Genomic DNA, 112561 nt, shown 5'->3' on the forward strand with positions numbered 1-112561 from the left:
GCTGCCCTGAACACGAAACGCCATCGAACAACACCCCTAAACAAATCAGGTGTTGCAGCGACCGCTTGATTCTGCGCGCGACGTCACGACCCTCTGTGCAATCTCGACGTCAGCCTGGGTTCGAGTAAACCCGGGTGGGGGCGATCAGCACTGCGGCCCGACGCTCCTCGCGCATCACGCGGTCGTAGGTGTCCCAGTCGTCGTGGCTGCCGCCGGCGGCCTGGAAGATGGCCCGGAGCAACCGCCGTAGGGCTTCGGCGTCGACATCGGGTTTCGGGTCCTGCGGGCCGATGATCTCCGCGGTGCCCTCGACTGTGACCCACTGCCAGCCTGCGCGGGCGACGACGGTGGCGCGGGGATCGGTGCGCAGGTGTTGCAACTTGCGCGCCCCACCGATGGCCACGAGCGCGACCACCGGCGCACCGGTCTGCGGGTGTGCCATGACCCCGGCGTTGACCACCGAGGACTGGATACTGCCGTCGTCGCGCAGGGTACTGAGCACACAGAGCCCATGATCTTGCGACAACAGTTCGCCGAATGCCCGGACGTCGGTCATGATGTCCCCGCCTCAGTCCGCCACGCCGAACACGGCGTGGACCTTCGTCGGTTTGACCCGCACCACCAGCTCTCCAGGGACACCATTGCGCCTGCCGAATTCCTCGGCGCGGTCAGGGCCCATGTAGCGGCCGCCGGTCCGGGTCGCGATGTCCAGCAACTCGTCGGGTTCCTCGCTGATCGAACCCACGCCCTGGACCTGGACGAACGTGAAGGGCGGACGGTCGTCGTGGACGCAGAGCACCACCCGCGGGTCACGAAGCAGCGCACGTCCTTTGGCGGTGTCTCTGCCGGTGTTGAAGACCAGGTCGCCGTTGTCGACGACGAACCAGATCGGCGCTGCCAACGGTCGTCCATCGGCGGCACCCCAACCCAGGACAGCGGTGCGGGTGCCTTCGGAAAGGAACGCGATCACATCATCGGAAAGTTCGGCCATGCGGTCACGCTACGCCAGCTTTTCTGGGCGAGCAGACGTTGCGCCGCAGCGGTCAGCGCGGGTTTCGGGCCGGCCACGTGGGCAGTGGCATGGTGTCATACAGCCGCACCCCTTTGGTGTTGAGCCGGGCGACAGACTGCGTCAGCCCCATCGGGAGTGCTGATATCAACCGGCCGGTGCCCACCAGGGCGCGAACTCCCCAACGACTTGTCGGCACAATCGTCTTCGCATTCACCCGGGCCAGCTTTCGGCTTCCCGTGACAGGTGCGTGCATGATGCGTTCGTAGGCGGCGAATGCCGCCGGGTAGTCGTCTCCGGCGCGCACCATCTCGGCGGCCAACACGTAGGCGCCGTACACCGCGAGGCTGGTGCTTCCGCCGACGGCGGGTCCGGGGCAGTATCCGGCGTCGCCGACCAGGGTGACCCGGCCACGTGACCACGACGTCATCTCCAACTGGGTGATGGCGTCGAAGTAGAACGCCGGTGAGCGCTCCAGCTCATCGAGCCAGCGATGCACCTCCGGCTCCGACTCGGCGTACGCGGCACGCAGCTGGGCCTGTTGGCGTCCCACGTCGCGATAGTCGTAATCCAGTGGTTGGCCCGGACGGAAGACGAACAATGCACGGGCATCGTCGAGATGGTCGGCGGTATAGACCATCGCCACCTGCGTCGGCTCGTAATAGCCGGTCATCTCATTGTGGCGGGCAAAGCTTTTCGGCACCGACACCACCGCGAGGTAGCCGCCGAGAAAGCGTTCGGCGACGTTTTCGCCGAACACCAGCCGGCGTACGCCGGAGTGCAGTCCGTCGGCGCCCACGACGACGTCGAAGCGCCGGGGCGGGTGGTGCTCGAATGTCACATCGCCGTCGGGTGAGATCGAGGTGATCTGGTCACCGAAGAGATATTCGACATCGTCGCGACCGGCGTCGAAGTAGATCGCGCTGAGGTCGTCGCGCATGATCTCGAGGTGCCGGTCGGACATGGCGCCGAGGAGCTTGACGTAGTCGATGTGGGTGGGTCGCGGCGCCCCGGGATGGTGGATGCTCAGCCGGGTGGTGCCGGTGGCGTGTGCCTCGATGCGGGGTAGTACCCCCATGCGTTCGGAGATTTCCATGGCGGGTCGGAACAGGTCGATGGCGTGGCCGCCGGTCTTGCGCAGCGCGGGCGCGCGTTCGACCACTGTGACGTCGAAGCCGTGCCTGCTCAGCCAGTAGGCGAGCACCGGTCCGGCGACGCTGGCGCCGGAGATGAGTACCTGCATGATTCTCCTTGCTTACTTAACGGTCGGTAAACGTCTTTTCGTGAGCTTACCGATCGTTAAGTAAGTTAGGGTGGTCAGGTGACAAGGCCCGCGTCCGGTACCAGGCAGCGCATCCAGGATGTGGCGCGCGCACTGTTCACCGAGAAAGGTGTGCAGCGGACCAGCCTGCAGGACATCGCAGACCGCCTTGGCATCACCAAACCCGCGCTCTACTACCACTTCCGGTCACGCGAGGAACTCGTCCGCAGCATTCTGCAACCCCTGATCGACGAGGGCGAAGTCTTCATCGCCGAGCAGGAGCGCAAGCGGGTCGCGGACAGACCCTCACCGCGTGAACTTCTCGAGGGTTACTTCGACTTTCATTACCGCCACCGCGCCGATCTGGTGCTGCTGGTCTCCGAACTGACCACCTTGGCCGACCTGGGCCTGATCGAGGCGATCCTGGCCTGGCGGGCGAGGCTGGGTGCGCTGGTGTTCGGCCGCAGACCGACGCTCGCGCAGTCGACCCGCGCAGTCATCGCCTTCGGCGGCCTGCAGGACTGCTGCCTGCAGTTTCCCGACGCCGACTACGAGGAACTGCGCCGCGCCACGGTCGACGGCGCGATGGCGGTGCTGGGTGAACGGGCGGACTAGAGCGACCCGAGATCTGCCGCATTCCAATGCTGCGGTTTCAGGTAGATGGTGACGCTCTCGCCGTGCTCGCGGCGCGCGAACTCCAGGTACGGTTCCACCTTCTCCGGCGGCAGGTAGCGCTTGACCATCTCGATCAGATGTTCGTCGGTGGAGGGTTCGATCCGGCTGACCGCACCGTCCACGGCGACATAGCGGACGGTGGGCTCCAGCCGCTCGGCCATCAACGAGAAATGCCCGGCGGCCTCGATCAGTCGGTGCTTGCGGGATCCTGCGCCGGTCTGCACCCACGGTTCACCGCCGGGTGAGTACTGGTACCAGATCGGCACCGTGAGCGGTCCACGGTCGTCTCCAGCGGACACCGACAGCGCGGCGATGTGCGGTTCGGCAAGAAATTGTTCGCGTTCTTCCTTGGAAAGGGCCATGCCGTCAGGCTAGCCGCGGGCACGGACATATCCGGGCGTCGTAGAGTCAGGAGCCATGCGCTTCGGACTTTTCATCCCGCAGGGTTGGCGGCTCGATCTCGTAGACATTCCCGTTGAACGGCACTGGCCGGTGATGCACGACCTGGCCGCGTATGCCGACAACGGCGCCTGGGACTCGCTGTGGGTGTACGACCACTTCCATACCGTTCCGGTGCCCACCGAGGAGGTCACCTACGAGGCGTGGTCGCTGATGTCGGCGTACGCGGCGACCACGCGGCGCATCAAGCTCGGGCAGATGTGCACGGCGATGAGCTACCGCAACCCGGTGTACCTGGCCAAGATCGCCGCCACCACGGACGTGATCTCCGGCGGCCGGGTGCAGATGGGCATCGGCGGCGGCTGGTACGAGCACGAGTGGCGGGCTTATGGCTACGGGTTCCCGTCGGCCGGGGTGCGGCTGGGCCGGCTCGACGAGGGCGTGCAGATCATGCGCGACGCCTGGCGTGACGGCAGGGTAACCCTCGACGGCAAGCACTACCAGGTGGACGACGCGATCGTGTCTCCCAAGCCCATGCAGGACAACGGCATTCCGATGTGGATCGCCGGTGGGGGAGAGAAGGTCACGCTGCGCATCGCGGCCAAATATGCGCACTACACCAACTTCACCTCGGAACCCGAGGGGTTCGCCCACAAGTCCGAGGTGCTCGCCGCGCACTGTCGCGACGTGGGCACCGACTACGACGCGATCGTCCGCTCCGCCAATTTCAACGCCGTCATCGGTGAAACGGAGCGCGACGTGAAAGACCGCATCGCCCGGCTGCGCTCCCGTCAGGTGCCCGTCGCAGGCGAGTCGGCCGCAGACGCCATGCTCTCGACGCTGAGCGCGCCCGAATCCGGGAGCGGCACAACCGAACAGGTTATCGAGAAGCTGCAGCGTATGCGCGATCTCGGCTGCGAGTACGCCATCATGTACTTCCCGGAGGCCGCCTATGACCGGTCCGGTATCGAAATGTTCGAGCAGAAGGTCATTCCCGCGCTCAGTTAGCCGGCGGCGACACCTGGTAGAACGCGATCTGCCAGCCGTCGAGCACCTCACCCAGGATCTGGACGGGGTCCTCAGTGTCCGGCACTTTGACCGCCGTCGACGCGCAGGATCTCGCCGGTGACGAACCCGGCCTGTTCCAGGTACAGCACGGCATCGACGGCATCGTCGATCGCGCCCAGCCTGCCCATCGGATTCAGCCCCGCCATGAAGTCGTGGGTCGACGGATCGTGCATCGGGGTATCGATGGAGCCGAGGGCCACGGCGTTGACCCGGATCCCGCGGCTGGCGTACTCGACGGCCAGCGCCTTCGTGGCCGCGTTGAGACCACCCTTGGTCAGGGCCGCCAATGCCGAGGGCACCTTCGAATTGGCCTGGTCGACAAGGCTTGTGGAGATATTGACGAGGTGGCCGCCGCCGTGGGACTGCATCGCCGTGAGCGCCGCGCGGGACAGGTCGAAGAATCCGCGCAGGTTCACCCCGGCGATCGCGTCGTAGTCGGCGTCGGTGTACTCGGTGAACGGCTTGGCGATGAAGATGCCCGCGTTGTTCACCACGGTGTCGACGCGGCCGAACCGCTCCAGTGCGGCGTCGACCAGGCGACTGCCGACGCCCGGCTGCGAGACGTCACCCGCCACGGTGAGCACCATCGGGTCCTCGCTCTCACCGATGCCGCGTGAGTTGGCGACGACGGCGTAGCCCAGTTTGCGGTAACCCGCCACCAAACCTGCGCCGATGCCCTGGGATGCGCCGGTGATGATCGCGACGCGTGTCGAAGTGCTCATGTCAGTGCCTTTCGCTGTGAGTGCTCTGGACAACGCGTAGCGGCGGCGCGACATGTCCCGGCGGCGGGACGGGTTAGCTCTCTGCTGGGAGGTTGTGCCTATTACGCTGCAACGGTGGAGCTACGGCAGCTACGGTATTTCATCACCGTCGCCGAAGAGTTGAACTTCGGCCGCGCGGCCGAGCGTCTGCATATCGCCGGGCCATCGCTGTCTCAACAGATCAAGGCCCTGGAGCGTGATCTCAAGGTCGTGCTGTTCGAACGTGATCGCCGGACGGTTGCGCTGAGCCCGGCCGGTGGCGCGCTGTTGCCCGACGCCCGTGCGCTGATCGCTGCGGCAGACGAACTGCGCAGGCGCGCCACGGGTCTGGCGGTATCCGATCCGGTGCGCATCGGCTGGGTGAAGTGGTGCCCGTCGGATTGGGCCGAGCGGGCGGCGGGTGTGGCCGAGCTGCGGCTGGACACCTGGGTGATGCCGTCGCACGCGCAGGCCGCCCGGGTCGCCGACGGCAGCCTGGATCTGGCCATCTGCTGGGTGCAGAACCGCGATCTGGAGTCGTTGTCGCTTGAGGCCCGGATCATCGGTGTGGACCGGTTGTACGCGCTGTGTGCCGGCACCGACGAGTCACCGGTCGAGGCCCGCGACACTGTGGTACTCGTCGATTCCGACGACGCGAGTTGGTCGTCGTGGAACCGCTACGGTGAGCAGTTCGCGGCGGCGACGGGGGCGCGCGTCATGCGCACCGACGACGGCGGCGTCACGGGACCGACGTTCTTCGAGCATGTCCGACGGCTGCGGCGTCCGGTCCTCAACAACCCCAAGGGGCAGGATGTGCAGCCGCCAAGAGGCCTGGTGCGTCGTCCCGTGGTGAACCCGTCACCCCTGTGGACCTGGTCGCTGGTGTGGCGGCGGGGTGAAGACAGTGCGACCGTCCGGGCGGTGATCAACGAATTCACCCGTGACCTCGGCGATTTCGGTCTGGCCGACCCGTCCGTATGGCTGCCCGTCGATGATCCGCATCAGCCCGGCGACGACGGCGGCCGCTAGTACCACCAGTGCCCCGGAGACCAGGGCCGGACGGAATCCGTGGTGCAGCAGTGGCGTCACCACGACCGGTCCGAGGATCTGGCCGGCCGAATACCCGGCCGTCAGCAATGCGACGGCCCGTGGATAGCGCAGCAGCCGGCCGTGCGCCAAGGAAAGGATGCTCACCCCGACGAAGGTGCCACCGAACAACACGGCGCCCACGAGCGCGGCGATCACCCCACCGGCCAGGCCGGCGACGGCGATTCCGGCAGCCTGGACCATCAGCGCGACCGTCAGCAGGGCCGGATGCGACCAGCGCATGCTCAGCGCCGCCCACAGCGCCGCGGACGGAACGGTGGCCAAACCGACCACCAGCCACGCGCCACCTCCGAGCCAGTGTGGCGTGCCCTGTGCGACCGCGGCGACCAGGAACGTGCCCGCGATGATGTAGCCGATGCCTTCAAGGGTGTAGCTGGTCAGCAGCAGCGTGAAGGCTCGGTGCGGCGGGCGCTGCGAGGCTTCGCCGGCCGCCGCGCCGCGGTGCAAAGCCGGTTGCATCGACCAGGCGCCGACGCTGAGCACGGCTGCCGCCGCTGCCGAGGCCCACCAAGCGCCCTTCCAGTCTCCGGCGGCCAGCACCAGCACCGCCGAGAACGCGATACCGGCGCCCACACCACCGAAACCCCACCCGGCCAGATGTGCCGGATGTTCGTGCAGGTGCTCCATCATGATGTTGACCGCGATGACGAACACCAACGCGCTGGCGACCCCGGCCAACGTCCGCAGGACGCCCCACGCAATACCGTTGGTGGTCAACGGCATTGCCGCCAAGCTGGCGATGAGCACCAGCAGGCCGGCCCGGCACACGGACATCGACCGGGCCACCCACGGCCAGATGGTCCCGGCCAGCGCGCCCACGAGGTAGCCGACATAGTTCGCGGTGGCGAGATTGGCCGCGGTATGTGCCGTGACACCGGCCTGGGCGCTCATGAGCGGAAGTATCGGCGTGTAGACGAAGCGACCGATTCCCATGGCCGCCGCGAGCACCGCGGCCGTACGTGCGACGTGTTTGTGATGGTGCATCGCACCATCGTGCGGGGAGTTCAGGTGAGCGGGCCAGGACTGAATTGCTCTCAGCTGCAAGGTATTGCCTCGCAATGTGCCCGATCGTGGCCGATTGTGCCCGGCCGCGGCGGTCCGGTCAGAAGCAGAACGCGACGGGGCGGGCGAACATGTCGACGACCACGGCCGCGGCGATCAGGACCGCGAGCGTGCCGAGAGTCACCTGCCAGCGGCGCCTGCGTGCGATCGCGAGCGCGACGAACGGCGCCGCCCACACCACGACGGTCACGATGACGATCCATCCGCCGCCCATGTCCACCCGCGGTTGCACATGCCCGCAGCGGGTATCAGCCGCGGCGAACCGCCCGAGCAGCACCAGGCAGCCGGCGGCCACCGTCCATGCCATCGCAGCGACAACGGCTGCGACAAACCCGACCAGATGTCGGGCTGAACGCCCCGCCATGGAAATATCGTGTCAGACAGCATCGAAGCCCGCCGGACCGGCAGCGTGACGATCTAGTCGGAAGGAAGCACCGTGATGGAGAAGATTTCACTGACCGCGGTCGCACGTCAGCAGTTGGCCTCAGCCCGCACGGCCAGCAGCGGACGCAGCGCGCACACGGTTTACGGCGGACACGAGCATGCGTTACGGCAGACGCTGATCGCGCTCACCGCAGGCAACGGCCTCGACGAGCACGAGAGCCCGGGTGAAGCCACCCTGCAGGTTCTCGAGGGCAGGGTCCGGCTGTCGAATGCGGAAGCCGGCTGGGAAGGATCACCCGGTGATCACATCGTGATTCCGCGGAGCCGGCACAGCCTTGCCGCCCTCGAAGATTCGGTGGTGTTGCTGACCGTCGTCAAACCCGTCGGGCCGCACACGTAAACGGTTGGCCGGAGATCAGATCGCCGGGCCCAAGAGGTCGTCGGCGTCCTTGATGACGTACCCGTACCCCTGCTCGGCCAGGAAGCGCTGCCGGTGTGCGGCGTACTCGGCGTCCAGGCTGTCCCGGGACACCACCGAGTAGAACACCGCACCGCCGCCGTCGGCCTTGGGACGCAGCAGCCGGCCCAGCCGCTGGGCCTCCTCCTGGCGCGACCCGAACGTGCCCGAAACCTGCACAGCCACCGAGGCTTCCGGCAGGTCGATGGAGAAGTTCGCGACCTTGGAGACCACCAGCGTCTGAATCTCACCGCGCCGGAACTGGTCGAACAGCAGCTCGCGCTCGGCGTTCTTGGTGGATCCCTGGATCACCGGGGCGTCCAGTTCCTGGCCGAGTTCCTCCAACTGGTCGAGGTAGGCGCCGATCACCAGGGTCTGCTCCTTTGGGTGGCGCTCCAGAATCGAGCGGACCACCGCGATCTTGCTGTGCACCGTAGAGCACAGCTTGTAGCGGTCCTCAGGTTCGGCGGTGGCGTAGAGCATGCGCTCGTTGTCGGTCATCGTCACCCGCACCTCGATGCACTCCGCGGGTGCGATCCATCCCTGGGCTTCGATGTCCTTCCAGGGCGCGTCGTAGCGTTTGGGACCGATCAACGAGAAGACGTCGCCTTCGCGGCCGTCCTCGCGGATCAGCGTTGCGGTCAGCCCGAGCCGGCGCCGGGACTGCAGGTCCGCGGTCATCCGGAACACCGGTGCGGGCAGCAGGTGTACCTCGTCGTAGATGATCAGGCCCCAGTCGCGGCTGTCGAAGACCTCCAGGTTCTTGTACTCACCCTTACTGCGCCGCGTGATCACCTGATAGGTCGCGATCGTGACGGGCCGGATCTCCTTCTTCTCACCCGAGTACTCGCCGATCTCCTCCTCGGTGAGAGAGGTGCGGGCAATCAGCTCGCGCTTCCACTGCCTGCCCGCCACGGTGTTGGTGACCAGGATCAGCGTCGTCGCACCGGCCTTGGCCATGGCCGCCGCCCCCACCAGCGTCTTACCCGCGCCGCATGGGAGAACCACCACACCGGAGCCGCCCGCCCAGAACGAATCGGTGGCCATCTGCTGGTAGTCACGCAACACCCAGCCGTCCTCGGCCAACGAGATCGGATGCGCCTCGCCGTCGACATAGCCGGCCAGGTCCTCGGCCGGCCAGCCGATCTTCAGCAGCATCTGTTTGACCCGCCCGCGCTCGCTGCCGTGCACCAGCACGGTGTCGTCGTCGATGCGGGCGCCCAGCATGGGCGCGATCTTCTTGTTCCGGAGCACCTCGGTGAGCACCGCGCGGTCGAAGCTGACCAGCGTCAGCCCGTGTGCCGGGTGTTTGACCAGCTGCAGCCGCCCGTACCGGCCCATGGTGTCGACGATGTCGACCAGCAGCGGCTGCGGCACCGCGTAGCGCGAGAAGCTCACCAGCGCGTCGACCACCTGTTCGGCGTCGTGGCCTGCCGCGCGGGCGTTCCACAACGCCAGCGGGGTGATGCGGTAGGTATGCACATGTTCGGGGGCGCGTTCCAGTTCGGCGAACGGTGCGATCGCCGCGCGCGCCGCGCCGGCCTGCTCGTGGTCGACTTCAAGCAGCACCGTTTTGTCGGACTGCACGATCAGGGGGCCGTCGGTCATTTGTTCCATTATTCCGAATCGGCCGACAAGGCGCGGACTGCGGTGAGCACTCCGAGCGCAGCGACCGCCGTGAAACCTGACAAGAGGTATCGCGCCGCGCTGAGCAGGTCGGTCCCGGCGAGGTTGACGAGCAGGCCGGCGAGGGCGCTGCCGAACGCGGTCGACATGGTCAACACGATCGCGATGGCCGCACCGGCGCGGTTGCCCTCGGCCGGATCATCGTCACCTGTCATGGCGGCCACCGACAGGTGCGGCATCGCCAATCCGATCCCCGCTCCGCCGATGAGCAGGGCAATCACCCAGGCGATCACCATCATCAGCGGTGCCGGGCTGACCTGGAGGGGGATGAGCACCGCAAACGCGGCGGTCAGCATCATGGGCCCGGCGACCTGGAGCCGGCGGACCGTCTGGCGGGAGCCCGCCGAGGAGCTCGCCACCTGCGTTGCCGACCAGCCGAGCGACAACACTGCCGCGAGAAATCCCGCTGTCACCGGCGGTAGTGCGGCCAGACGCTGACCGAACAATGGCACGAACGTCTCGACGGCGACGCCGGAGGCGAGGAACAGAATGGTCAGGTACACCCAGGGCACCGCCGAGCCGGCCCGATATGTCGACGCCGGAAGGATCGGTGTGTGTGCGCGCCGTTCTGCCCACGGCAAGGCCGCGGCCAGGAACAGCGCCACGGTGATGCAGCCGATCATCGCGAGCACGCCGCGGGCCACACCGGCGATGCTCAACAGCCCCACGGCCCCGATGATCAGCACAAGCGATCGCACAGGTATGCCGGTCGGCGGGGGTTTGTCCCGGTGGTTCGAGCGGAAGGCGCGGGGGACCAGCATCGCCATCATCAGTGCGGCGACGGCGAGTGTGCCGTAGGCCGATCGCCACGAACCGAACTGTGCGAAGAGCCCGCCGACCGCCGGACCCACGAGATTGCCGAGGCCGAACATGGCCGAAACCAGTGCGCTGCCCCGTACCCACAGGTGATGGGGCAGGGCAGAGTGGATGAGGCCGAAACCCAGGCCGATCAGCAGGCCTGCGGCCAGGCCCTGAGTGCCACGCCCCATCAGCAGGACCGCCATGCTCGGGCTGGCGGCGCAGACAACGGAGCCGAAGGCGAACACGCCGAAGCCGATCAGGTAGCACGACACCGCGCTACGTCGCGAAAGCAATTGCCCGACCAGCATGGTCGCGATGACCTGACCACACAGGTACACCGTGGTATTCCACGCGTAGAGCGGTTCGCCGCCGATATCGGCCACCGCTGTCGGCAACAGGCTGGCCGTCAGATAGATGTTGATCGCGCCCACGAGTACGCCGCCGGCCAGGATCACCGCGATACGTCGATGGTGGCTCAACTCGCGCCAGGATCCGACGCGGTCGGGTTTCATGAAGCGGACGTGAACAGCATCTGCATTTTGGCGGAGATCCATTCGCCCGCAACCACTGTCGATGTCTCGTCGCCGACATTGGTGCCTGGGCCCATCGGTTCGACGACTGCGTCATGGTTGGGTTGGAAGAAGAACGGGATCGACAATCGGGATGAGGTGCATTCCCGTTGCGGATTGACGACCTGGTGCATGGTCGACTTCCATCGGCCGCCGGTCCACAGTGCCATCAGATCACCGATGTTGATCACGAAGCTGTCCCGGACTGCCGGGACGTCAACCCACTGAAGGTCTTTGGTACGGACCTGCAGACCGCTGCGGTCGTGTTCGGTGTACAGCACGGTCAGCGCGCCGAAGTCGGTGTGGGCCCCGCGCCGCATCTGACCGGGCAGCGGCGGTTCATGTTGCGGGTAGTAGTAGTTGGCGGTGAGTGAGGAGACGTGTCGGTCGAACTTGTCGTCGAAGAATGACTCCTCCAGGTCGAGCGCCATCGCAAAGAGCCGCACCAGATCGCGCGACAGCTCGGTCATGGCGGCCGTGTAGTCCTGCCAGACCTGTTTGAAGCCGACGGGAGCTGCAGGCCAGATATTGGCCAATTTCCAAGAGGCCCAGTAATTTCCGAGCTCCGCCCGCTCGGCATCGCCGAGCTCGCCGGTGGTGTGGGTGCTGAATCCTTCGCAGAGGTCCGGGGGAGCGGTATTGCCCAGCGTCTGGGCGGTGGAACCGCTGAAACGCCGGAATCCTGACACCCCCGGGCGAGTTGCGACGCGGTCCTTGTCCCGGTCGGGCAGCCGGAAGAACGCGTTGGTCGTCGTTTCCATGCTTTTCACCAGTTCGCGCGGTATTCCGTGCCCCACGATGACGAAGAATCCCGAGGTTTCGCAGGCACCGCCGATCGCGTGGGCGAGGGCGCGGCGCCGGGTCTGGATATTGCGGGCGGACAGGTCGATGACCGGAACGAATCCGTCCACCACCGTGATCGTATTCAGCGTGCCGTCCATGGCGTGACTCCCGTTTCTAGAACGATGATCGAGTATCGAACAGTGTTCGATGCTGCGGACCACCGTACTAGACTTCTCTCACCGGTTGAGCCGGACAGATTTATGGAAGGTGACAGCCATCACGGACGCCGAGGGTGACCAGCAGGACGAAACGACCGTCCGCAGTGTGTGGCTACGGCCACGTCGGGTGGCGCGGGGGAACCAGCCGCTCACCCAGGCGCGCATTGTCGCCGCGGCGATCGAACTGCTCGACGAGGAGGGCGTCGACCGGCTGACCATGCGCCGACTTGCTGAACGTCTGCGCGCAGGTGCGCCGTCGCTGTACTGGCACGTCGACACCAAGGACGACGTGATCGACCTGGCGGTGGATGCGATCTTCGGCGAGACTCCGCCTCAACGCGACGCGGGATCGGATTGGCGCTCGGCGGTGACCCAGGTCCTGACATCGTGGCGGGCGGCGTTGCTTCGCCATCCCTGGGCGGCGGCGTTGCCGGCCCGGCAGCGGCCGACCATCGGCCCGAACTTCCTTGCCACCATGGAGTCCCTGCAGGCGGCGCTGGCTCGTGCCGGCTTCAGTGGCCATGGGTTGTCCTCGGCGACGTGGGTGCTTTACAACCACGTCATGGGCTCGGCGTCGTCGGAGTCGGCCCTGACGATCTCCGACGAGGAACGTCGATTGGGACAAGACCGCCTAAGCGAGGAGCGTGACCGATATCCGACGCTCGCGGACAACGGGTACCTGTTCGACGACGACTTCGAGGGCAGTTACCGGACGGGGTTGCAGTATCTGCTGGACGGCCTCGAAGCCCAGCTACCCCCGCGGTGATCTCATTCGAACCGGCCGGCCCGTGTGTGATGCCGGGCAAACGAATTACAGCTAGTCGTCCTTGGCCGACACCACCGACGTCACCCGGTGGATGGCGAACTCCCGCACCCGGCCGGAGGCCGGATCGAACGCGGTCAGCTGTCCGCCGCGCACATTGATCGGTGAGACCACCCGCTGGGTCGCCACCCCTGCCGGGTCGACATAACCGATCACCACCGAGGACTGTTCGATGGCGGCTTCCTGCAACTGGGTGATCGCCACCGCCGGGTCGAGCCGAACGTTGGCGAACGGCCCCGCAGCCACCTTGCGCAGCACCGCGACGATGGCCCCGAGGGTCTGCTCGGTCGGCGGTGGGCTCGGCTTGTACACGCGACGCCGGGTCGGTGCCGACACGCGTGCGCCACGGGCGCGAAGGTCGACGATGGTGCCCGTCGAGTCTTCGGCGGCCGGGGCAAACCCACCGTCGCGCAGCGCGGCGAGTACCTCGGAGATCGGGGCCTGCGACACCGCGACCGTCGGTGCCAGCAGGCGCATCTCCAGCCGTTCGCTGCCGGGTGCGCCCACCGCCTGGGCCAGCAGCGCGGGATCCTCACATCGCACGAATGACGTTGCCATACCGACCCGCAACTGGCCGTGCCGACGTGCGACGTCGTCGATCAGATACGTCAGTCCTTGCGGCACCGGGGTTTTGGAATGCTTCTCGAACAATGTGTGCAGATCGCCTGCGGTGCGGCCCGCGTCGAGGGCCCGCCGGATGCTGGCCTCACTGATCCGGTACACCAGCGCCGCGCCCGCCGATTCGATGGTGGCCACCGCTGCCAACTGGTCGGCCAGATCGCGCTGCAGCGGGCCCGGCACGACCACCGTGAGATCGGCCTGCAACAGAAAATGGTCGAGTGGTTTGGGCAGCACCTTCGACATCGCCGCCACCACGACCTCGGCCGGATCGTCGGCCAGCAGCCCTCGACCGGGCGTGCTGATGGCGCCGCGGCCCACCAGCCCGAGCGCGTGCGCCTCCGCCAGCAGGTCGGTCACGGTGTCGGGTTGTAACCGCATCGCCCAGCGCGGTCTGCGCCAGATCATCGCCCGTGACGCTTCGCCCGCGCCGACGCCGGACCCCGGCGGCAATTCGGCCAGCATCGCCAACAGTAGTCGGCGGTCCAACGGCGCAGCCGTCGAATACAACGAATCGGACAGCGCCGCATAGGGTTTGCCGTCGGGTCCACGCGTACCGATGAGGGCGGGACGGGCGGGAAGGTCCAGCCACGTGGTTGCCAGTAGTTGCCAGCGCGCAGCCGTCGGTGATTCGACGAAGCGGTCTGTGGCCACCGTCGGCGCCCAGTACGGCCCGGTGCCGGCGCCCGGGTCGGGTTCGGGCATTCCGGCGGCGATCAACCCCGCGGCGGCGCCGAGTTCCAGCAGCAGCCCCAGCCGGGGTTCATCGAGGCCGGTGGACTTGGCCAGCCGCTTGAGGTCACGCACCCCGAGACCGCCGTTGCGCAACTCGGGAACCGGTGTGTTACTGAGGTTTTCGAGTACGAGTTCGACTTCGCGCAACAGGTCGATGGCGGCTCCGGCGGCGACCGCGTCGACATCGGCGGGCGCCGTCGACGTCAGCTCGAGCCGCGGCGGCGAAAATTCGACCGGTCCGGGTACCTCGCCGCGCAGCGACTGGCCGACCAGGCGCGGCAGGATGACCGTCTCGTCGTCGATCCGGCGCAACAGTCCGGCCGCCAGCAGCCGCTGCACCGGCCGGTCACTCGGTGCGTCCGGCGCCGCGTCGCGGGTACGGCCGACCGGTGACCCCTCGAGGAGTCGCGCCAGCAGATCGCGCTGGGCATCGTCGAGCCCTTCGAGCAGGCCGGCGATCTCGTCGGCGGTGCGGTCAGTGGCCTCCGACACCGCCTGACCCGGGAACCACGGCAGCCCGGCGGACGCTTCGGGGGCCACCCGCACCGCGGAGGCTCCCCAGACCAGGGCCCGCTCGCGCAGATCGTCGACCGTGGCGGCCACCGCGTTGGCGTCGGCACGGTCCCCGAGCAGCCCGGTCACCTCGGTCACCGCCACTGCGGTGGTGTCGGCGTGCAGCACCAGCAGTGCATCGAGCACCACCAGATGCAGGTAGTCCAGCGCGTCGGTGGCGGCCTTGACCGACTGCCTCGACGTGGCGCGGGCAGCCAGCGCCGCGATGGTGCCAGGCGGTGGCTGGCTCAAGTCGGGCCGCAACTCCAGTAGACGGGTCAGCTCTTTGTCGGGGAGGTCGGCCAGCCAGGCGCCGAGCGGGACGCCTGCTGTCTGTGCGGTCATATGCTGACCAGCGTAAAGCAGCCCGGCTGTGCGCATCCGTCGGCGGCTGCGCTCACCGCCGCCGGCCGGACCGCCGGTCTCGCCTCCCCGAGGGTGGCCTGCCACAATGTGGGGCGTGGCTGACAAGAAGAAGCAGTACATCGACAATGGCTGGCCGACCATCACCGACGGCGACGATCACGCCGTCAGCGAGCTCGCGACCGACCGCACCGGAGCGCTGTCCCCGTTCGGCGACCTGACGTTCCCCTTGCCGGCGGACGAACTTCCGTACACCCACCCGGTCACCGTCGTAAACAAGTAACCGTGGGTCTGTCGCACGTCGACGAGTCCGGGGCGGCGCACATGGTCGATGTGACTGCCAAGGCGGTCACCAAACGCACCGCGGTGGCCGCGGGCACCCTGCTGACCACCGCCGATGTCGTCAAGCTCATCACCTCGGGCGGGCTGCCCAAAGGTGATGCCCTGGCCACCGCACGGGTTGCCGGCATCTTGGCCGCCAAGCGGACCTCCGACCTGATACCGCTGTGCCACCAGTTGGCGCTCACCGGCGTCGACGTGGACTTCACCGTCGGCGACGCCGCCGTCGAGATCACCACGACCGTGCGTAGCACCGACCGCACCGGCGTCGAGATGGAAGCGTTGACCGCCGTGAGCGTGGCCGCGCTGACGCTCTACGACATGATCAAGGCCGTCGACCCCGCCGCGCGCATCGACGACATCCGGGTCGTGCGCAAAGAAGGCGGTAAAACGGGATTGTGGGAAAGATCGAGCACGTGACGCATTCAGCCCGGGTGATCATCGCTTCCACCCGGGCGGCAGCCGGGGTGTACGACGACCGCACAGGTCCCGTGATCGTCGGCTGGCTGGCCGCTCGCGGGTATGACGTCACGGAGCAGATGGTGGTCGCCGACGGCAGGGCGGTCGGCGATGCGCTGCGTTCCGCGCTCGCCGAACACGTCGACCTCATCATCACCTCCGGTGGCACCGGTATCTCACCGACCGACGCCACCCCGGAAGCGACCATGTCCGTGCTGGACTACCAGATACCCGGCCTGGCCGACGCGATCCGCCGCTCAGGGCTGCCGAAGATGCCGACCTCGGTGCTCTCCCGCGGCGTTTGCGGGGTGGCGGGCCGCACGCTGATCGTGAACCTGCCGGGCTCGCCCGGCGGCGTGAAGGACGGGCTGTCGGTGCTTGCCGGGGTGCTGGAGCATGCATTGGACCAACTTCGAGGCAAGGATCACTCCCGATGAACGCCGTCGTCGTACGTGTTGCACTCACCGCGGAGTCGATCGTGCTCGCCGAGTACGAGGCGCTGGTATCGCACGAGGCCGCCGGTGCCGTGGTCGGATTCGCCGGAGTGGTCCGTGATCACGACGGTGGCCGGGCGGTGACCAAGCTGGAGTATTCCGCGCATCCCACCGCGCAGCAGACGCTCGAGGAGGTCGCGGCGCAGATCGCCGCGGACAGCGACGGGGTGCGGGCGATCGCGGTCAGCCATCGCATCGGAAACCTTGAAATAGGAGACGCCGCCCTGGTGGCCGCTGTGGCAGCGGACCATCGCAGAGCGGCGTTCGAAACCTGTGCCCGTCTCGTCGACACCGTCAAGGAGCGGCTACCGGTGTGGAAGCACCAGCATTTCGCCGACGGCACCGACGAATGGGTCGGATCCGCCTGAGCGGACCGGCCCGACTCAGGCCGGCGGCAGCGCCGGAGCGGGGGCCGGCATCGGCGCCGGTGCGGCCGGATCCGCGACCAGCGGTGCGCCGGGTGCGGGCGGTGCAGCGGGAACTGCCGGATCCACCGGGGCCGGGCCGCCGGTCGGAAGGTTCGGTGCCGTGCCGCCGGGAGGGGCCGAGGTCAGCGGGCGCTGGGTCAGCGCCAGCAGGGCATCCTTACCGCTGACATCCTGTGTCTGGATGGCGTGCCAGATCTCCCGCAGGTACGTCACGTTCGGCCCCTGGCCTGGCACCTGGGCCGGGCTTTCGGTGGTGCCGGGGGGCAGGTTGTCCGGGCTGGCCAGGTGCGGGACGCCTTCAGCGGGAACCGGCGCGCCATTGGGCGCGGCCGGGTCGGCCACGTCGGCAGCCGGAGCCGGCATGCCGACGCCGTTGGGTGCGGCCAATGCATCCGGGGCCGGTGCGGCGACGGGCGCGGGTGCACCGCCGGGAGCCGCGACCGGTGCCGGTGCCGGCGGGCCGGGAGGCAGTGCCGGATCGAGCGGCAGCGGGGAGCCGGGGTGCAGCGCCCAGGTCTGCGGCTGGTCTGCCGGTGCCGGGGCCTGATCCCAGTTCTCGGGGGCTGCGGCGACGGCGTCGGGGGCCGGAGGAGCCGGCGGTGCGGGCTCGACTGGCGGAGGCGGCGGTGCATCGGCCGGAAGTGGCGGCAGGTCGGCCGGCGGCGGCGGTGCATCAGCGGGAAGCGGCGCGTCCAACGGGGCGGGCGGTACCTGCAGCGCGGCATCGACGATCGGCGCTTCGGGCGGAGGCGGCGGAGCGTCCATGGGTGCGGGCGCTTCGGGGGCCGGTGCGGGCGGCAGTGCCGCGTCGATCGGCGCCGGCGGAGCCTCGGGGGCCGGCGGGAGTGCGTCGACCGGGGCCGGTGGTGGGGCCTCCGGCAGCGGGGCAGGCGGCAGGGCTTCCGGTAACGGGGCCGGCGGCAGGGGCTCGGGCAGTGGAGCCGGCGGCGGCGCCTCGGGCATGGGCGCCGGGGCGGCCAGCATGTCGACCGGGCCATCCATCGGCGGAGGGGGTGGCGGTGGGGCGAACGGATCGACCGGCGGCGGTGCTTCGCCGTTCACGGCGGGAGCATCCAGCGGCTGCGGCTCGTCGACCACGTTGCGCGGTGTGGCGCCGGACAGGCCGCGACCACAGGTGGGCCATGCGCCCTTGCCCTGACTCGCCAGCACGCGCTCGGCGACCGCGATCTGCTGTTCCTTGGTGGCCATGAAGGCCGAGGGGGCGAACTCGCCACCGCCGTGGGCAGACCACGTGCTGGGGGAGAACTGGAGGCCGCCGTGGTAGCCGTTGCCGGTGTTGATGGCCCAGTTGCCACCGGACTCGCAGCTGGCTACCCGGTCCCATTCGCCGTCGGTAGCAGCCATGGCCTGGCCCGCGAGGGCGAGGCTGCCGCCACCGATGACCGCGCCGGTTACGGCGATCTTGGCGACGTTTTTGGCCGATGAAGTTGAAGTGGGCTTGCGGTGCCGTCCACTCATAAGCGTGCAGGTCCTCTCGTATGCGCCCACGAGGTCAGCTGTCGGGTTCGGGTTGGAGAGGTCACCCGGCCGGCGGCGCCTTCGCGACGCCAGCTTCACCCCAAGGGGCCGCAAGCGGCTCCTGGTCCTTATTGATTCGGTGGACCGGTGGGTCCCCCGCCTCCATCCTGTTGTTCGTCGTTAACCGCGACCCGATGGATGGAGCTCGGCGCTATCGGGGGCGGCAGGTCGGCCGATGAAAGTCGGTTGACTTGGGAATGAACGGTAACGGGTCGTGGGGGTCCCGTCATCTTTTGCCGGCCCGCGCGTTTTGGGCCTCGGCAAAAATTAAAAGAGCTTTAAAGCCCCAGCTGGCTCCCGTGTTACCGCAGGTGAGAGGCCAACTCCACCAGGCTGTAGCCAGCTCGTTATCGTTTTGTATGTGATGCAAATCACGTTAACCACCGGCGAAGGGCGGTAATACATCCAAAGTTTGGGGCGTTGTAATCGCGTTCGTCGTGTCACGTACCGCGACCCCGTCGCACAGGTATGAGCAGCGCTTTAACACGTGAGCGAGCTCTGCGTTACGCGCGCCCAGGCGCTCGGTGAGCGTCGCGATCGTCGTTCCCGGCGTGATGTCTAACGTTTCGGTCTCAACTCCGGCGGCAGCCGCGGCAGCGGCGAAATAACGAACATTGATCTTGATTGTCGTCGTAGTCGTCATCATTCCCTGATCATCACCCACCGATTGCGCTCATCGGTCGCGTCGGTTGCACGAAATCCGGATCGTTGATGCCGTGGCCCGCAGGTTTGGCCCACATGGCCCCTCGCCAGGCGGCCTCGACCGCGTCGTCGTCGGCGCCGCCGCGCAAGAGCCCCCGCAGATCGGTCTCCTCCTGGGAGAACAGACAGCTGCGGATCTGGCCGTCGGCGGTCAGCCGGGTGCGGTCGCAGGCCGAACAGAACGCGTGCGATACCGAGGCGATGACGCCGACCGTGCCGGCCGCATGGTCGGGTCCCGCGGCAACCTGCCACAACTCGGCGGGCGCCGAGCCGCGCGGCCTCGGATCGGGCTGCAGGTCGAAGTGGCTGCGCAGGGTCCGCAGGATCTGATCGGCGTCGATCGCTTCGCCGCGCCGCCAGCTGTGACCGGCATCCAGCGGCATCTGTTCGATGATGCGCAGCTGGTACCCGTGATCCAGGCAGTACCGCAACAGTTCCACCGCGTCGTCGAGTCCGGTCACGGGGTCGAGGACGGCATTGACCTTCACCGGATTCAGGCCGGCGGCCTTCGCGGCGGCCAGGCCTGCCAGCACATCGGCCAACCGGTCGCGGCGGGTGATCCGCGCGAAATGTTCGGCGTTGACGCTGTCCAGGGACACGTTGAGTCGGTCCAGCCCGGCCTGCTTCAGACCCCTGGCACGCCGGGCCAACCCGATCCCGTTGGTGGTCAACGTGATTTCCGGTCGGGGCGTCAATGCGGCGGCTGCCGTAATCACCTCCTCGAGGTGACGGGTGACCAGTGGCTCACCACCGGTGAACCGGATGTTGGTCACGCCGAGACGGGTGACCGCGATATGCAGCAGGCGGCCCAGCTCGGCGGCGCTCAGCAGCGCGTCGCCCGGCAGCCAGTCCAGCCCCTCGGCGGGCATGCAGTACGTGCAGCGCAGATTGCACCGGTCGGTGAGTGACACCCGCAGGTCGGTGGCGACCCGGCCGTAGGTGTCGATCAACGGACCGTCCTTCGGGGCGTCGCCGGCAGGTCGTGCCACCGTGGGAAAACCCAGTCCCGTCACTGTCATACGGCCACCTTTGTCTCGACCGCGTCGACCGGGACGATCTCCTTGCCGAGCGGCATCAGGGAGATCGGGATCATTTTCAGATTGGCGAGAGCCAATGGGATCCCGATGATCGTGATCGCCATGGCCACGGCGCTGACCACGTGGCCGATGGCCAGCCAGATGCCGAACAGGATCACCCAGATGATGTTGCCGATGAGCGCACCCGGCCGGGTTCCTGGCTTGTCGACGACGGTGCGGCCGAACGGCCACAGCGCGTAGACGGCGATACGCAGGGAAGCGAACCCGAACGGGATGGTGATTATCAGCACGAAGCACATCAACGCTGCCAGCAGGTATCCGAGCGCCAGCCACAGGCCGCCGAAGATCAACCAGATGATATTCAGTATCAGGCGCATCTCTCCTCCAGCGGTCCGCCCAGCCTACCGAGTAATGGGGATGAACGCGGCGGCAGCCTGCTAGTAGGATCAGCACATCGCGTCCCGGCGCAACCGGGGCGCGTGCTTTGTATGTCCATGTTTGAGCTGATCATGACGAGCGGGTGAGCGCAGTGCCGACCGGCAAGGTGAAGTGGTACGACGCCGAAAAGGGCTTCGGCTTTCTGTCGCAGGAAGAGGGCGAGGACGTCTATGTCCGGTCCTCCGCCCTGCCGTCGGGTGTCGAGGGGCTGAAGGCCGGGCAACGGGTCGAGTTCGGCGTGGCTGCAGGCCGACGCGGCCCGCAGGCGTTGAGTCTCAAGCTGATTGACCCACCGCCGAGCCTGAGCAGGGCGCGTCGCGAGGCCGAGCGTCCCGAGCACAAGCACACCCCGGATGAGCTGCACGGCATGGTCGAGGACATGATCACGCTGCTGGAGGGCGCGGTGCAGCCCGAGCTGCGCAAGGGCCGCTACCCCGATCGCAAGGTCGCCCGACGGGTGTCCGAGGTGGTCAAGGCCGTCGCGCAAGAACTCGACGCCTGAGCTCTTCCCGCTGCGCTCGTTGACGGGCAGGCTGTAGGTCATGAGCTATGTGGCCGACAAGTCTGCCTCCGGGGGAGAGTTCACCCGCGACACCAACTACATCACCACCCGGATCAGTGCCGATGGTGGTGACGGATGTCCGGTGGAGCCGGGCCGATATCGGTTGATCGTGGCGCGGGCCTGTCCGTGGGCCAACCGCGCCATCATCGTGCGTCGGCTGCTGGGCCTGGAGGATGTGCTGTCGATCGGTTTCTGCGGGCCGACGCATGACCAGCGCAGCTGGACCTTCGACCTGGATCCCGACGGCCTGGATCCGGTACTGCGCATCCCGAGGCTGCAGGACGCGTACTTCAAACGGGATCCCAACTATCCGAAGGGCATCACCGTGCCTGCGGTGGTCGACGTGGCGTCCGGGGCGGTGGTGACCAACGACTTCGCCCAGATGACGCTGGACTTCTCCACCGAGTGGACGGCCTACCACCGCGACGGGGCGCCGCAGCTCTACCCGGAGCCGTTGCGCGACGAGATCGACGCGGTCGCCAAACGCGTCTACACCGAGGTCAACAACGGGGTGTACCGCTGCGGTTTCGCCGGCTCACAAGAGGCCTACGACGAGGCCTACGACCGGTTGTTCACCGCGCTGGACTGGCTCTCCGAACGGTTGGCCACCCAGCGATTCCTGGTGGGAGACACCATCACCGAAGCCGATGTCCGGCTGTTCACCACGCTGGCCCGGTTCGATCCCGTGTACCACGGTCACTTCAAGTGCAACCGGTCCAAGCTCTCCGAGATGGATGTGTTGTGGGCCTATGCCCGGGATCTCTTCCAGACGCCGGGGTTCGGCGACACCATCGACTTCGTCCAGATCAAACAGCACTACTACATCGTGCATGCCGACATCAATCCCACCCGGATCGTGCCGAAGGGTCCCGACCTGAGTGACTGGCTCAGCCCGCACGGTCGGGAAGCATTGGGCGGCAGTCCTTTCGGCGACGGCACTCCGCCCGGGCCGACTCGCGAGTCCGAACGGGTGCCCGCCGGCCACTCGGCCGGTTAAGGCCAGACGGTGCTGATGGACCATTCGGCGTGCGGCAACGCGAACTCTTCCTTGTTCTGATCCTGCACCAGAGTCAGTAACTGAACGGCGATCCCGGTCAGCCGCCCGCGTTGGGGGTCGACGGTCGGGATGGTCACCGCCAGGGTGCTGCCCGGTGGGTACAGCGCCACCGTGGTGTCCACCGGGTTCTCGTACACCCGCAGCAGCCGCCACGGTGCCCGCCCGATCGCCGCGGGCACAGAGAGCTGAACCGGGTTGTCCTCGGTGACCGGAAGTTGGCCCTGCTCGCGCGGCTGCAGGCAGTTGTCGAGATCGAGCACCGGGCAGTACTGGAACGGCCCGGTACGGGTGAGGTGTCCGTGTGAGTACGCGCTGATCTCGGGCAGTTGCTCGCCATCCGAATCGTGCAGGCGCCAGACGAGCACCGCGGTACCAGCCGTCGCCAACACGACGACGACCGCCAGGATCGCCAGTACACGCTTCACCGGTTGGTCCCACCCTCCCGCGCCGCCAGCACGGGCCGGTTACCGCCGAAGCCGGGGATCAGGGATTCGCCGCGGTAGCTCACGATGGTCTGGGCCAAGCCGAGTATCAGCACGGCGGTGATCGTAGTGAACCCGACTGAGAGGTCGGTATAGATCAGCACGCCGGTGGCGCCGCCGGTGACCCACGCGAGCTGCAGCACGGACTCGGACCGGCCGAACGCCGAGGCCCGCGACGCCTCGGGCAGGTCATCCTGCAGGGACGCATCCAGCGACGCTTTGGCGATCGCGCTGGCCCCGGAGGTCACCAGCGTGGCCGCTGCGGCGACGAACAGGTTGCCGGTCAGTGCAGTGGCCAGGGCGACGGCGGTGACGGCCACGCTCGCCCGCACCACCAACTGCGCCGGGTGGCCGAGTTTGAGCCGCGCGCTGGTGATGTTCCCGACGAAGTTGCCGATGCCCGCGGCCGCCCCGATCAGGCCGAGGATCAGCAACTGTTCCCAGCCGGTGGCGTCGTGGGATTTCGCGACGAACGCCGGGTACAGGAACAGGAACCCCACCATCACCTTGATCGTGCAGTTACCCCACAACGCGGTGATGGTGTTGCGGCCCAACGGCTGGCGTGCGGCCCGCTGCTTGTCCGGGTGGCGGCGCAGTTCACCGGGGCCGCCGTGATAGCTCAGCGTCGTCGGCACCTCGCCCTCGGTGACCTCCACCCACTTCGGTATCCGCATCGACAGCACCGCTCCGGCCACGGTGACCGCGACCACCACGTACAGCGCGCCGGGCAACTGGACGACGTTGAGCAGGTACTCGGCACCTGCCGCGATGCCACCGCCCACCACCGTGCCGCCCAGCAGGCCGAACGTGGTCAGCCGGGAGTTCACCCGGACCAGGTCGATCGACGGGGGCAGCACCCTGGGGGTGACCGCACTGCGCAACACCGAGAACGACTTCGACAGCACCATCATGCCGAGCGCACACGGGTAGAGCACCCATGACTGATAGCTGCCGGTGGCGCCGTCGTAATTGGCGATGAGCACCACGATCAGCACGGTGCGCAATGCGAACGACGCGGCCAGCGCCACGCGCCTGCCGTGCTGGAGCCGGTCCAGGGCCGGGCCGATGAGCGGCGCGATCACCGCGAACGGGGCGATGGTGATCAGCAGGTACAGCGCCACCTTGCTCTTGGATTCACCGCTTGCGGCGGCGAAGAACAGCGTGTTGGCCAGGGCCACGGCCATCGCCGCGTCGACGGCGAAATTGGCGACCACCGGCCAGGTCAGCGCGGTCAGTCCCGACTTGTCGGCACCGTCGGCGGTGGCGGCGCGATGCACGAATCCGTACATGCGCGAACCCATTTCGCGACTACGCTGCGCCGCGGCGCGGGTGACGGTGACCTTTTCCCCGGTTGCCGAGCCGACACCGGACGATGGCTCGGAGCGGTAGGTGGCCGTGTCCTCCTCGTCGAGCGGCGGGAGCCAGCGGTTGGAACTCGGCCCCGACCCCCGGTGGGGCCGGTGGTGCGATTCACCGCTGGGGTAATTGGCCATTCCGGGGTGCTCCGCGCCACGATCGGCCGGGGGCCGCGGCGGGTAGTAGGTCACACGTCGATTCTCTCTTATCCGGCGCCGGCGGGCCGACAGGTGACCGGTGTGGCCTTCGGTCACGCCGGTCAGGCACTATAGACAGCGATGGAAAGCGTGACCGAATCTGCCGAGCAGGCCCCCCGAGCCGAGCTGGATCCCGGCCCGGGGTTCGACCCGCGGGACCTGGAGCCGTTGCTGCTGGGTGCCGTCGATCAGGCGCGCGCAGCGCTGACCGAGTTCGGCGGTGAGGGCACGGTCGGTGACTACCTCGGCGCCGGCGTCGAAGACGGCAGCTCGGCGACGCACCGCTTCCTGGCCAATCTGCCCGGCTACCGCGGCTGGCAGTGGGCCGTCGTGGTGGCGGCCTATCCGGGCGCCGACCACGTCACGATCAGCGAGCTGGTGCTTGTCCCTGGCCCGACGGCGCTGCTGGCACCCGAATGGGTGCCGTGGCACGAGCGGGTCCGGCCGGGTGATCTGGGTCCGGGGGATCTGCTCGCCCCGCCGCCGGATGACCCGCGGCTGGTGCCCGGCCATACCGCCACCGGAGACCCGTTGATCGATGAGACCGCCGTCGAGCTCGGGCTGGGCCGGCGCCAGGTCCTCAGCCGGTGGGGCCGCCTCGACGCGGCGCAGCGCTGGCACGACGGGGAGTACGGCCCGGATTCGGCGATGGCCCGTTCCACCCGCAAGGCGTGCCGAGACTGCGCGTTCTATCTTCCGCTCGGCGGCGCGTTGGCTTCGATGTTCGGGGTGTGCGCGAACGATCTGTCCGCCGACGGGCACGTTGTCGACGCCGAGTACGGCTGCGGCGCCCATTCGGACACCCCGCAGCCGGCCGGCACGGGTTCGCCGCTGTACGAGCCGTACGACGACGGGGTTCTCGACCTCGCCGATTAGGGTCTCAGCTTTCGGCAGCGGCCTTGATACGGGTCAATGACGCGTTCATCCCCTCGACGAGCTCATCCTCGAAGCCGGGCACCCCACCGAAGAGGGTGTTGACGACTGCGTTGGATACGGCGGTGACGCCGTTTTCGGCGTGGCGGCTCTCCACCACCCGGGTGCCTGTCTCGGTGGGCTGCAGCTCATAGCTCCAGATGGTGTGGTTCGCATCCACTTTGAACGCGAGCTTCTGTTCCGGGATGAATTCGGTGACCGTGCACGTGGTGGGCCAGAACATGAACTTGCGGCGGTTCACGTTGAAGGTCCGGGCGCCGGGGCGTACCGGCCCGAACGGTTTCATCAGTCGGCATTGCGGACTCCAGTCCGGCATCCGGCGTACATCGGAGATCAGGGCCCACACCTTTGCCACCGGTGCGTCGATATCGATCTGGGCCTGCAGTAGTGGCGCAGCCATGGCGTCTCCTCAGGTCAATCCGCTTTGCGCACCGCGGGATCCACGGCGCACGGCGTGACGTTGCCACAGGAAGATCGATGTGCCAAGTACCCCCACCCCCAGCCCGGCGAGGGCGATCGGGCGCCAACTGTCCAGGCCGGCCACGGTGAACGCCAGCACTGTCGCGATCAGCCAGCCCGTGGCGATCACCAGGATCACCGGCCACGGCTCAAGCAGTGCCGCAGGCAACGCCGGCGGCACCGGCGCGGTGTCTGCCGCGCTGTCGTCCGTGCTGTCCGGGTCGCCCGTCATAACCCATCAACGTAGCGGATGGCCAAAACGTGGATTGGCCCTGGTTTTAGCCCTTTCCACGCGTAGCGATCAGTACTATTTGCCTTGTGAAAGATCCGGATGCTCGGTTGGCGAGCGACTTGGCTCTGGCCGTTGTCCGGTTTGCCCGTCAATTGCGGGTCAGGCGTTCAGATTCGCCGGTGTCGCTGACACAGCTTTCTGCGTTGTCGACCCTGGCCAAAGAGGGTGCGATGACGCCAGGGGCGTTAGCTGTGCGCGAGCGGGTGCGGCCACCGTCCATGACGAGGGTGATCGCCTCATTGGCCGAGCAGGGCCTGGTTGCCCGCGTCGCACATCCCGTCGACGGGCGCCAGGTGGTGGTCTCGGCGTCGCCGGCGGGGATGACGCTGGTGGAGGCGGAGATTCGTGCCAGTCAGGAATGGCTGAAACAACGATTGGCCCGCCTCGACCCCGAAGAACGCCGGACTCTGGTGGAAGCCGCCGATCTGATATCGGCCATGGCTGACGAAAGCGCGTGAGCGCGCTGCAGGTGATCGACATCGAGGATCCGGCGGATCCCCGTATCGACGATTTCCGCGACCTCAACAGCGTGGATCGCAGACCGGATCTGCCCAGCGGCAAAGGGCTGGTCATCGCCGAGGGGGTGCTGGTCGTGCAGCGCATGCTGGCGTCCCGGTTCCTTCCTCGTGCGCTGCTCGGCACCGACCGACGCCTCGGGGAACTGTCCGCCGATCTGGCCGGCGTGGAGGTGCCGTTCTACCGGGCGAGCGCGGAGGTGATGGCCGCGGCCATCGGCTTCCACCTCAACCGCGGGGTGCTGGCCTCGGCGGCACGACCACCGGAATTGACGGTGGCGCAGGTCATTGCCGGTGCCCGCACGGTGGCCGTGCTGGAAGGCGTCAACGATCACGAGAATCTCGGGTCGATTTTCCGCAACGCCGCCGGCCTGGCCGTTGACGCGGTGGTATTCGGATCGGGCTGTGCCGACCCGCTGTACCGCCGTGCCGTGCGGGTATCGATGGGGCACGCGTTGTTGGTGCCTTTCGCCCGGGCGGGTGCCTGGCCCCAGGATTTGGAGGTTCTGCGTGATAACGGGTTTCGTCTGCTGGCGATGACGCCGGACGCGTCGGCGGCAACGTTGCCCGACGCGATGGGCGACCTGGGCGGGGTGCCGTTGGCGATCCTGGTCGGCGCGGAAGGCCCCGGCCTGACCGAGCGGACGATGCGGGCCAGCAATGTGCGGGTGCGCATCCCGATGTCGCGTGGCACCGATTCGCTCAACGTCGCGACCGCCGCGGCGCTCGCGTTCTACGAGCGGGCCCGGCTGTCGCGCTAGATTGACACCGTGACCGACGATTCGACGCCGTGGGCGACGGGCCTGACGGTGGCCGCGTTTGTGGCCGCGGTGTTGGCCGCCGCGATCGTCGTGCTCGGTGTCGGCCTGATCCGCGTGCATCCGCTGCTGGCGCTGGGCCTGAACATGGTGGCGGTCGGCGGATTGGCGCCGACGGTGTGGGGTTGGCGGACCCGGCCGGTGTGGCGCTGGTTCGTGCTCGGCGCCGGTGTCGGCGTCGCGTGCGGTTGGGTGGCCCTGGTGGTGGTGGTTCTGTCGCGGTAGCGGCGCGGCCACGTTCAGAGCAGGGTGCGCGCCAACCGTGCCCGCCACACCGCGACGTCCTCGACTCCTACGATGCGTAGCACCACGTGATCGGCGCCCGCGGCCCGGTACCGGCCGATGCGCTCGGCGATACGTTCGGGCGGACCCCACGCCGCGATGCCGTCGAGCAGCCGGTCGCTGACGGTGTCGATGTCGGCGCCGGTGAACCCTTGGCGTAGAAGGTTGCGGCGGTAGCCGCCCTGGGCGGTCAGGAACTCCAGTGGTCCGGCGGCCGCGGCCCGGGCAGCTTCGCGGTCGGTCAGCGGGATGACCATCAACAGCACCGCGAGCAGCCGGTCGGGGCCCAGTGCCGACCGGGCGGCGGCCACATACGACGGGGTCACCAGATAGGGATATGCACCGGCGGCCCGGTCCCGGGCAAGCGCGAGCAGGTTCGGACCCAGGGCGGCGAGCACCCGGCGTTCGGGTCCCAGGCCGGCGGCGTCCAGTTCGTCGAGGTAGGAGTTCAGCACGGCCAGGGGACGTTCGCCGTGCGCACCGCCGAGCCCGGCCACGAACCGGCCGGGATGCTCATGCTGCAGGGCGATGTCCAGTGCCACCACCTCGGCCGCGGGCACCCGCACCACCGGGATGATGCCGGTCGCCACCGGGATCGCGCTGGTGGCGCGGACGGCCGCGGCGATCATCGGCAGATTGCCCGACCGCCACAGCGCGGTGTAACCGAGATCCTCGACTGCGCGGGCCTCATCGGCAACCACGGCGGCATCGTCGATGTACGGATAGTTGCTGGCCAGCCCGATCGGGCCCAAGGAGATCATGCGTCAGACGCTATGACCTCAACGATGATTCAGGTCAAGCGTTAACGCTGGGTTCCCGAGGAGCGCACACCCAACAGCACGTCTTCCCATGCCGGGACCGCGGGCCTGGCTTTGCGGGACCGGGTGGGAGCGGGGGCGGCCGGCGCTTCGGTCTCGTCGGCGGGCGAGGTATCGGCAGCGGGAGCGACGGGTGGTTCGAAGTCCAGCTCGGCGACCGGCGCCACCGGGCGCAGCGGCCGGGCGACGTCGGGATTGATCAGTTGGTAAGCGGCCTCGTCGGACGCGGTGACCGTGCCGCCGTGGGCGCCCGGGGTGAAGCGGAAGTGGGCGACGTTGTCCGAACGCCCGGCCTTCCAGGCCAGCTGCACGGTCCAGCGGCTGTCCTCGTTGCGCCAGGCGTCCCAGTTGATGGCATCCGGGTCGAGTCCACGCGACACCAGTGCGGTGCTTACCGCCTCCAGCAGCGTGAGCACCGCAGGACCGTCGGTGAGCATCGGATGGGCAGCGGTTGCAAGTTCGGCGGCGCGCGAGCGTTCGAGCAGCACCGGGTGGGCGAACCGCTCGACCCGGTCGATCGGCATCCCGGCAGCAGCGGCCACCTGCTCGACCGATGCGCCGGCACGGATCTTGGACTGAATCTCCTTGGGGCGCAGCACGTTTTGAACCTCTACGTCGATCTGGGTTTGATTCGAGGCGACTTTGTCGCCGCGCACAGCGGCGCGCAATCTGTCATCTGCACGCAGAGTGAACAACTCCTTGGAGTCGTCGGACTCGCAGATGATGCGCCTGCCGTCGACGTCGAGCCCGACGACCTTGAGTTCTCGCATATCGACCTCCTCCGGGCCCGGCCTGGAAGACGCACCAAGCCCGATTGGTAGGTCACCCTACTGCGTTATCAGCCCGTTACCGTGCTGACACGCGGGCGGCGGGGAAGCCACGCCGAGAGTCTCGCTCAGAGATTTTCCACGACCCAGTCGACGCAGCCGGTCAGTGCGCTCACGTCCTCCGGATCGATGGCCGCGAACATGCCGATCCGCAGCTGGTTGCGGCCCAGCTTGCGGTAGGGCTCGGTGTCGACGATGCCGTTGGCCCGCAGCACCTTGGCGACGGCTGCGGCGTCCACGGAATCACTGAAGTCGATCGTGCCGACCACCTGCGAACGCAGCGCCGGATCGGTGACGAACGGGGTGGCGAACGACGAGGCCTCGGCCCACGAGTACAGCCGCTGCGAGCTGTCGGCGGTGCGCTTGACGGCCCAGTCCAACCCGCCGTTGCCGAGCAGCCAGTCGATCTGCTCGGCCAGCAACACCAACGTGGCGATCGCAGGCGTGTTGTAGGTCTGGTTCTTGAGGCTGTTCTCCACCGCGACGGGCAGCGAGAGGAAGTCCGGAACCCACCGGCCGGAGGTGCCGATGGCCTCGATGCGGGCCAGTGCGGCGGGGCTGACGACCGCCAGCCACAGCCCGCCGTCGCCGGCGAAATTCTTCTGCGGCGCAAAGTAATACGCGTCGGTGTCGGCGATGTCGACCGGCAGGCCGCCGGCTGCCGAGGTGGCGTCGATGAGCACGAGTGCGTCGCCGGCGGGGCGCTGCACCGGTACGGCGACACCGGTCGAGGTCTCGTTGTGGGCCCAGGCGATGGCATCGACGTCCGGATCGGACTGCGGCTCGGGTGCGGTGCCCGGATCGGTCTTGACGATGACCGGGTCACCGACGAACGGGTTCTTGGCGACCGCTGAGGCGAACTTCGAGCTGAACTCGCCGTAGGTCAGGTGCAGTGAGCGCTTGTCGATCAGGCCGAACGCCGCGGCGTCCCAGAATGCCGTCGACCCGCCGTTGCCCAGGATCACCTCGTAGCCGTCGGGCAGGGCGAACAGCTGCCGCAGTCCGTCACGGACCCGGCCGACCAGGTTCTTCACCGGCGCCTGCCGGTGCGACGTGCCGAACAGGTGCCCGGAGTCGGCGAGTGCCTGCAACTGTTCGGGGCGCACCTTGGACGGGCCGCACCCGAAGCGTCCGTCTTTCGGCTTGAGGTCGGCGGGAATCGTCAGTTCGGCCATGTGGCCAAGCTTAAAGCGTGAGGATGCGCGGCCCGTCAGCGGTGACGGCGACCGTGTGCTCACTGTGTGCGGCGCGGGCGCCGGTCGCGGTGCGCAAGGTCCAGCCGTCGGAATCGTGGACGTAGTCTTCCGTGCCGTCGGCGATCAGCATCGGCTCGATCGCGATCACCAGCCCGGGCCGCAATTTCATGCCCTTGCCGCGTCGTCCCTCGTTGGGGACGTGCGGCGCCTCGTGCATCGTGCGGCCGATTCCGTGGCCGCCGTGGTCGGCCAGCAGGCCGTAACCGGCCTCGTGAGCGGTGGCCGCAATCGCGTGGCCGACGTCGCCGAGGGTGTTGCCGGGCCGCGCCGCGGCGATTCCGGCCGCCAGCGCCGCGTCTGTCGCCTGGATCAGGGCGGCGTCGGCTGGTCGGGGAGTGCCGACGATGAAGCTACGGGCGGAGTCCCCGCACCAGCCGTTCAGGATTGCTCCGAAGTCCACCGACACCAGATCACCCTCGGCAAGCGGCTGATCAGTGGGGATACCGTGCACAACGGCGTCGTTGACGCTTACGCACAGCACCGCCGGGAACGGGCTGGGCGACCAGTTGGGGTGGTAGTTGAGAAACGGCGACGTCGCGCCGTGGGCGGCCAGCACGTCGGCCGCGACGCGGTCCAGATCGGTGGTGGTACGCCCGGGAGCGGCATGGGTGACGACGGCCCGCAATGCCTCGGCGACCACCGCCCCGGCCGCAGCCATGGCCTCGATCTGGGCTTCGGATTTCAGCTCGACCATCGCGACAGGCCTCTCAGCAAACGTTTCAAATCAGGCATAGACAATTACTCGATACCTGCGGTACCGTTGTACAAGAAGCGGGTAGATGTAAACCTCAGACGATAGGGAGAGGTCTGCAATATGGCCAGGACCAAGATGATCCGGCGCTGGCGTCGCAACATGGACGTCACCGACGATCCCCAGTACGTCGACATGCTCACCACACTGTCCGAGGGGTCGGTGCGGCGCAACTTCAATCCGTACCAGGACATCGACTGGGATTCGCCGGAATTCGCCGTCATACCCGACGACCCCCGCTGGATTCTGCCCGAGACCGACCCGATGGGCGGTCACCCGTGGTATCAGGCGCAGTCGCAGGAGCGCCAGATCGAGATCGGCATGTGGCGCCAGGCCAATGTCGCCAAGGTCGGACTGCACTTCGAGAACATCCTCATCCGCGGCCTGATGGAGTACTCGTTCTGGGTGCCCAACGGCTCACCCGAGTACCGGTACTGCCTGCACGAGTCGGTCGAGGAGTGCAACCACACCCTGATGTTCCAGGAGATGGTCAACCGCATCGGTAAGGACGTGCCCGGCATGCCGCGGTTGCTCAAGTGGGTGCAGCCGCTGATCCCGCTCGCTGCGGGCCCGCTGCCGATTCCGTTCTTCTTCGGGGTGCTCGCCGGTGAGGAACCCATCGACCACACGCAGAAGAACGTCCTACGCGAGGGCAAGTCCCTGCATCCGATCATGGAGCGGGTCATGGCGATCCACGTCGCCGAGGAAGCCCGCCACATCTCGTTCGCGCACCAGTACCTGCACAAGCGCGTGCCGCGTCTGCGTCGACGCCAGCGGTGGATCCTGTCGCTGTTCGTGCCGTTGACCATGCGGATCCTGTGCTCGGCGATCATCGTTCCGCCGCGTCCGTTCTGGAAGGAATTCGACATTCCGCGCTCGGTGCGCAAGGAGCTGTTCTTCCGCTCACCGGAGTCACGCATGATGCTGCGCAACATGTTCTCCGACGTCCGGATGCTGTGCTCCGACACGGGTCTGATGAACCCGATCGCCAAGCTGATGTGGAAGATCTGCAAGATCGACGGGCCGCCGAGCCGCTACCGCAGCGAGCCGCAGCGCGAGCACCTGGTGTCGGTCGCTTAGAGGTCTCATGCCCCATGTGATCACCCAGTCGTGTTGCAGCGACGGGTCCTGTGTCTACGCGTGCCCGGTGAACTGCATCCATCCGTCGCCGGATGAGCCGGGCTTCGCGACCGCCGAGATGCTCTACATCGATCCCGACGCGTGTGTCGACTGCGGTGCGTGCGTCAGTGCGTGCCCGGTCGGCGCGATCGCGCCGGACACCAAGCTTGAGCCCAAGTCGTTGCCGTTCATCGAACTGAACGCGTCGTTCTATCCGAAGCGGGAAGGCAAGCTGCCGCCCACGTCGAAGCTCGCGCCGGTGATCGACGCCCCGGTGGTGCATCCGCGTGCCGGTGGGCCACTGCGCGTCGCCATCGTCGGCTCGGGCCCCGCGGCGATGTATGCCGCTGACGAGTTGCTGACGCAAAAGGGCGTCCGGGTCAACATCTTCGAAAAGCTGCCCACCCCATACGGACTGGTACGGGCCGGCGTGGCACCGGACCACCAGAGCACCAAGCGGGTGACGCGCCTGTTCGACACCATCTCGCGATTGCCCGGGCTGAAGTTCTTCCTCAACGTCGCAATCGGTGAACACCTGAGCCACGTCGATCTGCTGGACCATCACCACGCCGTGCTGTATGCCGTCGGTGCGCCCAATGACCGGCGTCTCGAGATCGACGGCATGGACCTGCCAGGCACCGGCACTGCCACCGAAATGGTGGCCTGGATCAACGGGCACCCCGAATTCACCGATATACCGGTCGATTTGAGCCATGAACGGGTGGTCATCGTCGGCAACGGCAACGTCGCATTCGATGTGGCCCGGATACTCACAACCGACCCGGATACGTTGGCGCGCACCGACATCTCCGACCATGCCCTGGACGTCCTGCGACAGTCCAAGGTCCAGGAAGTGGTCATCGCCGCCCGGCGCGGGCCCGCCGCCTCGGCATTCACGCTCCCTGAGCTCATCGGCCTTACCGCGACCTGTGACGTCGTGCTCGACACCGCCGATCATGAACTGGTGCGGCGCGATCTCGCGGTCGAGACCGACCCGCTGACCCGCAACAAACTGGAGATCTTGTCCAAGCTGGGTGACGCGTCCGCTCCGGCGACCCGGCCGCGTATCCGGCTGGCCTACCAATTGACCCCGCAGCGGGTGCTGGGGGAGGCCGGGGTTGGCGCGCACGCGATCGAATTCGGACAGACCGGCACCGACCGCGTCTGCACGATCGATGCGGGCCTGGTCCTGACGTCAATCGGGTACCGCGGCAAGGCGATCGCCGACCTGCCGTTCGACGAGACCGCCGCGGTGGTGCCCAACGACGGCGGCCGGGTGGTCGGTACCCGCGGCGCGTACGTGGCCGGCTGGATCAAACGCGGCCCCACCGGGTTCATCGGTACCAACAAGTCGTGCGCTGCCGAAACTGTGCACAAGTTGGTCGACGACTACAACGCCGGCTCTCTGACCGATCCCGTGCACAAGCCCGCGGCCCTGGAGAAGCTGATCCGCAGCAGGCAACCCGATCTGGTCGACGCCGCAGGCTGGCAGGCCATCGACGCGGCGGAGATCGCGCGCGGCGGTGAAGACCGGCCGCGCGACAAGTTCACCACCGTCGGGGAGATGCTGTCGGCGGCCGCTGCCGCACCCAAACCCTCCATGCGACAACGGCTTACCGCCAGCTTGCTGGGTTAGCGCATCTCGCTGACGGCCTTCTCGACCTCCTCGGGGCTCACCTCGCGAACGGGTTGTCCGAGTGACCAGCGGTGGCCGAACGGATCCTGCACCTCGCCGTAGCGGTCGCCCCAGAACATGTCCTCCAGTGGCATGACCACGGTGGCGCCGGCGTCGACCGCCTGCTGGAACTTTGCGTCCACGTCGGTGACCGTCAGATGGATCGTCACCGGGGTACCGCCCAGCGACTTGGGGGTCGAGGATTTGCCGTCGGCGTGCTCGGGGAAGTCGTCGTTCAGCATCACCAACGCCCCGTTGATGCGCAGGGCGGCATGGAACAGTCTCTTACCGTCGGGCGCAGGCACCCGGCCCAGTTCGGTGGCGCCGAACGCCTTGACGTAGAAATCGATGGCAGCGGCTGCATCATCGACGACGAGCATCGGTGACACTGCGGGAGTTACTTCGATGGCCATAATGAGCTCCTGAAATAGTGGGCGGACTCAATGCAGACCCGCCGGGACGGCGGATCTCATCGCGGCACTTTCCATGAAACCACCGGGGTCCGACAATCAGGTGACAGAGAATGACGGCTGCAGGCCGGTCCGCCCCGTCAGTGCCATCAGCACCGTCTCACCGTCACCGGACGCTGCTGCGATACGGGTGGCCAGGACTGCCGCGGCCTCCAGCACCTCTGGTGGCAGGGATGCGGGAACGCCGCTGGCCCGCGTGATGTCGAGGCTGTGTACGGCAAGTTCGAATATGCGGGTCTGCAGATAGTCGCCCAGCCGGATGCCGTAGCCGCCGATGACCTTGATCACCGGGTCACCGACGCCATCAAGATCCGAAAGTGCCTGTGCTGTCAGCCGGTCCACCGTCTCGGCCGGATGTGGGCCGAGATCGCGCCCGGCCTGCGTGCCGCGCGCCACGATCGCCGCCGTCCCCGCCTCTGACATGAATCCCCGCATGGCGGTGTAGTACTCGACCGGCCCGGCGAGATCGGCTTCGGCGGCCGGCGTGTGCAGATACGTGCTGACGGTGATCAGCGAGCGGGACGTGTGTCCGACCAGGGCGCGTAGATCCCACTCGCCCAGACCGGGTCCGTCGAAACCGTCCTCGGGCAGCGCCCGCACCAACCGGGAGAAGGCGTGCGCCGCCGTGGCGAAGACGTCCACGGTCATGATGTGCTGATCTGGTCCCAACCCTCGACTGAGGCGACGCTGCGCGGCTCGGGGCCGACGTAGAGGGCCGCCGGGCGAACCAGCTTGCCGAGCCGCTTCTGCTCCAGGATGTGCGCACACCAACCGGCGGTCCGGCCGCAGGTGAACATCGCGGGCATCATGGTGGGCGGCACCCCGGCGAAGTCCAGCATCACCGCGGCCCAGAACTCGACGTTGGTCTCGATGGCGCGGTCCGGCCGGCGTTCCCGCAGCTCTGCCAATGCGGCTTGTTCGAGCGCGGCGGCCACCTCGTAACGCGGTGCGCCCAGGCGTTCGGCGGTGGCACGCAACACCCGCGCCCGCGGATCCTCGGCCCGGTAGACGCGGTGCCCGAAACCCATCAGCTTGTCGTGGCGGTCGAGGATGCCCTTGACGACCGCGGCGGCGTCGCCGGACCGTTCGGCCTCCTCGATCATCGGCAGCACGCGGGCCGGGGCGCCGCCGTGCAGCGGGCCGCTCATCGCGCCGACCGCGCCGGACAGGGCGGCGGCCACGTCGGCTCCGGTGGACGCGATCACCCTGGCGGTGAATGTCGATGCGTTCATGCCGTGCTCGGCAGCGCTGACCCAGTACGCGTCGATCGCCTCGACATGCTTCGGGTCCGGCTCACCCTGCCAGCGCGTCATGAAACGGGCGGTCACGGTGGAACATTCGTCGATGACGCGTTGGGGAACTGCCGGCTGGTAGATGCCGCGGGCGGATTGCGCGACGTAGGACAGCGCCATCACCGAGGCCCTGGCCAACTGGTCGCGGGCAGTGTCGTCGTCGATGTCGAGGACCGGCGCGTAGCCCCAGATCGGTGCCAGCATCGCCAGCCCGGCCTGGACGTCGACCCGGACGTCGCCACTGTGGATCGGCAACGGAAACGGTTCGGCAGGTGAGAGCGACGTGCCGAACCGGCCGTCGACCAGCAGCCCCCACACATCGCCGAAGGTGACCCGTCGGGTCACCAGTTCCTCGATGTCGACGCCGCGGTACCGCAGCGCCCCACCGTCCTTGTCAGGTTCGGCGATCTCGGTGGTGAACGCCACCACGCCTTCTAGGCCGGCGACGAAATCTTCCGGTACGGCAGTCATGGGCCGATTCTCGCACCACGCCTCGGGCGTAGCGTTATCGCGGTGGTAACACCGGAGAATCAGGACCTCGCGGCGATGCGTGTCGAGTACGCGGAGAAGGACGGCAGTGGCGACCTCGACACCGACTGGCTGGGTGAGGATCCCGCGAGAGGCTGGCTGACACTGCTGCGGACCTGGCTGTACGACGCGGGCCGGGCGGGGCTCGCCGAGCCGAACGCGATGGTGGTCGGCACCGTCGACGATCGGGGAAGGCCGGTGACGCGCACCGTGTTGTGCAAGAGCGTGGACGAAACCGGCATCACCTTCTACACCAACTACGACTCGGCCAAGGGTGAGCAGCTCGCCGCCAACCCGTACGCGTCGGCGACGTTCCCGTGGTACGGCCTGGGCAGACAGGTGCACATCCGCGGGCCGGTGGGGAAGGTGTCGGCCGAGGCCACCGCCGAGTACTGGTCGAAGCGGCCGCGCGGATCACAGCTGGGGGCGTGGGCGTCGCACCAGTCGTTTCCGATCTCCTCGCGCGCGGAGCTGCTCGACCAGCTCGCCGCGGTCACCGAGCGGTTCGCCGATCTCGACGCGATCCCGGTGCCGCCCAACTGGGGCGGCTACCTGATCGCACCCGAGGAGGTCGAGTTCTGGCAGGGCCGTGAGAACCGCGTGCACAACCGGATTCGCGTCCAAAACGGACGTGTCGAGCGACTGCAGCCTTGACATCCCCCGTCGCTTCGCTCGCCCCAGGCGTGACATTCCCCGTCGCTTCGCTCGCCCCAGGCAACACGCGTGCGCCGATTCTTCGCTGACACCACACCGCTTCGTACCCCGGACTTCCGGCGGCTGTGGCTGGCCGGTATTCCCACGGTCATCGGGGCCAACCTCACCATCTTCGCGGTGCCGGTTCAGCTGTATGTGCTCACCCAAAGCTCGGCCTATGTCGGGTTGGCCGGGTTGTTCGCGCTGGTGCCGCTGGTCGTGTTCGGGCTCTGGGGTGGGGCGTGGGCCGACGCGATGGATCGCAGGCTGCTACTGATCGTCGCCTCGATCGGGCTGGCCGCCTCCTCGGTGTTGCTGTGGTTGCAGGCCGCCCTGGGCCTCGACAACGTCTGGGTGGTGCTGTGCCTGCTGTCGGTGCAGCAGGCGTTCTATGCGGTCAATTCGCCGACCCGGTCGGCGGCGATTCCGCGGATGCTGCCGGGCGGCCAGTTGCCCGCGGCGAATTCGCTGAACATGACGGTGATGCAGTTCGGCGCGATCGTCGGACCGCTGCTGGCCGGGCTGATGCTGAATTGGATCGATCTCTCGACGCTGTATCTCATCGACGCCATCACCTGCCTGGTGCCGATCTGGGCGACGTTGCGGCTCGCCCCGATGCCGGCGACCAGCACCGGGAAAGCGGGAACGATGTGGGGTCTGGGCGCGGTGCGCTCGGTCTTGGAGGGCTTCCGTTACCTCGCGGGCAACCGGGTGGTGTTGATGTCGTTCGTCGTCGACCTCGTCGCGATGATCTTCGGCATGCCCCGCGCCCTGTTCCCGCAGATGGCACACCAGAGTTTCGGTGGCCCGGTGGCCGGCGGCACCGTGATGGCGCTACTGGCCGCGGCGATGTCGGCGGGTGCCGTGGTGGGCGGGGTGTTCTCCGGCTGGTTGCCGCGTATCCGGCGGCAGGGTCTTGCGGTGGTGGTGGCGATCGTGGCGTGGGGTGTGGCGATGGTCGGTTTCGGCATCGCCGGTGGGACGGCTGCGGGCACGGCCGGGGTGATGTTGTGGATTGCGTTGGCGTTCTTGGCAATCGGTGGGGCCGCGGACATGGTGTCGGCGGCGTTCCGGGCCACGATCCTGCAGGAGGCGGCGTCGGATGAACTGCGTGGGCGCCTGCAGGGGGTGTTCACCGTGGTGGTGGCCGGTGGACCACGACTTGCCGATACGTTGCACGGCGCGGCTGCTGCGGCGGTCGGCACCACGGTGGCCGCGGCAGGCGGTGGTGCGCTGGTGATCATCGGCGTGGTGACGGCCGCGCTGGCGGTGCCGGCATTCGTGCGGTACCGCGTCGCCGGATCGAGCGCTCGCGACCACCGGGGAGCGCCGGACAATGTGTGAGAACCGATAAATTTCCCCCGATGTCAGTTATTTGCCAAATCATGGAGTTCGGGGGCGTTAACATCCTGGCGTGGCTCAAGGAGTCTGGCAGGCCGAAGTAAGCCTGCGAGAGAGAAAAAAGCAGCGCACGCGTGCAATGTTGATCGACGCCGCGATCGAGTTGTGCAACCGGCAGGGGTTCGAGCAGACGACCGTCGAGCAGATCGCAGCCGTGGCCGATGTTTCGCCACGAACGTTCAGTCGTTACTTCGCGACCAAGGACGCCGTCATGTTGGCGTCCGTCGACGAGGTGGTCGAGATGGTCGCCCTCGAGCTCAGTGAGCAGCCCGAGGACATCAGTGACCTCGAAGCCCTCTGCCGGGCACATGTGCGGGCGTTCACCAGGACGGCAACGGCGCCGTCCACCCTGCTCACCGCGGACCGGTTGATGGCCTCGGCCCGGATCATCATGTCGTCGCCGTCACTGATGCACGCGGCGCCCGAGTTCCGCATGGATGCCGTCAACGCCGCGCTCGCGAAGCGGATGGGCGCGTCCTGGGACGATCAGCGACTCAAGCTGACGGCGGCGGTATGGGGCTCGATCCTGATGACCGCACTGACCCGGCTGGCCCCCGGCAGCGACTGGGACACCGTGACCGTCGACGCGATCATCACCACGGTGCAGATCACCTATGCCGAGTTCGTGGAGGTGGCGACCGGGGCCCGGCTGCCGGCCCTGCAGTCAACGTGACCATTCAGTAACCCCCCGCGGGCAGCGCGCACCGAATGCGACTACCTTTTGAGGGGCAGTTGTCGGTTCTCAGCGACGTTGAAGGGACACCCGTGGCCGAAAACCCATCGAGTGGGCAGGAGCACGCCACGCTCAATTACCCCGGTGGCGAGATTGACCTCGAAATCGTCGAAGCTACCGAAGGCGCAGACGGTATCGCGCTCGGGCCGTTGCTGGCGAAAACCGGCTACACCACGTTCGACGGCGGCTTCGTCAACACCGCGGCCACCAAGTCGGCGATCACCTATATCGACGGTGACGCCGGCATTTTGCGCTACCGCGGGTATCCGATCGAGCAGCTCGCGGAGAAGTCGACGTTCATCGAAGTCAGCTACCTGCTGATTTACGGCGAGCTGCCGACCGCCGATCAGTTGGAGAAGTTCACCACCCAGATCCAGCGGCACACCCTGCTGCACGAGGACCTCAAGCGGTTCTTCGACGGATTCCCACGCAATGCGCATCCGATGCCGGTGCTGTCGTCGGCGGTGAACGCGCTGTCGGCCTACTACCAGGATTCGTTGGATCCGTTCGACCCACAGCAGGTCGAGCTGTCCACCATCCGGCTGCTGGCCAAGTTGCCCACCATCGCGGCCTACGCGTACAAGAAGTCCGAGGGGCAGCCGTTCCTGTACCCGGACAACTCGCTGAGCCTGGTGGAGAACTTCCTGCGCATGACGTTCGGCTTCCCGGCCGAGCCGTACGAGGTCGATCCCGAACTCGTCCGCGCCCTGGACATGCTGTTCATCCTGCACGCCGATCACGAGCAGAACTGCTCGACGTCGACGGTGCGGCTGGTCGGCTCGTCGCAGGCCAACCTGTTCACGTCCATCTCCGGCGGCATCAACGCGCTGTGGGGTCCGCTGCACGGCGGCGCCAACCAGGCTGTGCTGGAGATGCTGGAGAAGATCCGGACCTCGGGCGACGACGTCAACAGCTTCGTCAAGAAGGTGAAGAACCGCGAGGACGGCGTCAAGCTCATGGGCTTCGGACACCGCGTCTACAAGAACTACGATCCGCGTGCCCGCATCGTCAAGGAACAGGCCGACAAGATCCTCGGCAAGCTCGGTGTCAACGACGAACTGCTCGACATCGCGAAATCTCTGGAAGAGGTCGCGCTCACCGACGATTTCTTCGTCGAGCGCAAGCTCTACCCGAATGTCGACTTCTACACGGGCGTCATCTACCGGGCCATGGGCTTCCCGACGCGCATGTTCACGGTGCTCTTCGCGCTGGGCCGGCTGCCCGGGTGGATCGCGCACTGGCGTGAGATGCACTCCGAGCCCAACAAGATCGGCAGGCCCCGCCAGATCTACACCGGCTACACCGAGCGCGGCTATTCGGAGATCACCGGCCGCTAGACCTGGCCTGCGTACGTGATGCTCGTCTCTGACGGGGGTCGTCGCTTGCACGAACAACAGTTGTAGTTTCACAATTGTCTGTGTGAATGAATCCGTCGTCCGGTCGCTGAGCGCTCGGCGCAAGACCATCATCCTGGTCTCCTGCTGCCTGAGCCTGCTGATCGTGTCGATGGACGCCACCATCGTCAACGTCGCGATCCCGAGTATCCGCGCCGATCTCAACGCCACTTCGTCGCAACTGCAGTGGGTCATCGACGTCTACACCCTGGTGCTGGCCTCGCTGCTGTTGCTGTCCGGGGCGATGGCCGACCGGTTCGGCCGCAGACGCACCTTCCAGATCGGCCTGACGATCTTCGCGGTGGCCTCGCTGCTGTGCAGCCTGGCCCCCAACATCGAGACCCTCATCGCCGCGCGCCTACTGCAGGCGATCGGTGGTTCGATGATGAACCCGGTGGCGCTGTCGATCATCAGCCAGGTGTTCACCGGCCGGGTGGAACGCGCCAGGGCCATCGGCGTGTGGGGTGGTGTGGTCGGGATCGCGATGGCGGCGGGCCCGATCGTCGGCGGCGCGCTGATCGAATACGTCAACTGGCGCTCGGTGTTCTGGATCAACCTGCCGATCTGTGCCCTGGCGATTCTGCTGACCGTGATCTTCGTGCCCGAATCCAAGTCGGCGACCATGCGTGATGTGGACCCCGTGGGGCAGGCACTCGGCGTGACGTTCCTGTTCGGCGTGGTCTTCGTGCTCATCGAGGGGCCCGGCCTGGGCTGGGCCCATCCGCTCATCATGGGGATCGCGGCCATCGCGGTGGTGGCGTTCGTGGCGTTCCTGCGCTACGAGGGCCGACGCCGTGACCCGTTCATCGATCTGCGGTTCTTCCGCAGCGTGCCGTTCGCCTCGGCCGCCGGAATCGCGGTGTGCGCGTTCGCGGCGTGGGGTGCGTTCCTGTTCGTCATGTCGTTGTACCTGCAGGATGAGCGGGGCTTCTCGCCCATGGACACCGGGCTGATCTACCTGCCGGTCGCCGTCGGCGCGCTGATCTTCTCGCCGCTGTCTGGTCGCCTGGTCGGGCGGTTCGGTGCGCGCCCGTCGCTGCTGGTCGCAGGCACGTTGATCACTGCGGCGACGCTGATGCTCACTCAGCTCGACCGCAGTACCCCGGTGTGGCAGTTGTTGATCGTGTTCGCGGTGTTCGGCATCGGGTTCTCGATGGTGAACGCGCCGATCACGAATGCGGCGGTCAGCGGCATGCCGACCGACCGCGCGGGCGCCGCCTCGGCCGTCACCTCCACGAGCCGCCAGGTGGGTGTGAGTCTCGGTGTGGCGCTGTGTGGTTCGGTGGCGGCCGCAGCGCTCGCCGACAGCAGCATCGACTTCGCGCTCGCCGCGCGGCCGCTGTGGTGGGTGTTCGCCGGCCTCGGGGTGCTGATCTTCACGCTGGGCTTCGTGTCCACGTCGCCGTGGGCGTTGCGCTCGGCGGAGCGGTTGGCGCCCCTGATCGAAGCGCCCCCACGACGGATCGAGGTGGCCGATGTCGCGTGATCAGTCGGCTGACGAGGTGTGGCGGGCGTTGACGGCGCTGGTCTTCGACAACCGGGACAGCTGGCGGCGCGCGGTGATCGAGGCGTCCGGCCTGCCGTTCAGCCGGGTTCGCATCCTGCGCCGGCTGGCCCGTCAACCGATGTCGGTCAAACAGGTGGCACAGGCCGCGACCATCGACGCGCCGGCGGCCACAGTCGGCGTCAACGATCTCGAAGAGCGTGGACTCGTGGTGCGCGAAACCGATCCGGCCAACCGTCGCTGCAAAGTGGTGTCGTTGACCGACGCCGGGCGCGCCCTGGTGGCCAGGATCGACGCCGTGGAAGATCCCGCACCCGACGCATTGGCCGCGCTCGGAGCCGACGACCTGGCCGCCCTGGGCGCGCTACTCGCCAAGATCTCCGGGACGCCTTAGCCGGACAGCACCGCCATCGCGGCGTTGTGCCCGCCGATCCCCGACACCGCGCCGCCGCGGCGGGACCCCGAGCCGCACAGCAGGATCCGGTCGTGGGCGGTCGCGACACCCCACCGCTGCGCCGGAGTGTCCAGCGGTTCGTCGTTCTCGGTGAACGGCCAGCGCAGCGCGCCGTGGAAGATGTTGCCCGCGGTCATCCCCAGTGCCCGCTCCAGGTCGACGGTGGTCTTGGTCTCGATGCACAACCGGCCTGCGCCATCCTCCATAAGTACGTCCTGAACAGGTTCGGCCAGAACCGAATTCAGTGAGTTCAGCACCGCTGAAGTCAGCCGGTCACGTGTCCGGTCCGGGTCGCCGACCGCCAGTGCGTGGGGGGTGTGCAGCCCGAACACCGTGAGCGTCTGGGCGCCGGCGGCCCGTAGCTCGTCGGACAGGATGCTGGGGTCGGTCAATGAATGGCAGTAGATCTCGCACGGCAGCGGATCGGGCACCCGCCCGGCCGCCGCACTCCGGTACGCGTCGGCGAGTTGCGTGTAGCCCTCGTTGATGTGGAACGTGCCGCCGAATGCCTGCTCGGGCGTCACGCCGTCATCGCGCAGCCGGGGGAGTCGCCGCAGCATCAGGTTGACCTTCACCTGTGCGCCCTGGGTGATTTCGGGCGCGGGTTCACCGAGCAGCTCCGCCAGCACCGCGGGCGTGACATTGGCCAGCACGTGTTCGGCCACCACGCGCCGTGCCGCGCCGTCCTGGCGGTAGCGCACCTCGCCGTCCGGATCGATCGCGTAAACGTCTGCACCCGTGATGATTTCGGCACCGAACCCGGTTGCGGCGGCGGCCAGGGCGCCGCTGACGGCGCCCATGCCGCCGATCGGGACATCCCAGTCGCCGGTGCCGCCTCCGATCAGGTGATACAGCAGGCACACATTCTGGATCAACGAGGGATCGTCGGTGTCGGCGAAGGTTCCGATCAGAGCGTCGGTCGCCACCACGCCGCGCACCAGATCGTGGCTCACCGCGGCGGTGATCGCCTCGGCGATCGGTCGTCGGGTCAGCGACTCCCACACGGTGGCGGCCTCCTCGCCCTGCCCTGAAACCACGTGGCGGCCCAATTCGTCGCGGGTGCGCAGCGGCTGCAGCAGCGTCGGCCAGATGCGCTCGGTGACCAGCGCGGCACGCCGGTAGAACTCGGCGAAGCCTGCGGCGTCGGCACCCGCGCCGATGGCGTCGAAAGTGGAGTTCGGGCCGATCAGAAGGCCGGTCCTGCCCGCGGTGGCCGGATCAGGTGTGTAGGACGAATACCGCCGCCGTGCCAGTCGGATGCGTGCGCCGAGATCCTCGATGATGCGCCGGGGCAGCAGGCTGACCAGGTAGGAGTACCGGGACAGCCGGGCATCGACGCCGTCGAACGTGTGTGCCGATACCGCGGCGCCGCCCACATGGTCCAGTCGCTCGAGCACCTGGACCCGGCGCCCCGCGCGCGCCAGGTAGGCCGCTGCCACCAAACCGTTGTGCCCGCCGCCGACGATGACGGCATCGAGCCGGGATTCGTTCATCGCTGACTCAGCCGGTCAGTTCTTATAGCCTTCGACCTCGTCAGCCGGGCGCACCTGGGCCTCCTGAGGGTCCTGACCGGTATCGCGCAACGCCCGCCGCTGCCGCAACAGATCCCAGCACTGGTCGAGGGCCACCTCGACAGATCTGAGTCGTTCCCGCTCCTCGGTCACATCGATCTCGCGGCGTTGCAGTTTGGTCCGGAGTTCCTGCTCCTCGGCGACGAGGCGGTGAACTTCAGTGAGGATGTCCTGGTCTTTGGCCACCCGACCAGTCTGCCCGACTACGGTTGGTCCGGTGAGTACAAAACCAGAGATCGAATTTCCGGACGGTCCGGCGCCCACCGAACTCGTGATCACCGACCTGGTGGTCGGCGATGGCGCCGAGGCGGTACCCGGCGGAACCGTCGAGGTCCACTATGTCGGCGTGGAGCACGACACCGGTGAGGAGTTCGACAGCTCCTGGAACCGTGGCGAATCCATCCAATTCCCGCTGCGTGGACTGATTCAGGGCTGGCAGGACGGCATTCCGGGGATGCGTGTGGGTGGCCGCCGCAAACTCGTCATTCCACCGGAACAGGCCTACGGTCCTGCCGGATCCGGCCACCGGTTGTCGGGCAAGACATTGATTTTCGTCATCGATCTGCTGGCCACGGGCTAAGGGCTTCGCCTGGCGCCCGTTTTTTCGAGTCGACAACATTGCAGTGGTCAACTGCTACGTTTTCAATGCTTGACCGCTCACTTTTCAGTCGACGTTCAGGAGCGCCACGATGTCGAGTTCAGACGACGAAACTCGCACAATCACCGACTGGCGGACGGCCTCAAAGCTTTATCGCAGGCCCCCGGGACTCGTCTGGTTGGTGGCGCTGATTGCCGTCCCATTGCTGCTGGGTTTGATCGGCTGGGGCGCCACCGACCGGTCCGGTGACGACGCGGATCTCACGTTACCCGCCGTCAATCCTTCTGCGACGTTGAGCGCTCCCGGCGAAAATGCCCCGGGCAGTGCGGCGTCAGATACGAACGCCCCCAACAATAATGCGGTCGATCTCAATTTCGCGCCGCTGTCGGTCGTCCGTAACGGCAACGACATCACGCTCACCGGCGACCTGCCCGACGATGCGGCGAAAACGGCGCTACTGGACTCCTTGCGGGCCCAGTTCGGCCCGGATGTGAATCTGATCGACAATCTGAGCGTCAAGTCCGGCGTCCGCACACCGGATGTCAATGGGCTGGGCGCGGTGTTCGGGGCGGCAGCAGCCGGCATCCCCGACTTCGACTTCAACTTCGACGGCGACACCGTGACGTTGAACGGAACAGCGGCCACCGAGGAGGCCAAGGCAGCGGTCGAGGCGGCTGTCCGGGCGGCGTGGCCGAACATCCGGATCACCAACAACATTCGCGTGTCACCGTGACCGGCCACACGGTGAACTAGGGAGATTCGACATGGACTTTGTCATGCAGTGGTTGTGGTACCTGCTCGCGTTCGTGGTGGGTTCGCTGGTCGCCTGGTTGGTGTCGGTGGTCGGGGTCAAGCGCACCAGCGAAGATGAAGCACTCGCCGAGATGCCCGGGTCCCGCGAGATCGGAGCACGGTCGTGAGTGACGTGAACTGGTGGTTGATGGTTCTGGCGTTCGTGCTGGGACTGGTGCTGACGCTGGCACTGACCGTCCGCAGGGTCACGCGGGAGGTTCCGGTGTACGGCGCGCCCGGCCGTGAGCCGGAGTCCGACGAGACTTAGCTGGGGCCGGGCAGCCGCAACAACAGGCGTGCCCCGCCGAGTGGGCTGGCTTCCAGAGCTGCTGTGCCGCCGTGTAGTTCGGCCTGCTGGGCGACCAGCGCCAAGCCGAGTCCCGAGCCAAGGCGCGATGCCGTCGACCCGCGGGAGAACCGGTCGAAGACTATCGCCCGCTCCTCCTCGGGCACCCCGACGCCGTTGTCGTCGATGGCGATCTCCACGCCTTCGCGGGAACTGACCGCCGAAAGCCGGACCCGGGTGGCGCCGCCGTGTTTGACGGCATTGGCGATCGCGTTGTCCACCGACAGCCGAAGCCCGGTCGGCAGCCCGACGATGATCACGGTGGGCGCGGGCGCCAGGGACACGTCGAGGTCGGGATAGATCCGCATGGCGTCGTGTGCGGCGCGGTCGAGAAGATCGGTGATGTCGACCGTCACGTGGTCGTCGGTGGTGCTCAGCTCGCCCTGCGCCAACCGCTCGAGCGCGCCCAGGGTCGCCTCGATCCGCGACTGGGTGCGGATGACGTCGTCGACGACCTCTTTGCGTTGCTCGTCGGGCATGTCCAGCGTGGAGAGCACCTCAAGGTTGGTCCGCATCGCGGTCAGCGGGGTGCGCAGTTCATGGGCGGACACCGAGGCGAAATCGCGTGCCGAGGCCAGCGCGGCCTTGGTGCGGCCCTGTTCGGACCAGATGCGCTGCAGCATGCCGTTGACCGCGTCGGCGATCTCGACGGCCTCGGTGGCTCCGCGCACTTCGACGTCGGGGGCTTCGTCACCCGCGTCGATCTGGCGGGTCTGCTGGGCCAGTCGGCGCAGCGGCCGTACCGCGAGCGCGGCCAGCACCCATCCCAGCACGGTGGATGCGCCCACCGCGAAGACACAGATCACGATGACCCGGCGGTGCAGGTTGTTGGTGTCGGCGATGGTGGCGTCGTAGGTGGCGCCGACGGCCACCCACATCGGTCCGGGCGCGGGGATCTCCACCGTGCGTACGCGCCAGCGCACGCCGTCGATGTAGGTATCGGCGTAGCCCACCGGCAGCTCGGGCAGCACCACCGACGAGTTCGAGGTGACGTCCCCGGCCTGGCGCACCGTGATCACCGCGTCCTGATCATTGGGGGAGCGCGGGATCTCGTTGAGCCCGCGCGGCAGGAAGGGGATGGCGAACCCGGCCGCCTCGTCCAGGCGGCGGTCCAGTCGTTCCTTGCGGTCGTTGGTGATGCCGACCCACACGATGGTGCCGACGATCACGACGACGATGGCCGCGCCGATGGCCGTCGCGAACGCCACCCGGGTCCGCAACGACGGGGTGCGGCGGAAGATCCGGGTGAGCAGGCTCATGACGGTTATTGCGGGCTCATTGAGTTCGCAGCACGAAACCGACGCCGCGCACGGTGTGCAGTAACCGGGGCGCGCCGCCGGCCTCCAGCTTGCGGCGCAGGTATCCGATGAACACGTCGACCACGTTGGTGTCGGCGGCGAAGTCGTAGCCCCACACCAGCTCCAACAGTTGTGCCCGCGAGAGCACCGCGGTCTTGTGCTCGGCCAACACCGCGAGCAGGTCGAACTCGCGTTTGGTCAGGTCCACGTCGACGCCGTTGACGCGGGCGCGGCGGCCGGGGATGTCCACCTCCAGCGGCCCGACCTGGATGGTCTCCGAGGAGAACGTCGCCGAGGCCCCGCGCCGGCGCAGCAGCGCCTTGACCCGGGCCACCAGTTCGGCCAGCACGAACGGCTTCACCAGGTAGTCGTCGGCCCCGGCCTCCAGCCCGGCCACCCGGTCGTCGACACTGCTGCGCGCCGACAGCACACAGACCGGTACGTCGTTGTCCATCGCGCGCAGCGCGGTCACCACGCTGACGCCGTCGAGGACGGGCATGTTGATGTCGAGCACGATGGCGTCCGGGCGGGTCTCGGTCGCGCTGCGCAGTGCCTCGGCACCGTCGACGGCGGTCGACACGTCGAACCCGGACAGCCGGAGCCCGCGTTCCAGCGACGCGAGAACATCGGGGTCGTCGTCGACCACGAGCACTCGGGGCGAGGCCACTCCACTGTCCATGCCGCCATCTTGCCGTATGAACAACGACGAATCGCGCAGGCGCCCGGGAAGTCTTTGACCTCAATATTTGTTCAGGTTTTACGGTGAGGCTCATGAGTATGGAATCGGTGGCCAGGCAGACCCTGTACCGGCAGACGCACGCGCGCGGTGGCGATCTTCGTGCGCTGGCGGACCGTCGGCTGCTGGCTCGGATCTGGCGGTTCGCCGGGCGTCACCACCGCAGGCTGGGCGCGTTCGTCGCGGTCAGCGTGCTCAGTGCGGTGCTGGCCGTGACCACGCCCGTGCTGGCCGGCCGTGTGGTCGACGAGATCACCGGCGGCGGTGCCCCGTCGGTGGTGGTCATGCTGGCCGCCGTCATCGCCGTGATCGCGCTCGGCGAGGCCATCGTGTCGCTGATCACCCGCTGGCTGTCCTCGAACATCGGGGAGGGCCTGATCCTGGATCTGCGGACCGCGGTGTTCGACCACGTGCAGCGCATGCCGGTCGCGTTCTTCACCCGGACCCGCACCGGCGCGCTCGTGAGCAGGCTGGGCAATGACGTGATCGGGGCGCAGCGGGCGTTCTCCGACACCCTCTCGGGCATCGTGTCCAACATCGTCACGTTGACGTTGACGCTGGTGGTGATGGTGAGCATCTCGTGGCAGATCACGCTGGCGTCGCTGGTGCTGGTGCCGCTGTTCGTGGTGCCCGCGCGGCGTATCGGCGCCCGGATGGCCGAGCTGTCCCGTGCGTCGGCCGCGCACAACGCGACGATGAACACCCAGATGACCGAACGTTTCTCCGCGCCGGGGGCCACCCTGGTCAAGCTGTTCGGCAGCCCGGCCCGCGAATCAGACGAGTTCGCGCTGCGCGCCGATCGGGTCCGCGACATCGGTGTGCGCACCGCGATGTTGCAGTCGACGTTCATGAACTCGCTGACGCTGATGTCGGCGCTGGCGCTGGCCCTGGTGTACGGGCTGGGCGGCGTGCTGGCGATCGGCGGGCAGCTCCAGGCCGGTGCGGTGGTCTCGCTGGCGCTGCTGCTGACGCGGCTGTACGCGCCGCTGACCGCGCTGGCCAATGCCCGTGTCGAGATCGCCAGTGCGCTGGTCAGCTTCGAGCGGGTCTTCGAGGTCCTGGATCTGGAGCCGCTGATCGCCGAGAAGCCCGATGCCGTCGAGGTCCCCGAGGGGGCGGTCTCCGTGGAGTTCGACGACGTGCGGTTCGCCTACCCGTCGGCCGACAAGGTGTCGCTGGCCTCGTTGGAGGAGGTCGCGGTGCTGGACGACCGTGGTGGTGACGAGGTGCTGCACGGGATCTCGTTCACCGCGCAGCCTGGTCAGATGGTCGCGCTGGTCGGATCCTCGGGTGCGGGCAAGTCGACGGTCGCCTCGCTGGTGGCCCGGCTCTATGACGTCGTCAGCGGTTCGGTCAAGCTCGACGGGGTGGACGTGCGCGACCTGCGGTTCGAGTCGCTCAAAGAGACCGTCGGCATGGTGACCCAGGACGGGCACCTGTTCCACGAGTCGATCCGCGCGAATCTGATGTTGGCCGCGCCCGACAGCACCGATGACCAGTTGTGGGAGGCGCTGCGGCGGGCCCGGTTGGCCGATGTGGTGGCCGAGATGCCCGACGGGTTGGACACGGTTGTCGGTGAGCGCGGCTACCGTCTGTCCGGAGGGCAGCGGCAGCGGTTGACGATCGCCCGTCTGCTGCTGGGACGATCACGGGTGGTGGTGCTGGATGAGGCGACGGCATCGCTGGACTCTGCGTCGGAGGCCGCCGTGCAGCACGCTCTCGCCGAGGCGCTGGCCGGCCGCACCTCACTGGTCATCGCGCACCGGCTGTCCACGGTCCGGGCCGCCGACCTCATCCTCGTCGTCGAAGACGGGCGCATCGTCGAGCGCGGCACTCACGAGCAGTTGCTGGCCCGCGACGGCCGCTACGCCGAGCTGTATTACACGCAGTTCGCCGACGACGCGAAAGTGGCGTGACGTTATTCGTTTGCCCGACCTGGGAATATTGAGAACCAGTGGCTGAACCTGTAAGAGATGCTTTTCGTTCCGCGCCGGCGATCGCTCCGCGACCGGCGCGGATTCGGGGTAGCTCGGATCTGTGGCGGTTGCTGCCCTACCTGCTGCCGTACCGGGTGCGCTGGGTTTCCATGGTGGTGGTCGCGATCATCAGCCTGGCCGCGACCGTGTCGATCCCGCTGATGACCAAGGCCGTCATCGACGGACCGGTGCAGCACCGGGATGAGCGCGGGCTGTGGGTGCTCGGCGCGGCCGCCATGGGTATCGGAATCACCGAGGCGGTGCTGTGGTTCATCCGGCGCTGGCTGGTGTCGCGCGCCACAATGGGTGTCGAGGCCGATATCCGCAAGGATCTCTATGCGCGGCTGCAGATCCTGCCGATGAGTTTCCACGGTCGGTGGCAGTCCGGTCAGCTGCTGTCGCGCGTGATGAACGATCTGTCCACCATCCGCCGGTTCCTGTCCTTCGGGCTGGTGTTCCTGATTCTCAACGGTCTGCAGATCGCCGTGGTGACCGCGATCCTGCTGGCGATGTACTGGCCGTTGGGCGTGGTGGTGCTGGTGTCGATCGCGCCGATCACCGCGACCGTGCTGCACTTCGAGCGGGAGTACACCCGGTTGTCCCGGCTCGCCCAGGACCAGACCGGCCATGTGGCAACACATGTCGAGGAATCGGCGCTCGGCCTGCGGGTGGTCAAGTCGTTCGGCCGTGAGGACTATGTGTTCGACCGGTTCGACGAGCAGGTCACCCAGTTGCACGACACCCAGGTCAGCCGGGTGAGCGTATCGGCGAAGTTCTGGACGCTGCTGGAAGTCATCCCGAACCTCACGCTGATCGTGGTGCTCGGGTTCGGCGCCTACGCGGCAGGCCACGGCTACGTCACGATGGGCACGTTGGTCGCCTTCATCACGATGATGCTGTCGTTGGTGTGGCCGATCGCCTCGCTCGGATTCCTGTTGTCGATGACGCAGGAATCGTTCACCGCGGCCAACCGGATCGCCGAGATCTTCGATGCGCCCAGGGAAATCGTCGACGGCCCGCAGACCGACGCTCCCCGCGGCGGTCGCCTTGAGCTGCGCGATGTCGGGTTCAGATTTCCCGACAGTGACGTGTGGGCGCTGCGTCATGTCAATGTCACGGTCGAGCCGGGGGAGACGCTGGCGCTGGTCGGGTCCACCGGCTCGGGCAAGTCGGTGCTCGCTTCATTGTTGTCCCGCCTGTACGACGTCACCGAGGGCCAGATCCTCATCGACGGGCAGGACATTCGCGAGCTGAGCCTGTCCGCGTTGCGCCGGACGGTGGCCACTGCCTTCGAGGATCCGACGCTGTTCTCGATGTCGGTCGCCGAGAATCTGCGTCTCGGACGTTCCGAGGCAACCGAGGACGAACTGGCACAGGCCGTCGAGATCGCGGCGGCCCAGTTCGTCTACGACCTGCCGTTCGGTCTGGACACCCGCATCGGCGAGCAGGGGATGAGCCTGTCCGGTGGTCAGCGGCAACGGCTTTCGCTGGCGCGGGCCATCCTGGCCGCACCGCGGATCCTGGTGCTCGACGACACCCTGTCGGCTCTGGACGTGCACACCGAGGCGGTGGTGACCGAGGCGCTGGGCCGGGTGCTGCGCACGCGAGGAGCAGATGGGCAGGTGACTCAGGTGACCGGCATCATCGTGGCGCACCGGGCGTCGACGGTGTTGCTCGCCGACAAGGTGGCCCTGCTGGACACCGGCACCATCACCGATATCGGCACGCATGCCGACCTGCTGGCTCGGGTGCCGCGGTACCGCTACCTGCTGGCTGCCGACGACGAACTCGACGACCACTCCGAACGCAGTTGTGACTGGGAAGAAGAGGAGGACGTGGCGCGCTTGCGGCGCGTGCACGATGAGCGCGCGGCCGTTGAGCATGTCGATGAGTCGGGTTATGCGGAGGTGCAGCGCAGATGACACCGCGCACGCGAGGAGCGAAATGACACCGCGCACGCGAGGAGCGAAATGACACCGCGCACGCGAGGAGCGAAATGACTTCAGTGCAATGGCGCGGGCGCGTCAGGGATGAGCAGGACGAGGGCCTGCCCATCGACGAGAGCGTGCCGCGGCGTCGTGAGGCCAGGGCGCTGCTCGGCTCGCTGCTGGGCCCGTACCGTTGGACCGTCGCGGTGCTGGCGCTCGTGGTCATCGTGGAAAACGTTGCCCGGCTCTCTGTTCCACTGCTGGTGCAGCGTGGCATCGACCATGGCATCCCGCCGATCATCGAGGGCGGCCCCGCCCACGAGCTGATGCTCATCGTCGGCACGCTGTGTGTGGTGGTGCTCGTCCAGGCCGTCAGCCGGATGGTCTTCCTGCGCCGGTCCGGCCGGATGGGGCAGAAGGTGCTGCTGGAGCTGCGCCGGCGCGTGTTCCGCCATTTCCAGCGGCTCGACGTGGCCTTCCACGACCGGTACACCTCGGGCCGGGTGGTGAGCCGGTCCACCAACGACGTCGAGGCCATCCAGGACATGCTGGAAACCGGGTTCGACAGCCTGATCACCGCGGTGCTCACGTTGTTCGGCACGGCAATCCTGTTGGTGGCGTTGGACTGGCAGCTGGGCCTGATGTGCCTGGTGGCCTTCCCGATACTGGTGGCGCTGGTGTGGTGGTTCCGCAATGAGTCGGCCAAGACCTACCGCCTGGTGCGGGAGAGCGCCGCGCTGGTGATCGTCCAGTTCGTCGAGACCATGACCGGCATCAAGGCCGTGCAGGCCTACCGACGTGAGCCGCGCAACCAGGAGATCTTCGAAGACATCGCCGACGGTTACCGCGAGATCAACGAGAAGACGTTCAAGCTGCTGGCGATCTTCATGCCGGGGGTGAAGCTGGTCGGCAACCTGACCACGGGTGTGGTGCTGCTCTACGGCGGTTACCGGGTGCTGGGCGGTCAGATGACGATCGGGACGCTGGCGGCGTTCCTGTTGTACCTGCGGATGTTCTTCGAACCGATGCAAGAGATTTCGCAGTTCTTCAACACCTTCCAGTCGGCCTCCTCGGCGCTGGAGAAACTGGCGGGTGTGCTGGCCCAGCGGCCGGCCATCTCCGATCCTGCGCACCCGGTCACGCTGACCGATGTCCGCGGTGAGGTCGCGCTGAACGACGTGCAGTTCGCCTACGCGTCCGGCCGTCCGGTGTTACCCGACCTGACGCTTGAGGTGCCTGCAGGCCAGACCGTGGCCATGGTCGGCACCACCGGGGCGGGTAAGACCACGATCGCGAAGCTCATTGCGCGCTTCTACGACCCGACGTCGGGCGCGGTGCGACTCGACGGCGTCGACGTCCGGGACCTGTCCCAGTCCGAACTGCGTCGCCACGTCGTGATGGTCACGCAGGAGAACTTCATGTTCGAGGGCACCGTCGCCGACAACATCCGGTTCGGCCGCCCCGATGCCTCCGACTCACAGGTCCGTGAGGCCGCGGCCGCGGTGGGCGCCGACCGGTTCATCGACGCGCTGCCCGACGGGTACGACACCGACGTGGCCAAGCGCGGTGGTCGGCTGTCGGCGGGCCAACGCCAGCTGGTGGCGTTCGCGCGGGCATTCCTGGCCGACCCGGCGGTGCTGATCCTCGACGAGGCCACCTCGTCGCTGGACGTTCCGAGCGAACGCATGGTGCAGCGCGCGTTGGAGACGGTGCTGTCGGACCGCACCGCACTGGTGATCGCCCACCGACTGTCCACGGTGCAGATCGCCGACCGGGTGTTGGTGCTCGAACACGGGCAGATCGTCGAGGACGGTCCGCCCGGCGAACTCGTCGGCCGCACCGGCGGTCACTACGCCGCACTACACCGGGCCTGGGTGGACTCGCTGGCGTAGGTGGCCTCGCGCCGAAAGCATCGAAATGGTCGATCTCAGTGCGATTTTGGCGCCACTGCGTTGATCTCGGTGCGGCGCCGGCCGGTACGCACCCACACCACCCCGAAGAACACCAGGGTCAGCGTGAGCGGCACCAGTCCGATCGCCCAGCTCAGCGGCAGGGGCGGCCCGGGTTGTTTGAGCACGTCGACGGGAAGCTCGCCGGTGCCTTCGCCCTGCGGGCCGTCAATGGTGAACCGCAGCGTCCAGGTGCCCGCCGAGTCCAGTGACTGCACATCGAGTCCCCACACGTCGCGGTTACGGGGGTGCCGGGCCAGCCGATCGACATCGGTCCTGCCGTCGGGCGCGATCGCGGCGATGGTCCCGGACTTGTCGGCGATACCGCCTTCGGGCTCGAACGTGAAATCCAGTGACTGCATGGCGCGCAGCGGCCAGACGGTGAAACCGACCGTCACCGGATACGGCCCGGCCTGGACGTGCTCGGTGTGCACGACATAGTCCAGCGGATCGGCGGCCGCAGCCGGCGCGGAACCGATCGCGAGGGTGACGGCGCACAGCATCGCCAAAAGCGCCCGTACAGCGGGTCTGGCCCTCATGCCGAGACCGCCTCGGTGCGCTCGGGAGCCACGGCGTTCGAGGAACGCAGCGCGCGCCCCAAACGCCAGGTGGCGCCGCCCAACACGGCGGCGAGCGCCCCGGCCGCGATGCAGGTGAGTGCGACGCTGGTGGTGTGTTCGCCCGGCGCCGCGCCTTCGATGCCCTCAGAACTTGTCCCGGAACTGATCCACCAGGTGATCACGATCGCGCCGACTGCACCGGAGCAGGCCAGCAGCCAGGCGTTGGCGTTCCTGAAGTGCAACACCAACTCGACGAGGAGGCCGAACACGAAGACCATCGCAGGGATCAGCAGCATGTCGACGGGAAAGGCCAACTCGACGAAATCGCGCAGCGCGAGGTGCTGCAGTTCGGCGTACCAGCCGACGGCCCACTCCGCGAAGGACCAGGTGATGAGGTTGAGCAGCAGGGTGACCGCGCCGGTGCCCATCGCCCCGCCGCGCGGCACCACCTGCGAGCCGATCAGGACGCACACGAGCGGGATGCTCACCCAGGTGACGGTGAACCAGTCGATCGCGGTGTCCAGGTTGATATCGGCCAACGCAGTGCTGGTGATGGCCGCATACGATCCGAAGGCCGCGATCGCGATCATGAATCCCCAACGCCCCCAGGTATGTTCGCGCGCAGCGGCGAACACGATCGCGGTGCCGATCATCGTGACGCAGATCGAGGTCAGCCAGCCCTGGTGCGGCGGGGAGGCGATGGTGACGTCGAATCCGTACAGGCCGTGCCACCATTCGTCCCACAGCCCGTACAGCAGGAACGACGCGGCGGCGATCCCTCCGACCAGGTAGCCGGTCGGCGCGGAGAACACACCGAGCACCTTGAACGCCCTGCCGCCGACGGCAGGATCGGGCTGCTGACCGTTGCGCTGGCCTGCAGTGGCGCGCAACACCATGACCAGGCTGGTCAGCCCGGCGATGGCACCGCCGGAATAGACGAACAGGTGCGGCAGGGTGAAGAAACTGTCCGGCCCGACATCGTTGTGCCAATTGATGTCCCAGGTCAACCCGGACAACGAGATCAACGTGCCTGCCAGCATCACGAACGCCGGTAGCCTGCCGCGCGAATCCGCACTCGTCATGACGTGTCGCCTTCCTAACCGTTGGTGGTGATGCTCAGCACTGCGTTGTGGGTCTGCCCGCCGGTCGCGATGCGGACGGTGATCTCCCATTGTCCCGGCATCGACAGGTCGATGTCCCCGCGGTACCGGCCGTTGCCTTCCGCGGACGCCACCACGGGTGTTGTGGCATGGCCCATTTGGGGCATGGCGGGCTCGAAGGTGACCGTGTCCGGGGTCGGTGGCGCACCATCGCGGCCCGAGATCTCGACGGTGAGCGGGCTGACCCCGACCGTGGGCGACTCGCCGCTGAGCCGCACCAGATACGGTCCCGCCGCCGCGGTGACGCGGGGTGCGGCGGGTTTCGGCCACAGCAACCAGATCCCGGCGCCGACGACGGCGGCGACCACGGCGATCACGATCAGTATGCGATTGCGGTTCACGGAACCTCGACTTCTGTTGGCGCAGTGAGAATGGCGTAGTCGCGTTCGGTCTGTACCCACACTTTGTATCGGCCGGGCAGCGCGAACGTGTAGGTGAAGTCGATCTCGGGTCCGTACCGGGCCACCGATTCGTCCGGCTGACCACCTGCGGCACCGGGAGCCGGCGGCACCATCGCATGCGCGTGTGACCAAACCGGTGCTGTCAGTGCGCTTTCACCGATATCGGCGGTGTCGGGCAGTGGTCCGATCACCATCATGTGTCCGACCATGCCGAGCCACGGTTGCAGGTCGGCGGTATCACCGAACCGGGCACGGATGCTGCTGGGGCTTCCTGCCGGTGCGGCCGTGACGCTGATATCGCCCACCGAAAGGGTTTCGGCGCGAGGCGGCGCGTCGACCGGGCGGCCCGCCAGCGAGCCGCGGACGAGTTGCACGCCACCGCCGCGGCGCGCGATCTCGGCGGCGATGGCATAGGTGCCGGGTTCGGCGGGGTGGAACTGAACTTCGTAACGACCCGGCGCGACCCGCACGGGATGCAGGTGCGACATGTCGCCGGAGGGCGAAACGACGATGAGATGGATCAGCGCGCCGTGATGGATGAGCAGATCGTCCACGGGGCGCCCGGTCGACGAGTCGATCAGGTTCAGTTCCATCACGGCCCCACGCAGCGACGTTGCCAGGTTGACCGGCGGACGCGAATAGTCGACCGGATTCAACGAATTCGCTGCGACTCTGGCGTAGGGGTCCCGAATGTTCTCTGCGGTCGGGTCCAGATCCTGACCGGGTTGGGGTGGCGGTGGCGAGTACGCGGACAGGACCGCGCCGGTCACCGCCACCGTCAGTGCGACGACCATGCCGGTCGCGGGGATCAACGCCGTCCAGTTGCGCCGCGCACGCAACGCCACGGCCAGCGAGACGATCAGGAGACCGCCCGCGGCGAAAAACCCGTAATCACTGGCTTTCTTCCACGGGGGTACCACCTGCGCGGGAATGAGGAAGGGGATCCGCGCCACGGTGTGGCCGTCATCGACGAGCAGTTCCCACGGTCCTGCCCGATCGACGGTGAGCGTGGTGGAGTAGATGCCGGGCGGGCCGAGGTTGACCTGTCCGGTGCTGGGGGCACCGTCGGCCGCAGTCGCGGTCAGCTGCAAACTGCCGGGCGTGTCGCCGCGATGGGTGACGACGTCCACGTGCAATGGCCCCAGCACCGGTCCGACGCGGCGAATGACCACCGTCAGCTCGCGGCCGCCGAGCGACTGGGCGACGTGCACGTCGGTGTCGGTCCCGATGCCGTCAGCCACCGCCGCGGGTGCGCCCAGCATCAGTGTCATCACCAACAGCATGCCGACGGTGAGTGCCCGTGTCAGTAGGGTTTTCCTCCGAGGGCGTGTGAAGTCCACCAAGCCAGTAATAGCAAAGATTTCGACGACCCCGTCGGCATATTTGCTGGAAGTCAACGGACGGTGTCGAAAAACGTCCGCACATCGTCGACGAACAATTCAGGTTGCTCGAAGGCCGCGAAATGCCCGCCGCGTGCCATTTTCGTGAAATGGGTGACGTTGTAGTTGTTCTCGCACCAGTCGCGTGGCGCCCGCATGATTTCCATCGGGAACGACGCCACTCCCGTGGGCAGTTCGACGCGCTTCCCGCCGGCAAAGGTGTCGTGGCTCTCCCAGTACAGCCGGGCCGAGGAGGCGGCTGAGGCGGTGACCCAGTACAGCATGACGTTGTCGAGCAATTCGTCACGGCTCAGCACGTTTTCGGGATGGCCGTCGCAGTCCATCCAGGACCAGAACTTCTCCACGATCCACGCCAGCTGCCCGACCGGGGAGTCCACCAGGCCGTACCCCAAGGTCTGCGGCCGGGTCGACTGCTGCTTCATATAGCCGGAGTCCCACGTGCGGTAATACTGCACGCGGGCCAGCGCCTGCTGCACCTCCTCTGGCAGTTCGCCCCGGAGGTCGGCCGGTGGCTGGGCGATCGGCATGTTGACGTGGATGGCCGCGCAACCGCCGACGTTGCGCCCGATCTGCGTCGTCACCGCCGCCCCCCAGTCGCCGCCCTGCGCGCCGTACCGGTCGTAGCCCAGTCGCGCCATCAACGTGTCCCAGGACCGGGCGATCTTGTCGATTCCCCACCCGGGGGTCGTCGGCTTTCCGGAGAACCCGTAGCCCGGCAGCGACGGGCACACCACGTGGAATCCGGCCTCGGTCAGCGGTTCGATGACCTTGTGGAATTCGACGACCGACCCCGGCCAGCCGTGCGTGATCACCAGCGGGAAGGCATCCTCGCGCGGCGAGCGTTGGTGGATGAAATGGATATCGAGCCCGTCGATCTCGGTGGTGAACTGGTCAAACCGGTTCAACGCGGCTTCGCGTGCCCGCCAGTCGTATTCTCCCGCCCAGTAGTCGGCCAGCTCCCGGGTGTAGCTCAGGGGGATGCCCTGGGACCAGTCGTCGACACATTCGGCCTCGGGCCATCGGGTGCGGGCCAGCCGTGCCCTGAGGTCGTCGAGGTCGGCGTCGGGGACTGCGATGCGGAATGGGTTGATCTGGGCCATACCAGCCATCTTGTACTACGTGCGCACCGCCCGGTAATAGCTCAGCCGGCCGAGCCGTCGACGACGCTGTGTCGCCACCTGGGTGCAGTCCAGGCCGGCATCGCTCAGCAGCCGGGGGATGGCGTCACCCAGGTTTCCGTTGATGTGGTGGCCACGCAGCATGTACCGGGCGACCACACCGTCCTGTCGGGTCATGTGTCCACCGACGTCGACCAGGTGCAGCCGGCCACCGGGCCGTAACACGCGGGCGATCTCGGCCGCCGCTGCGACTTTGGTGTCCTGGTCGAGATGGTGCAGCATCATCGATGACAGCACGCGGTCGAATTCGCCGTCCGCAAACGGCAACCGCTGAGCATAGGCCCGCTCGAACTGAATGCCGGTCAATCCCTGTGCTTTTCGCCGTGCACGGGCCAGGGCGAGCGGGTCGGGATCGCAGCCGATCAGCTCGACCCCGGGCTGGGCGAGCTTGGCCCGGACGGTGAGATTCCCGGTGCCGCAGCCGATCTCCAGCACCTTGCCGGTGAGCTCTGCCTGGGAGATGAGGGTGTTGTATGCCGCGCCCATCCCGAGCGCGCGGGTCAGCTGGTCGTACGCCGGCAGAAACCCGTCGCGGCCTGCGGCGGGAAGGTAATCAGGATGATAATCGGTCATGGTTACCATGATTTACCGATTGGACATGGATGAATTGGGCGATAGTCGGTGAAACCAGGACTATCTTTGGCGGTATGTCTGTTCCCACCCGGTTGGCCCGACATCGCGGCGGGGTGCCGGTGTACCAGTACCGGACGGATCGGGACATCCCGCCGGTGTCGGTCGTGCGGGGTTCGGCCGACCACCCACCCGAACAACGCAGGCACATCCACGATTTCCCGGCACTGTGGTACGCGCCGGCCGAAGGCGCGGTGTACGTGGCGGCCGCCGGTGCGGTCGTCGACCCGACCCACATCGAGGGACCCGGTGCCGGGGTGTTCTTCGACCCCGCGGCTCTCGGTGAGGATGGGCGCTCACTATGGCCGGCCTGGCGCACCCACCCGCTGTTGTTTCCCTTCCTGCATGGTCGCGCCGGTGGGGTGCTGCGCCTGGAGGTATCGCGGCAGGACTTGTGGGACAACGCGATCGCGGCGATCGACGCCGAGCTGGCCTCCCGACAGGAGGGGTACCGGCAGGCGGCGCTGGCGCATCTGACACTGCTGTTGATCGATCTGGCGCGGATCACCGCCGACGTGGTGGGTGACCTGCGGCGCAGTGGAGAACCGCTGTTGGCCGAGGTATTCGACGTGATCGACCGCCGCCACGGCGAGCCGCTGTCACTGAGCAGCGTGGCCCGGGACGTCGGTCTGACGCCGGGGCATCTGACCACCGTGGTCCGCCGGCGCACCGGGCGCACCGTCGGCGACTGGATCACCGAACGGCGGATGGCCGAGGCCCGCAGCCTGCTGGCCGGAACCGACCTCCCGATCAGTGCGGTGGCCCAGCGGGTCGGCATGCCCGATCCCAGCTATTTCACCCGGCTGTTCCGGCGGATGCACGGCACGTCGCCACGGAACTGGCGGGGCCGCGAAGCATAAGGTGATCCCATGGTCGAGGCGGCGGCATGACGACGCTCAACCAGCTTCGCGCCTTCCTGGAGGCTGAGCGGTCGGGATCGTTCACCGCGGCCGCTGACACGCTGGCCGTCGCGCAGGCATCGATCTCCGAACTCGTCCGCCGCCTCGAGGAGGAACTCGATGCGCAACTGTTCGTCCGCGGACCTCGCCGGCTGGCCCTGACCTCCGCCGGTCAGGAGTTGCTGCCCTACGCGCAGCAGGCGGTGCACGCGGCCGACGGTGGCGTGCACGCCGTGCGTTCCCTCGGATCGCTCGGCGGTGGAACGGCAACCTTCGGCGTGCCGCGAAATGCCGACTACTACCTGCTGTCGAGCCTGGTGCAGACCTTCCACATGCGCTATCCCGCGGTGCGTGTCCGGCTGGTCGGGCAGAACTCCGCCGAGACCGCGGCAGCCATCCAGGCCGGTGAGATCGAGGCGGGGTTGTTGATCCTGCCGATCGACGACGAGGACCTCATGGTTCGTCCGCTGCTGCGCGACGAAGTGTTCTACGTCAGCGCCGACCCGGCCCGCACCGCGAAACCCGTTGCGATCCAACAATTCGCCGCGGCCAAACTGGTGCTCTACGACGCCCACTACGGATGGAAGGATCCGACCCGACGTCAGCTGGCCGAACGTGCGCAACTGGCCGGTCTGCGGTTGGAACCGATGATCGAGATCGAGCATGTCGAGGCCGCACTCAAACTGGTGGCGAGCAATGTGGGCGATACGATCGCCAGCGGTGCCGTCATCGACGGCGGCGCCTTCCCCGCCGGCCTGCATACCGCGCCGTTCGCCGAACCGTTGTACGACGTCATCGCCCTGGCGCAGCACCGCGGCCGCCCGTTGTCCAACGCCACCAGAGAGTTCGCCCGGCTGGCCGAAGACACCATCCGTGAGTTGCAGACCCTCGAAACCGGGCCGTCCGGTGATGGCGAGGTGGTCCCACTGGTGTCGCGGCGCTGCCGCTGACCTGCGCACCGCCTAACCCACAGGGTTTTCCTGTGGCTGCCGCAGGAGTTCTCCCTCTAGTCCTTTGGGTGAATTCGTCCTAGCGTCGCCGACATGCAGATCACGACCCACGAAGCCCGCACCCTCGGACCGTTCAGTTGGCTGAAGAAGCCGGCTGTTGACGGCCCGCCCGCACAACGTGACCCCAAAGTGGTCGAGCGGGTGTCGCAGATGCTGCTAGACATCGAGCGCAGGGGCATCGACGCCGTGCGCGGTTACTCCAAGGACCTCGACGGCTGGTCGGGTCCATTCGAGATCGGTGCAGACGAACTCAGGAAGAGCGGCGACACACTGCCCGCCGATGTACGGGCCGCGCTCGAATTGGGCTACGAACGCACCAACCGGTTCGCGGTGGCGCAACGCGCGCGGATGACCGACTTCGAGATCGAACTCGCCCCCGGGGTGAGCGGCGGCGTCCAGTACATCCCGGTCGGCCGGGTGGGCGCCTACCTGCCCGCGGGCCGGTTCCCCCTGTTGGCCAGCGCGTTCATGACGGTGGGGGTCGCCAAGGCGGCCGGAGTGCCTGCGGTGCTGGCCTGCACACCGCCCTCAGGTGAGCACGGCGCGCACCCGGCGGTGCTCTACGGGGCCTACCTGTCCCGAGCCGACCAGGTCTTCGCCATCGGTGGCGTACAGGCGCTGGGCGCCATGGCATTCGGGCTGATCGGTGACGGCGCCGTCGACATGCTCGTCGGCGCTGGGAACGCCTTCGTCACCGAAGCCAAGCGTCAGCTGTTCGGCAGGGTCGGGATCGACCTGCTGGCGGGGCCGTCCGAAGTCGCGGTGCTCGCGGACGACACCGCCGATCCGGACTGGGTGGCCGCCGACCTCCTGGGCCAGGCCGAACACGGGCCGAACTCGCCTGCTGCCCTGATCACCACGTCCGAGACGTTGGGCTGCAACGTCATCGCGGCCATCGACCGGCAACTGGAAACGTTGTCCACCCGAGACGTCGCCGGTGCGGCCTGGCGTGATTACGGGTCGGTCATCCTCGCCCAGGACCGTGACCAGGCCGCGGCCATCTCTGATGTCCTGGGACCGGAGCATCTCGAGGTGCACACCTGCGACGACGACTTCTACCTCAAGCGTCTGCACAACTACGGCTCGCTGTTCCTCGGGCGATGGAGCACTGTCGCATACTCCGACAAGGGCATCGCCGGCACCAATCACGTGCTGCCTACCGGCAAGACTGCCCGCTACAACGCCGGGCTCTCGGTGGCGCGCTTCGTCAAACCGTTGACCTACCAGCGAGCCGCACGCGAGGGCACGGCCGAACTCGCACCCGCCGTGGAGCGGATCTCGGCGTTCGAGGGGCTGGCCGCCCATGAGGCCACCGCCACCATCAGGATCGATGAGATCGGCCGCCACAGCGGCGTTTTTGATGGCACCCCGGCGGTCAGCCGGTGACGGCCGGGAGGTTCGGATGAGCAGAACGATTCGTGTCTCGGCCGTCACGCCTGAAATCAGGATCGGCGATCTCGACGGCAACCTCGCACGGGTGCGCGCCGCATTGTGTGCGATCGAGCAGTGCGGCCCGCAGCTGGTCGTACTGCCCGAACTCGCCACCAGCGGCTACGTTTTCGCCGATGCCGACGAGGCACGATCGCTGGCCCTGCGTGCCGACGACGAACGGCTGACCGCGCTGGCCGGCGCGGTTCCCGAGGGTGCGGTGACAGTGGTCGGCTTCTGCGAGGTCGACGGAGAACTGTTGTACAACTCCGCCATCGTGTTCGGCGACGGTCGGGCCCTGGGTTGCTACCGGAAGTCCCATCTGTGGGCGGCCGAGTCCACGATCTTCGCCACCGGTCCCGAGGCGGGCACGATCATCGACACACCGGTCTGCCGGCTCGGTGTGGCGATCTGTTACGACAACGAATTCCCGGAGACGCCAAGGAGACTCGCACTCGGCGGTGCCGAGGTTCTCGCGCTGCCGGTGAACTGGCCGTTGGTGCCACGGCCGGACGGCGAACGTGCCCCGGAGATCATCCAGGCCATGGCGGCCGCGCGCTCGTCACAACTTGCCACGGTGATCGCCGATCGCCGCGGGCAGGAGCGGGGCGTCCGGTGGACCGACGGCACCGCCGTCATCGGCGCCGACGGCTGGATCCAGGCGACGCCCGGGGTCGGCGAGATTGTCGCCACCGCGGTCCTGGAGTTGACCGGAGACAAGACGATCGGCGAGTTCAACGACGTCATCGGCGATCGCAGGCCCGAACTCTACGGGGATCTCACCGTCCCCGAGAGCCTTGACTAGGAACGAGAGACACATGCCCACCGACACCCCGGCGATCGAGTCGAAGTCGATCGATTGGATTCCGCTCGGCGAACGCCGCGGAAAACCGTCCATGCTGTTCCCGCTGTGGTTCATGTCGAATGCGAACCTCACCACGCTGGCCACGGGAATGGTGGGTGCTGCCCTGGGCGCCTCGTTCCTGACCTCACTGCTGGCCATCGTGCTGGGTGCTGCCGTCGGCACGGTGTTCACCGCATTCCACTCCGCGCAGGGACCGCAGCTGGGCTTGCCGCAGATGATCCAGTCCCGCGCGCAGTTCGGTTACCGGGGCGTCGTAGTGATCTGTGGCGTCGTCATTTTCAGCATCGTCGGCTTCAACATCTTCAACCAGATCCTGGCCGGCGACGTGCTGACCCTGACCACGGGGGTCGAGGCGCGCAATCTGTGGTTCGTGATCATCACGGCACTCGCGCTGACGCTGGCGATCTACGGCTACCACTGGATTCACCGGATTCAGAACTGGCTCACCTGGTTGTTCCTGGCGACGTTCGGTGTCTTCACGATCGCGGCGTTGGTCACCTCGGACCTGCCTGCCGGAGCGCTCGGTTTCGCCGGCTTCAGCTGGCCTGCGTTCCTGGTTCAGTTCGCCGCCGCGGCGGCCTACGCGCTGGGGTGGGCGCCGTATGTGTCCGACTACTCGCGGTACCTGCCGCCTCAGACCAGCCCGGGCCGGGCGCTGTTCTACACCTACAGTGGGGTTTTCGTCGGTGGCGCGTGGCTGATGGCCCTGGGCGCCCTCGTCGCGGCCCTGTTCGCGGACATGTCACCGCTACAGGCGGTCCGGGAGGCCGCCGACGGCATCCTGCCAGGGTCGGGTCTGTGGCTGCTCGTCGCGGCGCTGCCCGGACTGGTCACCGTCATCACGGTCAACATCTACGCGTCCTCGATCGAGTTGATCACGATCCTCGACTCGTTCCGTGCGGTCGCCCCGACGCGCAGGTTGCGGGTGGCCGCGTGCACCGCCATCGCCCTGGCCGGCCTACTCGGCGCGGTGGTCAGCACCGGAGAATTCCTGGCGAACTTCAGCAGCTTCCTGGTGGTGCTGTTGTACCTGTTGGTGCCGTGGACCTCGGTCAATCTGGTGGATTACTACGTGGTCCGGCGGGGCCGCTACGCGATTCGGGAGATCTTTGTTCCGCGCGGCGGCATCTACGGCACCTGGGGCTGGCGTGGCCTGGGGGCCTACGCGATCGGGATTGTCGCGATGATCCCGTTCGTGGTCACGGTCTGGTACACCGGCCCGGTCGCCAGTGCCATCGGCGATGTGGATATCGCCCTGTTCGTCGGGTTGTTCGCATCAGCGGTCGCGTACGTGCTGATGGCCCGGTCGCTGGACCTCGCCGCTGAACTCGCGACGGCGCAAAGTGATGCACGCGACCACGGCATCGAGGCGGTCAGCTTCACCTCGGCCGGTCAGGGCAGCTGACGGAGTCGCCGGGCTTTCGACACCGCCTCATGGCGGTTGCGGGCCCCGAGTTTGGCGGCAGCACTGCGCAGATAGCTTTTCACCGTTTCCGGCCGTAACGAGAGTCGCTGTGCTGCTTCGGCATTGGTGCACCCCAGCGCCACCTGGGCGAGCACATCGGTTTCGCGGGCGGTCAGCGGTGCCCCGGCCGGATGCTCGGGTTGCAGCGCCGCGGCCAGCCGGTCGGCGAGTGCACGCAGTTGCCCGCTCAGCGCCGGCGTCTCCGCGGCCAGCCTGCGCAGGTCGGCGTGCACTGCGCGGATCTGCTCGGTATCGGCCGGGTCGGCCGCGAAATTCGCCAACTGCGCTTCGCGCATCCGCATGCGGCGGTCGACCTCGTCGCGCACGGCCAGTTCGTGGCTCAGCCGCCGTGCCGAGGCCAGCATGGCCGCGGCGGTACGGTCGCCGATCGGCGCGCTGGTGCGGTGCGCCCCGTACAGCACTGCGCGCGCCTCACCTGCCACCACGACCGGAACGGCCAGGATCGACCGGATGCCCTCGGAGAGCACCGGCTCGTCATAGTCGTGGGTGATGGTGGACGAGCGTCGATAGTCGGGCACCGATAGCGGCCGCTGGGCCACCATCGTCGCACCGCCCAGCCCGGCACTCGGGCGCACCGCCAGGCCCCGCATGGCACCGGTCCTGGTGCCGAAGAACTCGCTGAGCAGCAGCGCATCGCCGTGCACCGCACCGCCGAAAGTCAGCGGCAGGCTCGTATCGACGGCCATCCGGCGCAGCTCAGACCGCACCGCGTCGGCGTCACGTGGCCGCAGCAGCGGGTGGCGCATGGCATTACCCACTTTCGGGGGTAGCGGGAGGCAAGTGTGACGTAGAGCATAGCTGTCATGACAGTCAGTGCGACCAACACCGACCGCTACCGCGAGGCCCGTGACCAGCTCGTCGAGAGCATCGCCGACTACGACAAGGCCGTCGAGACCTTCGCGTGGCCGCATCTGACCGGCACGTTCAACTGGGCGATCGACTGGTTCGACGTGATCGCCGACGGTAACGACCGCGCCGCGTTGTGGATCGTCGAGGAGGACGGCTCCGAGCAACAGGTCACGTTCGCCGAGATGGCGCGGCGCTCCGACCGGATTGCCACCTGGCTACAGAATCTGGGCGTCGCCAAGGGCGACCGCGTGATCCTCATGCTCGGTAACCAGGTCGAGCTGTGGGAGGCCATGCTGGCCATCGCCAAACTGGGCGCCGTCATCATGCCGACCACCGGAGCGCTCGGCCCGGCGGATCTGGCCGACCGGATCTCCCGTGGCGGCGCCCGATATGTGATCGCCAACAGCGTGGATACCGCGAAGTTCGCCGACGTGGCCGGTGACTACACCGGCATCGTCGTGGGTGCACCGGTCGAGGGCTGGCATACGTACTCCGAGGCCCACGCCGTAGAGCCGGTCCGATTCCAGGCCGCCACCACGGTCGACGATCCGATGCTGATCTACTTCACTTCGGGCACCACCAGCAAGCCCAAGCTGGTTGAGCATTCGCAGGTTTCCTATCCCGTCGGCCACCTGTCGACGATGGCGTGGATCGGGCTGCGCCCGGGCGACGTTCACCTGGCGATCAGTTCCCCCGGCTGGGCCAAACACGCCTGGAGCTGTTTCTTCGCGCCGTGGATCGCCGAGGCCACGATCTTCGTCCACAACTACACCCGGTTCGACGCGGCCGCGCTGTTGCACCAGTTGCGCCGCGCGAACGTCAACACGTTCTGCGCCCCGCCGACCGTATGGCGGATGCTGATCCAATCTGACCTGGGCGCCAAACCGGAAGGGCTGCGAGAGGTTCTGGGTGCCGGTGAGCCGCTCAACCCGGATGTGATCGCCCGGGTGCACGACGCGTGGGGGTTGACCATCCGTGACGGCTTCGGCCAGACGGAAACCACCCTGCAGGTCGGCAACACGCCCGGTCAGCCGGTGAAAGCCGGTTCGATGGGGCGGCCGATGCCGGGGGTGCCCGTCGTGCTCGTCGACCCGCTCACCGGCGAACTGGCCGACGAGGGGGAGATCTGCCTGGATCTGTCGACCCGACCGCGCAACCTGATGACCGGTTATCTCGGTGACCCGCACCGCAACGAGGCGGTCATGGCCGGCGGTTACTACCACACCGGTGACGTCGCCAGCCGCGATGCCGACGGCTACATCACCTACATCGGCCGTACCGACGACGTGTTCAAATCCAGCGACTACAAGGTGTCGCCGTTCGAACTGGAGAGCGTGCTGATCGAGCACCCGGCGGTGGTGGAGGCCGCGGTGGTGCCCCAACCCGATGACACCCGGTTGGCGGTGCCGAAGGCCTACGTCACGCTGGCCCAAGGCTGGGAAGCCAACGCCGACACCGCAAAAGAGGTCATGGCCTATGCCCGTGACCATCTCGCACCGTATCTGAAGGTGCGGCGTATCGAGTTCTTCGAGCTGCCCAAGACCATCTCGGGCAAAATCCGCCGGGTCGAACTGCGCAAGCGGGAAGATGCGGCTGCACATGCGGGAGAACCGATTTCGACCGAATATCGCTACGAGGATCTGGTGGAATGAACTCATACGACGCGGGCCCAACGGATGTCGCGATCCTGGAAGAGACCATCGGCGAGAACTTCGAGCGGATCACCGCGGCGAACCCCGCGGCCGAGGCGCTCGTGGACGTCGCCTCCGGCCGACGGTGGACCTACGCCGAGCTGAACAACGAGATCGACATGGTGGCACGGGGTTTGATGGCGCTCGGCGTAGATAAGGGGGACCGGGTCGGCATCTGGGCGCCCAACTGCGCCGAATGGGTGATGGTGCAGTACGCGACGGCCAAGATCGGGGCGATCCTGGTCAACATCAACCCGGCGTACCGCACCCATGAGCTGGCCTACGTGCTGAATCAGTCCCAGGTGCGCACCCTGGTCTCGGCGATGGCGTTCAAGTCTTCCGATTACGTGTCCATGGTGGCCGAGGTCCGCCAGGACTGCCAGGCGCTGCGGGACATCATCTTCCTCGGCTCCCTGGACTGGGACGGACTGCACCAGGAGCAGGTCGACGACTCGCAGCTACGTGAGCGGGCGGCCGGTCTGGCGAACACCGACCCGATCAACATCCAGTACACCTCGGGGACAACGGGTTTCCCCAAGGGGGCCACGCTGAGCCATCGCAATATCGTCAACAACGGGTTCTTCGTCACCGAGGGCATCGCGCTGCGCCCGGCAGACCGGCTGTGTATCCCGGTCCCGTTCTACCACTGCTTCGGCATGGTGATGGGCAACCTCGGCGTCACCACGCACGGTGCCACCATCGTGATCCCGGCGCCGGGCTTCGATCCTGGTGAGACGTTGGCGGCGATCGAGTCCGAGCAGTGCACCGCGGTGTACGGCGTGCCGACGATGTTCATCGCGATGCTGGGGCATCCGGACTTCGCCCGCTTCGACCTGTCGAGCCTGCGGACCGGGATCATGGCCGGATCGGTGTGCCCGACCGAGGTGATGAAACGCGTTGTGGCCGACATGAATATGGCCGAGGTTGCGATCTGTTACGGGATGACCGAAACCTCGCCGGTATCGTGCCAGACGCTGATCGACGACGACCTCGAGCGGCGCAGCGCCACGATCGGGCGGGCTCATCCACACGTCGAGATCAAGATCGTCGACCCCGACACCGGTGACACCGTCGAACGGGGCGAGCCCGGGGAGTTCTGCACCCGCGGTTATTCGGTGATGTTGGGCTATTGGGGCGATGGCGCGCACGCGAGGAGCAAATCTGGTGCTGGGCAGACCGCACAGGCCATCGACTCCGACGGATGGATGCACACCGGGGATCTTGCCGTGATGCGCCCCGACGGCTACTGCAGCGTGGTCGGCCGCATCAAGGACATGGTGATCCGCGGCGGCGAGAACGTCTATCCGCGCGAGATCGAGGAGTTCCTCTACACCCATCCTGACATCGACGATGCGCAGGTCATCGGCGTACCCGATGAGCGCTACGGGGAAGAGCTCTGCGCGTGGATCCGGATGAAACCGGGCCGTGCCCCGCTCGATGCCGCGGCCGTCAGGGCCTTCGCCACCGGCAAGCTCGCGCACTACAAGATCCCCCGCTACGTGCACATCGTCGACGAATTCCCGATGACGGTCACCGGCAAGATCCGCAAGGTTGAGATGCGCGAACAGACCACCCGGCTGCTCGGCATCGATTAGTTTCGGCCCGACAGGCGATCTATATGGGTGTGAAGCGTTTGTCTTTGATCGGGCGACGGGCGTGTGCGGTGCTGGCCGCGTGCTCGGCCGTCCTGCACGCGACGATGCTCGGCCATGCGCCCAACCCGGTGTCCGGCGGGTTGCTGGCCGTGATGGCCGCCGGTTGCCTGTTCTGTGCGTACGAGCTGTGGGTCGCGGGCCCGTTGCGGGCGTGGGTGATCGTGGCGCTGATGAACCTGGCCATGATCGCGTTGCACATTCCCGGTCCGGGCCACCATCACGGGCCGGGGGCCGCGGTGCCCACATCGACCCTCATGCAGTGGGCGACGATGCTGGCGTTGATCGAAACGACGGCCGCCGGTGTCGTGCTGTACTACCGCACCCGGCACCGGCTCGACCTCACGCCTCCGGTGGCGTGAACTGGCTGAGTACCAACCGCGCGCCCTGCGGATCGGCGATCGCCGTCGTCTTGGCCCATTCGGAGTCTTCGCTGGAGTCCACCGCGGCACCCAATTTTTCGGCCGACGCGACCGCATCGTCGCGGTCGGCCACCGCGAACGTCACCCGCCAGTGGTCCGGCTCGGGCTCGGGTAGCCGGGCCACGAAGCCGATCGCATCCGAGAAGCCGGGTGGAATACCGCTTTCGGCGTGACGCTTCTTGATGTCCGGATCGATGGTCGCCGCCAGATGGTCGGCATAGCCGGGGCGGCGGATCATCTTCGACGTGCCGAAGGGATCGAATTCCCAACCGAACACGGACGCGTAGAAGCCGGTGGCGGCCTCGGCGTCCGAGGTCAGCAGGTCACTGAAGTTCCAGGTTCCCGGGACGTTGACCAATTGTGCGCCGAGCCGGCGCCTCGGCTGCCACAGCTTGAAGTGGGCGCCGCGCGGATCGGTGCAGCCGGCCTGCCTGCCACCCGGGCCTGCGTCGGCAGGGCCGCTCGTCACCGCCCCACCGGCCTCGGTCACCACGGCCGCGGCGCGATCCGCGTCGTCGACCGCGAGGTAGGTGTTCCAGGCGATCTCGTCGCCCGCGTCCGCCGACCCGATCGCGGCGACATCCGCACCGTCCAGCGTGGCGATGAGATAAGCCTCCGCGGCGTCCTCAGGCAGCACGTTCTCGAACGTCCAGCCGAACAGCCTGCCGTAGAACTCCTGCGCCGCAGCGGGGTCCTGCTGGTCGGTATCCACCCAGCACGGGACGCCAGGCGGATACGTACGGTGACTCGTCATGCGCCCATCGTTGCGCAACCGCAATAATCGGCAGCTGTGGGGACACCGACTCTCGTGCTGATCGCCGCCGCGACATTGTTGGCCTGCGTGGTGTTGGGCGGTGGAATCTACGAGACTCTCGTCGTCGATCCGGCCTGGACCAAGCGGCCCGGCATCATTCAGGCCCACAACGGCGGCATCTCCCGGCGGCGGTTCTGGATTCCGGCGCACACCGTGTTCGAGGTGGTGTTGGTGATCGCGGTGATCGTGGCCTGGCGCGACGTCGACGTGCGCGCGGCACTGCTGGTCGCGTTGGTCAGCCACACCGTGATGCGGGTGTGGTCATTGGTCGACTTCGTGCCGAAAGCAGTGGCCTTCGAGAAGGCTGATCCGGTCGGGGTCGACGAGGCTGCAGCACTGCGCTGGGCCCGGCGCAGTTTGTTGCGGCTGCCGCTGGACCTGATCACCTGCGTGGCGCTGCTGGCCGCGCTGGCTCAGGCGTAAGGCTCAGGCCTCTAATTCGCCGGCGATCCCGCGTTCGATGCCTGCCCGGGTGCGGGCGGGCAGCACGATCAGCCCGTCGAGTTCCTTTTGCGCCCGCGTGTAGGCGTTCTGGCGTTCCTGTGGTGTCGCACCGTCGTCAGAGGCCAGGCGCAGCAGTTGCTGGGCACGGCCGAGGCGTTCCTGTGCCTCGGCGGAGAAGTCGCTGCGCCGTCTGCGCACGGCTTCGGCCTCGGCGATGTCGAACGCCGAGACATAGTCGTGCACGGCGTCGCGGTATTCGAGTTGGGCGGCGCGGTCGCCAAGAATTCCGTCGTTCTCGGGCCGCAGCAGATCGGCACGGCTGCGCGCCTTGTGAAAATCGATCGTCAGCGGCTCGCGCATGTCGGTCATGAGCGGGAAGTCGAGCAGTTTGGCGATGTCGACCTCGTAGTCGAGCCACCGCGTGTCGGTGTTGTCGTGCAGTTCGAGCAGCTTCGCGAGCTCGCGGCGGTACACCGTCTCCGTGGCTTGAGCGGTTCCCGCGGCCCGGGCCATTTCCACTTTGGTCTGCTGCTTGATGCGGTAGCGCTCCAGCCGTCGCTCGGCGCGGCGCTCGTTGGCAGCGGCGACGGCCTTGACCCCGCCGCCGATCATGCCGCCGAGCGGAAAGATCAGCCACCAAAAGTTCCCCGCGAAATGCAGCAGAGGTTCCACCACCCCAGAATGCCATCGCGAACTTTCGGCTGTGGTTGTGTTGTGATTGGCCCATGTCCGAATCGACTGGGGCAAACGACTCCGACGAGGATCAGCAACAGCCACCGGCGATCACCGCACGGGGCATCACCATGCGCGGGCCGTGGGGTCCGGTGTACGGCCCGATCGATCTCGACATCCCCGCAGGCGGGGTCACCGTACTGGTCGCGCCGTCCGGTTCGGGAAGGACTGCCCTGCTGATGACGCTGGCGGGCCGGATGCGCCCCGCCGGTGGCGAGCTGACCGTGCTCGGCCACCACCGCGCGGCCGACATCTTCAAGAACTCGGCCCTGGCCGGTATCGACGAGATCGACACTGTTGCCGAATCGGTGACCGTGCGGGACCTGGTCACCGAGCAGCGGCGCTGGGACGCCGACTGGTACCGGCTGGTGCGGCGCGCCGACGAGAACGACCTGGTGACGATGTGCGCACCGGTGTTCGGCGAGCGGCCCCTGCCGTCACTCACCGAGTACTTCGACGGGCTCACCGAACTCGACCAGATTCTGTTGCGCATCGCGCTGGCGAACACCTCGACCCCGCCGCTGCTGGTGGTCGGCAATCTCGATCACATCACCGAGGACCACAGCCGCGAGGTGCTGCTGGACCGCCTCATCGTGCTCGGGCAGCAGCAGACCGTCGTCACCACGACCGTCAACGGCGTGGCCAATCCCGCGGTGGTGCAACTGACCGTGCCCAACACCACCCCGGCCGAACTGGCCGCAGCGCAGAAAGGTGGCGAGTAGCCATGCTTGCCGGAATGTCGTTGGGCACCGACTTGAAGCGGTTCTCGCGCGGGACGATGCCGCGGATCGCGCTGGTGACCGTCATCCTGATGCCGCTGCTGTACGGGGCCATGTACCTGTGGGCGTTCTGGAACCCGTTCAACGAGGTGAACAAGGTTCCGGTGGCGTTGGTCAACGAGGATCAGGGCGCCGTCGCGCAGGGACAGAAGGTCAGAGCGGGCGACGAGGTGGCGAATGCCCTGATCGATTCCGGGCAGCTGCAGCTGCACAAGGTATCGGCGACCGAGGCCGCCGACGGCGTGGCCAGCGGCAAGTACTACTTCTCGATCACGCTGCCGCGGGATTTCAGCGCCGACATCGCGTCGCCGTCAGGCGGTTCGCCGGAGCAGGCCAAGATCCGCTTCACCTTCAACGACGCCAACAACTACCTGGGCACGATCATCGGGCAGAACGCGTCCCGGGAGGTGCTCAACCAGATCAACGCCAAGATCGGCGAGCGCACGGTCGGCACGGTCCTCACGGGGCTGACCGATGCCGGTGCCGGCCTGGTGAAGGCCGCCGACGGGGCGCAGCAATTGGCTGCCGGGACCGCCGCCGCCGATGACGGTGCACACCAGCTCTCCACCGGTGCCGACGCGCTGGCCGCGGGTCTGGTCACCGCGCGCGACGGCTCCGCGCAACTGGCGGCAGGCACCCGGCAGCTGTCGACGGCGGTGAACACCGCGATCGACCCTCTGGTGACGGTGCTCGACCGGGTCGGCGACCTCGGACTGGATCCCGACGAGGTCGGCCTGGCCGCCCAACGGCTGTCTGGCGCGGTCCGCTCGACCAGTGACCGCATCGCCGCATTGAACATCGATCAGAACCAGGCGGCCGCGATCGTGGACCAGGCGGTCGGCCTGCTGCGGGCCAGTCCCGATCCGACCGTGCGTGACACCGGCGAGTTCCTGGCAGGCGCCCAGCGGCTGCTGGCCGCCCGCGGTATCGACCCCACCACCGACGACGGGTTGATCCGCTTGCGCAACAGTGCATCCGAGTTGGAGAACGAGCTCGGAGATCCGAAGAGCAAGTTGCGCACGTTCATCACCAAGGCGCTCAACGGTGGGCTGCGCTCCGACGTCGTCAAATTGCGCGACGGGGTGAACCAGCTCAACAGCGGGGCGCAGGCGCTCAACGGTGGACTGGTTCAGCTCGCCAACGGTGGACACCAATTGTCCAACGGTGCAGGCGAACTCGCCAACGGCACGGAGAAGCTCCGCGACGGCAGCGGGCAACTGGCCACAGCGCTCAAGGAGGGCTCGACCCAGGTTCCGTCGTGGACCCCGCAGCAGCGCACCGAGGTAGCCCGCACCGTGGCCGCACCCGTGGCGCTGGATATCGAGACCCACAATGAGGCCGCCACGTTCGGCACCGGCTTCGCGCCGTTCTTCCTGCCGTTGGCACTGTTCATCGGCGCGCTGATCATCTGGATGCTGTTGAAACCCTTGCAATCCCGGCCGGTGGTCAACGGATTGGGCGCGCTCCGGGTGGTGTTGGCCTCCTACTGGCCTGCACTGCTGATCGCGGTGAGTCAGGTGGTGGTGATGTATGCCGTCGTACATTTCGGGGTGGGTTTGCACGCGAAATACGCGTTGGCGACCGTGGCGTTCCTGGTGCTGGTGGCGGCCGCCTTCCTGGCGCTGATCCAGGCTTTCAACGCGCTGTTCGGCGTATCGGTCGGCCGCGTCGTCACCCTGGCGTTCCTGATGCTGCAACTGGTCTCGGCCGGCGGCATCTATCCGGTGGAGACCACGGCCAAACCCTTCCAGATCCTGCACCCACTGGATCCGATGACCTACGCCGTCAACGGACTTCGCCAGGTCATCGTGGGCGGGGTCGACTCGCGGCTGTGGGTGGCCATCCTCGTACTCACCGGGCTGCTCGCGGCCTCACTTGCGGCCAGCTCGTGGGCGGCCCGGCGAAACCGGCAGTACACGATGGATCGACTGCATCCACCGATCGAGGTGTGAGGGTTCGCACTTGTCGGTAGGGGTGGCCACACTTCGCCCATGGGGGCACCGTTTATCGGCAGCGAGGCGCTCGGCGCAGGCGCATTGACCCGTTATGAATTGCGCACGCAGTTCGTCGCGGTCCATCGGGACGTCTACATTCCACGAGGTACCAGGCCCACCGCGGTCCTTCGGGCCAGGGCCGGCTGGTTGCGGTCGCGGCGACGCGGCGTGCTCGCGGGATTCTCGGCATCGGCTCTGCATGGTGCCCGGTGGATCGAGCCCGGGTTGCCTGCCTATCTCATCGACAACAACCATCGGCCAGCCCGCGGGATCGTCACCTGGGGTGATGCGATCGACGAGGACGAGATCTGCCTGGTCGCCGGTATGCGGGCCACCACACCTGCACGTACCGCGGTGGATCTGGCATGTAAGTTCCCCGAAGACACTGCGGTGAGCGCGATCGATGCGCTGGCCAGAGCGACCCGGTTGAAGCCGGCAGACCTCGAATTGGCCGCTGAGCGACACGCGGGCCGCAGAGGCATCAAGCAGGCACGCGCCGCACTCGCCCTTGTTGACCCGGGTGCAGAGTCGCCACGTGAAACTTGGTTGCGCCTGCTCGTCATTCGCGCGGGCTATCCACCACCAGAGACGCAACATCCCATCTACAACGAATACGGCGCGCTGATCGGCGAGGTCGACATGGCCTGGCCCGAACTGAAGACCGCCATGGAATATGAAGGGCTCCACCACACTGACCCCGAGCGATTCCGCAAGGACATCGCCCGCATCGACGAGATGATCGAAATGGGCTGGATCGTCATCCGCGTCACCGCCCGCGACGGCGAGGCGGGGGTTCTCAACAGACTCGCCAAGGCGTGGGCTTCGCGCCAGTAACGCCACGGCGAAATCCGGGCCATATTTTCGCCGTGACGTTACTGGCGCGCAGTCATCCCGGCAGGCCGATCCGGCGGTACCGGTCGAGGCGGGCAGCCAGCCGTTGCTCACCGGGCACCGCCCGCAATCCGTGCAGTTCGGTCGCGATGGCCGCCGAGAGCCGCTCGGTGAACTTGCGCGGTTCGTCGGCAGCGTCGGGATGTTCGGGCACGATCACATCGACGATGCCGTGCTCCAACAGATCCGCTGACCGGACTCCTTGGGCGGCAGCGAGTTCCGCGGCATGCTCGGTGTCGCGGTAGACAATCGCGCTGGCCCCTTCTGGCGGCAGCGGCGCCAGCCAGCCGTGCAGCGCAGCCAGTACGCGGTCGGCCGGGACCATCGCGAGCGCGGGCCCGCCACTGCCCTGGCCCAGCAGCACCGAAACGGTCGGGGTGTCCAGCGTGACGAGTTCGGCCAGGCACCGGGCGATCTCACCGGCCAGTCCACCCTGCTCGGCTTCGGTGGACAGGGCAGGCCCGGCGGTGTCGATCACCAGCACCAGCGGCAGCTGCAGCCCCGCGGCCAGTGCCATGCCGCGGCGGGCCTCACGCAAGGCGCCGGGGCCGACCAGCCCGCCCACGATGCTGCGCTGGCCGAGCACGACCGCCGGCTGGCCGCAGAACCGCGCCAACGCCAGCAGCGTCGTTGCCGCCTCACCCCGCTCGGTGCCCGACAACAGCACCCGGTCGGTGGCCCCGTGCCGCAACAGGTAGCCGACGCCGGGACGGTCCGGGCGCCGTGACGCCTGCACGGACTCCCAGGCAGGTACGTCCGGTATCGGCTCGGGTTCCGACAGAGTGGGCGGTGGCCCCGGCGGATCGGCAACCACCCGCAGGGTCCGGTCCAGCGTGTCGCGCAGCAGGGCCAGCGGCACCACACCGTCGATGACTCCGTGCGCGTGCAGGTTCTCCGCGGTCTGGACGCCTGGCGGGAACGGCTCGCCGTACAGGTGTTCGTAGACGCGTGGCCCGAGGAACCCGATCAGCGCGCCCGGTTCGGCGGCGGTGACATGCCCGAGCGAACCCCATGAGGCGAAGACGCCGCCGGTGGTCGGGTGCCGCAGGTAGACCAGATACGGCAGATGCGCCTGCCTGTGCAGTTCGACGGCAGCGGCGATCTTGACCATCTGCAGGAATGCGACTGTGCCTTCCTGCATGCGGGTGCCGCCCGAACTGGGCGAGGCCACCAACGGCAGCCGCTCGGCGGTGGCGCGCGTCACGGCGGCGGTGATGCGCTCGGCGGCCGCCACTCCGATCGATCCGGCCAGGAAGTCGAACTCGCAGGCCACCACGGCCACGCGGCGACCGAACACCGTGCCCTCGCCGGTCAGCACCGATTCGTCCAGCCCGGTTTTCGCCGCAGCTTCGGCCAGTTCGCGGCGGTAATCGTCGCTGGTCGCCACAGCGAGCGGCGACGCGTCCCAACTGCGGAACGAGCCCTCGTCGAGCACAGCATCGCGTAGGGCCAGGGCACCGATCCGACTCACACCCCGACCCTATATAGGCTTGGCCGCATGATTGGTATCACCCGGGACGGCAATGTCCTGACTCTGGAGCTGCAGCGAGCGGAGCGGCGGAACGCGCTGAACTGTGAGCTCGTCGACAGTCTGCGGGTGGCGGTGGAGAACGCCGCCGCCGAAGATGTCCGCGCGATCGTGCTGACCGGTGCGGGCACCGTGTTCAGCGCCGGTGCTGACCTGTCCGGCGACGCCTTCGCCGCAGAGCTGCCCGACAAGGCGCTTGCCCTGAACCTCGCGATCGACAAGACGCCCGTTCCGGTGATCGGCGCGATCAACGGTCCGGCCATCGGCGCCGGTGTCATTCTGTCCATGATCTGCGATCTGCGGGTCGTCGCCCCCGAGGCCTACTTTCAGTTCCCGGTCGCCAAGTACGGTCTGGCTCTCGACAACTGGAGCATCCGCCGACTGACCTCGCTGGTCGGATACGGCCGGGCCAGGGGCATGCTGCTCGCCGCGGAGAAGCTGAGCGCCGATACGGCCTTGCAGACCGGGATGGCCAATCGCATCGGCACCCTGGCCGACGCCCAGAAGTGGGCCGCCGAGATCTCCGCATTCGCGCCGCTGGCACTGCAACACGCCAAGCGGGTGCTCAACGACGACGGCGCCTACGAGGAACAGTGGCCCGCGCACAAGGAACTTTTCGACAAGGCTTGGGCCAGTCCGGACGTCATCGAAGCCCAGGTGGCACGCGTCGAGAAACGGCCACCGAACTTCACCGGAGCCTGAGGTGCTGCGCGCGGCGTTGCGGTTCGGGGCCCGATCGGCATCCCTGCTGGCCGGCGGATGGCTGCTGCGCGCGCTGAGCGGCACCCAGGCTGCCGTGGGCGCCCGCCCCGCGGCGATCCGCCCGGTGGCACGGCGCTCGCCCCAGTACAACGGCGAGGTGTTCGTCAATATCGAGCCGGCATCGGCCGGGATCAGCATGGACCGGGAGGAACGGCGGCTGCTGATCACCGAGATGTTCGGGTTCGGCCGCGCACGCGAGGAGCAGAAACAGCGGGGCGCCAGCCGTCCCCGCGGGCCGATCCCGCTGGCCGAGCCGACCGACGGTAACGCCGAGGCGTGTGCGGTGTCCTGGTACGGCCACTCCACCGCGCTGGTCGAGATCGACGGCTACCGCGTGTTGACCGATCCGATCTGGAGCCGGCGCTGCTCGCCGTCACGGGTGGTCGGTCCGCAGCGGTTGCATGAGCCCCCACTTCCGTTGGAGGGGCTACCTGCCGTCGACGCGGTGCTGGTCAGCCACGATCACTACGACCATCTGGACATCGACACCATCATGGGGCTGGCCCGCACCCAGCGCGCCCCGTTCGTGGTGCCGCTCGGCATCGGCGCGCATCTGCGCAAGTGGGGGATACCCGAGCACCGGATTGTCGAGCTGGATTGGAACGAAAGCCACCGCATCGGCGAGCTCACCCTGGTGTGCACCCCGGCCCGGCATTTCTCCGGGCGGCTGTTCCAGCGCAACACCACCTTGTGGGCGTCATGGGTCATCGCCGGTCCGGTGCACCGTGCGTTTTTCGGCGGCGATACCGGGTACACCAAGAGTTTCGCTGAAATCGGTTCCGACCATGGGCCTTTCGATCTGACGCTGTTACCGATCGGTGCCTACCATCCGGCCTGGCCGGACATTCACATGAACCCCGAGGAAGCGGTGCGCGCCCACCTCGATGTGGCCGAAGCGGGGTCGGGCCTGCTGGTTCCGATCCACTGGGCGACGTTCCGGCTCGCGCCGCATCCGTGGGCCGAACCCGTGCACCGGCTGTTGGCCGCGGCCGACCCGGCCGGCGTCGCGCTGGCCGTGCCCAAACCGGGGCAGCGGGTCGACGCCGGGTCTCCCGTGCTGGACCCCTGGTGGCAGTTGTAGCCGCTACGCGCGCCGAAGACGGTTACGGTTCAACTCATGAAAGCACTGGCCCGCGCCGCGATAGCCGCATTGTTGACGGTGGCGCTGGCCACGGCGTGTGAATCCCAGCCCGCCGGACAGCCACTCTCCGACGTCCTGCCGCCGCTGGTGCCCGCGCAGCCACTGCCGGAGAACGCCGTCGACAATGCGGTTGCCGAACTGGATGGCATCGCCGAGGACCTGATCCGCAGCTCCGGTATCCCCGGGTTGGCGGTTGCGGTGGTGCACGGTGGAAAGACCGTGTATGCCAAGGGCTTCGGTGTGCGTGACGTCCGCAACGGCGACGGCGCCGAGAATCAGGTGGACGCCGATACGGTGTTCCAGTTGGCGTCGATGTCCAAACCGCTCGCCGCCACCGTGGTTGCCCACCAGGTCGGCGCCGGCGCGATCGGCTGGGATACCCCCATCGTGTCCAAACTCGACTGGTTCGCCCTGTCGGATCCCACCGTCACCAGGATGGTCACCGTCGGCGACATGCTCTCGCACCGGTCCGGTCTGCCCGACCACGCAGGCGACCGACTGGAGGATCTCGGCTATGACCGTCGCTACGTGCTGGAGCGGCTACGCCAACTGCCATTGGCGCCGTTCCGGATCTCGTACGCCTACACCAATTTCGGGTTCACCGCCGCGGCAGAGGCGGTAGCCGCCGGAGCGCGGCAGAGCTGGGAAGACCTCAGCGCCGACGTGCTGTACCGCCCGCTGGGCATGGATTCGACGAGTTCGCGGTTCGCCGACTACCAGGCTCGTCCCGATCGCGCCGTCGGCCATATCCGGATGGGCGATCGGTACGAACCCCGGTATGTGCGCGACGCCGACCCGGAATCGCCCGCAGGCGGCGTGAGCTCCTCGGTCAATGACGTGGCGAGGTGGTTGGCCATGGTGCTGGCCGACGGAAGCGTCGACGGTCGGAAGATCGTCGATCCCGATGCGCTGCTGCCCGCGGTGACACCGCAGGTGGTGTCGGCCCGGGCGACCGAGCCGGCGATGCGATCGGGTTTCTACGGGTACGGATTCAACGTCAGCTCGACCTCGGCCGCGCGTATGCAGCTGAGCCACTCCGGCGCATTCGACCTCGGCGCGGGCACCAACTTCGTCATGATCCCATCGGCCGACGTGGCCATCGTCGCACTGAGCAATGCCACTCCGTCCGGCATCCCGGAGACCCTGACCGCCGAGTTCGCCGATCTGGTGCAGTTCGGTGCGGTCCGGCAAGATTGGCGCAAGCTCTTCGCCGACGCGTTCGCGTCGATGGCAGCACCGGAGGGCACGCTCGTCGGGAAGCAGCCCCCGGCCGATCCGGCGCCCGCCAAGACGCTCTCGACCTACGCGGGTGTCTACCGCAACGAGTACTGGGGACCGGCCACCGTCACCGAAAACGACGGCAAGCTGAACCTGGCGTTGGGGCCGAAACTGCGCGTCCCGCTCGACCATTGGGACGGCGATACGTTCACCTTCTCGTTCGTCACCGAGAACGCACCACCGGGAACCATTTCCAAGGCGACGTTCGCCGGTGACACACTGACGTTGGAGTACTACGACACCGACGGGATGGGGACTTTCACCCGATGAGCCGCTTGAGCGAAGAGAGGCAGCCTACGTGACGACAATTGCCAGCACCGGGCTCACCGATGCCGAAGTCGCACAGCGCGTTGCCGACGGCAAGACCAACGATGTGCCGAGCCGCGCCGCACGCAGTGTCTCGGAGATCGTGCGGGCCAACGTGTTCACCCGTATCAACGCCATTCTCGGTGTGCTCTTCATCATCGTGTTGTCCACCGGATCGCTGATCAACGGCGCGTTCGGCCTGCTCATCATCGCCAACAGCGCCATCGGCATCATCCAGGAGATCCGGGCCAAGCAGACGCTGGACAAGCTGGCCATCGTCGGGCAGGCGAAGCCGTTGGTGCGCAGACGGTCCGCTACCCGCGCGCTGCTGCCCAGCGAGGTGGTGCTCGACGACATCATCGAACTGGGACCCGGCCATCAGATCGTCGTCGACGGCGAGATCGTCGAGGAAGCCAACCTTGAGGTCGACGAATCGCTGCTGACCGGGGAGGCCGATCCGATCGCCAAGGACGCAGGCGATGCGGTGATGTCCGGCAGTTTCGTGGTCGCGGGCAGCGGTGCCTACCGCGCCACCAGGGTCGGCAGGGAGGCCTACGCCGCCAAGCTTGCCGAGGAAGCCAGCAAGTTCACGCTGGTCAAATCCGAACTGCGCAACGGCATCAACAAGATCCTGCAGTTCATCACCTATCTCCTGGTGCCTGCCGGGCTGCTGACCATCTACACACAGCTGTTCACCACCGGCGCCGGGTGGCGTGAATCGGTGCTGCGCATGGTCGGTGCACTGGTGCCGATGGTGCCCGAGGGCCTGGTGCTGATGACCTCGATCGCGTTCGCCGTGGGAGTGGTCCGGCTGGGCCAGCGGCAATGCCTGGTCAACGAGTTGCCTGCCATCGAGGGTCTGGCGCGCGTCGACGTGGTGTGCGCCGACAAGACGGGCACGTTGACCGAGAACGGTATGCGGGTCAGCGATCTGCGGTCGATTCAAGAGGACGACGTCACCCAGGTGCTGGCGCAGCTGGCCGCCGACGATGCCAGGCCCAACGCCAGCATCCAGGCGATCGCCGAGGCCTACCCGAGCCCGCCCGGGTGGACGGCCACCGCGACGGCCCCCTTCAAGTCGGCCACCAAGTGGAGTGGCGCGTCCTACGGCGAGCACGGCAACTGGGTCATCGGCGCACCGGATGTGCTGCTGGACTCCGCATCACCGGTGGCAGAACAGGCCGAGCAGATCGGTTCCCAGGGTCTGCGGGTGCTGCTGGTGGCCTCCAGCGATCTGTCGGTCGACGCGCCGGAAGCGCCCGGCACCGTGACTCCGGTTGCGCTCGTCGTGCTGGAGCAACGGATCCGTCCTGACGCCGGTGAGACGCTGGATTACTTTGCTTCACAACATGTGTCGGTCAAGGTGATCTCGGGTGACAACGCGGTCTCGGTGGGTGCGGTCGCGGGCAAGCTGGGATTGCACGGCGAGACCCTGGATGCCCGGCGGCTGCCGCAGGAACCAGACCAGCTCGCCGAACGCTTGGAGGAATACACCACGTTCGGGCGCGTGCGTCCGGATCAGAAGCGCGCCATGGTCCATGCCCTGCAATCGCGTGGTCACACCGTGGCGATGACCGGTGACGGCGTCAACGACGTGCTGGCGCTCAAGGATGCCGATATCGGCGTGGCCATGGGTTCGGGCAGCTCCGCATCGCGGGCCGTCGCTCAGATCGTGCTGCTGGACAACAAGTTCGCGACGCTGCCGTATGTGGTGGGCGAGGGTCGTCGGGTAATCGGCAATATCGAGCGTGTTTCCAACCTGTTCCTCACCAAGACGGTGTACTCGGTGCTGCTGGCGATCCTGGTGGGCACCGGCGGACTGTCGGCCCGATTCTTCGACACCGACCCGCTGTTGTTTCCGTTCCAGCCGATCCACGTCACCATCGCGGCCTGGTTCACCATCGGCATCCCGGCGTTCATCCTGTCGCTCGCCCCGAACAACGAGCGCGCCCACACCGGTTTCGTCCGCCGGGTGATGACGGCGGCGCTGCCGTCGGGGCTTGTGGTCGGAACTGCGACGTTCGTCTCCTACCTGTTGGCCTATCAGGGCCGCGATGCGACGGCGGTCGAGCAGACCCAGGCGTCCACCACCGCGCTCATCACGTTGCTGGTGTCCTCGGTGTGGGTGTTGTCGGTGGTGGCCCGGCCGTATGAGTGGTGGCGCGTGGGGCTGGTCGCGGCATCAGCCCTGGCTTACCTGGTGATTTTCTCTCTGCCGCTGGCACAGCACTGGTTCATGCTGGATCCGTCGAATCTGGCGCTCACCTCGATGGCCCTGGGGATAGGCCTGCTCGGTGCGGCCCTGATCGAGGCGGTGTGGTGGGCCCAAGGTGCTTTGCTGGGCGAGCGGCGGCGCTTGTGGAGATAGCTGCAAACGGCAAGAATGAGGGCGCTTGCAACAAATAGGGAGGAACAATATGGGGTTCATGGAGAAGGTCAAGAGCTGGTTGGGGCAGAACCCCGACAAGGCCAGCGGTGCGATCGACAAGGCCGGTGATTTCATCGACCAGAAGACGCAGGGCAAATACGCCCAGCACATTGACAAGGCGCAAGACGCGGCCCGCAACTATGTGAACAAGGACAATCCGGACCAGCCGCAGCAACCGCAGCAGCAGCAGCAACCGCCGCAGCCGCCCCAGCAATAACCTATGGCGAAACTCTCGGTCTCCGTCGATGTCCCATTGCCGCCGGAGAAGGCATGGGATTACGCCTCTGATCTGTCCCGCTACGACGAGTGGCTCAGCATCCACCGTGCCTGGCGGTCGAAGTTGCCGGAAACCCTCGAAAAGGGCACCGTCATCGAGTCGATCGTCGAGGTGAAGGGCATGCTGAACCGGGTCCGCTGGACATTGGTGAATTACAAGCCGCCGGAGTCGTTGACGCTCAACGGCGATGGTCGAGGTGGGGTGAAGGTCAAGCTGATCGGCAGGATCAAACCGGCCACCGTCGACGGCGGCGAGGGCGCCACCGTCGGCTTCGACCTGCATCTGGGTGGGCCCGCACTGTTCGGACCGATCGGCATCGTGGTCTCGGCTGCGCTCAAGGGCGATATCCAGCAGTCACTGAACAAGTTCAAGGAACTGTACGCCCCGAGCTGAGTCCATTTCTCCCGCGAGCAGACGCTGCGGTACCCCGAAACCGGGTTTTCGGGGACCTACGCGTCTGCTCGCGCTAAACCGTCAGCAAGATCCACGCGGCCGCGATGGACCCTAAAGTGGCCGCGCCGTAACAGCACACCGCGATCACTCGGTCGAACCGGCCCAGTTGCAACCCGTGCTCGACCGTGAACCGGAATCGGTGCGCCCAATGGAACAACGACAGCGCGAGAACGCCGAGCAACGCGATTCTGCTCAACGGATGCCGCGCTACCGCGAGCAAGTGGGCGTGGTCCGGCGCGTCGAGCAGACCGAGCGGAAACGCCACGCCGAACAGCAGCAACATCACCGGAAGTACCAGCGCGGCCATCATGCCGCCCGACGAGAACAACAGCCACAGGTACGGCTCGGGGGAGCGACGTGTGCGGGCATTCATACCAGCACCACCCACGCGACGATTGCCGAGATCATCAACCAGGCTGCGTAATGGCCGATCAGCACCGCCCCTGCCGGAACGCGACGCCCACGTAGGTGAATCGCCATCGCTCGCGGTGCCAGATTGAACCAGGTGACCGTATGGAGCAGCAGGAAGGCCAGTGTGACGACATTCAGCACGACGACAACCGGGTAGGTGCTGAAGTTCTGAAATCGTCGGTACGCGTCCCCGCCGCCACTCACGGCCGACACCAATAGCAGCACATACACCACGGACCAGGCCACAAACACACAGCTGAGCTCGCGCAGCATGAACATCCGGTAGGACTGCCGTTTGGCCCACCAGAATCGGGGCACCGGCGCACGGTAGTGCGATGTCGGGGCCGTCATCGCGCACCCCTCGGGAGGAGCAGGTCTTTCAGTGAATGCTTTGCGGCGGTGAGTTTGTACTGCTGGATCGCGCCGGCCGGATCGACACCTTTCGGGCATGCCGTCGAGCACTCGCCGACGTAGGTGCATGCCCATGCGCCGTCGGCGGCGGCCAGCACGTCCCGACGATCGGCCTCACCGGAGTCGCGGGAGTCCAAGTTGTAGCGCTGGCCCAAGGCGATTGCCGCGGGACCGAGGAACCCGGGCTCCAGCGCGTAGACAGGGCAGGCCGAATAGCACAGCATGCAGTTGATGCACATACTGAACTGCTTGAATTCGTCCAACTCAGCTGGGGTTTGCAGATATTCGCCGTCCCCGACTGACAGCTCGTCATCGCGGATGATCCAGGGTTTCACCCGGGGCAGTTTGGTCATGAAGTCGCTGATGTCCACGACAAGATCGCGGATCACCGGAAAGTTCCGCATGGGCTCCACTCGCACCGGCCCCGGTAGATAGTCGACGAGGAATGTGGCGCAGGCCAGTTTGGGGTCGCCGTCTATGGTCATGCCGCAGCTGCCGCAGATGCCCATTCGGCAGGACCAACGGAAGCTCAGTGTCCCGTCGAGGTGGTCCTTGATGTAGTTCAGCCCATCCAGCACCGCCCATTCCCGGGCGAGCGGGACGTCGTAAGCCTGCATCACCGGCTCGGTATCGGTGTCCGGTCGATACCGGGCCACTTCCATGACAATTCGTTCGGCACTCATGTGTCATCTCCCGTACACACGCTCGCCGGGCGGCCAGCGCGTAATCGTGACCGGCAGGTAGTCGACGCGCGCCGATCCATCGGACTCCCGATGGATCAGGGTGTGCGCGAGGTAACGGTCGTCGTCGCGGTGCGGAAAATCGGTGCGTTGGTGCGCGCCTCGGGATTCCTCACGGCGTAACGCGGATTCGACGATCGTCTGGGCGATATCCAACATCCCGGACAGCTCCAGTAGTCCGGTCAGCTCGGTGTTGAAGGTGAGGCTGTGATCGTCGATTCCGGCTTTGCGAAAACGCTCCTGCAGCTCTCTGATTCTGTCTACAGCCCCGGACAGCGTGGGTCCATCCCGATAGATCCCTGCCGCGGTCTCCAACACCGACTGCATCTCGGTGCGGATATCGGCAATCCGTTCGCCACCCTCGCTGTGCCGCTGCAGTTCTCGTCGCAGTCGTCGTTCCTCGGTGCGGGCCTGGGCGTTCACCGCCGACGACGCGGCGGGCGCACCACTGACGTACTCCGCCGCGGCCCGCCCCGCCCTGGCCCCGAACACCAACAATTCGGGAAGCGAATTGGAGCCCAGCCGATTGGCTCCGTTGATGCTCACACAGGCCGTCTCACCTGCCGCGTACAGACCCGAAAGTGGTGTACTGCCGTTGATGTCGGTGTGGACACCGCCCATCATGTAGTGCACGACCGGTCGCACGGGGACCAGCTCGCTGACCGGGTCGATGTGCTGGTAGTCGCGGCACAGTTCCCGCACGAACGGCAGCTTGGTATCGATGAGCTCCGCACCGAGGTGCCGCAGATCAAGGTAGACGACCGGACCATAAGGGGTTTCGCCCGTCCGGCCCAGATCCAGTTCGTGCACGAACGCCTGTGACAGCCGGTCACGCGGGCCGAGTTCCATGCTGCGCAATTTCGGCTCCGGGGTAGGCGTCCCCAGGTCGTAATCCTGAAGGTAACGGTAGCCGTCTTTATTGAGCAGCCAACCTCCTTCCGCGCGGGCGGCCTCGGTGATCAGGATGCCGGTGAAGGGCAGCCCCGTCGGGTGGTACTGCACGAACTCCATGTTCTTCAACGGTGCGCCGGCCCGCAATGCCAGCGCCATCCCGTCACCGGTCTTGATGTTGGCGTTGGTGGTGAACGGGAACACCCGCCCACACCCGCCGGTACACACGATCACCGCTTCGGCCAGGATGGTCTCGATGCGTCCGGTGGCCAATTCGACGGCGACCAGCCCGCGAACCACTCCATCGTCGACGAGCAGCGTGGTAGCGAACCACTCGTCGTAACGCGTGATGTCCGGATACGCCAGCACCCGTTGAAAAAGCGTGTGCAACAGGTGGAATCCTGTTTTGTCGGCGGCGAACCAGGTACGGAGCTTCCTCATCCCGCCGAAGGCGCGAACAGCGATGTGCCCGTCCGGCTTGCGACTCCACGGACATCCCCAGTGTTCCAGTTGCATGAGCTCGAGTGGCGCTTCTGCCACGAATGCCTCGACCGCATCCTGATCACACAGCCAGTCGCCGCCGGAGACCGTGTCATATGCGTGCTCGTCGAAGCTGTCGTCGGTGCCCGCCACCGCCGCCGCGCCGCCCTCGGCTGAGACGGTGTGGCTGCGCATCGGGTACACCTTGGACACGATCGCCACTGTCAGCCCGGGGTTGGTTTCGGCGATCGCGATGGCGGCGCGCAACCCCGCGCCGCCTCCACCGATCACCACGATGTTGTGCGCGGCCGTCATCGCTGTGACTCACACTTCGAATGCCTCATGTTCTCCGCAGCGTTCGTCCCGCAGCAGCTTGCCGTCATGCCGAACCGTCCGGATGTGCACGCATCCGTCGTGGTAGACGTGCCGCGATTGACGGCAGCCACACGAGAATCTGAGGTCGTCGTAGTTCAGGCCGTCGTCGTCACTCTCGATGTGGTGATCGCCCTCGGCCATGCGCCCACAGGGCGCCTTCTGCTTCGGAAAATGCGTGGTCGTGGCGGCCATGAGCACGCCTCCTCGGCTCCGGAATAGTGATCCAGATCACATAAGAGTATTCCTGTCAAGATGCCTGCGTCCATGCCTTCGGCTAAGTGATCCAGCCGGGCAGTGGCATGATGGCCGCGGTCCGTTCTGGCCCGGGGAGGTGCGAATCCGCGATGTTCGACCGAGCGAGATTCGTGATGGGGTTTGTCGGTGCCTATGGGAGGTCGCGTAAGGCCGGTGCCGCGCACGCGGCGGCCCTCGAAGCCGCTGCGCACGGCCTGCTCGATCAGAAGCTGGGGAGTAGCGGCGCAGCGGATCCAGCGCATACCGCCGTTCCCGCACCCGTTGCGGAGATTTGGCGCGATCCGCAGGGAGCTTGTGCCTTGGACGACGGAGCATGGTTTGGTGATGGATCGTTCGAGATCACGAAGTCTCATATCAGCCTGCTGCGGCAGGCACGATTTGCCTGGGACGGCGTCGAGCGGGGCGGGCCGATGTTGGATTCGGAACGACCCTATGGTCGCAGGGATCTTCTTGCGCAGCTTGTCGAAGTGTTCGGATCAGACGACGCGGATGATCTAGCACGCCGGCACGTGGAGATGTACTTCGTGCTTGCGCGCGCGTTGAAGCACGGCACGCTTGCCCCCGGCCGGTATGCGCTCGGCAATCTCTGCCCGGCCGACGTGCGCGACGCGATGCGCGGCTATGACGGTGACGATGGCGTGACCGACGTGGATCTCGGCATTGACTCCGACGGGCGTGTCACGCTCACTGACGACCATTTGCGGCTCGCGCGAGCCATGGATATCCGGTGGCCATCGAGTTCCCGCTGCCAGGATCACCTCGACATGGGCGGATACCCGGCGGCTGCGGCCGATCCGAAGCGGCCCTATGGCGACTTTACGTTCATCGAGGTGGATATGGCGCGTATTCTCGGCGTGCTTCCGCCGCGCTCGGCGAGCGATGAGGCCGGGATTTTCGAACCGGGAACTGATCTTGCGCACCGTCTTCAGCGGCTGCACTGGCAGATGCTGGTCACCATGCAGGTGTTCGTCGAGCACGCGCTGCTCGCACCGGGCAGCTACCGGCTCGACACGTTTGCCTAACGCATCGAAGTAGCTGAGATGTGGGTGCGCAACTCCCGTTTGAGCACTTTGCCGTAGCTGTTCTTCGGCAGCGCGTCGATGAACTCGTAACGCTTGGGCCGTTTGAACCGGGCGATCCGCTCGATCAGGTGGGCGTCGAGTTCGGCAGGCTCGACGCCGGCGGCCCCGCTGCGCACGATGAACGCCACCACGACCTCGCCCCAGTCGGGATCGGGCGCCCCCACCACGCAGGCTTCCGATACGCCCGGATGTTCCAGGAGCACCTCTTCCACCTCGCGCGGGTAGATGTTGCTGCCGCCGCTGATCACCACATCCTTGGACCGGTCGCGCAGGGTCAGGAACCCGTGTTCGTCGAACGATCCCATGTCGCCGGTGTAGAGCCAGCCGTTCCGCAGGGCGGCCCTGGTGGCGCCGGGGTTGTTCCAATAGCCCGACATCACTGCGTCACCGCGACAGACGATTTCGCCGATCTCCCCGACGGAAACGGGGGTGCCGTCCCGGCCCAGTACCGCAACCTGCATACCCGCGCGCGCATACCCGACAGATCCCAGCACGGCGTCGTCAGCCGTGTGGTCGCGACGGCGCAGACCGGTGATGGTCATGGGGGATTCACCCTGGCCGTAGATCTGCGCGAACACCGGGCCGAGTGCGTCGAGCGCCTTCTTCATGCTGTCGACGTACATCGGGCCGCCGCCGTAGACGATAGCGCGCAGGTTTTCCGGTGCCGGCCTGCCTGTTTCGACGAGCCGCTGCACCATGGTGGGCGCCAGGAACGCCGATGATCCTGGGTGACAGGCACACAGATCGAGAAACTCGTCGGGCACGAATGCGCCCGATGCCGGGATCACCTGGCGTGCCCCGCGCAGCACATAGGGCGGCACGTACAAGCCGGACCCGTGCGACATCGGCGCGCCGTGCACCAGGCTGCAGTTCTCGTCCGGGTCGTCGATATCGGCGAGGTGCGCAACCGTCATCGCCATCAGGTTGCGGTGGGACAGCATGGCGCCCTTGGATTTACCGGTCGTGCCGCTGGTATAGAACAACCACGCCAGAGTGTCGGGGTCGGTCGCCGGCGGCACCGCGGGTTCGGTCTCGAACCGACCGGTGTACGCGTCGCTGCCGATCTCCTCGACCGGCACGTCCAGCTCCAGGCCTGCGGCGATCTTGGCCGAGGCGAACACCTGTGACGCACCGGAATCGGCGACGATGTCGGCCATCTCCCGCGGATGCAGCTTGTAGTTGATCGGCACGTACACGCATTCGGCGGCCCAGATCGCGAACATGAGTTCCACGATCTCCGGACGATTCTCACTCGCGACGGCGATACGCGCGCCCCGGTCGCCGAGGGTCTGCACCGAACCGGCCAGCCGCAGCACGCGTTCGCGCAGCTGCGACCAGGTCCACAGTTGCCGCTCACCGTCGAACACCGCGCCCCGGTCACCGAAGCGCGAGGCGGACTGGTCAAGTACGGCGAAAAGGTTCATCGCGCCGTCCATTCGGAGTTCAGGGCAAAATCCGAGAGGTACTTCGTCGAGCTCCAGCCACCGTCGACGACGATGGTCTGCCCGTTGATGAAGCTGCCGCCGTCCGAACACAGGAAGGCGACCGTCGCGGCGATGTCCTCGATCCGGCCCAGCCGCTGATGCGGTGTCATCTCGGTGTTGATCTTGCGGAACCGGTCGTCTTCCAGCCGGGTGGCCACCATCGGGGTGAGAGTGACGCCGGGAGCCACGGCGTTGCACCGGATTCCCTGAGCACCGTACTGGCAGGCGATGTGGGTGGTCAGCGCGGTCAGCCCACCCTTGGCCGCCGAGTATGCGCCCCCGCGCAGCCCGCCGACGACGGCGAAGGTGGACGACACGTTGATGATCGCCGATCCGGGGCCCATGTGCGGTATGACGTCGCGGGCCAATCGAAACGGTGCCCGCAGCATGAGACCCAGGAAATAGTCGAGGGTTTCATCGTCGGTCTCGTGCAGCGGCTTCGGGCTGCCCACACCGGCGTTGTTCACCAGAAAGTCGACGTGACCCCAACGGGACACCGCGGCCTCCACGATGCGCTGCGGAGCATCGTCGGCGGTGAGATCGACGGCGAGCGTGTCGATCCGTTCCGGATCGACCTTCTTCAGTTCGGCGAGCCGTATCTCATCGCGACCGGTGCCCAGCACCGCCATGCCTGCCGCAGCGAGCGTGGTGGCGCACCCGAAGCCGATGCCGCTGCTGGCTCCCGTGACGATCGCTACCTGCATGTCAATCCCTATTCGTGAGCTGTGCACGGATGCGGTGCTTCAACACCTTGCCTGCGTCGTTCTTGGGTAGCCCATCCCAGATCTCCACCTGCTCAGGCGCTTTGAACCGGGCGAGGCCCCGCTCGCTCAGGAACCCACCCAGATCGGCCACGCCCGGCCCGGCACCGCAGGACGGCACGATCACCGCGCAGGCCCGCTCCCCGGTACGTGGATCGGGCAGCCCGACGACGGCGATCTCGGCGATGCCCAACTCACCGACCAGGATGTCTTCGAGCTCCTTGGGCGAGATGTTCTCGCCGTTGCGGATGATGAGGTCTTTTGCCCGGCCGGTCACCATGAGATAGTCGCCGTCCACCCACCGCCCGAGGTCGCCGGTGCGGAAAAAGCCCTCGTCGTCAAAGGACTCATCGTTGTCCTCGGGATGCAGGTACCCCACCAGCATCTGAGGCCCGCGGGCGCGGATTTCACCGGAAACCAGCCGGACGTCGGCGATCCCGGGGCGGCCGTCGGTTTCGGCGGCGTGTTCCACATCGCCGTGCTGCAGCGAACCGACGGTGGTCACCGGCACCTCGGTGGACCCGTAGACCCGGCTCACCACGGCGCGCTCGAAGTAGGCGGTGGCACGCCTGATCAGCGACGGCGGTACGGACGCCCCACCGCAGATGAACACCTTCAGATCGGGCAGGCGGGTACCGGCCCGCTCCGCGGCGCCCAGTAGCTGTTCCAGAAACGGTGTCGCCCCGGCCATGTGGGTACACCGGTCTGCGGTCATCAAGCCGACACCGTCGTCGGCATCCCACCGCTGCATCAGTACCGCGGTGGTGCCCAGCAGCAGCGGACACTCGAACGCGTAGATGGAACCGCCGATGTGCGCGACGGGTGAGGGCACCAGGAACGTGTCTCCAGCCTCGACCAGCCAGTGTTCGGCGAGCTGGCAGATCAGCGCGGTGATCGAATTATGGCTGTGCAGGACACCTTTGGGTCGTCCCGTGGTGCCCGAGGTGTACAGGATCATCCGCACGTCCCCGGGGTCGAGCAGCGGAAGTTCTCCGTCCGGCGCACCCAGTTCGGCAAAGGGCCTGTGTGAACCGGGGTCGCCACGCAGCACCACCACCTCGGGCGGCGACGCGATCTCGGCGCACACCCGCGTCAGCATGGCCGCGTAGTTGTGGTTGCCGAACTGCGCCGGGATGAAGATCGCCCGGCTGCGCGCGTCCTCAAGGATGAACTGCAACTCCCGGTCCCGCAGTGAGGGCAGGATCGGGTTCACCACCATGCCTGCCAGCGTGCTCGCGAGGTAGACGACCGCCGCCTCGTGCCAATTCGGCAGCATGAAGGAGACCACGCTGCCCACAGGCATCCGCTGGACCAGGTGGTGGGCCAGTGTGGTTGCCTGGGTGCGCAGTTCACGGCAGGTCAACCGGGTGTCACCGTCGACGAGCACCACCCGGTCGGGGGTGTGCAGGGCGGCGTCGGTCAATGCGTCGGCCAGCGTGGGCCAGGTGTGGGCGGCCATGGTGTCAGCCCTTGACCCGGTGCATGGTCATGGCATGCCGGAACCGGTCCGACGGATGCGTGTTCACGGTGACCTGGGCGATCTCACCGTCGGACGTGGTGTAAGTGCGTTGCACCTGCAGGGCGGCGCTGCCCGGGGCGACCTGGAGGAGGTCGGCCAGGTCGGAAGAGGTCGAGATCGCCGAGATCACCTGGTGCACCTCGATGATGCTCACCCCGAAGAGGTCCTCGATGAGGGGGAAGATGGGGCCGGAATGCCGCTGCAACAGCCGGCCGACCGCGGCGAACGAACGGTTGATGTAGTACTCGGTGCGGCATACCGGCGCGGTATCGACGTCGGCCTGCCGGTAGCCACGGACCGCGAGCCACTGTTCACCCACCGGCAGCCCGGTGCGGCTCGCCAGGTCCTCGTCGATGGTCACCATGGCATTGGATTCGATGGTGAACTGCGCGCCGGTTGCGAACGCCAGCAGGTCGTTGATCGACATGACGTCCTGGGCATAGGAGTTCGCCGCCGCACGCGGAACGACGAGGGTGCCCGTCCGGGGCCGCGACGACACCAGGTTGTCGTCGCGCAGTCGGCGCAGTGCCTCCCTGACGGTGTAGCGGCTGACCTCGAAGCGTTCACACAGTTCGTGCTCGGTGGGCAATTGGGAGCCCACCGGGTACACCCCGTCCACAATCTCCTTGCGCAGCGTGCGCGCCACCTGCAGGTAGCGATGCTCCGCGGGGGTGACGGTCATCTTGGCCGCAGCGCCACTACGCTGCCATCGCCGTCGGCCGAAACATACAATGTCCCACCACTTCCCGCGGCGATACCGGCGAACGGCCCCTGCGGGCCGGAGAACGGCGGCATGCCCTTGAGGGGTTTTGGGACCACGCCCGGTGGTGGTCCGACCGGCAGCCCGCAGGCGATGGTGCTGCGGGTCGCGGTGTTCAGGTCGTAGGCGATGAGTTCCTTGGTGCCTGCGTCGACGATGTAGAGCACACCATCGCGCACGAGAATGCCCTGCGGCGTGTGCAATCCGTCGACCAGCGGCGTCGTGTCTGAACTGGTCACGCGGATCACGGCGCCGGCGACGGAGACCAGTGGTGCGCGGTCGGGGCCGAAGGTCACGCCGACCGGGTGATCGAGCCCGTCGGCGAGCACTTCGACCGCGCCGGAACGTACCGCGAGCAACCGTCCGGCGCCCTGCTCGACGACCACCGGTGTGCCGTCCGGCGCGAGCGCGACGCCGTAGGGCTGAGCGACCCCCTCGGCGAGAACCTCGCTGCGCGCGGCCTCCGGCTGGTACCGGATGACCTGGTCACCGGCCGTGGTGACCACGAACTCGCCTGGGCCCGAGGCGATCACACCTCGAAGAAATCCCGGATAGCCCGGTGAGAACAGCATGCCCACGGTGTTCAGTCCGCCGTCGGGACCGACCCGGTAGAAGTAGGTGCCGTCAGCGACATACAGATCGCCCTCGGCGCCGACCGTGAGATCGAGCGGCCAGTTCAGCCCACCCCCGAGCACCGTGCGGGTCTCGCCGTCGCTGAGAATCTCGGTGATCTCACCGGTGAAGTTGGAGACGAACAGCCGGTCGCCGACAAACGTGAGGTTGTCCAGGCCGGGAGTGAGCTGGGCCAGCAGGGTCTGCTCGCCGTTGCGTGGATCGATGCGCAGCACCTGACCGCTGGCGACCTGGGTGGACACCAGGAGACCGGCCGAGTCGAACTTGACCGCATCCGGCACGCCGAGGCCACCGGCCACCACCTGGGCCTCGCCGCCGGACGGGTCGATGCGCCAGATTTCGTTGGCGCCCATCACCGGGAAATACAGCAGGCCGTCGGGGCCGACCTCCATGGCGTTGGGGGAGGGCACGTTCTCCAGCAGCACCCGTGGGGCGCCCCCGGCGAGGTCGAACTCCATCAACCGGCCACCTTCGCGGCATTCTCCGATGAACAGCCGACCCTGGTGGAACGTGATGCCGTTGGCCGACGGCACGTCGTCGCGCAGTACCCGGGTCATCCCGTTCGTCTCACGCATGCTGACCCGGCCGTCCATCACTTCGGTGGCGTAGAGGTTGCCGTGTTCGTCGAACGCGACGTCGTCGGGAGCGACGATGTCGCCACCCCTGGCGCTGACGGTGTCCAGCCGGCCGGTTTCGGGGTCCAAGGCGCTGATCTGACTGCCGGTCACCTGGGCCACGTAGATGCGGCCGTCGGCGGCGGTGCGCAGACCGTTTGCGCCGAACAGCCGGCTCGGCGCGGTGACCCGCTCCAGGCGCCAGCCTGCCGCGGCCGACGGACTGGCGGTGTACCTGGCGTCCTGGACCGACGGCGAATTCATGGTGTCGGACGTTAGCAAGCTCATCTAGTCCAGACAATAGCCGTAAATCAGCACCGGAGCGGCCTTGACGGGTTAATAACTGCTGGGGAATAGTGTTCTTCAATATGCAGAACACCACTTCTTGTCCGGACAATTAGGTCGCCATGGATGAGCTCCTGAGCTTGGCCGGCCGCACCGTGGTGGTCTCGGGCGCCGGCGGAGGCGGCATCGGCACCACGGTCACCCGTATGGCCGCCGAAGCCGGCGCGACCGTCGTCGCCGTGAGTCGCTCGCAGGACAATCTCGACACCCACATCGGCCCGCTCGTGGACAAGGGGTTGGCGATCATTCCGGTGGCCGCCGACGCCGCCACCGATGCCGGTATCTCCACAGTGCTGGACGCGGCACGCGGCGCGGAGACAACGCTGTACGGACTGGTGAACGTCGCGGGCGGCGCCGCACCGTCGACCTGGATGCCCGCCACCAGGGTGTCCCGCCAGGACTGGCGCGACCTGTTCACCGCGAATCTCGAAACCATGTTCTTCATGAGCCAGGCCGTCGCCGGCGAGATCCGGGCAAGCGGCGAACCCGGCTCCATCGTGTCGGTGTCCTCGATCAGCGGGATGAACACCGCGCCCTACCACGTCGCGTACGGCACCGCGAAGGCCGCGATCGTGGCGGCGACGCGGACCATGGCCGTCGAACTCGCCTGCGACGGCATCCGGGTCAATGCGGTGGCTCCCGGGGTGACGGAGACGGCCGCCTCGGCCACCTATGTCGACGCCGATCCGGACCGCGACCGGCAGGCGATCGCCATGGGCCGCCGCGGCACCCCCGACGAGCAGGCCGGGGCCATCCTGTTCCTGCTGTCAGACCTGTCGGGCTACATCACCGGTCAGACCCTGCTGGTCGACGGCGGCCTGAACCTGCGGTGGACCCATCTGGGTGCCGACAACACCTCCCTGTTCCTCAAGGACGACGACTTCCGCGCGGCCATCAGGAGGCATGAGTGACCGAAGAACTATCCACTCCCATGACCATCGGGGTGGACGCCTACATCTCTCCGGATTACGCGCGTGCCGAACGGGATCGCTTGTGGCGCAGGGTCTGGCAGCAGGTCGGCCGGGTCGAGGACATCCCGGAGGTCGGCGGTTACCTGACCTACGACATCCTCGACGACTCGGTCATCGTTGTCCGAACGGGCGTGGACACCTTTGCCGCGCATCACAACGTGTGCATGCATCGCGGCCGCCGGATCATCGATACGCCCGACGGCGCCAAGAACGCCTGTGCCCGCACCCGTAAGTCGTTCGTCTGCGGCTTTCACGGCTGGACGTATGACCTGGACGGCGCGTGCACGCACATCCGTGAGCAGGACGACTGGCAGGGCGTGCTGACGCCGGAGAACACGCATCTGCCCAAGGTCACGGTCGACACCTGGGGCGGTTGGCTTTTCATCAACATGGACACCGACCCTGAGCCGCTGGCCGACTTTCTGTTTCCCGCCGCCAAGATCCTCGATCCGTTCGGCCTGGAGAACATGCGGTACAAGTGGCGCAAATGGCTGTATTTCGACTGCAACTGGAAAGTTGCGATGGAGGCCTTCAACGAGACCTACCACGTGTTCACCACGCATCCGGAGTTCAACAAGTTCGGCGAATTCAAGGGGTGGGCGAAAGCGCAGGGCAGGCACAGCAATATCGGTTATGACGCGCCGAAGGACATGGAGGAGACCAAGTCCAAGATCCGGCTGGGTACCGGAGACCCGCGGGTCTCGACGGCCGAGATGCAGGTCTACACCATGGAAGAGACCAACGCGACGACGACGCAGACATTGGTGAACGCCGCCAAGCGCCTGGTCGACGAACTACCCGAGGGCACCCCGGCAGACAAGGTGCTCGAGCATTGGCTGACCTCGGCCCGTCGTGACGACGAAGCCCGCGGGGTCCTCTGGCCGACGATCCCGCCCGACATTCTCGGGCAGAGCGGCACCGCCTGGCAGATCTTCCCGAACTTCCAGATCGGCCAGGGCCTGACCAGCGCGTTGTGCTACAGCGCCCGGCCCGACCCCAGCTATGACCCGGACAAGTGCATCTTCGAGGTGTCGGTGTTCGAGCTGTACCCCAAAGGCGAAGAGCCGCAGACTGAATGGGAGTACACGCCGGCCGACAGCCCCAACTGGCGTTCGGTGCTGCCGCAGGACTTCTCGAATATGGCCGCGGTGCAGCAAGGCATGAAATCGGCCGGTTTCCCCGGTACCAAACCGAACCCGTACCGGGAACGCAGCACGGTCAACCTGCACTACCAACTGTCGAAGTACATGGGCGTCGGAGAGCCCACCGAGATCCAGTGATTTGTGGAGTCTCAACCGTGTCGAGTACGGCTGAGACTCCACAAATCGCCCCAATAAGGAGCGAACATGAAGGTGAACTTGGGCACCGGTGCTCAGAACTCGCGTGACTGGGAACGCGTGATGGCAGGCGATTTCAGCACCCCGCCCGCCACACCGGACTACGAGTGCGTGCAGGCTGCGCTGGCACTCGGCGACCTCGCCGAGCCGCTGGGCTTTGACGGCATCTGGTTCCCCGAGCACCACGGCACCCCCTACGGCATGACGCCCAACCCGATTCAGGCACTGACCTATTTCGCGGGCCGGACCGAGCGGGTCAGCCTCGGCACCTTCGTCGCGGTCGTGCCCTGGTGGAACCCGGTGCGGCTGGCCACTCAGATCGCCTACCTGGACATTGTTTCCAATGGTCGCTACACCACGATCGGCCTGGGGCGCGGGGTTTCCAAGGGTGAGTTCGCCGCGGTGGGGGTGCCCCGCGAAGAGAGCAGACAACGGTTCAACGAGACCCTCGACATCCTGAAGCTGGCGTTCTCCGGCGAGCGGTTCTCCTACGACGGGGCGATCTTCTCGTTCCCGGAGATGTCGCTGCGTCCGGAGCCGATCAGCACCGATCTGTTCGACCGGATCTACAGCTCGTCCTCGACAGCCGAGTCGCTGGAGATCCTGTCCCGGCGGGGCATGGTGCCGCTGTTCGTCGGCAACAAGCCGATCACCGATGCCGGCGAAGAGGTGCGCAAGGTCAACACCTTCCGGGCTGAGGAAGGTCTGCCACCGTGCCAGCCCAAGAACGTGATGTTCATGTACTGCGTGCCAACGGAAGCTCAGGCCGAAGAGACAGCCGAATGGATCTGGACCGCTAACCGGGATGTCAACGTGCACTACGGTTTTGCCGACGCGTCCAACTTCCAGGGTGTCAAGGGATATGAGGCCTATGCCGCCCGCGAGGCCTCCGCGACAGCGGTGCTGGCGTCGGAGGTGGGCAATCAGAAGAAGGGTGGCCCGCCCGGATACCACGCCTCCAACCTCTTGATCGGCACGCCTGAGGTGGTGTACGAGAAGCTGAAGGCCGCGCAGGAGGCATGCTCGTTCTCCGAGGTCACCATCGTGCCGCAGTTCGGCACCATGCCGTACGAAAAGGCGATGGAATCCACCAGGCTGTTCGCCGCCGAGGTGCTGCCCGCGGTCCACGAGATGGCCGCCCCGCTACATGCCCCGGCACTTCCGGAGGACGTCACGGTATGACCGCACCGGAAAACACCTGCGGGCCCACCGAAACCCCGAGCGACATCGACATCCGGGCGCTGCGCGAGCGTTACCGCGTGGAGCGTGAGAAGCGTTTGCGCAAAGAGGGTTCCAAGCAGTATGTGCAGACGGGCGAACGGTTCGCGGAGTTCGGTGAGGTGGACCCGCACACGCCGTACGTGGAGCGCGACTCGATCGACACCGATATCGACGTGGCCGTGCTGGGCGGCGGTTTCGCCGGCCTGCTGGTGGGCGCCTCGCTGAAGAAGGCCGGCGTCGAGGATGTGCACATCATCGAGATGGGCGGCGACTTCGGTGGTGTCTGGTACTGGAACCGGTATCCGGGAATCCAGTGCGACAACGAATCCTATTGCTACATCCCGCTGCTCGAAGAGCTCGACTTCATGCCCAGCAAGAAGTTCGCCGACGGCGCCGAGATCTTCCAGCACTGCCGCAATATCGGCAAGCATTACGGCCTGTATGACGGTGCGATCTTCTCCACCCAGGTGAAAGACCTGACCTGGGAAGACGACATCGATCGCTGGCGGATCAGCACCAACCGCGGTGACGACATCCGGGCCCGGTTCGTGGTGATGGGCTCAGGCTCGTTCAACCGGCCCAAGCTGCCCGGGATCCCGGGTATCAAGGACTTCGCCGGGCACATCTTCCATTCGTCGCGCTGGGACTACGAGTACACCGGCGGCGATTCCAGCGGTGGTCTGCACAAGCTGGCCGACAAGAAGGTCGCGCTCATCGGCACCGGGGCCACCGGTGTGCAGCTGGTGCCGTACCTGGGCGCCGATGCCCAGCATCTCTACGTGTTCCAGCGCACCCCGTCGACCGTCGACGAGCGCGGCAACACTCCCACGGATCCGCAATGGGTGAAATCGCTGCAGCCCGGCTGGCAGAAGGAGCGTCAACGCAACTTCCACGCCTGGACGTTCGAGGGGATGGCGCTCGGCCAACCGGACCTGGTGTGTGACTTCTGGACCGAACTCGGCCGTAACACCGCGGCCAGGGTGCTGGCGATGCCCGATCCCGCGGCGATGACCCCCGAGCAGTTCATGACGCTGCGCGAGGAAGAGGACTACAAGGTCATGGAACGGCTGCGCCGCCGGGTCGAAGGCCTGGTGGACGACCCAGGCACGGCCGAGGCGCTCAAGCCGTACTACCGGTTCCTGTGCAAGCGGCCATGTTCCAACGACGACTATCTGCCGACATTCAACCGGCCCAACGTGACGCTGGTCGATGTGTCGGAGTCCAAGGGCGTCGAGAAGATCACCGAGAAGGGCATTGTCGCCGGCGGGCGGGAGTACGAGGTCGACTGCATCATCTTCGCCAGCGGCTTCGAGATCACCACCGAGATCAGCCGGCGTTATTCGATCGACGCGATCAAGGGCCGGGGTGGGCTGTCGCTGTACGACTACTGGTCCGACGGCTACAAGACGCTGCACGGGATGACCAGCCGCGGGTTCCCCAACCAGTTCTTCACCGGGTTCACCCAGGTCGGGATCTCGGCCAACATCTCGGCGAATTACGAACTGCAGGGCGAGCACATCGCCTACGTCATCGCCCAGGCGCTCGACCGGGGCATCACCACCGTCGAGCCCAGTCAGGCCGCGCAGGACCAGTGGTGCCAGACGATCAAGGACAACCTCGTCGACACCTCGGCCTTTGACGCCGAATGCACGCCGGGCTACTACAACAACGAAGGCGGCGGAGGCGGAGAAGGCATCCGGAGCCACCTCGGCGAACCGTACGGACCGGGGTTCTACGCGTTCGGCGACCTGCTGCAGGACTGGCGCGCCAAGGGTGATCTCGACGGGTTGGAGACCAGGTGACCACCACCGAGGAGCCGTTCGCTTGAGTACCCTGCGTTTCGACGACAGAGTCGCCGTGATCACCGGTGCGGGCCGGGGGTTGGGCCGTGAATACGCGCTCCTACTGGCCGCACGGGGTGCCAGGGTCGTTGTCAATGATTCGGGAGGCAGCCTCACGGGCGACGGCACCGACGCGGCTCCGGCACATGAGGTAGTCCGCGAGATCTGCGCTGCGGGAGGACAGGCCGTCGCATCCACGGATTCCGTGGCGACCGCCGCGGGCGGCCGCGCCATCATCGACACCGCGGTGGATAACTTCGGCCGTATCGACATCCTCATCCACAACGCAGGCACGGTTCGCCGCGGATCGCTCAAGGAACTCAGTTATGAGGACTTCGAAGCGGTGCTCGACGTGCATCTGCGCGGTGCTTTTCACGTTGTGCGGCCGGCATTTCCGCTGATGTGTGCGGCGGGTTACGGACGTATCGTGCTGACCTCGTCGATCGGCGGTCTCTACGGAAACCATGAGGTGGCGAATTACGGTGTCGCCAAGGCCGGACTGATCGGGCTGTCCAACGTCGCTGCGCTCGAAGGTGCCGCCGACGGAGTGCGGTGCAATGTGATCGTGCCCAGTGCGGTCACCAGGATGGCCGAAGGCATCGACACCTCGGCGTATCCACCGATGGGCCCCGAACTGGTGGCCCCGACCGTGGGCTGGCTGACGCATGAGACCTGTTCGGTGACCGGGGAGATCTTCGTGGCGATCGGTGGGCGGGTGGCCAAGGCTGTCATCGCGGAAACGCCTGGCGTGTACCGGCCCTCGTGGACCATCGAGGATGTCGCCGAGAACGTCGACGGCATCCGCGACCTCGCGGATGCGGTGATCTTCCCGGTGGTGCCGGATGGGCATCGGGATCATATTCTCTACAGCTTTGGGATGGCGGACGCGAGGAGCAATCGGGCAGGGGCACAGCATGGTTGACGGTCCTCTGCACGGCGTGCGTGTCGTCGACCTCACTGCGATGGTGATGGGTCCGTACTGCACGCAGATCATGGCGGATATGGGCGCTGACGTCATCAAGGTCGAACCGCCGGCCGGCGACAACACCCGGTACATCTCGGTGGGCCCGGCGCCGGGGATGAGCGGCGTGTTCATGAACGTCAACCGTGGCAAACGCAGTGTCGTGCTGGACCTGCAGACCGAGGCGGGAACGTCGGATCTGCGTGAGTTGATCGCTGGTGCGGACGTGTTCATCCACTCGATGCGGTCAAAGGCGGTGAGCAAGCTCGGGTTCTCCTATGACGACGTCGCCGCGCTCAACCCGCAGATCGTCTACACGAATTGCTACGGATACGGCAGGCGGGGACCCGACGCCGACCGTCCGGCCTACGACGACACCATCCAGGCCGAATGCGGATTACCCGCCGTACAAGAACAATTGACCGGGGAAGCCACTTATGTCGGCACGATCATGGCCGACAAGGTGGCCGGGCTGACCGCGTTGTACGCGACGATGATGGCGCTGTTTCACCGGGAGCGCACGGGCGAGGGTCAGGAGGTCGAGGTCAGCATGTTCGAGACGATGGCCTCCTTCATGCTGGTCGAGCATGCCAACGGCGCCATGTTCGACCCACCGTTGGGCCCGGCGGTCTACCCCCGCACGGTGGCCCCCAACCGCAGGCCGTACGAGACCAAAGACGGTCACATCGCGGCGCTTATCTACAACGACAAGCATTGGAAGGGCTTCATCGATGCGGTGCAGCCGGCGTGGAACGACTCCGCCTACGACACCCTCGAACAGCGGGCACACCAGATCGACACCGTGTATGGCCTGGTGGCGCAGACCTTGAAGGAACGCACCACCGCGGAATGGCTGGAGTTGTTCCGCGACCTGCAGATCCCGGCGGCGGCGATGAACACCCCGGACGCACTGTTCGACAATGCGCATCTCAACGCGGTCGGGCTCTTCGAGACCGTCGACACCCCCTACGGGCCGGTGAGGTTTCCCGGTGTGCCGACGTGGTTTTCGCGGACACCGGGCCGTGTCGGAGGTGGTGCGCCGGAGTTGGGCGCCGACACAGAAGAAGTGCTCGCCGAGATCAGTACCCGGAACAAGACGGCGTAGAAGGGCAATAGTGGATTTCGACCTGGGTCCGGCAGCCACCAAGCTGCGCAGTGAGCTGCGGGGGCTGATCGCCGAGCAGATGCCTGCCGACTTCCTCGGCGCGTTCACTGATGACCCCGCTGATCTTGCTGCGGCCCAGCAGTTCTGCCGCACCATGGCGCAACGTCAGCTGCTGTGCATGACGTGGCCCAAGGAGTTCGGCGGCGGTGACGCCTCGGTGTGGGAACAGACCGTGGTGCGTGAGGAGATGTGGGCGCATCACGAACCGCGGGGCGCCCAGTACATGGGGGTCAACTGGGTCGGCCCGATCATCATGCGGCACGGCACACCTGAGCAGCAGCGCACGCACCTGCCACCGATCGCGAACGGCGAGGTGATCTGGTGTCAGGGTTTCTCCGAGCCGGAGGCTGGTTCGGACCTGGCGTCGCTGCGCACCTCCGCGCGCCCTGAGGACGATGGTTGGCGGATCAACGGACAGAAGATCTGGACGTCGTACGCCACCATGGCCCAGTGGTGTTTTCTGTTGGCGCGCACCTCCAAGGGCGAGAAGAAGCAGCAGGGCCTGACGATTTTCCTGGTGCCGATGTCGGATCCGGCGATCACAGTCCGGCCCATCCGCACCATGATGGGACCGCACCATCTCAATGAGGTGTTCTTCGACGAACTGAAGGTCACCGAGCGGGACGTGCTGGGCACGGTGGACCAGGGGTGGTCGATCGTGCAGGACGTGATGTCGTTCGAGCGGGTCGGCATTGCCCGCTACGCCCGGTGTGAACGGCTGCTGCAGGCGGCGCCTGCTGTGTTGGGCGACACCTGGGAGGAGTTGCCTGTCGAACTGCGTGGCCGCTGGGCCCGCATGCTGACGCACTGCCGTCGGGCCCGGCTGATGGCCTACCGGGTGGTCTCGCTGCAGAACACCGGACGGGTGAAACCCGGTGATGCTGCGGCATATCGGATTGCGGTGACCCGGCTGGACCAGGAGAGCGCGGAGGTGCTGATGGAGATTGCCGCGGCCGTGCCCGCGGGTGGCGCCGAGGAGACCGAGTTCTTCCGTGCTGAGGTACACGACCACTGGCGGTACTCGCAGGCCTCCACGGTGTCCTCGGGCAGCATCGAGATGCAACGGATCCTGCTGTCTCGCACGATGCTGGCGGACCGCGCATGATTCTCGATCTCACCGACGACGCGAAAGAATACGGCCACCAGGCGCTTCGCGCGTTCGAGGCGGCAGGTGGTGATCAGCTGCTGCAGCAGGCCCAAGCCAAACCCGATACCCGTGAGAGTCTTGTCGGACCGGTGCTCGACAAGCTCGGCGCCTGGGAACTCGATCTCCGCACCGATTCAGACGCTTTGGAAGCCGGTGCCGCCCTGTGTCGCAGCGCCGGGTACTGGGGGCTGCCGTATCCGGTGGCCGACCGGCTCGCCAAACCGACCGACCTCGATGTCGACGGATTGAGCGTGATCGCCGAGAACGTCCCGCAGGGGTCACTTGCGGGCCTCAGAAGTCGATGGGCCACAGTGACATTGGCCGGGAGGCGGAGCATCGTCACCGGCCGCGGGGCCGGCGGTCCTGCCTTCACCACCGCGCTGGAGCTGTCCGCCGTCGACGACAACGGCGCCGCCGATGTGGCGCTCGGCCTGGTCCTGCCGTGTTGGACGCTGCTGGGCATGCTCGACCGCGCCATCGACCTGACCACCGCACATGTCAGCCTGCGCAAGCAGTTCGGGCAGCCGCTGTCCTCGTTCCAGGGGGTGCAGTTCCAGCTGACCGACGCCGAGGTGGAGCGCAGTGGCGTCGATATCCTGGCCAAGTACGCGCTCTGGAGCCTGGGCAGCCCGGACGCGGTCAACGATGCCCTGTCGCTGCGGATGGCCGCGATCGAGGCCGCCGAAGTGGTGTTCCGGGTATGCCATCAGCTGCACGGCGCTGTCGGGTTCTGCGACGAGACCACACTGTCCTGGCTGTCGCGCTACAGCCAGCCGTTGCGCCGGTCGCCGTTCGGGCTGTCGGCGACCCGCGACATCCTGACCGCTCGTCTCGGCAGGCGTGGGCTGACCGGGCTGTTCTCGTCATGACCGAGCTCGACGACTTTCGGGCCACCGTGCGGGACTGGTGCGAAGCGCACGTCCCGAAAGACTGGCGCGCCAACCAGACCGGGGTCGGCGATGAAGAGTTCGTGGCATTCCAGAAGTCCTGGTTCGCCGAACTACACAGCGCCGGTTTCGCCGTGCCGCACTGGCCTGCCGAATGGGGCGGAGGGCTGCGCACGCGAGGAGCCGATCGGCAGATGTCAGTTTCCGAGCAGATCGTGCTCTATCAGGAGCTCGCTGCGCACGACGCACCCCGGCTGGTGCTGGCGTTCGTCGGAATCCACCACGCGGCGTCGACACTGCTGGCGGCGGGTACCGGGGAACAGTGCAGGCGCCACCTGCCTGCCATCCTCGACGGTGAGATCTGGGTGCAGGGCTTCTCCGAGCCGGAAGCGGGATCCGACCTGGCAGCGCTGCGCACCACCGCGCGTGCGGACGGTGACATTTATGTGGTCAACGGCCAGAAGTTGTGGGCCAGCGGGGCCATGCACGCCGACTGGTGCCTGCTACTGGCCCGCACGGACCCCGATGCGCCGAAGCGCCATGGCATCTCGTACTTCCTGGTGGACATGACCACGCCGGGCGTCGATGTGCGGCCCATCCGCAATGCCGTGGGCGACTCCCACTTCTGCGAGATCTTCCTCAACGACGTCATCGTCCCGGCCGCCAACCTCATCGGCCCGGTGAACGAGGGCTGGCAGGTCGCCCAGGCCACCCTCGGCGCCGAACGCGGGTTGACCATGCTCGAGTTGGCCGAGCGTCTCGGCAACGCCGGGTTCGGCTGGCTCGTGCAGGCCTGCGCGCCGGTGGAGGATCCCGTCGTCGCGGATCGACTGGCGCAGTTCGAGATCGAGCTCACCGGACTGCGCGGGTTGTGCCGGGACCTGGTCGAGCGCAGTGAGGCCGGCGTCGCGGGTCCGGCCGATGCCTCGATCGTCAAGCTCTACTACAGCGAGCTGCTGCAGCGGATGACCGGATTCGGCGCGGAAATCGGTGGCCTGGCCGCCCATACCGTGTTGACGAAACCGGCATCGAGCGGTTGGGAATCTGGTGCGTGGATGCTGGATTTCATCGGCTCGTGGGAATGGACCATCCCGGGCGGCGCCAGTGAGATCCAACGCACGATCATCGGTGAGCGGGGATTGGGACTACCTCGATGAACTTCACCGAGCTACATGACGAACTGCGGGCAGTGGCAACCGATCTGCTCTCCAAGGACTGCGTCGACTGGCCGCTGCTCATCCAGGCGGGCTGGGTCGGCCTGGACGCTCCGGAGGACCTGGGCGGCGCGGGGGCCACCTTCGCGGAGACGGCTGTGATCTGTGAGGAGATCGGCCGGGCCGCGGCGTCCACCGGATATCTCGGGGGTGCGGTGCTGGGCGTCGGGGCACTGCTTGCCGTGGCGCCCAACGACGTTCGGGACAGTCTGCTGGAGAACGTGTTGGCGGGCCAGACCCGCGTCGCGCTCGCGCTGTCCGCAGAGTCTGCCGATGCCCCGTTCGCCTTGACAGCGGACGGGCACCTCGACGGGTGTGCGACGTTCGTTCCCGATGCCGAGGCGGCACAGCAGCTGTTGCTGCCGGCAACCGGCCCTGACGGCGCACCGGTGATCGTCACCGTCCGATCGGCGGATCTGATCGTCGAACCCCAACCGGTCCTCGACGAAACCCGCAGGCTGGCAACGGTGAGCGCCGACCAGGTCGAGATGGCCAACGGCGCGCAGTGGCATTTCGACGGCGACCCGCACGCCGGACTGCGCCGGTTGAACGACCGCGCCGCCCTCGCGGTGGCGTGCGACAGCCTCGGTGTCGCACAGGCCATGCTCGACGCCACGGTGTCCTACGTCGGGGTGCGGCGGCAGTTCGGCCATCCGATCGGGTCATTCCAGGCCGTCAAACATGCCTGTGCGGACATGCTGGTGTCGATCTCGGTGGCCCGCCGGCTGGTGAAAGCCGCTGTCGATGACCCCGGGCCCACAACGGTCGCCATGGCCAAGTCTTACGCCACAGAGACGGCCGTCGAGGTCGCAGGCAAGGCCATGCAGTTGCACGGCGGCATCGGCTACACCTGGGAGAGTGGGGTGCACGTCTACCTCAAACGGGCTGCGCTCAACCGCTCGCTGTACGGCTCGCCCGCGGCACTTCGGGCCCGCCTCGCGGAGCGCTACCAGTAGGGTGCCGTTGTGCAACGGCGACACTCCGGATTCGCGACCAGGATCACCCGCGAGCTGGCCGAAGCCACGTTGTCCGACGTCGACACGCTCATCGACCGGTTGCTGGCGGCGATCTTCACCGACAACCCCGACTGGACCGATTACGGCAGCGTGCCGCGCGATGACCTGCGTGAGGGCTGCCACGACTATCTGACCCGCGTACTGGAGCTGCTCAGTGGCCGGGTCGACGGGCCCGATCCGGCCGATGAGGTGGCTGCGGCGATCGCCCGGCACCGCGCGGCGCAAGGGGTGCCGCTGGAGGTCATGCTGCGGACCTTCCGGCTGGGCGGTCGGATCGTCTGGGAGGCGCTGCTGGAGCGGGCCGGGGACAACGGCGTGGCACCTGGTGACGTGCTCGACGCAGGCACCGCCACCTGGACGGTGATCGACGAGTTGTCCTCGGCGCTGTCGACGTCCTACCGGGACAGCGAGCAGGAGCGGGTGCGCCACGACGAACAGCGCCGCAACGCTCTGCTGGAGGATCTGCTCGGCAGACGCGCCGGTGACGCGGGCTTCGCCGCACGCGTCGCGCGGGAACTGGAACTGCCCGCGAACGGCGGCTACCTGGTGATAGTGACCGACGTCCGGCCGGACGGAAGCCCGACGTTGGTCAGTCCACGCACGTCGCTCGACGCGCTCGGCTTCCGATCGGTCTGGCAGACGAAGGTGGACACCCGCATCGGGGTGGTGGCGCTGGAACAGCGCGACGCCGAGGAGGTCATCGCCCGCCTGCGACCGCTGGCCAGGGGACGGTCCGCGGCATCGCCCGCGGTGTCAGGGCTCGACGAGGCCGGCGCGGCCTACACCCTTGCCCTGATCGCGTTGAGCATGGTGTCGTCGACCGCGACGGAGTTGGTGTCGCTCGGCGACCACTATCCCGAGGCGCTGCTCGTGCGGTCCCCTGATCTCGCCCACCGGCTCGTCGCCCGCAATCTCGGTGCCGTGCTGGAACGGCCGGCCCGGGAACGCGAGGTACTGCTCGAGACGCTCGTCGTGTGGCTGGAGGAGGACCGCTCGACCGCCAACGCGGCGGCCCGACTGCATTGCCACCGAAACACCGTGCTCAACCGGTTGCAGCGGATCACCGCGCTGGTCGGCAGACCGCTGCACAGCAGAGCGGCCTACGTCGAACTCTCGCTCGCCCTGTCCGCGCTTGATCTGGCGGCGATTGGGCAGTCTGCCCAATCTGGGTGACGTAACGCTGTGCCGACGCGCATGGTGGCGGCACTCACACCGCAGCAGACTCAACTGCGTGCGTGAGTTTGATGTTCTGGTGATCGGCGGCGGCCCCGGTGGCTACGTCGCGGCAATCCGGGCGGCCCAGCACGGGCTGGCGGTGGGCCTGGTGGAAAAGGAGCGCCCGGGCGGCGTGTGCCTCAACTGGGGCTGTATCCCCACCAAGGCGATGCTGCGTTCGGCCGAGGTGCTGCAGACGGTGCGCGACGCCGCTGAGTACGGAATACGGGCCGACAACGTCGGATTCGACTACCCGGCGGTGCGACAGCGCATGTCCGAGGTCGTCACCGGGCTGACGGACGGCGTCGCCGGACTGCTGAAAGCCAACGGCGTCACCGTGATTGAGGGCCACGCCCGGTTCACCGGACCCACCACCGTGGACATCTGCGACGTCGCCGCCGGCGAAGGCCCGCGTTACGCCGCGACACCCGGGGACGTTGTCGACGGCGCGACCGCGCGCGACGTCATCGTCGCGACCGGATCGACTCCCATCCCGCTGCCCATCCCCGGCGCGGATCTGCCCGGCGTGATCACCTCTGACGGCGCGTTCGGACTGACCAGTGTGCCGGAGCGGATCGCTATTGTCGGCGGCAGCGCCGTCGGCGCCGAATGGGCCAGCCTGTTCGCCGCATTCGGCAGCACGGTGACCGTCGTCGAGATGCAGGACCGGCTGGTGCCTGCCGAGGACGCCGATATCGGCACGGCTCTCGGCCGCTCATTCCGTCAACGCGGCATCACCGTGCTCACCGGTTCCACGGTCACCTCGATCGCTCAGACAGATGCACTGCGCGTGACGGTCGACGGCCCGAAGGCGGGCGATATCGACGCCGATGTCGTGCTTTTCGGCGTGGGCCGCAAACCCAACACCGCCGGGCTCGCGCTCGATGTTGCGGGGGTCGCCGTCGACACGCGCGGCTTCATCGGGGTCGACGACCGGCTCCGCACCAACGTCGAGCACGTGTACGCGATCGGCGACGTCACGGGTAAGGCGCTGCTCGCCCACGTCGCTTCCCACCAGGGCCTGACCGCGGCGGATGTACTTGCCGGACACGACAAGAGCATCGACTACAACGTGGTGCCCGCGGCCACCTTCACCCACCCCGAGATCGCAGGCGTCGGCCTCACCGAGGAGGCCGCCAAAGCCTCCGGACACGATCCGGTCACTGCGAAGTTCCCGTTCGCAGCGCTCGGGCGGGCCCGAACCTTCGGTGACACCGAAGGTTTCGTGAAGATCGTGGCCGGCCGACAGCACGGCGAAGTCCTCGGTATGCACATCATTGGCCCGTCGGCCAGCGATCTGATCACCGAGGGTGCACTGGCGATCACGCTGGAGGCCACGCTCGACGAACTCGCCGACACCATTCACGCGCACCCCACGCTCGGCGAGATCGGCATGGAAGCCGCGCTTGCCGCCCTGGGCCTGCCCGTACACATCACGCCGCCGAAGCGCTGAGGAGTTCCCGATGACCGACACGATCGACCGGACCAGCCTCGCCGGCGAGGATCTCAACACGCTCTGCGGCTACTACCGCCAGATGGTGTTGATCCGCCGGTTCGAGGAGCGCGCCGCCCAGGGCTATACCCAGGCGAAGGTGGGTGGCTACTGCCACCTCAACCTCGGTGAGGAAGCCACGGTGGTCGGCCTGATGGCTGCGCTGCGTCCCACCGACTACCTGTTCACCAACTACCGCGAACACGGATACGCGATCGCGAAGGGTATCGACCCGAAACGGGTGATGGCCGAACTGTACGGCCGCACCACCGGCACCTCCAAGGGCTGGGGTGGTTCGATGCACATGTACGACACCGCCGCCCGGTTGCTCGGCGGCTATGGCATTATCGGAGGCCAGCTTCCGTTGGCGGTCGGCGCCGCACTGGCGATCGACTACCGCGGCGGCGACGAAGTGGTGATGTGCCAGATGGGTGACGGCACCACCAACATCGGCGCGTTCCACGAATCGCTCAACATCGCCGCGCTGTGGCGGTTGCCCGTGGTGTTCGTGGTGATCAACAACAACCTCGGCATGGGCACCACCGTCGAGAGATCGTCGGCCGAACCTGAGTTGTACAAGCGCGCCGCCGCGTACCGGATGACCGGGGAACGCGTTGACGGCACCGATGTGCTCGCGGTGCGCGATACCGCGCGCCGGCTGGTCGAGGCGGCGCGCACGGAAGGCAAACCCGCACTGCTGGAAGCGGTCAGCCATCGCCTGCGCGGCCACTCGGTCGTCGACCCCGCGAAGTACCGCACCGAAAGCGACGTGGCCGCAGCACACGAGGCAGACCCGCTGGTGCTCTTCAAGGAAACCTTGCTGCGTGCGGGTGCCCTGGATGACGACGGCGCAGTGGCGCTGGAGAAATCCGCGCAAGACGAGGCCGACGCCGCCGTGGCGTTCGCCGATGCGAGTCCGCATCCCGAGGTGTCCACGCTCTTCGACTACACCTATGCCACCCCGGTACCGGGCGAGTCCCGCCGGCTCCCTGCTGACCCGCTGTTCTGAGTGTGAAGGAAATCCGTTGGCTGTCATCAGTTATCGTGAAGCGCTGCGCGAAACCCTGCGTGAGGAGATGCATCGCGACGATTCGGTCTTCCTGATCGGCGAGGAGATCGGGGTATTCGAGGGCTCCTACAAGATCACCGCGGGGCTGCTCGCCGAGTTCGGTGAGAAGCGGGTACGCGACACCCCCATCGCCGAAGAGGGTTTCGTCGGTGCCGCGGTGGGCGCGGCCATGCTCGGGTTGCGGCCGGTCGTGGAGATCATGACGATCAACTTCTCGCTGCTGGCGCTGGACCAGATCGTCAACCACGCGGCCAAGATCTACGGCATGTTCGGCGGCCAGACCAGCGTGCCCATGGTGATCCGGATGCCGGGCGGCGGCGGGCAGCAGCTCGGCGCCACACACTCGCAGAACATCGAGCTGTACTACGCCTTCGTACCCGGGCTCAAGGTCGTCGCACCGAGTACCCCGGCTGACGCTCGCGCGCTGATGCGCGCCGCGATCCGCGATGACGATCCCGTGCTGTTCCTGGAGAACCTCGCGCTCTACAACAGCAAGGGTGAGGTCCCGGCCGAGTTGCCGCCCGCCGAGATCGGTAAGGCCGCGGTGCGTCGCGACGGCACCGACATCACCCTCATCGGCTACTCCCGGATGGCAAGCGTGGCAACCCAGGTCGCCGAACGCCTGCACGTCTCCGACGGAATCTCGGCCGAGGTGATCGACCTCCGCAGCCTGCGGCCCCTCGATCGCGACACGCTGATCGCCTCGGTGCGCAAGACCGGATGCGCTGTGGTGGCCGAAGACGACTGGCTCACCTACGGCATCGGCGCCGAGGTTGCCGCGTCCATCTCCGATGGCGCGTTCGACTACCTCGACGCGCCGGTACGGCGGGTCGCCGCTGCCGAGATTCCGCTGCCCTATGCGAAGCCGCTCGAGCAGGCCGCCCTGCCCTCGGCCGAATCGCTGTATGTCGCGGCCCGCGAAACGCTGGCCGCGGTCGGCCGGCTCTGACGACGAACCCAAAGGACCACACGTGCCTGAAATCACCATGCCCCGGCTGTCCGACACGATGGAGGACGGCGTAATCATCGCCTGGCACAAGAACGTCGGCGATCGCGTGGAACGCGGGGAGGTTCTCGCCGAGATCGAAACCGACAAGGCGATCATGGAGCTCGAAGCCTACGACGACGGCATCCTCGAGCGCATGCTCGCCGGTGAAGGGGAGCGCGTACCGATCGGAATCCCGATCGCGGTCATCGGCGACGGCAGCGGCACATCGTCTGCACCGCCGGTTCCTTCCGCACCTCCGGCCGCTCCCGCCGCCCCTTCGGAGCACCGCCCCAAGTCCTCACCGCTGGCGCGCAAGATCGCCGATGAACGCGGTGTCGACCTGGCCTCGGTGACCGGAAGCGGCCCGGGCGGCCGGATCGTCCGCAAGGATGTCGAGGCTGCCCGCGGCGTCGAATCCCCGCCGCCCACCGTCGAAACCAAGGTGGACGTCTCCGCAGAGGCCGACGAAGTGCCGCTGACCACCCTGCAACGGGTCGCGGCCAAGCGCCTGACAGAGAGCAAGCAGAACGCTCCGCACTTCTATCTCACCGCCGCTGTCGACGCCACCGCGTTGCTGGCCTTCCGCGAGACCGTCAACGACAGTCTGCAGGCGGCCGACGGGCACGTCGAAGGGCACGTCGAAAAGCAAAAGGTCAGCGTCAACGACTTCCTCGTCCGGGCCGCGGCGTCCGCCCTGCGAGCAAACCCCGGGGTCAACGTCTCCTTCGGCGGCGACACGCTGTTGCGCCATCACGGCGTGCACATCGGTGTCGCGGTTGCGGTCGGGGGCGGTCTGGTGGTGCCCGTGGTGCGCGACGCCGACCGCAAGAGTGTGTCGCAGATCGCCGCCGAGACCAAGGAGAAGGCGCAGCGTGCCCGCGCAGGCAAGCTGCGCGCCGACGAGATGACCGGCGGCACCTTCACGATCTCGAATCTCGGTATGTACGGCATCGAGCAGTTCGCCGCGGTGATCAACCCGCCGGAGGCCGCGATCCTCGCGGTCGGCGCGGCCACCGATGAACTGCGACTGATCGACGGCGAGGTCACGGTGCGAAAGATCCTGCGGCTGACGCTGTCCGCGGACCATCGGGCGATAGACGGCGCGACCGGTGCCATCTTCCTGCGGGATCTGACGGCGCTTCTGCAGAATCCGCTGCGTATCGTCGCCTGATCGGAGCCGCGATGAGTTTTCCGCGCGGTGGCGGTCGATACCCATGACCGCCCACCACCGAGAAGGAGAACCATCGTGGTTACCCGTCAGAGCGCCCCGCTGGGCGCCCCCATCTGGATCGACCTGACCACATCCGACGTCGACCGCGCCAAGGAGTTCTACAGTTCGGTGTTCGGCTGGACCTATGAAACCGGCGGGGAAGAGTACGGCGGTTACGTCAGCGCCTTCCTGGACGGTCGGATCGTGGCCGGCCTCATGCGCAATGATCCGCAGTGGAACTCGCCGGACTTCTGGACCACCTACCTGCACACCGCCGACGCCGATGCCGCCGTGGCCGCGGCCGACGCCGCCGGTGGCAGCAACTGCGGCGGGGTGATGGACATCCCGGAGAAGGGCCGGATGGCGATGATCACCGACCCCACGGGCGGGTTCTTCGGACTGTGGCAACCCACCGGCCACCACGGGTATGAGGCGTTCAACGAAACCGGCGCACCGCTGTATTTCCAGCTGACCACCACTGACTACGCCGGTGCCCTGGACTTCTACCGCGCCGCGTTCGGGTGGACCACCCAGACGGTGGCCGACAGTGACGAGTTCCGCTACAGCACAGCGGTCTTCGACGGTGAGGAACTGCTCGGGGTGATGGATGGCAGCGTCATCCCGGGAGGTGTCGCCTCGACCTGGACCTGTTTCTTCGGTGCCGAAGACGTCGACAAGACCGTCGAGTTGGTCGTCGAGCACGGGGGTTCGGTGGTGCGGGCGGCTGAGGACACCCCCTACGGCCGGCTCGCCTCGGTCACCGACCCGACCGGGGCCGGATTCAATCTGTCGTCCCTGCA

114 protein-coding genes, 2 pseudogenes and 1 riboswitch (2 of these 117 running past the window's edge) are annotated in these 112561 nt (G+C 67.0%); of the genes and pseudogenes, 65 read left to right on the forward strand and 51 right to left on the reverse strand.

The annotated features are described in order from the left end of the window. Nucleotides 1-109: 109 nt before the first annotated feature. From M1247_RS33030 to M1247_RS33040, 3 genes are read right to left on the reverse strand one after another with little or no spacing between them, the layout of a single operon-like run. Complete coding sequence (locus M1247_RS33030; RefSeq protein ID WP_317160665.1) at nt 110-556, reverse strand: TIGR03618 family F420-dependent PPOX class oxidoreductase; 447 nt, start codon at nt 554-556, stop codon at nt 110-112. A 12-nt stretch (nt 557-568) separates the two neighbouring features. Then, nucleotides 569-991 carry a PPOX class F420-dependent oxidoreductase gene (locus tag M1247_RS33035; protein ID WP_317160666.1) on the reverse strand — a complete coding sequence of 141 codons (423 nt, stop codon included), beginning with the start codon at nt 989-991 and terminating at the stop codon, nt 569-571. A 52-nt stretch (nt 992-1043) separates the two neighbouring features. After that, nucleotides 1044-2252 carry an FAD-dependent monooxygenase gene (locus tag M1247_RS33040; protein ID WP_317160667.1) on the reverse strand — a complete coding sequence of 403 codons (1209 nt, stop codon included), beginning with the start codon at nt 2250-2252 and terminating at the stop codon, nt 1044-1046. A 78-nt stretch (nt 2253-2330) separates the two neighbouring features. Between M1247_RS33040 and M1247_RS33045 the strand changes: the two genes are divergently transcribed. After that, complete coding sequence (locus M1247_RS33045) at nt 2331-2885, forward strand: TetR/AcrR family transcriptional regulator (protein WP_317160668.1); 555 nt, start codon at nt 2331-2333, stop codon at nt 2883-2885. Here M1247_RS33045 and M1247_RS33050 read toward each other — a convergent pair. Continuing rightward, complete coding sequence (locus M1247_RS33050) at nt 2882-3307, reverse strand: pyridoxamine 5'-phosphate oxidase family protein (RefSeq protein WP_317160669.1); 426 nt, start codon at nt 3305-3307, stop codon at nt 2882-2884. The two genes, M1247_RS33045 and M1247_RS33050, sit on opposite strands and share 4 nt — an antisense overlap. A 55-nt stretch (nt 3308-3362) precedes the next feature. Here M1247_RS33050 and M1247_RS33055 point away from each other — a divergent pair, with 55 nt between their 5' ends. Beyond that, nucleotides 3363-4352 carry an LLM class F420-dependent oxidoreductase gene (locus M1247_RS33055; protein ID WP_317160670.1) on the forward strand — a complete coding sequence of 330 codons (990 nt, stop codon included), beginning with the start codon at nt 3363-3365 and terminating at the stop codon, nt 4350-4352. 71 nt (nt 4353-4423) lie between these two features. Here M1247_RS33055 and M1247_RS33060 read toward each other — a convergent pair whose 3' ends face one another. Next, nucleotides 4424-5134: an SDR family NAD(P)-dependent oxidoreductase gene (locus M1247_RS33060; protein ID WP_317160671.1), complete on the reverse strand. Its 711-nt coding sequence runs from the start codon at nt 5132-5134 to the stop codon at nt 4424-4426. A gap of 114 nt (nt 5135-5248) precedes the next feature. Here M1247_RS33060 and M1247_RS33065 point away from each other — a divergent pair, with 114 nt between their 5' ends. After that, entirely contained in the window at nt 5249-6181 is a 933-nt protein-coding gene (locus M1247_RS33065; RefSeq protein ID WP_317160672.1) for a LysR family transcriptional regulator, read from the forward strand. Between the two features lie 45 nt (nt 6182-6226). Here M1247_RS33065 and M1247_RS33070 read toward each other — a convergent pair. Together M1247_RS33070 and M1247_RS33075 are read right to left on the reverse strand one after the other, a co-directional pair. Next, nucleotides 6227-7243: pseudogene (locus M1247_RS33070) on the reverse strand (YbfB/YjiJ family MFS transporter); the annotation flags it as partial. 118 nt (nt 7244-7361) lie between these two features. Then, nucleotides 7362-7685, reverse strand: a complete 324-nt coding sequence (locus M1247_RS33075; RefSeq protein WP_317160673.1) for a hypothetical protein — start codon at nt 7683-7685, stop codon at nt 7362-7364. A 75-nt stretch (nt 7686-7760) separates the two neighbouring features. Between M1247_RS33075 and M1247_RS33080 the strand changes: the two genes are divergently transcribed. Beyond that, the gene (locus M1247_RS33080; protein WP_317160674.1) at nt 7761-8105 is read left to right on the forward strand and encodes a cupin domain-containing protein; all 345 of its coding nucleotides are present in this window, start codon (nt 7761-7763) and stop codon (nt 8103-8105) included. A gap of 15 nt (nt 8106-8120) precedes the next feature. Here the strand turns inward: M1247_RS33080 and M1247_RS33085 are convergent, their stop codons facing one another. Genes M1247_RS33085 through M1247_RS33095 form a run of 3 tightly spaced genes read right to left on the reverse strand, consistent with a single transcriptional unit; the run spans nt 8121 to nt 12222 of the window. Continuing rightward, the gene (locus M1247_RS33085; protein WP_317160675.1) at nt 8121-9770 is read right to left on the reverse strand and encodes a DNA repair helicase XPB; all 1650 of its coding nucleotides are present in this window, start codon (nt 9768-9770) and stop codon (nt 8121-8123) included. Between the two features lie 8 nt (nt 9771-9778). After that, nucleotides 9779-11161 carry an MFS transporter gene (locus tag M1247_RS33090; protein WP_317160676.1) on the reverse strand — a complete coding sequence of 461 codons (1383 nt, stop codon included), beginning with the start codon at nt 11159-11161 and terminating at the stop codon, nt 9779-9781. Continuing rightward, the gene (locus tag M1247_RS33095) at nt 11158-12222 is read right to left on the reverse strand and encodes an isopenicillin N synthase family dioxygenase (protein WP_317160677.1); all 1065 of its coding nucleotides are present in this window, start codon (nt 12220-12222) and stop codon (nt 11158-11160) included. The genes M1247_RS33090 and M1247_RS33095 overlap by 4 nt, the downstream gene beginning before the upstream one ends. A gap of 46 nt (nt 12223-12268) precedes the next feature. Here M1247_RS33095 and M1247_RS33100 point away from each other — a divergent pair, with 46 nt between their 5' ends. After that, on the forward strand, nt 12269-12985 hold the full coding sequence (locus M1247_RS33100) for a TetR/AcrR family transcriptional regulator C-terminal domain-containing protein (protein WP_317160678.1): 717 nt from the start codon (nt 12269-12271) through the stop codon (nt 12983-12985). 51 nt (nt 12986-13036) lie between these two features. Here M1247_RS33100 and M1247_RS33105 read toward each other — a convergent pair whose 3' ends face one another. Further along, nucleotides 13037-15292, reverse strand: a complete 2256-nt coding sequence (locus M1247_RS33105; RefSeq protein WP_317160679.1) for a helicase-associated domain-containing protein — start codon at nt 15290-15292, stop codon at nt 13037-13039. A gap of 106 nt (nt 15293-15398) precedes the next feature. Here M1247_RS33105 and M1247_RS33110 point away from each other — a divergent pair, with 106 nt between their 5' ends. Genes M1247_RS33110 through M1247_RS33125 form a run of 4 tightly spaced genes read left to right on the forward strand, consistent with a single transcriptional unit; the run spans nt 15399 to nt 16970 of the window. Then, nucleotides 15399-15593 carry a hypothetical protein gene (locus M1247_RS33110; protein ID WP_317160680.1) on the forward strand — a complete coding sequence of 65 codons (195 nt, stop codon included), beginning with the start codon at nt 15399-15401 and terminating at the stop codon, nt 15591-15593. Nucleotides 15594-15595: 2 nt separating this feature from the next. Beyond that, nucleotides 15596-16069, forward strand: coding sequence for a cyclic pyranopterin monophosphate synthase MoaC (gene moaC / locus M1247_RS33115; RefSeq protein ID WP_317160681.1), 474 nt, complete (start codon nt 15596-15598; stop codon nt 16067-16069). Beyond that, nucleotides 16066-16545, forward strand: coding sequence for a MogA/MoaB family molybdenum cofactor biosynthesis protein (locus M1247_RS33120; protein WP_317160682.1), 480 nt, complete (start codon nt 16066-16068; stop codon nt 16543-16545). Before moaC ends, M1247_RS33120 begins: the two co-directional genes overlap by 4 nt. Continuing rightward, a complete protein-coding gene (locus tag M1247_RS33125; RefSeq protein ID WP_317160683.1) occupies nt 16542-16970 on the forward strand; it encodes a molybdenum cofactor biosynthesis protein MoaE in 429 nt (142 codons plus the stop codon). The genes M1247_RS33120 and M1247_RS33125 overlap by 4 nt, the downstream gene beginning before the upstream one ends. Before the next feature lie 15 nt (nt 16971-16985). Here the strand turns inward: M1247_RS33125 and M1247_RS33130 are convergent, their stop codons facing one another. The 4 genes from M1247_RS33130 to M1247_RS33145 all read right to left on the reverse strand — a co-directional run bounded on the left by M1247_RS33130 (nt 16986) and on the right by M1247_RS33145 (nt 20685). Then, nucleotides 16986-18509 carry a transglycosylase family protein gene (locus M1247_RS33130; protein WP_317160684.1) on the reverse strand — a complete coding sequence of 508 codons (1524 nt, stop codon included), beginning with the start codon at nt 18507-18509 and terminating at the stop codon, nt 16986-16988. Nucleotides 18510-18517: 8 nt separating this feature from the next. Continuing rightward, nucleotides 18518-18699: riboswitch (cyclic di-AMP (ydaO/yuaA leader) on the reverse strand. A 246-nt stretch (nt 18700-18945) separates the two neighbouring features. Further along, nucleotides 18946-19212, reverse strand: a complete 267-nt coding sequence (locus M1247_RS33135) for a MoaD/ThiS family protein (RefSeq protein ID WP_317160804.1) — start codon at nt 19210-19212, stop codon at nt 18946-18948. A gap of 13 nt (nt 19213-19225) precedes the next feature. Further along, a complete protein-coding gene (gene moaA, locus M1247_RS33140) occupies nt 19226-20290 on the reverse strand; it encodes a GTP 3',8-cyclase MoaA (protein ID WP_317160685.1) in 1065 nt (354 codons plus the stop codon). Next, nucleotides 20287-20685 (reverse strand): YccF domain-containing protein, encoded by a 399-nt coding sequence (locus tag M1247_RS33145; RefSeq protein WP_317160686.1) that lies wholly within the window; start codon nt 20683-20685, stop codon nt 20287-20289. Before M1247_RS33145 ends, moaA begins: the two co-directional genes overlap by 4 nt. Before the next feature lie 152 nt (nt 20686-20837). On the opposite strand from M1247_RS33145, the gene M1247_RS33150 reads away from it, so the two are divergent. Next, nucleotides 20838-21248 (forward strand): cold-shock protein, encoded by a 411-nt coding sequence (locus M1247_RS33150; RefSeq protein WP_317160805.1) that lies wholly within the window; start codon nt 20838-20840, stop codon nt 21246-21248. 40 nt (nt 21249-21288) lie between these two features. Beyond that, nucleotides 21289-22305 (forward strand): glutathione S-transferase family protein, encoded by a 1017-nt coding sequence (locus M1247_RS33155; RefSeq protein WP_317160687.1) that lies wholly within the window; start codon nt 21289-21291, stop codon nt 22303-22305. On the opposite strand, the gene M1247_RS33160 is transcribed toward M1247_RS33155, so the two are convergent. Beyond that, a complete protein-coding gene (locus tag M1247_RS33160; protein ID WP_317160688.1) occupies nt 22302-22790 on the reverse strand; it encodes a DUF2771 domain-containing protein in 489 nt (162 codons plus the stop codon). The genes M1247_RS33155 and M1247_RS33160 overlap by 4 nt on opposite strands. Beyond that, nucleotides 22787-24340, reverse strand: a complete 1554-nt coding sequence (locus M1247_RS33165; RefSeq protein WP_317160806.1) for an MFS transporter — start codon at nt 24338-24340, stop codon at nt 22787-22789. Before M1247_RS33165 ends, M1247_RS33160 begins: the two co-directional genes overlap by 4 nt. Nucleotides 24341-24481: 141 nt before the next feature. Here M1247_RS33165 and M1247_RS33170 point away from each other — a divergent pair, with 141 nt between their 5' ends. Further along, nucleotides 24482-25276: a DUF3027 domain-containing protein gene (locus tag M1247_RS33170; RefSeq protein WP_317160689.1), complete on the forward strand. Its 795-nt coding sequence runs from the start codon at nt 24482-24484 to the stop codon at nt 25274-25276. Nucleotides 25277-25280: 4 nt separating this feature from the next. Here M1247_RS33170 and M1247_RS33175 read toward each other — a convergent pair whose 3' ends face one another. Together M1247_RS33175 and M1247_RS33180 are read right to left on the reverse strand one after the other, a co-directional pair. Continuing rightward, nucleotides 25281-25733 (reverse strand): SRPBCC family protein, encoded by a 453-nt coding sequence (locus M1247_RS33175; RefSeq protein ID WP_317160690.1) that lies wholly within the window; start codon nt 25731-25733, stop codon nt 25281-25283. Nucleotides 25734-25742: 9 nt separating this feature from the next. Further along, entirely contained in the window at nt 25743-26024 is a 282-nt protein-coding gene (locus M1247_RS33180; protein ID WP_317160691.1) for a DUF2530 domain-containing protein, read from the reverse strand. 86 nt (nt 26025-26110) lie between these two features. Here M1247_RS33180 and M1247_RS33185 point away from each other — a divergent pair, with 86 nt between their 5' ends. The 3 genes from M1247_RS33185 to M1247_RS33195 are packed head-to-tail and all read left to right on the forward strand — an operon-like array spanning nt 26111 to nt 27642. After that, complete coding sequence (locus tag M1247_RS33185; protein WP_317160692.1) at nt 26111-26542, forward strand: Rv0880 family HTH-type transcriptional regulator; 432 nt, start codon at nt 26111-26113, stop codon at nt 26540-26542. Continuing rightward, complete coding sequence (locus M1247_RS33190) at nt 26539-27360, forward strand: TrmH family RNA methyltransferase (RefSeq protein ID WP_317160693.1); 822 nt, start codon at nt 26539-26541, stop codon at nt 27358-27360. Before M1247_RS33185 ends, M1247_RS33190 begins: the two co-directional genes overlap by 4 nt. A 9-nt stretch (nt 27361-27369) precedes the next feature. Next, nucleotides 27370-27642, forward strand: a complete 273-nt coding sequence (locus tag M1247_RS33195; protein ID WP_317160694.1) for a DUF2537 domain-containing protein — start codon at nt 27370-27372, stop codon at nt 27640-27642. A gap of 14 nt (nt 27643-27656) precedes the next feature. Here the strand turns inward: M1247_RS33195 and M1247_RS33200 are convergent, their stop codons facing one another. The 4 genes from M1247_RS33200 to map all read right to left on the reverse strand — a co-directional run bounded on the left by M1247_RS33200 (nt 27657) and on the right by map (nt 31294). Beyond that, the gene (locus M1247_RS33200) at nt 27657-28460 is read right to left on the reverse strand and encodes a TIGR03620 family F420-dependent LLM class oxidoreductase (RefSeq protein WP_317160695.1); all 804 of its coding nucleotides are present in this window, start codon (nt 28458-28460) and stop codon (nt 27657-27659) included. Nucleotides 28461-28501: 41 nt separating this feature from the next. Continuing rightward, on the reverse strand, nt 28502-29287 hold the full coding sequence (gene sepH / locus M1247_RS33205) for a septation protein SepH (RefSeq protein WP_317160696.1): 786 nt from the start codon (nt 29285-29287) through the stop codon (nt 28502-28504). 125 nt (nt 29288-29412) lie between these two features. Then, nucleotides 29413-30519: a phosphoserine transaminase gene (serC, locus tag M1247_RS33210; RefSeq protein ID WP_317160697.1), complete on the reverse strand. Its 1107-nt coding sequence runs from the start codon at nt 30517-30519 to the stop codon at nt 29413-29415. A 10-nt stretch (nt 30520-30529) separates the two neighbouring features. Next, nucleotides 30530-31294: a type I methionyl aminopeptidase gene (gene map, locus M1247_RS33215; RefSeq protein ID WP_317160698.1), complete on the reverse strand. Its 765-nt coding sequence runs from the start codon at nt 31292-31294 to the stop codon at nt 30530-30532. A 120-nt stretch (nt 31295-31414) separates the two neighbouring features. Between map and M1247_RS33220 the strand changes: the two genes are divergently transcribed. Beyond that, nucleotides 31415-32431: an AurF N-oxygenase family protein gene (locus M1247_RS33220; protein WP_317160699.1), complete on the forward strand. Its 1017-nt coding sequence runs from the start codon at nt 31415-31417 to the stop codon at nt 32429-32431. 7 nt (nt 32432-32438) lie between these two features. Next, a complete protein-coding gene (locus M1247_RS33225) occupies nt 32439-34106 on the forward strand; it encodes a 4Fe-4S binding protein (RefSeq protein WP_317160700.1) in 1668 nt (555 codons plus the stop codon). On the opposite strand, the gene M1247_RS33230 is transcribed toward M1247_RS33225, so the two are convergent. The 3 genes from M1247_RS33230 to M1247_RS33240 all read right to left on the reverse strand — a co-directional run bounded on the left by M1247_RS33230 (nt 34103) and on the right by M1247_RS33240 (nt 36378). Then, a complete protein-coding gene (locus M1247_RS33230; RefSeq protein ID WP_317160701.1) occupies nt 34103-34558 on the reverse strand; it encodes a VOC family protein in 456 nt (151 codons plus the stop codon). The two genes, M1247_RS33225 and M1247_RS33230, sit on opposite strands and share 4 nt — an antisense overlap. A gap of 96 nt (nt 34559-34654) precedes the next feature. Beyond that, entirely contained in the window at nt 34655-35263 is a 609-nt protein-coding gene (locus M1247_RS33235; protein WP_317160702.1) for a maleylpyruvate isomerase N-terminal domain-containing protein, read from the reverse strand. After that, nucleotides 35260-36378 (reverse strand): citrate synthase 2, encoded by a 1119-nt coding sequence (locus tag M1247_RS33240; RefSeq protein ID WP_317160703.1) that lies wholly within the window; start codon nt 36376-36378, stop codon nt 35260-35262. Before M1247_RS33240 ends, M1247_RS33235 begins: the two co-directional genes overlap by 4 nt. A gap of 75 nt (nt 36379-36453) precedes the next feature. Here M1247_RS33240 and pdxH point away from each other — a divergent pair, with 75 nt between their 5' ends. The 6 genes from pdxH to M1247_RS33270 all read left to right on the forward strand — a co-directional run bounded on the left by pdxH (nt 36454) and on the right by M1247_RS33270 (nt 42554). Further along, nucleotides 36454-37089, forward strand: a complete 636-nt coding sequence (gene pdxH, locus M1247_RS33245) for a pyridoxamine 5'-phosphate oxidase (protein ID WP_410506989.1) — start codon at nt 36454-36456, stop codon at nt 37087-37089. Nucleotides 37090-37158: 69 nt separating this feature from the next. Continuing rightward, the gene (locus tag M1247_RS33250) at nt 37159-38472 is read left to right on the forward strand and encodes an MFS transporter (RefSeq protein ID WP_317160705.1); all 1314 of its coding nucleotides are present in this window, start codon (nt 37159-37161) and stop codon (nt 38470-38472) included. A gap of 70 nt (nt 38473-38542) precedes the next feature. Next, entirely contained in the window at nt 38543-39202 is a 660-nt protein-coding gene (locus tag M1247_RS33255; RefSeq protein ID WP_410506986.1) for a TetR family transcriptional regulator, read from the forward strand. Between the two features lie 92 nt (nt 39203-39294). Next, a complete protein-coding gene (locus M1247_RS33260; protein ID WP_317160706.1) occupies nt 39295-40599 on the forward strand; it encodes a citrate synthase in 1305 nt (434 codons plus the stop codon). 82 nt (nt 40600-40681) lie between these two features. Beyond that, nucleotides 40682-42142, forward strand: a complete 1461-nt coding sequence (locus tag M1247_RS33265) for an MFS transporter (RefSeq protein WP_317160707.1) — start codon at nt 40682-40684, stop codon at nt 42140-42142. Beyond that, nucleotides 42132-42554 carry a MarR family winged helix-turn-helix transcriptional regulator gene (locus M1247_RS33270; protein ID WP_317160708.1) on the forward strand — a complete coding sequence of 141 codons (423 nt, stop codon included), beginning with the start codon at nt 42132-42134 and terminating at the stop codon, nt 42552-42554. Before M1247_RS33265 ends, M1247_RS33270 begins: the two co-directional genes overlap by 11 nt. On the opposite strand, the gene M1247_RS33275 is transcribed toward M1247_RS33270, so the two are convergent. Both M1247_RS33275 and M1247_RS33280 read right to left on the reverse strand, forming a co-directional pair. Beyond that, complete coding sequence (locus M1247_RS33275) at nt 42551-44107, reverse strand: phytoene desaturase family protein (protein WP_317160709.1); 1557 nt, start codon at nt 44105-44107, stop codon at nt 42551-42553. The two genes, M1247_RS33270 and M1247_RS33275, sit on opposite strands and share 4 nt — an antisense overlap. Nucleotides 44108-44122: 15 nt before the next feature. Next, on the reverse strand, nt 44123-44371 hold the full coding sequence (locus M1247_RS33280; protein WP_317160710.1) for a DUF2630 family protein: 249 nt from the start codon (nt 44369-44371) through the stop codon (nt 44123-44125). 31 nt (nt 44372-44402) lie between these two features. On the opposite strand from M1247_RS33280, the gene M1247_RS33285 reads away from it, so the two are divergent. The 4 genes and pseudogenes from M1247_RS33285 to arfC all read left to right on the forward strand — a co-directional run bounded on the left by M1247_RS33285 (nt 44403) and on the right by arfC (nt 45843). Next, nucleotides 44403-44765: an FKBP-type peptidyl-prolyl cis-trans isomerase gene (locus M1247_RS33285; RefSeq protein WP_410506987.1), complete on the forward strand. Its 363-nt coding sequence runs from the start codon at nt 44403-44405 to the stop codon at nt 44763-44765. 109 nt (nt 44766-44874) lie between these two features. Next, nucleotides 44875-45507: pseudogene (gene arfA / locus M1247_RS33290) on the forward strand (channel-forming protein ArfA/OmpATb); the annotation flags it as partial. A 40-nt stretch (nt 45508-45547) separates the two neighbouring features. Further along, complete coding sequence (gene arfB, locus M1247_RS33295) at nt 45548-45703, forward strand: channel accessory protein ArfB (protein WP_317160713.1); 156 nt, start codon at nt 45548-45550, stop codon at nt 45701-45703. After that, nucleotides 45700-45843 carry a channel accessory protein ArfC gene (gene arfC, locus M1247_RS33300; protein ID WP_317160714.1) on the forward strand — a complete coding sequence of 48 codons (144 nt, stop codon included), beginning with the start codon at nt 45700-45702 and terminating at the stop codon, nt 45841-45843. The genes arfB and arfC overlap by 4 nt, the downstream gene beginning before the upstream one ends. On the opposite strand, the gene M1247_RS33305 is transcribed toward arfC, so the two are convergent. Next, entirely contained in the window at nt 45840-47180 is a 1341-nt protein-coding gene (locus M1247_RS33305) for a sensor histidine kinase (protein WP_317160715.1), read from the reverse strand. The genes arfC and M1247_RS33305 overlap by 4 nt on opposite strands. Before the next feature lie 16 nt (nt 47181-47196). Continuing rightward, a complete protein-coding gene (gene prrA, locus M1247_RS33310; RefSeq protein WP_317160716.1) occupies nt 47197-47898 on the reverse strand; it encodes a two-component system response regulator PrrA in 702 nt (233 codons plus the stop codon). A 92-nt stretch (nt 47899-47990) separates the two neighbouring features. On the opposite strand from prrA, the gene M1247_RS33315 reads away from it, so the two are divergent. The 3 genes from M1247_RS33315 (at nt 47991) to M1247_RS33325 (ending at nt 53751) form a co-directional block, all read left to right on the forward strand. Next, a complete protein-coding gene (locus M1247_RS33315; protein WP_317160717.1) occupies nt 47991-49871 on the forward strand; it encodes an ABC transporter ATP-binding protein in 1881 nt (626 codons plus the stop codon). A 38-nt stretch (nt 49872-49909) separates the two neighbouring features. Then, the gene (locus M1247_RS33320; protein WP_317160718.1) at nt 49910-51853 is read left to right on the forward strand and encodes an ABC transporter ATP-binding protein; all 1944 of its coding nucleotides are present in this window, start codon (nt 49910-49912) and stop codon (nt 51851-51853) included. Nucleotides 51854-51927: 74 nt separating this feature from the next. After that, nucleotides 51928-53751 carry an ABC transporter ATP-binding protein gene (locus M1247_RS33325; protein ID WP_317160719.1) on the forward strand — a complete coding sequence of 608 codons (1824 nt, stop codon included), beginning with the start codon at nt 51928-51930 and terminating at the stop codon, nt 53749-53751. 35 nt (nt 53752-53786) lie between these two features. Here M1247_RS33325 and M1247_RS33330 read toward each other — a convergent pair whose 3' ends face one another. The 6 genes from M1247_RS33330 to M1247_RS33355 form a co-directional block, all read right to left on the reverse strand. After that, a complete protein-coding gene (locus tag M1247_RS33330; protein WP_317160720.1) occupies nt 53787-54347 on the reverse strand; it encodes a hypothetical protein in 561 nt (186 codons plus the stop codon). Then, nucleotides 54344-55450 carry a hypothetical protein gene (locus M1247_RS33335; RefSeq protein WP_317160721.1) on the reverse strand — a complete coding sequence of 369 codons (1107 nt, stop codon included), beginning with the start codon at nt 55448-55450 and terminating at the stop codon, nt 54344-54346. Before M1247_RS33335 ends, M1247_RS33330 begins: the two co-directional genes overlap by 4 nt. Before the next feature lie 14 nt (nt 55451-55464). Further along, complete coding sequence (locus M1247_RS33340) at nt 55465-55869, reverse strand: FixH family protein (protein WP_317160722.1); 405 nt, start codon at nt 55867-55869, stop codon at nt 55465-55467. After that, complete coding sequence (locus M1247_RS33345) at nt 55866-57200, reverse strand: DUF8832 domain-containing protein (protein ID WP_317160723.1); 1335 nt, start codon at nt 57198-57200, stop codon at nt 55866-55868. Before M1247_RS33345 ends, M1247_RS33340 begins: the two co-directional genes overlap by 4 nt. 122 nt (nt 57201-57322) lie before the next feature. After that, nucleotides 57323-58429: an epoxide hydrolase family protein gene (locus M1247_RS33350; RefSeq protein WP_317160724.1), complete on the reverse strand. Its 1107-nt coding sequence runs from the start codon at nt 58427-58429 to the stop codon at nt 57323-57325. Between the two features lie 15 nt (nt 58430-58444). Further along, nucleotides 58445-59080 (reverse strand): class I SAM-dependent methyltransferase, encoded by a 636-nt coding sequence (locus M1247_RS33355; RefSeq protein ID WP_410506988.1) that lies wholly within the window; start codon nt 59078-59080, stop codon nt 58445-58447. A 74-nt stretch (nt 59081-59154) separates the two neighbouring features. Here M1247_RS33355 and M1247_RS33360 point away from each other — a divergent pair, with 74 nt between their 5' ends. The 5 genes from M1247_RS33360 (at nt 59155) to M1247_RS33380 (ending at nt 64744) form a co-directional block, all read left to right on the forward strand. Then, on the forward strand, nt 59155-59997 hold the full coding sequence (locus M1247_RS33360) for a helix-turn-helix transcriptional regulator (protein WP_317160726.1): 843 nt from the start codon (nt 59155-59157) through the stop codon (nt 59995-59997). 26 nt (nt 59998-60023) lie between these two features. Continuing rightward, nucleotides 60024-60986, forward strand: a complete 963-nt coding sequence (locus M1247_RS33365; RefSeq protein ID WP_317160727.1) for a LysR family transcriptional regulator — start codon at nt 60024-60026, stop codon at nt 60984-60986. Nucleotides 60987-61079: 93 nt separating this feature from the next. Next, nucleotides 61080-62432 carry a histidinol dehydrogenase gene (gene hisD / locus M1247_RS33370; protein WP_317160728.1) on the forward strand — a complete coding sequence of 451 codons (1353 nt, stop codon included), beginning with the start codon at nt 61080-61082 and terminating at the stop codon, nt 62430-62432. A 16-nt stretch (nt 62433-62448) separates the two neighbouring features. Continuing rightward, nucleotides 62449-63279 carry a nitrilase-related carbon-nitrogen hydrolase gene (locus M1247_RS33375; protein WP_317160729.1) on the forward strand — a complete coding sequence of 277 codons (831 nt, stop codon included), beginning with the start codon at nt 62449-62451 and terminating at the stop codon, nt 63277-63279. A gap of 13 nt (nt 63280-63292) precedes the next feature. Beyond that, nucleotides 63293-64744, forward strand: coding sequence for a purine-cytosine permease family protein (locus M1247_RS33380; protein WP_317160730.1), 1452 nt, complete (start codon nt 63293-63295; stop codon nt 64742-64744). Here M1247_RS33380 and M1247_RS33385 read toward each other — a convergent pair. Next, entirely contained in the window at nt 64732-65571 is an 840-nt protein-coding gene (locus M1247_RS33385; RefSeq protein WP_317160731.1) for a LuxR C-terminal-related transcriptional regulator, read from the reverse strand. The genes M1247_RS33380 and M1247_RS33385 overlap by 13 nt on opposite strands. A gap of 57 nt (nt 65572-65628) precedes the next feature. Here M1247_RS33385 and M1247_RS33390 point away from each other — a divergent pair, with 57 nt between their 5' ends. The 3 genes from M1247_RS33390 to M1247_RS33400 are packed head-to-tail and all read left to right on the forward strand — an operon-like array spanning nt 65629 to nt 69379. Further along, entirely contained in the window at nt 65629-67326 is a 1698-nt protein-coding gene (locus tag M1247_RS33390) for an AMP-binding protein (RefSeq protein WP_317160732.1), read from the forward strand. Continuing rightward, nucleotides 67323-68960 (forward strand): AMP-binding protein, encoded by a 1638-nt coding sequence (locus M1247_RS33395; RefSeq protein WP_317160733.1) that lies wholly within the window; start codon nt 67323-67325, stop codon nt 68958-68960. The genes M1247_RS33390 and M1247_RS33395 overlap by 4 nt, the downstream gene beginning before the upstream one ends. Before the next feature lie 23 nt (nt 68961-68983). Then, nucleotides 68984-69379 carry a hypothetical protein gene (locus M1247_RS33400; protein ID WP_317160734.1) on the forward strand — a complete coding sequence of 132 codons (396 nt, stop codon included), beginning with the start codon at nt 68984-68986 and terminating at the stop codon, nt 69377-69379. On the opposite strand, the gene M1247_RS33405 is transcribed toward M1247_RS33400, so the two are convergent. Then, the gene (locus tag M1247_RS33405) at nt 69360-70193 is read right to left on the reverse strand and encodes a VOC family protein (RefSeq protein WP_317160735.1); all 834 of its coding nucleotides are present in this window, start codon (nt 70191-70193) and stop codon (nt 69360-69362) included. The genes M1247_RS33400 and M1247_RS33405 overlap by 20 nt on opposite strands. A gap of 36 nt (nt 70194-70229) precedes the next feature. On the opposite strand from M1247_RS33405, the gene M1247_RS33410 reads away from it, so the two are divergent. Then, nucleotides 70230-70676 (forward strand): hypothetical protein, encoded by a 447-nt coding sequence (locus M1247_RS33410; RefSeq protein ID WP_317160736.1) that lies wholly within the window; start codon nt 70230-70232, stop codon nt 70674-70676. A gap of 3 nt (nt 70677-70679) precedes the next feature. On the opposite strand, the gene M1247_RS33415 is transcribed toward M1247_RS33410, so the two are convergent. After that, nucleotides 70680-71369: a hypothetical protein gene (locus M1247_RS33415; protein ID WP_317160737.1), complete on the reverse strand. Its 690-nt coding sequence runs from the start codon at nt 71367-71369 to the stop codon at nt 70680-70682. A 53-nt stretch (nt 71370-71422) separates the two neighbouring features. On the opposite strand from M1247_RS33415, the gene M1247_RS33420 reads away from it, so the two are divergent. The 3 genes from M1247_RS33420 to M1247_RS33430 are packed head-to-tail and all read left to right on the forward strand — an operon-like array spanning nt 71423 to nt 75036. Next, nucleotides 71423-72151 (forward strand): ATP-binding cassette domain-containing protein, encoded by a 729-nt coding sequence (locus tag M1247_RS33420; protein WP_317160738.1) that lies wholly within the window; start codon nt 71423-71425, stop codon nt 72149-72151. Between the two features lie 2 nt (nt 72152-72153). After that, entirely contained in the window at nt 72154-74160 is a 2007-nt protein-coding gene (locus M1247_RS33425) for a YhgE/Pip family protein (RefSeq protein ID WP_317160739.1), read from the forward strand. A 39-nt stretch (nt 74161-74199) separates the two neighbouring features. Further along, nucleotides 74200-75036: a type IV toxin-antitoxin system AbiEi family antitoxin gene (locus M1247_RS33430; protein WP_317160740.1), complete on the forward strand. Its 837-nt coding sequence runs from the start codon at nt 74200-74202 to the stop codon at nt 75034-75036. Nucleotides 75037-75088: 52 nt separating this feature from the next. On the opposite strand, the gene M1247_RS33435 is transcribed toward M1247_RS33430, so the two are convergent. Then, nucleotides 75089-76564, reverse strand: coding sequence for a carboxyl transferase domain-containing protein (locus M1247_RS33435; RefSeq protein ID WP_317160741.1), 1476 nt, complete (start codon nt 76562-76564; stop codon nt 75089-75091). Between the two features lie 27 nt (nt 76565-76591). On the opposite strand from M1247_RS33435, the gene M1247_RS33440 reads away from it, so the two are divergent. From M1247_RS33440 to M1247_RS33465, 6 genes are read left to right on the forward strand one after another with little or no spacing between them, the layout of a single operon-like run. Beyond that, the gene (locus tag M1247_RS33440) at nt 76592-77323 is read left to right on the forward strand and encodes an enoyl-CoA hydratase (RefSeq protein ID WP_317160742.1); all 732 of its coding nucleotides are present in this window, start codon (nt 76592-76594) and stop codon (nt 77321-77323) included. A 1-nt stretch (nt 77324) separates the two neighbouring features. After that, nucleotides 77325-78464: an MBL fold metallo-hydrolase gene (locus tag M1247_RS33445; RefSeq protein ID WP_317160743.1), complete on the forward strand. Its 1140-nt coding sequence runs from the start codon at nt 77325-77327 to the stop codon at nt 78462-78464. A gap of 36 nt (nt 78465-78500) precedes the next feature. Beyond that, on the forward strand, nt 78501-80072 hold the full coding sequence (locus M1247_RS33450; protein WP_317160744.1) for a serine hydrolase: 1572 nt from the start codon (nt 78501-78503) through the stop codon (nt 80070-80072). A gap of 28 nt (nt 80073-80100) precedes the next feature. Continuing rightward, on the forward strand, nt 80101-82476 hold the full coding sequence (locus M1247_RS33455; RefSeq protein WP_317160745.1) for a cation-translocating P-type ATPase: 2376 nt from the start codon (nt 80101-80103) through the stop codon (nt 82474-82476). Nucleotides 82477-82534: 58 nt separating this feature from the next. After that, nucleotides 82535-82753, forward strand: a complete 219-nt coding sequence (locus M1247_RS33460) for an antitoxin (RefSeq protein WP_317160746.1) — start codon at nt 82535-82537, stop codon at nt 82751-82753. Between the two features lie 3 nt (nt 82754-82756). Then, on the forward strand, nt 82757-83206 hold the full coding sequence (locus M1247_RS33465; RefSeq protein WP_317160747.1) for a type II toxin-antitoxin system Rv0910 family toxin: 450 nt from the start codon (nt 82757-82759) through the stop codon (nt 83204-83206). 73 nt (nt 83207-83279) lie between these two features. Here the strand turns inward: M1247_RS33465 and frdD are convergent, their stop codons facing one another. The 5 genes from frdD to M1247_RS33490 are packed head-to-tail and all read right to left on the reverse strand — an operon-like array spanning nt 83280 to nt 86766. Then, entirely contained in the window at nt 83280-83639 is a 360-nt protein-coding gene (gene frdD / locus M1247_RS33470; protein WP_317160748.1) for a fumarate reductase subunit FrdD, read from the reverse strand. Next, nucleotides 83636-84028, reverse strand: a complete 393-nt coding sequence (locus M1247_RS33475) for a succinate dehydrogenase/fumarate reductase transmembrane subunit (RefSeq protein WP_317160749.1) — start codon at nt 84026-84028, stop codon at nt 83636-83638. The genes frdD and M1247_RS33475 overlap by 4 nt, the downstream gene beginning before the upstream one ends. Further along, a complete protein-coding gene (locus tag M1247_RS33480) occupies nt 84025-84771 on the reverse strand; it encodes a succinate dehydrogenase/fumarate reductase iron-sulfur subunit (RefSeq protein WP_317160750.1) in 747 nt (248 codons plus the stop codon). Before M1247_RS33480 ends, M1247_RS33475 begins: the two co-directional genes overlap by 4 nt. A gap of 3 nt (nt 84772-84774) precedes the next feature. After that, nucleotides 84775-86514 carry a fumarate reductase (quinol) flavoprotein subunit gene (gene frdA / locus M1247_RS33485; RefSeq protein ID WP_317160751.1) on the reverse strand — a complete coding sequence of 580 codons (1740 nt, stop codon included), beginning with the start codon at nt 86512-86514 and terminating at the stop codon, nt 84775-84777. Between the two features lie 9 nt (nt 86515-86523). Continuing rightward, nucleotides 86524-86766 (reverse strand): hypothetical protein, encoded by a 243-nt coding sequence (locus tag M1247_RS33490; RefSeq protein WP_317160752.1) that lies wholly within the window; start codon nt 86764-86766, stop codon nt 86524-86526. A gap of 152 nt (nt 86767-86918) precedes the next feature. On the opposite strand from M1247_RS33490, the gene M1247_RS33495 reads away from it, so the two are divergent. Further along, nucleotides 86919-87851 carry a hypothetical protein gene (locus M1247_RS33495; RefSeq protein ID WP_317160753.1) on the forward strand — a complete coding sequence of 311 codons (933 nt, stop codon included), beginning with the start codon at nt 86919-86921 and terminating at the stop codon, nt 87849-87851. Here M1247_RS33495 and M1247_RS33500 read toward each other — a convergent pair. Genes M1247_RS33500 through M1247_RS33520 form a run of 5 tightly spaced genes read right to left on the reverse strand, consistent with a single transcriptional unit; the run spans nt 87848 to nt 93946 of the window. Beyond that, the gene (locus M1247_RS33500) at nt 87848-89335 is read right to left on the reverse strand and encodes an acyl-CoA synthetase (RefSeq protein WP_317160754.1); all 1488 of its coding nucleotides are present in this window, start codon (nt 89333-89335) and stop codon (nt 87848-87850) included. The two genes, M1247_RS33495 and M1247_RS33500, sit on opposite strands and share 4 nt — an antisense overlap. Then, nucleotides 89332-90099 carry an SDR family NAD(P)-dependent oxidoreductase gene (locus tag M1247_RS33505; RefSeq protein ID WP_317160755.1) on the reverse strand — a complete coding sequence of 256 codons (768 nt, stop codon included), beginning with the start codon at nt 90097-90099 and terminating at the stop codon, nt 89332-89334. Before M1247_RS33505 ends, M1247_RS33500 begins: the two co-directional genes overlap by 4 nt. Nucleotide 90100: 1 nt before the next feature. Beyond that, complete coding sequence (locus M1247_RS33510; protein ID WP_317160756.1) at nt 90101-91615, reverse strand: AMP-binding protein; 1515 nt, start codon at nt 91613-91615, stop codon at nt 90101-90103. Between the two features lie 4 nt (nt 91616-91619). After that, a complete protein-coding gene (locus M1247_RS33515) occupies nt 91620-92357 on the reverse strand; it encodes a GntR family transcriptional regulator (RefSeq protein ID WP_317160757.1) in 738 nt (245 codons plus the stop codon). After that, entirely contained in the window at nt 92354-93946 is a 1593-nt protein-coding gene (locus tag M1247_RS33520; RefSeq protein ID WP_317160758.1) for an SMP-30/gluconolactonase/LRE family protein, read from the reverse strand. Before M1247_RS33520 ends, M1247_RS33515 begins: the two co-directional genes overlap by 4 nt. Nucleotides 93947-94089: 143 nt before the next feature. Between M1247_RS33520 and M1247_RS33525 the strand changes: the two genes are divergently transcribed. The 16 genes from M1247_RS33525 to M1247_RS33600 form a co-directional block, all read left to right on the forward strand. After that, a complete protein-coding gene (locus M1247_RS33525) occupies nt 94090-94938 on the forward strand; it encodes an SDR family NAD(P)-dependent oxidoreductase (protein WP_317160759.1) in 849 nt (282 codons plus the stop codon). Between the two features lie 20 nt (nt 94939-94958). Further along, nucleotides 94959-96278, forward strand: coding sequence for an aromatic ring-hydroxylating oxygenase subunit alpha (locus tag M1247_RS33530; protein ID WP_317160808.1), 1320 nt, complete (start codon nt 94959-94961; stop codon nt 96276-96278). 66 nt (nt 96279-96344) lie between these two features. Further along, the gene (locus tag M1247_RS33535; RefSeq protein WP_317160760.1) at nt 96345-97517 is read left to right on the forward strand and encodes an LLM class flavin-dependent oxidoreductase; all 1173 of its coding nucleotides are present in this window, start codon (nt 96345-96347) and stop codon (nt 97515-97517) included. Further along, on the forward strand, nt 97514-99358 hold the full coding sequence (locus tag M1247_RS33540; RefSeq protein WP_317160761.1) for a flavin-containing monooxygenase: 1845 nt from the start codon (nt 97514-97516) through the stop codon (nt 99356-99358). Before M1247_RS33535 ends, M1247_RS33540 begins: the two co-directional genes overlap by 4 nt. Before the next feature lie 22 nt (nt 99359-99380). Next, entirely contained in the window at nt 99381-100319 is a 939-nt protein-coding gene (locus M1247_RS33545) for an SDR family NAD(P)-dependent oxidoreductase (protein ID WP_317160762.1), read from the forward strand. Then, nucleotides 100312-101463, forward strand: coding sequence for a CaiB/BaiF CoA transferase family protein (locus M1247_RS33550; RefSeq protein ID WP_317160763.1), 1152 nt, complete (start codon nt 100312-100314; stop codon nt 101461-101463). The genes M1247_RS33545 and M1247_RS33550 overlap by 8 nt, the downstream gene beginning before the upstream one ends. Before the next feature lie 10 nt (nt 101464-101473). After that, complete coding sequence (locus M1247_RS33555) at nt 101474-102628, forward strand: acyl-CoA dehydrogenase family protein (protein ID WP_317160764.1); 1155 nt, start codon at nt 101474-101476, stop codon at nt 102626-102628. After that, nucleotides 102625-103539, forward strand: a complete 915-nt coding sequence (locus tag M1247_RS33560; RefSeq protein WP_317160765.1) for an acyl-CoA dehydrogenase family protein — start codon at nt 102625-102627, stop codon at nt 103537-103539. The genes M1247_RS33555 and M1247_RS33560 overlap by 4 nt, the downstream gene beginning before the upstream one ends. Then, the gene (locus M1247_RS33565; protein WP_317160766.1) at nt 103536-104714 is read left to right on the forward strand and encodes an acyl-CoA dehydrogenase family protein; all 1179 of its coding nucleotides are present in this window, start codon (nt 103536-103538) and stop codon (nt 104712-104714) included. The genes M1247_RS33560 and M1247_RS33565 overlap by 4 nt, the downstream gene beginning before the upstream one ends. Then, nucleotides 104711-105727 (forward strand): acyl-CoA dehydrogenase family protein, encoded by a 1017-nt coding sequence (locus tag M1247_RS33570; RefSeq protein WP_317160767.1) that lies wholly within the window; start codon nt 104711-104713, stop codon nt 105725-105727. Before M1247_RS33565 ends, M1247_RS33570 begins: the two co-directional genes overlap by 4 nt. A 9-nt stretch (nt 105728-105736) precedes the next feature. Then, nucleotides 105737-106960, forward strand: a complete 1224-nt coding sequence (locus tag M1247_RS33575; protein ID WP_317160768.1) for a PucR family transcriptional regulator — start codon at nt 105737-105739, stop codon at nt 106958-106960. A gap of 58 nt (nt 106961-107018) precedes the next feature. After that, nucleotides 107019-108455: a dihydrolipoyl dehydrogenase gene (gene lpdA / locus M1247_RS33580; protein WP_317160769.1), complete on the forward strand. Its 1437-nt coding sequence runs from the start codon at nt 107019-107021 to the stop codon at nt 108453-108455. A 10-nt stretch (nt 108456-108465) separates the two neighbouring features. Next, nucleotides 108466-109503, forward strand: coding sequence for a pyruvate dehydrogenase (acetyl-transferring) E1 component subunit alpha (gene pdhA, locus M1247_RS33585; RefSeq protein ID WP_317160770.1), 1038 nt, complete (start codon nt 108466-108468; stop codon nt 109501-109503). A 25-nt stretch (nt 109504-109528) separates the two neighbouring features. Continuing rightward, nucleotides 109529-110512: an alpha-ketoacid dehydrogenase subunit beta gene (locus M1247_RS33590; protein WP_317160809.1), complete on the forward strand. Its 984-nt coding sequence runs from the start codon at nt 109529-109531 to the stop codon at nt 110510-110512. A gap of 22 nt (nt 110513-110534) precedes the next feature. After that, complete coding sequence (locus M1247_RS33595) at nt 110535-111722, forward strand: dihydrolipoamide acetyltransferase family protein (RefSeq protein ID WP_317160771.1); 1188 nt, start codon at nt 110535-110537, stop codon at nt 111720-111722. 75 nt (nt 111723-111797) lie between these two features. Next, nucleotides 111798-112561, forward strand: partial view of a VOC family protein gene (locus M1247_RS33600; RefSeq protein WP_317160772.1) — the 5' portion only. The gene runs 7 nt beyond the window's last position; the window shows 764 of its 771 coding nt (coding positions 1-764); its start codon is at nt 111798-111800; its stop codon lies off the right edge, out of view. Beyond that, a protein-coding gene (locus tag M1247_RS33605; protein ID WP_317160773.1) for a cupin domain-containing protein crosses the window boundary here: on the reverse strand, nt 112543-112561 show its final stretch. The gene runs 434 nt beyond the window's last position; only the last 19 of its 453 coding nucleotides appear in the window; its start codon lies beyond the right edge, outside the window — the gene reads right to left on this strand; its stop codon occupies nt 112543-112545. The two genes, M1247_RS33600 and M1247_RS33605, sit on opposite strands and share 26 nt — an antisense overlap.

It is taken from the genome of Mycobacterium appelbergii (assembly GCF_032883035.1).
GTDB lineage: Bacteria > Actinomycetota > Actinomycetes > Mycobacteriales > Mycobacteriaceae > Mycobacterium > Mycobacterium appelbergii.

Bases quoted from the DNA above. Each gene is read 5' to 3' on its own strand.
- M1247_RS33030 (WP_317160665.1), bottom strand. From the start codon at position 556: ATGACCGACGTCCGGGCATTCGGCGAACTGTTGTCGCAAGATCATGGG.
- M1247_RS33035 (WP_317160666.1), bottom strand. From the start codon at position 991: ATGGCCGAACTTTCCGATGATGTGATCGCGTTCCTTTCCGAAGGCACC.
- M1247_RS33040 (WP_317160667.1), bottom strand. From the start codon at position 2,252: ATGCAGGTACTCATCTCCGGCGCCAGCGTCGCCGGACCGGTGCTCGCC.
- M1247_RS33050 (WP_317160669.1), bottom strand. From the start codon at position 3,307: ATGGCCCTTTCCAAGGAAGAACGCGAACAATTTCTTGCCGAACCGCAC.
- M1247_RS33055 (WP_317160670.1), top strand. From the start codon at position 3,363: ATGCGCTTCGGACTTTTCATCCCGCAGGGTTGGCGGCTCGATCTCGTA.
- M1247_RS33060 (WP_317160671.1), bottom strand. From the start codon at position 5,134: ATGAGCACTTCGACACGCGTCGCGATCATCACCGGCGCATCCCAGGGC.
- M1247_RS33075 (WP_317160673.1), bottom strand. From the start codon at position 7,685: ATGGCGGGGCGTTCAGCCCGACATCTGGTCGGGTTTGTCGCAGCCGTT.
- M1247_RS33080 (WP_317160674.1), top strand. From the start codon at position 7,761: ATGGAGAAGATTTCACTGACCGCGGTCGCACGTCAGCAGTTGGCCTCA.
- M1247_RS33085 (WP_317160675.1), bottom strand. From the start codon at position 9,770: ATGACCGACGGCCCCCTGATCGTGCAGTCCGACAAAACGGTGCTGCTT.
- M1247_RS33090 (WP_317160676.1), bottom strand. From the start codon at position 11,161: ATGAAACCCGACCGCGTCGGATCCTGGCGCGAGTTGAGCCACCATCGA.
- M1247_RS33105 (WP_317160679.1), bottom strand. From the start codon at position 15,292: ATGACCGCACAGACAGCAGGCGTCCCGCTCGGCGCCTGGCTGGCCGAC.
- M1247_RS33110 (WP_317160680.1), top strand. From the start codon at position 15,399: ATGTGGGGCGTGGCTGACAAGAAGAAGCAGTACATCGACAATGGCTGG.
- M1247_RS33125 (WP_317160683.1), top strand. From the start codon at position 16,542: ATGAACGCCGTCGTCGTACGTGTTGCACTCACCGCGGAGTCGATCGTG.
- M1247_RS33130 (WP_317160684.1), bottom strand. From the start codon at position 18,509: ATGAGTGGACGGCACCGCAAGCCCACTTCAACTTCATCGGCCAAAAAC.
- M1247_RS33135 (WP_317160804.1), bottom strand. From the start codon at position 19,212: ATGACGACTACGACGACAATCAAGATCAATGTTCGTTATTTCGCCGCT.
- moaA (WP_317160685.1), bottom strand. From the start codon at position 20,290: ATGACAGTGACGGGACTGGGTTTTCCCACGGTGGCACGACCTGCCGGC.
- M1247_RS33145 (WP_317160686.1), bottom strand. From the start codon at position 20,685: ATGCGCCTGATACTGAATATCATCTGGTTGATCTTCGGCGGCCTGTGG.
- M1247_RS33155 (WP_317160687.1), top strand. From the start codon at position 21,289: ATGAGCTATGTGGCCGACAAGTCTGCCTCCGGGGGAGAGTTCACCCGC.
- M1247_RS33165 (WP_317160806.1), bottom strand. From the start codon at position 24,340: ATGGCCAATTACCCCAGCGGTGAATCGCACCACCGGCCCCACCGGGGG.
- M1247_RS33170 (WP_317160689.1), top strand. From the start codon at position 24,482: ATGGAAAGCGTGACCGAATCTGCCGAGCAGGCCCCCCGAGCCGAGCTG.
- M1247_RS33175 (WP_317160690.1), bottom strand. From the start codon at position 25,733: ATGGCTGCGCCACTACTGCAGGCCCAGATCGATATCGACGCACCGGTG.
- M1247_RS33180 (WP_317160691.1), bottom strand. From the start codon at position 26,024: ATGACGGGCGACCCGGACAGCACGGACGACAGCGCGGCAGACACCGCG.
- M1247_RS33200 (WP_317160695.1), bottom strand. From the start codon at position 28,460: ATGATCTCCTTGGGCCCGATCGGGCTGGCCAGCAACTATCCGTACATC.
- sepH (WP_317160696.1), bottom strand. From the start codon at position 29,287: ATGCGAGAACTCAAGGTCGTCGGGCTCGACGTCGACGGCAGGCGCATC.
- serC (WP_317160697.1), bottom strand. From the start codon at position 30,519: ATGGCCGAACTGACGATTCCCGCCGACCTCAAGCCGAAAGACGGACGC.
- map (WP_317160698.1), bottom strand. From the start codon at position 31,294: ATGGTCGAGCTGAAATCCGAAGCCCAGATCGAGGCCATGGCTGCGGCC.
- M1247_RS33220 (WP_317160699.1), top strand. From the start codon at position 31,415: ATGGCCAGGACCAAGATGATCCGGCGCTGGCGTCGCAACATGGACGTC.
- M1247_RS33225 (WP_317160700.1), top strand. From the start codon at position 32,439: ATGCCCCATGTGATCACCCAGTCGTGTTGCAGCGACGGGTCCTGTGTC.
- M1247_RS33230 (WP_317160701.1), bottom strand. From the start codon at position 34,558: ATGGCCATCGAAGTAACTCCCGCAGTGTCACCGATGCTCGTCGTCGAT.
- M1247_RS33235 (WP_317160702.1), bottom strand. From the start codon at position 35,263: ATGACCGTGGACGTCTTCGCCACGGCGGCGCACGCCTTCTCCCGGTTG.
- M1247_RS33240 (WP_317160703.1), bottom strand. From the start codon at position 36,378: ATGACTGCCGTACCGGAAGATTTCGTCGCCGGCCTAGAAGGCGTGGTG.
- pdxH (WP_410506989.1), top strand. From the start codon at position 36,454: ATGCGTGTCGAGTACGCGGAGAAGGACGGCAGTGGCGACCTCGACACC.
- M1247_RS33270 (WP_317160708.1), top strand. From the start codon at position 42,132: ATGTCGCGTGATCAGTCGGCTGACGAGGTGTGGCGGGCGTTGACGGCG.
- M1247_RS33275 (WP_317160709.1), bottom strand. From the start codon at position 44,107: ATGAACGAATCCCGGCTCGATGCCGTCATCGTCGGCGGCGGGCACAAC.
- arfB (WP_317160713.1), top strand. From the start codon at position 45,548: ATGGACTTTGTCATGCAGTGGTTGTGGTACCTGCTCGCGTTCGTGGTG.
- M1247_RS33305 (WP_317160715.1), bottom strand. From the start codon at position 47,180: ATGAGCCTGCTCACCCGGATCTTCCGCCGCACCCCGTCGTTGCGGACC.
- prrA (WP_317160716.1), bottom strand. From the start codon at position 47,898: ATGGACAGTGGAGTGGCCTCGCCCCGAGTGCTCGTGGTCGACGACGAC.
- M1247_RS33315 (WP_317160717.1), top strand. From the start codon at position 47,991: ATGAGTATGGAATCGGTGGCCAGGCAGACCCTGTACCGGCAGACGCAC.
- M1247_RS33325 (WP_317160719.1), top strand. From the start codon at position 51,928: ATGACTTCAGTGCAATGGCGCGGGCGCGTCAGGGATGAGCAGGACGAG.
- M1247_RS33330 (WP_317160720.1), bottom strand. From the start codon at position 54,347: ATGAGGGCCAGACCCGCTGTACGGGCGCTTTTGGCGATGCTGTGCGCC.
- M1247_RS33335 (WP_317160721.1), bottom strand. From the start codon at position 55,450: ATGACGAGTGCGGATTCGCGCGGCAGGCTACCGGCGTTCGTGATGCTG.
- M1247_RS33345 (WP_317160723.1), bottom strand. From the start codon at position 57,200: ATGACACTGATGCTGGGCGCACCCGCGGCGGTGGCTGACGGCATCGGG.
- M1247_RS33350 (WP_317160724.1), bottom strand. From the start codon at position 58,429: ATGGCCCAGATCAACCCATTCCGCATCGCAGTCCCCGACGCCGACCTC.
- M1247_RS33355 (WP_410506988.1), bottom strand. From the start codon at position 59,080: ATGACCGATTATCATCCTGATTACCTTCCCGCCGCAGGCCGCGACGGG.
- M1247_RS33360 (WP_317160726.1), top strand. From the start codon at position 59,155: ATGTCTGTTCCCACCCGGTTGGCCCGACATCGCGGCGGGGTGCCGGTG.
- M1247_RS33365 (WP_317160727.1), top strand. From the start codon at position 60,024: ATGACGACGCTCAACCAGCTTCGCGCCTTCCTGGAGGCTGAGCGGTCG.
- hisD (WP_317160728.1), top strand. From the start codon at position 61,080: ATGCAGATCACGACCCACGAAGCCCGCACCCTCGGACCGTTCAGTTGG.
- M1247_RS33375 (WP_317160729.1), top strand. From the start codon at position 62,449: ATGAGCAGAACGATTCGTGTCTCGGCCGTCACGCCTGAAATCAGGATC.
- M1247_RS33380 (WP_317160730.1), top strand. From the start codon at position 63,293: ATGCCCACCGACACCCCGGCGATCGAGTCGAAGTCGATCGATTGGATT.
- M1247_RS33385 (WP_317160731.1), bottom strand. From the start codon at position 65,571: ATGCGCCACCCGCTGCTGCGGCCACGTGACGCCGACGCGGTGCGGTCT.
- M1247_RS33390 (WP_317160732.1), top strand. From the start codon at position 65,629: ATGACAGTCAGTGCGACCAACACCGACCGCTACCGCGAGGCCCGTGAC.
- M1247_RS33395 (WP_317160733.1), top strand. From the start codon at position 67,323: ATGAACTCATACGACGCGGGCCCAACGGATGTCGCGATCCTGGAAGAG.
- M1247_RS33400 (WP_317160734.1), top strand. From the start codon at position 68,984: ATGGGTGTGAAGCGTTTGTCTTTGATCGGGCGACGGGCGTGTGCGGTG.
- M1247_RS33405 (WP_317160735.1), bottom strand. From the start codon at position 70,193: ATGACGAGTCACCGTACGTATCCGCCTGGCGTCCCGTGCTGGGTGGAT.
- M1247_RS33420 (WP_317160738.1), top strand. From the start codon at position 71,423: ATGTCCGAATCGACTGGGGCAAACGACTCCGACGAGGATCAGCAACAG.
- M1247_RS33425 (WP_317160739.1), top strand. From the start codon at position 72,154: ATGCTTGCCGGAATGTCGTTGGGCACCGACTTGAAGCGGTTCTCGCGC.
- M1247_RS33430 (WP_317160740.1), top strand. From the start codon at position 74,200: ATGGGGGCACCGTTTATCGGCAGCGAGGCGCTCGGCGCAGGCGCATTG.
- M1247_RS33440 (WP_317160742.1), top strand. From the start codon at position 76,592: ATGATTGGTATCACCCGGGACGGCAATGTCCTGACTCTGGAGCTGCAG.
- M1247_RS33450 (WP_317160744.1), top strand. From the start codon at position 78,501: ATGAAAGCACTGGCCCGCGCCGCGATAGCCGCATTGTTGACGGTGGCG.
- M1247_RS33460 (WP_317160746.1), top strand. From the start codon at position 82,535: ATGGAGAAGGTCAAGAGCTGGTTGGGGCAGAACCCCGACAAGGCCAGC.
- M1247_RS33465 (WP_317160747.1), top strand. From the start codon at position 82,757: ATGGCGAAACTCTCGGTCTCCGTCGATGTCCCATTGCCGCCGGAGAAG.
- frdD (WP_317160748.1), bottom strand. From the start codon at position 83,639: ATGAATGCCCGCACACGTCGCTCCCCCGAGCCGTACCTGTGGCTGTTG.
- M1247_RS33475 (WP_317160749.1), bottom strand. From the start codon at position 84,028: ATGACGGCCCCGACATCGCACTACCGTGCGCCGGTGCCCCGATTCTGG.
- M1247_RS33480 (WP_317160750.1), bottom strand. From the start codon at position 84,771: ATGAGTGCCGAACGAATTGTCATGGAAGTGGCCCGGTATCGACCGGAC.
- frdA (WP_317160751.1), bottom strand. From the start codon at position 86,514: ATGACGGCCGCGCACAACATCGTGGTGATCGGTGGAGGCGGCGCGGGG.
- M1247_RS33490 (WP_317160752.1), bottom strand. From the start codon at position 86,766: ATGGCCGCCACGACCACGCATTTTCCGAAGCAGAAGGCGCCCTGTGGG.
- M1247_RS33495 (WP_317160753.1), top strand. From the start codon at position 86,919: ATGTTCGACCGAGCGAGATTCGTGATGGGGTTTGTCGGTGCCTATGGG.
- M1247_RS33500 (WP_317160754.1), bottom strand. From the start codon at position 89,335: ATGAACCTTTTCGCCGTACTTGACCAGTCCGCCTCGCGCTTCGGTGAC.
- M1247_RS33505 (WP_317160755.1), bottom strand. From the start codon at position 90,099: ATGCAGGTAGCGATCGTCACGGGAGCCAGCAGCGGCATCGGCTTCGGG.
- M1247_RS33510 (WP_317160756.1), bottom strand. From the start codon at position 91,615: ATGGCCGCCCACACCTGGCCCACGCTGGCCGACGCATTGACCGACGCC.
- M1247_RS33515 (WP_317160757.1), bottom strand. From the start codon at position 92,357: ATGACCGTCACCCCCGCGGAGCATCGCTACCTGCAGGTGGCGCGCACG.
- M1247_RS33520 (WP_317160758.1), bottom strand. From the start codon at position 93,946: ATGAATTCGCCGTCGGTCCAGGACGCCAGGTACACCGCCAGTCCGTCG.
- M1247_RS33525 (WP_317160759.1), top strand. From the start codon at position 94,090: ATGGATGAGCTCCTGAGCTTGGCCGGCCGCACCGTGGTGGTCTCGGGC.
- M1247_RS33530 (WP_317160808.1), top strand. From the start codon at position 94,959: ATGACCATCGGGGTGGACGCCTACATCTCTCCGGATTACGCGCGTGCC.
- M1247_RS33535 (WP_317160760.1), top strand. From the start codon at position 96,345: ATGAAGGTGAACTTGGGCACCGGTGCTCAGAACTCGCGTGACTGGGAA.
- M1247_RS33540 (WP_317160761.1), top strand. From the start codon at position 97,514: ATGACCGCACCGGAAAACACCTGCGGGCCCACCGAAACCCCGAGCGAC.
- M1247_RS33550 (WP_317160763.1), top strand. From the start codon at position 100,312: ATGGTTGACGGTCCTCTGCACGGCGTGCGTGTCGTCGACCTCACTGCG.
- M1247_RS33560 (WP_317160765.1), top strand. From the start codon at position 102,625: ATGATTCTCGATCTCACCGACGACGCGAAAGAATACGGCCACCAGGCG.
- M1247_RS33565 (WP_317160766.1), top strand. From the start codon at position 103,536: ATGACCGAGCTCGACGACTTTCGGGCCACCGTGCGGGACTGGTGCGAA.
- M1247_RS33570 (WP_317160767.1), top strand. From the start codon at position 104,711: ATGAACTTCACCGAGCTACATGACGAACTGCGGGCAGTGGCAACCGAT.
- pdhA (WP_317160770.1), top strand. From the start codon at position 108,466: ATGACCGACACGATCGACCGGACCAGCCTCGCCGGCGAGGATCTCAAC.